This window comes from Chitinophaga filiformis (assembly GCF_900102545.1).
GTDB classification, from domain to species: domain Bacteria; phylum Bacteroidota; class Bacteroidia; order Chitinophagales; family Chitinophagaceae; genus Chitinophaga; species Chitinophaga filiformis.
Genome location: NZ_FNBN01000001.1, coordinates 296,869 through 410,757 on the forward strand (window position 1 = coordinate 296,869; position 113,889 = coordinate 410,757).

A 113,889-nucleotide genomic window follows, 5' to 3' on the forward strand; every position below is an offset into this window, starting at 1 on the left:
GCGCGACTGCTGCAAATACATATTCGACTCCGTGACTTTGCATCAAAGCAATCAGGACCACCACTGTAGCACCCGCTCCGCCCGATACCATGCCTGGCCGCCCACCCAAAACAGCTGTGATCAGTCCCATCAAAAAGGCAGCATAAAGACCGGTTAAAGGTGATAATCCCGCCAGAATGGCGAATGATAGAGATTCTGGAATCATGGTCATAGCCACGGTAAATCCCGCCAGTACTTCAGTCTTGTAATTAACTTTTTGTGAGAAGTCGAATAAATTAAGGTAAGCCTTCATGTAAAAGAAAGATTAAAAAAGGCAAAAATAAGCATTTGTGATTTGTAGCGTGGAATAGTGTGCTCAGTATACCGGCACCAGCCCAACGCGGCAGACTGATTATAAATGAATGTACCGTATATTCGTGGTCACTTTAAAATACTGAGAATACCTATGCCTGACTTTTCACTTTGGCTGGAATTTGAAGCTGTGGACTTCGGTGATTATGATATCGAGAATGAATTTTGCAATATTCATGTTGACACCCGGGAGGGAATACGTTATGGAATAAATGTCTGGACATTTAAATTCGTCGAAACAGCCAGACTGCTCGACCAGCAGAACGGAGAGAATTTGAATGGAACCTATCTTCGCCCTCCAGACTTGCTGGTCAAAGAGCTTACCCGCGAGTGTATTGAAAAGGTAATTGAAGACTTATTAAAGGCAGGGCCTCTGGATCAAATGTTGAATCCCAGTGTTTATGCCGGATCATTGAATAATATAGTGGATGATGACTGATATCTTCAGAAAACGATATCATTCCATCCTCAAGCTCTTCACTGGATTTGCAATCGCTGCTTTTACTGCCTGATAGCCAACAGTCACCCACGCGATAATCTCAGAAATAAGAATAGTCAACAAAAATATTTCAATGCCAATGTCTATTCTATATGCAAACCTCTGCAGCCAGTAATGCATTACATAATAAGCTAATGGTGTTGCGATTAAAAATGCAATGCCAATAAGCAGTGTAAATTCTTTAGAGATTAAATAAATGATGTTGGTTACGGATGCTCCTAATACTTTTCTGATGCCTACTTCTTTGGTACGCTGCACTGCCATGAATGAGACAAAACCATACAAGCCAAGACAGGAAATAAATATGGCAATGCCTGCAGCTATTTTAAATAACTGCGAGAGCTGGTGTTCCCGCTTGTAAAAGCTGGCGATCTTGTCATCGAGAAACTGGTATTCATATATAAAATCGGGATAAGCCTTGTTCCAAAGTCTTTCTATTGTGGCCAGGGTTTGTTTTACATTTTGCGGTTCTATTTTTATGTTGATCAACCGGTATACCATTTTGAAAGAACCGAGTACTACTGGCGTCATTTCTTTTTCCAGCGAGCTGCCGTTAAAATTTTTCACCACACCAACAACCGGCGCAACCATATTTCCATCGAAAAAGTTTATTCTTTTACCTATGATATCTTCAGGGTTTTGGAAGCCTAATTTTTTCACCATCATCTCATTGACTACAAATCCGTTTACGGAATCTGCCTGGCTATATGGCTTGCCTGCAATGAACTGAATGTTATACGTTTTAAAGTAATCGGCATCTGCCCATTTAAAATCGGCTTTAAAGTCTGATTTTTTTAAGGCGTTATCAAATTTAAAATCACTATCCCAACCTGCTTTATCCATCGCGCTAAAGGCGCTTAAACTTACATTCTTTATCCCGGCCTGTTGCAGCAATTCTGCTTTTATAGCGTCCATTTTAGACAGACGTTTACTGTCGTTGCCCAAGGGTACAGTAACGATTGCATCCTTATCAAAGCCCATAGCCGCATTTTGGAAGAGATTCATCTGGCCCACGACAATCAATGTTCCAATAATCAAAGTTTGCGCTACGGCAAACTGGAAAACAACCAGCACCCTTCTCATAGAAAGCCCACCCGTAGTTTTGCTGGTGAATTTATTTTTCAGCACGTTGATGGGATTAAATCCAGATAAGACAATTGCCGGGTAGAAGCCAGATAAAAAGGTAACACTAATAATAAGGATGAATAAAAATACAATCAAAGGGAAAGAGAACTGTATATTCACTGATATCTGTAAAAGATTGTTGAGCAAGGACAGTGCACTGAATGCAAAGCCAATGGCTATAATAACAGAAGCCAGCGTAATGAGCAGCGTTTCACTTAAAAACTGTATTACCAATTGTTTTTTACTGCTGCCTAACACCTTTCTGATACCGACTTCTTTCGAGCGGCTTACGGCCCGGGCAGTAGCAAGATTTATAAAGTTTATGCATGCAATAATTAAAAGGAATATGCCTACCAGGCCCAGGGCGGCAATCAATTCTTTACTGAAGGTTTTCCCGCTATAAGTTCCGAACTTGCTATTGTAGTGTATATCGCTTAACGGCTGCAACATATAACCATGGTTGGCATATTCGGCAGGGGCATGCTTTTTTACAAAAGCTTTGAGATCTTTATCAAACTGCTGTGCCGACATGTTTTCCGGAAGCACTAAGAAAGTATTTAAAGATCCGTCCTGGCTTGCCCAATCCATTGAGATTTCCTCGTGCATGGATTTAAAAGAGAGCACTATCTGTGGGGGAAAGTCGGTATTGGCAGGAACATTCTTCAGGACGCCCGTGACCTTGTAAACCTGGTCATTATTATACTTAATGAATTTATTGATAGCTGTCTGCCAATCTCCAAAATACTTCTCCGCTATTGCTTGTGAGATCACCGCCGTATTGGGTTCTGATAAAGCAGTTTCCGGATTGCCTGAAAGAAAGGGGAAATTGAATATGCTGAAAAATTCCGGCTCAACATAAAATACATTCTCTTTAAATTTCTTTTGTGATGTATTCGCTTTATCATCCAGCACGGTTATCTGCTGATCGCGCCGGTCATATATGCGCGCAACATGTTCCAGCTGCGGATAGTCTACTCGTAAGCCTTCTGCTACGGGAAGGGCACTGCCTTGCGAATAGTTTATACCATCCGGGGTTTGGGTTACTGCTACTACCCGGTAAATGCGCTCTTTGCTTTTGTGAAAATTATCAAAACTTGTTTCGTGTTGAATTAACAAAAAAACAAGCAGACAGGCAGCAATACCTACTGCCAACCCCATGGTATTGATTGCGGCATAGGCTTTATGGCTACGCAAATTCTGCCATGCTGTTTTCAGATAATTTTTTAACATAGGAAAGTAATATTAAAGGTCGAGCTATAGTAACCAGCAAAGCGACCAATAACAATGCCATCCGCTTATTAATAATGAAAACAAGCAATATATGAATTTAAAAAAATGGAAAGTGTACGATTTCGATACAGTAACTGTTCATTTATAAGGTAGTTCCAATGTCATTCCATAGGAAAGTAATTGCAATTGCTTATCGGACAACCATTCCGGTTATTTTCCCTATTATATCACCGAGACTTATGGGTTTTTCATTCTTCCAATATGTGGCTATGCCATCAAGATAGCCCGCCACATAAACATCATTTCCCGCCACAGTAATAGCATTTACCCCGGCACCTGCAGCCTCGTTTCCATTGGTCAACCGGAAGGCTGCGCCATTCTTCCAATAAACAACGATGTTCGCGCCTGCCTGATTTCTGTCGATCCCAGCCACATATATATCATTGCCGGATACAGCAATAGCATTTGCCTTACAACCACCAGAAAGGATGAAAGGCGCGCCGTTTTTCCAGTACATGGCAACTTCTCTCCCATCTGAATCGGTTTCAAATCCTGCCACATAAATGTCATTCCCGGATATTGCAATAGCATTGGCTTCTGCACTCTTTTTACCATCGGTGAGCGCTTCTGCTTTCCCGTTCTTCCAGCAGGTAGCCACGTATTCCCCCTGATCATTGACCTGGGAACCGGCTATATAAACATCGGCTCCACTGACGGCGATGGCATATAATTTAGCGTGTTCACCAAACGAGGTGGCCGTTCCATTTTTCCAATACATAGCCTGCCCTCCCTCGTTTCCAATCACATGTACATTAGCGCCGGATACGCAAATGCCCTCAGCTTTTGCATATGTTTTCCCATCAGTGAGTGTAACCGCTTTTTTATTTTTCCAATAGGTCGCCACAGTCTCTCCGGCTGTGTTATACTGATAACCGGCGATATATTCGTCATTATCTGATACAGCAATGGCTAACGCTCCTGCATCTGTTTTACCATCCGTCAACTGGATTATTTCCCCATTTTTCCAATAGTTGAGGCCAGTTCTTTTACCGGAAAAGTCATCAAATATGAATAATAGCGAAGGAGATGACTGCGCCTGAAGAATAGAGGTAGTAGCCAATAATAATAACAGTGAGCCTGCTAATCGTCTAAGTTTTCCGATCATTTTTTACTGCTTTTATGCCTTTAAAGATGATCCTCAAAAATATGTTGCTGCGAGGCTTTTGGGCACCTTCCTGTGACTACAGATTGACTACACGTTCCCTCAATGGCTGACTACAGAATGTCTACATGTTCGTCGGGCTGTTGTCGCTTACCGCTACGTTGATGTGTTGGCTGGCTATCATCAATATAGCATCATCCAGTTCTTTCTTCATATTGGCTATGTACTGGTTACTTTCTTTTTTGAAAAGAGATACTATATTTTTATAATAGTCTATCCCTTCCAACAGATTGCTTTTAAAGGTTTGAAAATATTTTGCCTGTTTGGCGCTCAGGTCGGCGGCCTTCTCCATCTGCTTTTTCCAGTACGTAATATATAAGTGTAATTCGTTAATAAAAATGTTCGGCCGGTATAATGTATTAAGCAGGTGTAATCTGCCATAAATATGACCTACCATTTCTGACAAGGTATACACCCCTGAAAAATAGGCAAGGTTAGGACCGGGACATATGGTTACGGCTGCGCCAGGGCGCCATGGCTTAATGTTGTCTTTTAGCAGGGCTGCTGTACCCAGACCTTCACAGAGGCAATCTTTTACAGTTATATCTTCTAAGGCCTTATTATGCTCTTCCGGTGGTAGCTGTTTTTCCTGCAGCTGTTTTATCTTCAAATGCTGGTATTGGCGTGATGCCGTGCAAATGGGCGTGTCAGTAAACTCGGTATTGGAAACAAGATATTTTTTAATACACGGACTACCAGGCCTTCCATTTTCGATCCTTTTCAGGCGCTGTGCTTCTCCACTGCTTTTCCTAAAGTTGTTAAAAGGTATGCCTAAAGGAGACGCATCACTCATATAGTAATCATCAGGTTGAGCGGTAGCCAATTGCTGCAGGGTATTTTCGTCTACGTTGGTAGCTTCGGGTACCAGTAAAAATGGACTCCCCCATCCGGTGCCGTCTATGGCATAGTGCTCCAGTAAAAACTCATTTTCATTGGCAGTACCTATACCGCCCTGTACGGTAATTTTCAACGGTGGCTGCGTAGAAAATGCTGTTTGCGCTTTTGCTGCCAGAGCGGCACAGCAAAGGGTAAAAAGCTCTGTGGCCAATGCCTCCTTCCTCTCCTTAAATTCTTCCAGTATAGGACCGAGTAATATACCTTCTGTAGCAAATGCATGTCCGCCGCAGTTAAGGCCTGATTCAATTCTAAACTCTGATACCCATATTCCTCTTTTAGCCAGTATCTTACCTTGTACCAGCGCAGAACGGTAGTCGCTTACCTTCAGAATCAGTTTTTTTTGTAACTGCCCGTTTTCATCGGGCAAAAAATCGGGAAACTGATCAATATAGTTATATAAGCGTGGATTGTAGCCGGCAGAAATAATAACGGATGATTGCAGGTTACTATTGGCAAAACCGCGCAAAGCTGCCAACGCATCTGAATATTCTGAAGGTAATGGATGACCATCAGCATCCGTATTTAGTTTATCTACCTTGGCCATAATATTTACATCTATCGCCCCGGCTACAATAGCCTGACGTAGTTGTTGCTGCAACTGCTGCTTTTCCGCGCCTGATGGTAAGCGTGTCATTTGCAGGTATTGCTGTTTTAACCGGCTATTGTCAGGTAACAGTTCAAAGTATTTTACCAGATCATTACCAGGTTCAAATGGTAATGAGCGCAACTGATTCAACTGCTTTTGCACTATTTCGTTCACCAGGTTGAGGTAATGGGTAATGCGGGCGGCTCTGAAGTCGGGATCCGTTTCTGTAATGGGCTGGTAGGTCAGGCCTTCCTGCCTGCAATAGTATTCCCGCATTTTTTCAATGAGCTGATCTTCTACAATAGATATTACCGATGCAATACCGAAACGGGCTACTTTTACCGGTGTATCGATACTGTAACCTAAACCTAATACCGGAATATGAAAACTATGAACTTCAGGAACGTGCATAAATATTTGTTTAGCAGACGGGCTGCAGGTTGTTGACTTAATTTACACGCGAAGGTCAAGTTGCAGTGTGATATTAACTATGACCACAATCATACCCTTAACTAATCTGGCACCGAGCTGCAGAATGAAGCAGGCTGCTCGGGGCAACTTATCAGAAAAAACGCCGGGCGATCTATCACCCGGCGTTTTTCCATTTTATTCAAATTCTGCTATCAATTCCTTCATTTCCTGAATGCCTTTCCCAAAGCGTTTCCTGACATACCATATATTGGCATAATGTATCGCCACACCTAACACCAACCATATAGTCAATGCCCAATACCATTTGAGCTGCGGAAAATGTTTAAGCTGTATTGCAATCAAAATGATACTGGCCCCCGTCGACGTCCACAGATATATACGTAGCACCCGTTGCGTTTCATCATAGATACTTTGATATAATTTCTGATATGCGTGTCTTTCAGGGATGTGGAATGATCAAAAGATGCAGCAACAATTAATCCCGACGCCTGTTTACTTCCCGAAGCAAACGTCTGCACCTTGCAAATGACGGCCCTGACATATACCCGATATTCACCTGTAATCTGAAACCGCTGTAACGCTCTAGTCCACCGATTGCCGGGCTGTATCCCGGACTCCATATGTATTTGGCGGACAGGTCATAGAGCAGGCGTTTACCTAAGCGTGTAGTGATCCCCATCCCTCCTTCCACAGCGAATTTTTGTTGCGAATAGTCGGTAGCACTGATACCGTTGGCCATACTTCCTTTGATTTTAATCAAGGTGGTATTGACAGCACCGATACCCAGCAGTAAGTATGGACGAGGTTCCATAGCAATAAGATCTTTAAGCAAGGTTCGTTGTGCACTCAGATTACCTGATTCAATTTCATCGGTCTCTTTGGCTATCCGCTCATCGAGCTCGCTGATATCTGCCCATTTACGCGCTTTGTACTGTCGGCTGTAAAGGCCACCCAAACCATATTTAAAGTAACTGAAGTTTGATAATATCATGCCGGAACTGGCACTAATACTTTGGCTACTGCTGCCGGTAACAGACATGAAACGTTCCGTCTTGTTCATCTGAATTTCAAGCCCCAGGCGATGTCTTTCTGAAATATAATTTTCAGAAGCAAAGCCGAAGTAGATTTTTCGCTCAGTAATACTTATTCTCGTTTTCACGTCGTCTCCGCTTTTGAATACATTGGGTATCAGGGTAACGCCCAGGGTAAAATTGAGTACTTTATTACCCAGATAAGTGTCTAAGATCTGATCAGACAATTCTTGTTTAACGTGTGCATACATTTTTTCATAGCGTTCTAATCGCTCAATTTCCCATTCATAATCATCTGGATTTGTCATTTTCCTTTTATGAATATAATAAAGTGTATCTGCAGGTATTTCTCCTACACGTAAGCTGAATCTGTTGATACTGTCTTTGTTCACTCTGCGATAAGGAAACATAACATCCCCGGCATACGTATTGATCAGATTCATAGATGGCATAATCAATAACATACCGGGGAAGGTGGTAAAATAGCTGGGCATTACCGACATTGCAGGCATCATAACTGCACCTTTCGCTGCACCATCCAGATTTCTGTTCACTACCCTGATGCTCCTGATTTCACTGAGTTTCACCGTATCAAAATCCCGGGCAGGGATTTTAATCGGCAGGGGTAATGGAATGAAGGGAGGTCGTTTCAGGAATACAAGTGTGGTATCCGTAATACCCATCAAATTGGATTCTATGTAATAAGTATGTCTCCTGAAATCTGATCTGTAGATGGGTTGTTCTATGTTCCGTTTTCTGGCTGACCAGAACCATAATTTGATGAATGCCCCTACTTTTACGGTATCGGCCATGCCTGTTTGTTCATTATAAATAATGAGTACGTTTTCCTTTCCGTTCTTTGAGACAGGGAGAGGGAAAGGAAATTGAGCATAGATACAGCATGTGGTAATACTTAGGAGAGACACTAGTAATGTAAACTTCATACAACGATATTTGTCGCATACCACAAAAGGCATGGATCCGGTTACATTACAAATGTATACTCAGCACTCGCCGGCGTGAAAAAATATGGGTAAACCGGCTTAAAATATTGGAGAATCGTCAGGAGGTTTTTCTCCAGAGATGAATATTATGACGGTAAGTATCGCCAATTGGCAGTTGTCTGTCTTCCAGCTTCAGATATCGGCTACCGATAGCAGTGACCCTTTTCCGGGATACGATGTAAGATCTGTGTATCCTGAAGAACTGTTGATCTGGCAGTTGCCTGGTGACCTCTTTCATAGAGATCATTGATAAGACCGGTTTATCTGATGATTGAGTATATATCTTTACGTAGTTGTTCAGTCCTTCGATAAAAAGAATATCAGTGAATGGGATCTTTTTAGTCTGATAGTCGGAACGTACATACAAACAGGAATCGGTGTTGCTTTCCGTCATCTTACAATGGAGAGCCGCTTTTGCAATAGCCTGTTCAAACCTCTCAGCGGAGAAAGGTTTCAGCAGATAATCCATTGCAGCCACATTAAAACCGTCTACAGCGTAGTTGGCATATGCAGTAGTGAAGATCACCATTGGCTTTATTGGTAAGGAACGATAAAATTCGAGACCATTTACTTCTGCCATTTCAATATCCAGCAGGATCAGATCAACGTTGTGACACATAAGGTACTGACGGGCCTGATCAGAGCTGGTGAATTGGCGACGAAGCACGATCTCTTTCAACTGACTGCTGTAGAATGAAAGCACGTCATGTGCGATGGGTTCATCGTCAATAGCGATTACATGTAAAGGTCTCATAAATGTATACGAAGATTGACTATAAATTCACGTTGATGTTGCGTTATTTCCAATTCGTGTTGATTGGGATAAATCAGTTCAAGCCGCCTTTTTACATTTCTGATGCCAACACCCTGCCGTGAGGATGATGTTATAATTGTATTTATGGATGTAAAATAAAGTGTGTTTTCAACATAGTTGATGGAGATCTTCATTGACGTGGCCTCATTAACAGAAATCCCATATTTAAAGTCATTCTCGATGAAGGGCATCAGAAGGAATGGTGCAATACTAAGACGGGCGTCACTATCATGGACATTAAACTCCACTTTATTGTTTGGACTAATCCGAAGCTGCTGCATTTGTATGTAGTTCGTGATATGGGTTATCTCCCTTGAGAGACAGACCTTTTCTGAATCACTTTCATACAACACGTAGCGCATCATATCCGACAATATTAGTATGGTTTCAGGTGTTTTGCCGGATTGTCTGATGGCCAATCCGTAGATGCCATTTAAAGTATTAAAGAAAAAGTGAGGTTGAATCTGGTGTTTAAGTGCTGTAAGTTCCATGGTCTTTTTCTGCAACTCGAGGTCTGCTTTTTCCTGGTGTAACAAACTCCATTCTTTGCGGCGGCGTAGTATGTAGGAGAGCATGTAAGCACCGGAAAGCAACATCAGATGGGGTATTGCGAATCCGATCCGGTCAATGAGCCTGAAGTCTATGTAATAGAAGGCAGTAATGAAATTGAATACTGATGGCAGATACAGTGATATAATTGCATATAGTATTAAAAACGTAAAGTATATGGATCTTTTTGAATTAAAAGCAGGAATCAGCAGGTAATAATTCAAATAATATCCACCTGCAGCAAGGAGATTATTAACAATAACAGAAATAGACAATTCCATGGAAGATAAGATAACAATTTTATGAGGTGCCGGCAACAGGAAAATGGGAAGGCCAATGGAGCCAGCCAGTACTATAAGGGGGATAAGGATAACGCGTTTTTCATTATTCATGTTAATAAAAATATAGAATGCTCACATTCTGACATAGCGGTTTACTGATGACGCTTTTCATATCACTACGTATCCGATAAATTGATAGATGAAAGGTGCTTTTTTGTAGATAAAAAAAATGTTAAAATTAATAGCTCATCCTTTTACCTTTAGATCAACCTGAAGCCTTCCGCGCAACTATGATTTGAAATTCTTAATGATTAATTTGATACGCTTAAGCAGTGATGATCATAATGAAAGTAACTTTGCAAAACTAAATCAATACAGTTGATAACAGGATCATGTTAGCGACGCGACAACTATTTCGTTGGGGAGGCATCATGTGTCTCCTTTTCAGGATCAATATTTGTTCAACATAATTAACTAAACAGATAATGGAAATAACAAGGATAGGTTCGAGAGCTTCTATTAACGGCCCCGAGGATTGGTTTACCGGCGCGGTAAGGATAGATCCGCTTTTTGATGCCAATGATGCAAGACGTGGTGCGGCTGCCAGCGTGACTTTTGAGCCGGGCGCAAGAACAGCCTGGCATACCCATCCACTGGGCCAGACCCTGATTGTTACAGCAGGCTGTGGCTGGGCACAACGTGAAGGTGGCCCTGTCGAAACCATACGCCCCGGAGACGTGGTCTGGTTTGAGCCGAATGAAAAACACTGGCACGGTGCTACTGCCACCACAGGTATGACGCATATTGCGATCCAGGAGAACCTGAATGGTAAAGTAGTGGAATGGATGGAGCAGGTTGCAGACGAGCAGTATAAAGGCTAATAACTTTTACCCTGATAACATGGCGAGAATATTTGTTACAGGCTCCGCAGATGGGCTGGGACTATTAACAGCAAAATCTTTGATCAGCGCTGGTCATGAGGTGGTGCTCCATGCACGCAATAAGGCAAGGGCAAAGCAGACATTGGAAAAGGTACCCGGCGCCGCCGGCATACTCATTGCTGATCTTTCCAGTATAGCTGAGACGAAAACACTGGCCTCGGAAGCGAATGCTACCGGGGCCTTTGATGTAGTGATACATAATGCCGGTGTCTACCAGATACCAAGGAACAGTGTGGGAGCTGAAGGACTACCAGTACTATTTGCGGTGAATACACTCGCGCCTTATATCCTGACCTGCCTGATGCATAAACCGAAACGCCTTATTTACCTGAGCTCCGGCATGCATCTGCAGGGCGATCCAAAGCTGGATAATCTTCCGGAGGATTTAGATTCAAAGCATGGTTACATCAGCTATTCCGATACAAAGCTGCATGATGTAATACTAGCTATGGCTGTAGCCCGTAAATGGACAGGTGTATATGCCAATTCAGTGGATCCTGGTTGGGTACCAACGAAGATGGGTGGCGCCGGTGCTCCTGATAGCCTTGACAAGGGGTTTGAAACCCAGTTATGGCTTGCGGTAAGCAATGATCCGGAAGCATGCGTAAGCGGTCAGTATTTCCATCATAAGCGAAAAGCTCATTTCCGGCCAGAGACGAGGGATATTACTGTGCAGGAGAAACTCCTGGCCCGCTGTGAGCAGATTACGGGCGTACGTTTTGTATAGGTAGCAAGCGGTAAAATCGTAGCGCCCTGGGGTCAATCCAGGGCGCTACGATTTTTTGTCCGACGGCAATATTATTCAGCGCCATCCGTCTTTGCCCGCTGTATGGCATAATCACCTACACTTCTTCCTACCACCAGTCCTACGCCACAATCACTTTTATTGTAGTGGATGCCAGCATAAAACCTGGATCTGGCTGCTTCATCAGCCATTGCCTCATAAGCAGCAGCCCTTTCAGGAATAAGATGCCCCAGTATCTTTGCAGCCGCACCACTAAACGTTGAATGTCCTGATATATAAGACGGGAAATTCGGAACGCCTGTAAGTGTCTTTATGTTTGGATTCATCTGGCATGGGCGGGGATTGAAATAGGTAAACTTGGCATCCCAGCAAACAATCGCAGCATCCATTTCAGTCATGGCAAGAAGCGCCATATTGCGTGCCCAGCGAACTTCACTAAAATTTTTCCTGATAAAGTCTTCGGCAGCAATAGACATCCAGTGGCCGGGCGGCGTATAGGTGCCGGCGCCATCAGACCAGAAGTCTATAATACGCATCTTCTCACGGGTGGGATGTGAGGTCTGGTAATATACCTCTTCCACCTCTGCTTTCATCTCTGCGCTGGAGGTTGACGGTGGTGGACCGGGACGTAATGCGATAACTGTCAGTGAATCGAAAAGGAAGGGCTTCACTTTTCCGAACAAAGGCAGCATAGGAGGACGTTTGGGCGTTTCGAGACTTATCCAGGGAGTCTCTCCCTTTTCGGTGCATTCATCTGCCATTTGCTTCCAGAGAGCAGCGTTGCCAACAGCTGCGCCAGCCCTGTCGCCTCTTGCTCTTGCCACAAATTTCTGGGCCACTGCTTTACCTAAAGCTTCACCAGCTTCTATATCACTACGAACGTTGGCGCCTGCAATAATGCGTGCCCGTTTATGCTCTTCAGCCTTTTGCTGAATGAAATCCTGATCACCGGGAAACAGTAGTTTCATCATTTCTGTGGCTACCCCTGCTAATACCGCATCTTCTGAAGGGTAAGAAGGGAGATCAGATTTTGGAATAAGCACTTTCAAAGTGCTATCCACTTTATAAGGTGCAGCACGATTGTATAAAGTTTTGTAGTACCATGCCGCAATAAGCGCATCGTATTGGGCGGCTGCTACATAAGCGTAAGCTCTTGCAGCATAAGGAGGATTGGCAAATGGGAATTGAGGGTATGCCAAAGGATTGCTGGCGCTTGGTATTGGATAAGTGCCATCCTCATTCTGATAGGGCGGCAAATTATGTTTGGCTACCAGTTCGCGCAAGATCTCATTCCAACGTAGTACAGCCCCGGCACTCCAGTACTGTACTATCTTTTTCTCGTCACTGGTCAGATTTGCCTGCCAGGATTTTATTTCATTGATCTGTGCGACGTAGTCAGGCGTATTCGTTGCTCCTGGGGCAGCCACTGCAAATTCTGATGGTGATGTAAGCAGCACCGGCTTCCATGTTCCGGCATTCAGATCGATGTTGGAAGGAGTAAGCGCCGGAATATTATCTGTTCTTCCTTCGATATCCTTGTTGCAGGCAGTAATGGCCATTGTTGCCGTTGCAAGAACGATAACAAAGTAAAAATTTATCTTCTTCATATCAGTTAGCTTTTAAGGTTGGAGCAGTAGATGTTGATTTCCGTGAAAAGTCCAGAATATAAAAAACGGAACCATAGACAGTTGTGGCCTGTCCTACATTTCTACCGGCAACCGTAGTATTGCCACCTGCTACAATTGATAACTGTGGTAAGGGAGGGAGGACATATTTAAAATTTGCTCCAATAGTCGTTGCATTCATTTTGTTGCTTGGGAAAGGCATATTATTACGGGTAATATCAAATCCGCCCAGCGTGGTCCAGATATTTACTACTGCTTCGGCTATCCACCGCTGGTTTCTAAATCCTGCCCGAAAATTATAATTGGAGGCATCCGGCATTTCTACCTCATGCGTGTTGTGCATTTCGGTAGTGTAATAGGATTCCCTGTCAATTTTAATATTATCGCGAAGCAGGTATGTGGCAGACGCTGTGGCAAAAAAGTCCTTCCATTTATAATCGACCATTAATCTTCCTAAAGCTGTTTTGCTATGCAGGCCGATCGAGAGCGGCAGGTAGTCGGGAGTATAATTGGTTAAAGGAACAGATACGCCGGCAATACCGAGGAGAGATAATTTTCCGTTGCCCAGTTTTGTTTGAAAGGGCCGCCATTTCAGAAAAAGACTAAGATCCTGTATGCCGTCCAGTCCTTGTAATGTTCCTGCAGAAGCTTTTGTTTTGACATAGGACGTACTAAAAAGTACACTTAACGTCTTTGAAATGCCATAGTTGCCCATTACGCTAAGCATCTTTGTAGATACAGTGCCCAGATTCTGGTTATCTCTTTTCCGTGTTCCTTCCCAATAATTTTTCCAGCTGCTGTAGCTATACATTGGTCCGATACAAAATTCATTTTTCGACATCATGAGCGCATCAATATCTGTTTGTGCAGACAAGGTATGAGGTAATAGCATGGTAAATAATAGCATCGCTACCACTGCCGTTTGGGTAGTTAATTTTTTCATTGTTCAAGATTTTGGTCATAAAACCTCATAGGTAAGTCATTTCATAACTACACTATTGTTCTACGTAAATACTAACTAAGAAATAAACTGCTCCGGTATAGAACAGTGTGCTGATTCATTGTAAACTGTTTATTAATAAAAGTATAAGGGAATATCACTATTTAATACTTATAATCATATGTTCACTGAAACGAAATATGCCTCGAACTTCGTACCACATAAAAATAAACTTATTTTGGAATAGTAGTACCCCACGCTATGAAATTTTCAGTGCTTCAGATTGAGCGCCCGGTACGTTTCTCACGGGTCAATATGTCCACTTCAGCCAAAGTAGCTTCTGTTTCAGTCTTGCCAGTAGTAATTTGCAGCTATGAGAAATATTAAACAATACGGCATAAGAGCCATCGCGGCTTTATTACTGCTTGCGCTCCTCACAGCAGTTTTACTTGAATTTTCTTCCGCAGGTCAGAAAGCGGCTCCCACTTGCATTGTAGGGGCGCCGTAACAAGTACAGCGCCGGCTGTGCATCATATTGTCCTATTCCGTTTATTAATAAGCAATAGTTCATCATCCGTTAAACCTAACTGTTGCAGGATGGTATTACATTCGGTAGCGCCTTTCTCATCATTCATCGCGGCTGCGAGCTCTATGCGCATTAGCAATACTTCGGCTACTTCAAGCGGAGATTCACCATCCCTATGTTTCAATGCCACATCCAAGGTCTGTGCAGCCATAGTATCATCGTTTTTGTAGTCGCGAAAACGCTTTGCAATCGCCAATGCCTTCATCATCCTGCTCTGGTCTGTCTTGTTGGCCTCCTCCCATTCTTCCTGATCCCGTTCCCCATGGCTCACAAAAATCACTGCATTACCTGAGACATCTGTTAGCGTAAAACGTGTAGCACCAGGTTTCATCCTTGAGATCCTTGGAATACCTGTATTGGGTACCTTACCATTATATTCTTTAAACCGACTGGCAAATTCTTTATATACTGCAGCTGCATCCTGCACTATCACCAGACACCCTGTATAGGAATTGCTATGCTTATCCAATCCTTTCATATAACCAAAATGCAAGGCAGATCCGCCGCGTTCCACTACGCCATACTGATAAGGCCGGGTTTGTTTATAAGTAATTGTATATCCTAGCATCGTCCAAAAATCAAGTGCCTCTACAACAGACGCACAAGGTAAAATAGGGATCGTAAGCCATTCCTTAGTAGTACTGCTTTCTGACATATTCAAAACATTTGGCGCAAGTTAGATCTTCGGCCGATAAGCCAGCCTTTACATACTTATTTGTATGTAAAGGAAGATAGCACGGGCAAATTGTATTTTTGTGCTATGACGAACTTCACCTATCAGGGTAGGTTATACTACAACCCTATTGAACTCGCAATGGCATTCATCGGCGGCACCTGGAAAATGCCTATTTTACTGGCATTGCGTAAAGGCCCGGTAAGGTATGGCGACTTGAGAAAGACAATCCCACATATCAATGATAAGATGTTATACAGCCAGCTACGTGATCTGGAGGAGAAGGGTATGATCCAAAGAAAGGTTTATCAAACAAAGCCTCCACGGGTAGATTATATGCTGACTGATCTGGGTAAGAAGTCTATTAAGCTGATTGATAAAATAAACGATTTTGGAGAGTATCTGATGGAAGTGGAGGGTATTTCCCACTGATAACCCAGGAGGGTAAGGAGTTGATATCTGGTTTCCGATATTGGATATGATTCTCTAACTTGAGCTTATGAAAATGCGATCAATTGTTCCTGGCATTGCTGTTTCCAGTTATGTTCATGACATCATTGTCCTGGAAGATGATTGTCTATTGCAGGATATGGCTATCCCCCTTGTAGCCAAAGGCTATCCCAGCATCGTTTTTCAGAGCACCCGAAACAAAAACCGGGATGCCGTTGAACAGTTGGTATTGTATGGTCAGAATGTGCAGCCTTTTCAATTGCAGGCATCCGGTAACCTACTGGTGATCGCTTATTTCTTACACCCCTATCTGTTAAAATACTTTTTTGGTTTTAATGCCAGGGAAATAAAAGATCTATGCATAGATATAGGTGTTATGCGCCCCGCCAAAAGCATGAATCTGGTGGAACAACTGGTAAATGCCCCTTCCCTACCCGCCCGTTTACAACTCATAGATGATTATGTGCGGAAGTTAGCAGCGGCCAGCCATGGACAGGATGATAAAGCTATTATATGGTCTACCCGGGTGATCCTCAAAAGCCAAGGGCTGGTTTCGCTCAAAACATTACAAAGCGAGCTTTGTGTAACGGAACGTACTTTTCAACGCCTGTTCGAATCTCATATAGGTCTTCCACCCAAATTATACAGGAAGATATGTCAGTTCAATGCCGCCTTCGATCAATTCAGCAAGGGGCAATACAAGAAGCTTACCGATATAGCTTATAACTATGGCTATGCAGATCAAAGTCATTTTATCCGTGTTTTTAAAGAGTTCACCCTGCTTACCCCAAGCGACTATTTGAAGAACCTGCCCGACAAACAGGATTGATTATCAACACTTCATTTTGTCGGCTTCGTTCAATTTCCCGCGCTTCGACTGTCGTTACTTTGTTCCATCAATCACAAACAAAAAACTACAAGTCATGAAGAAACTGATCGTAAAAGAATGGATCACCCTGGATGGTGTTTTTGACGCAAACTCAATGGGTGTATGGAATGCTCCTTATCACAGCGACAGCCGGGCAAGATGTATCATCGAAGATATTCTTGGCGCTGATGCTTTTTTATATGGCAGGACGACGTATGAAATGCTGGCGCCTTATTGGTCTGCATTGAAAAACAACGAAATGGGTGTGGCTGATAAACTGAACAGTGCGCCTAAGTATGTAGTGTCGACTACACTGGAAAAAGCTGACTGGAATAATTCAACTGTTATCAGCAGTAATGTAATAGAGGAGGTTAAAAAGCTGAAGGAACAGCAGGGTAGTTATATACTGTTAGATGGAAGTGCCACGCTGGCACATAGCCTGATAGAAGCAGGTCTCGTTGATGAATATCGTTTCCTGGTTCATCCGGTGATCATGGGTAGTGGGAAAAAATTCTTTAGAGCCGATTTTCCCGTTAGTAAGCTGAAACTGGTGCATTCGGAACAATTGGATTTGGGTGTGGTGCAGTTGATTTATGAAAAGGCGTCAAGCTGATGTCTTTAACGCTATCGTGCTAAAGATTTAAAGCTGAGAGTTATGGCTCGTGCCATTACCTGCCTGCCTTAATAGAGGTGGTATCGCCTATCAAACAATGCCAATGAAAAAGCTGCGTGATGCAGCTTTTCTTTATATTTACACCGGGTGTTAAATATCTAACCTATGGGACAAACTGAGACCCTATACTCAATTCTCAAGTAGACTAATATCTATACTATGGCAGAGAATATAGAAAGGATAGTATTGGACATTGATTCCATTATCAGACAGCATTTATGGTTCGATTTTCATGTGTTGAGTTATGACGGACGTAAGTTGGTTATTGCTGGTAGTGAAGATTTAGATTACTATCATACATTGGAAGTTATATTTGAAAATGTCTTCTTTTTCAAAGGATACTTTGATGGATGGATGTCAGACACCAGTGCTCCGGTATTTATTCTTGAAGTCCTTGACACTGAATTGAATGGCAAATATGAGATAACTCAGGGCAACCGTGTGTTTATTTTTAGAACAGAAGATTATAGGAATGATGTTATAATTGCAGCAGGAAGCGTTTCATATAATACGGACACTGTCTTTTATTACCAAAGAGAAGACTTGAAGGAAAATGAGAGGATTGCGGATTTTGTAAAGAGAGACGAGGCTTAAGTAGAGCTATTACGATAACATCAAGAACACCTATGAAAAGTGAGATCACCTTTCCTGAAGATCTAACCGATTTTCTTTATTGGGTAAAAGAAACGACAGAAGAATATTGGAGCAAAGTACCTCATGACAAGTCAATTCATGGCGCAAAATGGCTACCACTTACTGATCAGCAGATCGATGAACTGGAACTAAGATATTCCATAAAATTTGGGATTGAACACAGGGCGTTCCTCAGAATATTGCACACGATAGATAAACATTACTATGACGAGGAGCCAGTATCTGAAGAGGAGCCTCCGGTTGAAGACGAGGAGAAATACGAGGAGTCCGAAGAAGAAAGAAAGGAAAGAGAGTTTTGGATTCCGCCGTATCGACCTTCCTTCTTTTATAACTGGATAACCGAAAAAGAATGGATTGAAAGCAGGCTTGCCTGGATTGATGACTTCTATACCAGTTCAATATTAGGCATCAATAGGTCCTGGCTTCATTCATGGGGCCCTCGTCCGGAATCCGATGAAGAGAAAGTCCGGATATTCAGAGAGTGGTATCACAAAGCACCTCGTTTGTTACCTATTACTGCACATACATTTCTGATGGATGATGCTGGACATGGCCTTCGGCCTGTAATGTCCGTTCACGGTTTTGATACTATTATCATGGCATGGAGTCTTCGTCATTTTTTGATAAGGGAATTTGCTACAGAGCTAGGCCTTACAGACATATATTATGACGAAGACGATCCTGAGGGATATTTAGATCTGGTAAAAGGTATCCCTGAGCTGGATGCGTTGCAGACAATCAGGCTGGATGATGCAGATATTCCTTACTGGAAGGAAGTACTTACTTACTATAATCATCCGGATCAGAATTGCTGGCAAGGATTCTGGGTACCCGCGAGCAAGCCAAAATTATAAGTTTATCTCACGGCAAATCACTTAATACCATCTCGAGAATGCCTCGATCAGGTTAGGCTTACTACATATAATTATCAAATGCTGCTTATCTTTAGGACGGTTGGTTCAAAACAATTTATATGCTGCATAATTCCAATGATCCGCTTCTCCAGGCTTTTATAGCCGGAAAATCCGAACATACTTTGATGTTGCTTCAACATTTCATAGAACAATATCAACGACTGGGTGATATATACCTCTACCCTACCAAGTCAATGATCGGTATTGGCAGTGGAGATATGCGGGTGGCATGGATCACTCAACTGGGAAAGAACTTTGTGCATATTGTATTTCCTTTTGAACGGCCTCATTCTGATAATCTATGCTTTCAGAAAATAGTGCAGGTGCCCGGCGATGCCCATCAGTTTAACCATCATTTTCGTATGCTTCTTCCGGAAGATATTAATGAAGAGGTATTGCGGTTTATGCGATTGTCACTGCAGGTCGGGAAATTATAACCAGGCCTGTAGATGATGTAATCCCTTACAAATCTATGAATCTTCTCCCATCCCGCGCAATGAAAATCCTGGTCCCATGATTATTTACAGAAGATTCTGGGTAATTTGCGGATATGCTTTAACACTATTTATTTCTTATACAGTATCTCATACCGGCCAAACAATTATTTATGTTCTTAATTTACGGAAGAAGGACCGCCAACATCAGAAATTATACTAACCATAATTACCTTTGTCAAAATTGCAAGGATTTTGATCTTGAGATCAAAGTATACAGAGAATACTTCCATGTCTTTTTTATTCCGATTTTCCCCACGAGCTTTAAGGATGTAAAAATCCGCTGCAACAACTGCGGCCAACTTAAATGGATTGATTCCTTGCAAAAGCAATATGAAGAATCAATTAAGACACCGTTTTACTTATATGCCGGATTGATTATAATCGCCGGGCTTATTCTATGGATATCTGTTGCTAATCGCAATACGCAGAAAGAGAAAGCCGCGTTTGTTGCCGGTCCGAGGACAGGGGATGTTTATACTATTAGGAATAAAGAAAGTGATACAATGACCTATTACTTCCTAAAAGTATCCCGGATTAATGGTGATACTATCTACACTTATCACAATACACTGGAGTACTCCAAATTCGTAAGCAAATTTAACGATGGTGACTTTTTCACCACAGAAGAAGAAGTTATTTATACAAAAAAGGAATTACAAGAAATGCTGGATAAAGGAGAGATTAACTCCGTAGATCGCAATTACGGAACGGATAAAGGCTTTGATCGCATACGGTGATACAGCTGAAGCCTAATGCTCGCTTTTTGTAATTCCAGCGAAAATAATATTCAGGAGAATTAACAAATAATTCGTCTTATGGAAAATCATCGGGTTTTTATCTATAGATAAAGACCTGGTACATGATGAAAAAAGGGAATAAATATTACCTATGGCCTGTTTACATTTGGACAATATCGTTACTGCTATTGGGGTTTTGCATTTTGCAGGTCTTATATACAAAACCACTCCGCTACAGAACGATCGATGTCATATTGTTTACAGAAAGAATGGAAAAGCTCTACAAAAAAATATATACCAAACCCTACACAAGGTTACGAAACTATCAGGAAATCCATTTTACCGGCGAGAAAAAAACAGATGATATAAAATTAGCATTCGCACGTATTCGTATTAACGAAATCATTAAACAGCGAGATACATTACAGGGAATACACTTTAGTTTTGGAGATAGTTCCAAATTTACTAATCTTATTCAGACGCTAGACATTCTATATCAGGAAAGAGCTGAACGCTATATTATTGATAACGGCGAAATCTGGTTCTTTGAAGATATCAGATAATTCAATAGGACCGGTTAAGCAAGTATAGGCCTTACCTTATGCTGTTGTCTCTAAAATATTAATTAATATTATCATAAATACATACCTTGTAAAAAATAAAGAAGTAATGAGCTGGGATAGAAAATATCATTTCTTTCTTCTGTTTGGAGATACAACCAACGAACAAGCGCCATGGAACAATAAAGTATGGAAAGAAAATATTCAACCCCAACTCGATTTTCTATTAAAGCACTCCTCTTTCTATAAAAAAACCGGACTAGGAACAATTCAATATATCCCCAAGCCTAATTCTCAATACTTTGAAACGCTTAAGTTAGGCAAGTTAACATGGAATGAAAGTTCCCATGATAAATGGACTATTACTACAATAGATCCTCATCGCCGGTTTCATAGCATAGACATATGGACCCCCTCCCGGGGTACGTGTGCGAAATTAGGCTCTGCTCCCGATATCTATTTCAGCATCAGCAATGAAAGGTTAGCATATAATCTGGAACATGTCGAATTTGAATGGTTTGCAGTATTAGCTGTAGCAGTAGATGTTCAATGTGATATCAAGAACATTGTCTTTGACTTATCAAAGACAATGCTTGCAAAGAAGACTGTATCTATTGAAAGAGGTTGGTTACAACAAATTCAACATACTCAGTGGCGGTTTATCAATGGCATTCAAGATACTGTCTCACACGGCATTTATATGGAAGGCCCACGCAATCTGCACAAGATACCCTTTCAAAACCTACAGTTTGCTCCATTTTGGGAAGCCAACTAGAGGCATAAAACGCCAAAAGTTAATCTTGCAGATACAGCGAAGATGAAGATTTATTTATACACCCTAGATCTGGTAGGAAAGCGACTGGTAATAGCACCGTAAACTCAAACTGCATTCAACTACGCAACAAAACCTTGCAGAAACAACTCCTGCAAGGTTTTATAATTTCTTTGAATACAGGTTATTGTTTCACCAGTGTATATGTCATCCTATCCCCCTGCGTAATCCCATTCTCTACATAACAGATCAAAGTCTTACAATCATAACTGGTAATAATGCCATGCTGCAGTACACCATTTATGTTAATGGTATGCCCCTCCACATCCCAGGTACCCTTTTCTACTTCATGTGACGAACAAACAGTACCGGCGTCTCTGTTTTCATAATTACCATCGTTTCCCAGCACCAGGATATTGTCCTTTTCGCAATCTTCCATATACTGCAGGTAGTTCACAGGCTGCGCTGATGCGCTCTGCTTATATTCTAAAGCGGTAAGCTTATAAGATCCGGTAAGGTTAGCCTTACTGATTTCGCAACCGGACGGTTTATCCTCATCTTTTTTACAGGAGAAAAACATGCTGGCAGATACCATTACCATTAAAGTCCATTTCATAGATGTTGTTTTCATACATTTTCGCTTAAGTGAATATTATTGGTTTTAACAGTAGTACCCCCTGCTGAGGACAAAGGGTTGGGGAAATAGTAAAAAATATTTTTTTGGGGGATACCCAACCCTTCTAAAAAAAATGGGGTATTGCTATTAGTACCGGTTTATACCGAAGTGCAGAGATTTCAAAAATTAGTAGTTATTTTAATGAATAAAGAGAACGGTATCAAGATGAAGTATGCAGCGTTAATGCTCGGTCTAGTTTGTGTGACAGCCTGCGGTACGGCCATGAAGCTGGCGGTACCTGAAAAATTCAAGGAACAGGCTACCATGCAACATGTACATGGCTCCAGGGGGAATAAAATGTCATTTGCCAATATCACCACCTCGAAAATAAAAAGGGGGATACATATTAAGTATCCGGGTTGGGGTCGCAGCTTTTTCCTGGAAAACCTGTTATGGAACCGGGCAGGGATCTCAAAATCTGAGGTAGTTGAAAAGGAAAAAGCGGGATTCCGGTATGCGCTGACAGATGGAAAGACAACAGTACAGGTGTATGCTGCTGAAAAGCAGATCATCAAAACACATGATTTTGAAATGCCGAACTCTCCCGCTATCTTTAAAAGTTTCGAGATTTTACAGCATTATGAATATATATTCTCAGCCCTCATCAGTGCAGATACAACGCAGAGCGTTAGCTGGGAACTGATGATGACCAATCTGTATGACCGGGCGTCTGAAGGCGACAACAATCCTTTCACTTTTATCAAACAGGCAGATAACGGACTGGCAACCAATGGCACAGACACGATCATTATAAAGCCCTTAAGCATCAAGAAAACAGAACTGGCTAATGGTAAAACAGGTCAATTGCCGTTTAAACTGCTATCAGGGTATGAGCTGAGCATCGATGGTGGTGTGATCGCGATCATTGACCTGATTGACCAGAACGTATGGTTTTACAATGAACTGACTGCTGAGGAAAAATTAAATGTTAGCGCCATTACAACAGCGCTCTTAGCCAGGAAAGTGCATGATACGAAATGGTGATCGGCAGATTGGAAAAGAGATGAACGGGAGTATTATAATGTGAGAAATTGAAGTAAACGGAGTAATTAACAACTGGAGCAGGATCTAAGTAATATTATCATTGATTGTCGCAATGGCAATAGGAAAGCGCAGGAGCAACTATACCGGCAGCTTTATGGCTTTGCAATGGCTATTGCGATGCGTTATGCTGTTGATGAACATGAGGCTGCGGATATCCTGACCCATGCCTTCGTGAAAATGTTTCGGAGTATCCAGTCGTTCGATGTAACCAAAGGGAACTTCCACGGCTGGCTGAAAAAGATCATCATCAATGAGTCATTGGATCTTATCAAACAACGCAGTCGCTTCAGTAGCGTGGAACTGGAAACAATGGAGGAACCATCTGTCAATAACAGTGTCATCGAAAAAACAGATGCTGCCGCAATACTGGCACTGGTGAGACGGCTGCCACCTGCTACGCATGCCGTCTTTGTCTTGTATGCCATTGACGGCTACACCCACAGAGAAATTGCGGAACAATTGAACATCAGTGAGGGTACCAGCAAATGGCATTTAAGTGAGGCAAGAAAAATTCTCCAACAAAAATTAACAGCAATAAAAACTTAGTGAATACTCCCACACCATACGAAAAATTAATAGCAGAAAAGCTGGACCAGGTGCCTGTTCCCGATATGGCGGACAGTATCTGGGCTAGTATTGAAATGCAGTTGGATGTGGATGCAAACACCCCAGATAATACTTCTACGCCTAAAAAAGCTACAAAATTCAAGGGTAAGGGCTGGTATGGTGCAGCTGGTGCGGCAACTATTGCCGTTGCACTGTGGTGGTTTACCAACCATAAAGATCCGATACCTGAAAAAGGAACACCGGCACCACCTCCGCCGACAATTGAAGTACCGATAACAATTCCTGACAGCACATCAGAGAAGCCTGTTGAAAGGAAACCAATTGTTCCTGTCCCCCGGGAAAAGAACACGGCGCCCGTTATTGATATACCCCCTGTTGTTCCGGAATTTGATTCCACTACCTGGCAAGTCCTGCCACCGGCTAAACCGGATTCACAGGTTGAGAGATACCGTCGCGCGTTTCCCCCTGCCGTTGATTCCGTCAATACCCGCCCGATTAAAAAAAGCAGGGGTGTAAAAGGTATTACAGAAGACGATTACCGGCTATCTGTCGACTCGACCCATAAACCGAAATAATATTGATCACTGCCACTTGAAAAATGGAAACCCGCTCTCAGATGGAGCGGGTTTCCTGTTTTTATGCTGCTTTTCCGTTGACTAAAGGCTCATGAAAAGACCTTACTCCCTGATAATTTTCACACTGCTTACTTTACCATTATGCACCAGTTTTACCAGGTACATACCTGCCGGCAATGCACCCGCAGATACTGTTCTCGTATATGTTCCCGCTGTAAGCTGTCCGTTTACAGGTACCAGCAATTGTTTGCCACTCATATCATATATGGCCAGCGTAGTGCGTCCATTTGATGGCAGGTTGAATTTCACCGTAAAGGTGGCGCCGGCAGGATTAGGATATACAGTCAATGCCGACAGGCTAGTTGTCTTGCTGGCAGCAAAGCTTGCAGTTGTTTTAATTTTCACCTCCGCATAGCTGTTCCACGCATTTACGTTGTTACCATGTCCGAGGATCCGTATATACTTCGCAGCTTTTGCAGCGAAGCTGAAGCTCTCAAAGCTGAGTGAAGTACCACTACTTTGCAGGCCGGTAGCTGCATTACTCCAACCGGTACCATCCTGACTTACCAGCACATCAAATAGCGCACGGCGGGTATCGCCTTTATAAAATGCGATATCCACACCTGTGACAGTAGCAGTGCTACCCAGGCAGAACTGTATCCACTGCCCGTCTCCACTTGCTGACCAACGGGTATTGAGATCGTTGTCAATTGCATTGGCTGCCACATTTCCGTCGTCGCTGCTCGCAGCAACGGGAACACAGTTTGGATCGCCTATAGAATCAGCAATGATAGTAAGCTGCGGCGTATTGGCGCCCGCCTCTTTTGCATTCAGCAATATACGCGGATCGTGTGCCTGCTGGCTTTTCAGTGCCAGTGTTATTTTCTTCCTGCCAGCGGCCAATTCACGCTGTACGTAACTGGTTACATCCCATGTGTAATATTTTGCCGTTCCATTTGTAAGTACGGCAGACGATAAAAGCGTGGTATCTGCAGCTGGTTTATTATTCCAGGTAATCGTCTTTTCAGACCAGGTAGTGTTGCTTACCGCGTAGACGCCCACCGGTACACTAATGGCCGTAGTACCATCCACATTACCATATACTTTCAGTACCACAGATGATACGGCGCTTGCTCTGTTGGTCAGATCAAAGGTAAGATAGGACTCGCGGGCATTATTCGACTGTCCGGCAGGAGCTACTTTCGTAATAAGCAGTGTGGAATCGGTAACACCGAACGTAGTTGCTGCATTAGATCCATCTCTTACATATGCATCCTGTACGGGCGACAGGTTGATTGTAGCGGGCGCTATTTTAAATATTGCCACGAAGGTAGTATCATTATCAGTGATCCTAATATTCTGCACTCTTGCGCCTCCATGTGCCCAATGATCGAAAACATAGGTTACGCCGTTAAGCGTTTGCGGCGAAGGAGCATCCATTGCCCTGACCATACCGGATAAAGTCGGTGAGGAGTACGGTGTGGTAAAAGGAATATCATTGAGACGGAGCTGCAAACCTGCAGGTTCTGTTTTCAGCGTTATATTGGATGTAACAGGGAACAGTTCCACATAAGTGGTATCCGCCTCTCCCCTGCTATCTTTTACGGAAAGGTAGATACGATACCAGATGTCTGTTTCCGTATGCCCTTCATCTGAAATAATAAAAGTGCCTGCTTTGATACTGTCGCGCAATTCCGGCCCCGGGTGAATATGATTCGCATGATGGAAATCTACCCACCAGTTAAACACATTGGCCGGAAGATTGCCATCTTCTGCATCAGTACCAGTGCCTGCAAATGAAACGGTATCGCCGGCACGGAACTTGGCATTGTTGGCAGGTGCCGTAATCGTAGCTACAGGTAAAACATTAGGTTTGGCCACAGTCAGTTTTGCACTACTGCTGGTGGCACTGCCGGCACTGTTGGTCACTACTACACTGTAAAGACCTGAATCTGCCGGTTGTACATTCGTAATCGAATAACTGGCTGCTGTTGCATTAGTGATATTGGTTCCATTCTTTCGCCACTGGTAGGTAGGTGCAGGATTGCCGGTAGCTATTACGCTAAAGGTAGCAGTTTGCCCCTGAGGTACGGTAATGGATTGTGGTTGTGTAGTAATCGCAGCCGCCTGTGTACCTGTGTAAATAAGTTTGTAGAGCGCACCATTATCCCTGCTAAGGAAATAAAGGTTTCCGTCAATACCCTGTTTAATGTAAACAAGTCCGCCGCCCAGGCCAGTAGCAAAAGCCGTTCTTGCAGGAGACGCAGGATTCAGGTAGTTGATCCATCCGCCGCAATAGTCCAGGAAGAAATATTTACCATTGTAGGTAGCAGGATAATTGCTGATTGCCCCATTGAAGAATGTGCCACCATTGATAGCACAACCTTGTCCGTCGGGAGGAGTGCCGTCCCTGTTGGTGCTATACCTGTAAACCGGATTCGTTAGGCCGGTACAGTTAGATGAGCAGTTACCTTCCTGATCGGGCCATCCAAAGTTGCGGCCACTGGTAGTAGCATCGTTGATCTCTTCCCAGGTGGACTCACCCACGTCATTGATAAAGATCTTGCCGCTTACGGGATCAATAGCATTCGTAAACGGGTTTCGCAGGCCATATGCCCAGACACGGCTACGGGCGGCGCCGCCGCTAAAGGGATTTCCCGAAGGTACCGTACCATCAGTATTGATACGTAATAGCTTTCCCATATAGCTATCGAGGTTCTTAGCATTATCGCCGACTTTATTATCGCCTACTGATACATATAACTTACCATCGTTGCCGAAAGATAAGCCGCCTCCATTGTGATAGATAGCACTCAATGTAGGCAGGTCCAGTAATGCTGTTTCAGCGCCAGCAACATCGCCTGTCATGGTAAAACGACTCACCCGGTTATGTGGGCCGGACGTGTTGGTATAATACAGGTAGATGTAATGATTGGTGTTGAAGTTGGGATCTACAGCAATCCCTATCAGACCTCGTTCGCCACTGGCATTGACAGAAAGTGTGATAGCTGGTGTGGATAATAAACTACCGTTCTTAATAACACGCAACTGGCCTGTTTCCTGGCATACAAGAATACGGCCATCAGGAAGAAATGCCAGGGCAGCAGGACTGCTAAGACCACTGACCACCTGTACCCGCTGAAAATTGGCCGGTAGTGATTGTCCTCGGGACAAAGGCGATAAAAATAATAAGCATAACAATAATAGTAAGCTTGCAACAGTGTACATTTTTTCCATAATAGTTTTTTGAGGGGAGGTTCTCATAACGAAATTTTAAGGATAAAGACTAGGGTTATATATACAGAATATAGGGAACAAAGCATGTCACAACACGTTGCTACATGTGTTTTCCTAATAATATAGGTTACAATTATCTCTACCGGGATTTATGGGTTATCTGCTACTTTACTGAAGTTATGCAAACGTTTGCTACAAAAGGCATACTATTTTCACATTTCTCAATACTATATTTTATGCGCTTAATTTATGTAAGGTAGGAAGGCTCCATTGTCACTGATACATGGTATTACGACAACGGCCTTCAGGTCCTGCGATCTGAAGGCCGTTGTCCCGGATAAGGCTACACCGGATATATGTTCTTTACGCCATCCTCTCCTGATACTACCGCCTGATGTGCCATTCCGCGGAACAAGGAATGCTCTACCACTCCCGGGATCATTTTCACCTGGATATCCAGTTCTGTTGGATCAGGGAATACGTCGAAATACAGGTCAGCCAGCATATTGCCATTATCAGATATCGCTGCACCGATCTTTTCAGTGCTCATACGCTGGATAAATCTTGTTCCAGGGAACAACTCTCCCAACCTCCTGCTTACTATGCTCAATGCCTGTGGCAGGAATTCTATTGCTACAGGAAATTTCGGATTTAGTGTTGCCTGATATTTACCGGCATCTCCCAACAGTATAAACCTGTCTGCCGCCGATGCCAGCAGCTTTTCCATGGTATGAATGCCACCACCGCTTTTCAATGCATTCAGCTGCCTGTCGAATACATCACAACCATCAAAATAGACATCAATCCTGCTGATAAACGAAGGAGCCACCAGTCTGAATCCTTTGGCGTGTAATAGCACGCTGGTCTCAAATGAGGAGCTGGTAAGCGTCAATGACTGCATCAACTTCGGATCTTCAGCAAGCAGTTCCGCCAGATAAGCGATCGTTTTGCCGCCACCTAATCCAATTGTTTGTCCGGCGCTGATTATCGACATAGCAGCTTTTGCCGCTTCCTGTTTGTGGTCTGTCATCCGTGGTAATATTTCAATAATATTACTCATTTTTTCTCAGCAGACCAATGTGGTTCAGCTCATCTGAACTGCTTAGGCTTCAACTGTTGCCCGGCAAGTTCCACTATTTCGGCAATTCTCTTTTGCCTGGTTTCTGGTCGCTTTGCCAGCACAAGCCATTGTAAAATGCTTTTCTTAACAGACTTGCTTAAACCCACAAAATAAGCCTTTGCACCGGCATGAGACCTGAATGCTTTTTCAAGGTCTTTAGGTATTTTCAATTCTTCCACATCATCTAAAATAGACCAGGAACCATTTCGCTTTGCCACTTCGATGCTTTCGTAGCCCGCTTGTGTCATAAGTCCTTCTTCTATTAAGCGCTGCACCTTTCCCTTGTTGATCTTCGACCAGACGCTATTGGCTTTTCGCCGGGTGAAGAACTGCATAAATTTCTCATCGTCAAGCGGCCTTGCCGTACTGTCTATCCATCCGAAGCAAAGTGCTTCATCTACTGCATCGCTCCAGGTGATAGTAGCAGTATTTGCTTTCTTTTTGTAATAGACTAACCAGATGGATTGCTGTGTACTGTGATGCTTCTGCAACCACTGCCGCCATTGCTGCCGGTTTGCCGGGCAAAAAGTTGTGATAGCCTTATCCTGCATAATGCTTATTTCATAATAACCAGTATAATACTCACGAAGCAGATGCCTACCAAATGATAGGTGCCACTGATAACTCCATAAAGGATAGGACGGGGAATATTCGGGTTGATCGCAATGTTCACTGTATTGGCAAACAGATATCCGATACCTACCAGTAATGAAAATTTCAAAGCACTGCCAAAAGACTGAACATCCAGCGCATAGATCAGCACCGCGCTCGCCACTGTAATGACAAGAGAGCACAAGGCGGGTCCCACGATGAAAATTGGTTTGTTGGGCAACGTTTCATTTTCACGGCCCAAAGAGCGCCTGTAAGGCTTGTTAAAGAATAAAGTGAACCATAAGGCGCCGAGTATAAAATACCCTGCAAATGCTACTAAAACACTGATCCAGTTCAGATTGGCTAATTGACTAATCATACGAAAATTACTTTTTTTGTTGATGTCGCAAAGCTATAACCGGTGGTATGACAGCCTTATGTCAGGGGTCAAAAAAGAATTTAATAATAACGGTCAAAATATTCCTGTAAGGTCATATTATGGGGAGTAAACTTCTCGCTCAGGATATGCAGTTTATTAATCCTGTCGAGCCGGAAGTACCGGAACTCATTACGGGTGCGGCACCAGGCTACCAGCAACCAGTTCCCCTGTGTACTTAACAATGCAAAAGGCTCAATCAGCCTGGTGGATGTTTGCCCGGCTTCATTGGTATACTCAATTTGGGTCAGGTTAAAATTGGTAAGTGCAAACTGTAATTCTGATAGATTATTACTATTTCTTTCGCTGTTAATGTTTTGATCGAAACGGGTCCTTTCGGCAAGCAGGTTGGCTTTGTCTCTTACATGATACCCTAATACCGCTTTGATCTTATCGATCGCTTCCATATAATCTTTGACGAATGAAGCGTCTTTATTCTTCAGGACCAGTTGCTCTGCCAGGATCAGGGCGTTTGCCTGGCTTTCAGTAAACATTACCGGAGGAATTCTGTACCCCTGCATTAAGGTATACCCTTTTCCTTCTTCTGTCAGCACCGGTACACCCGCCTGTTCCAGTGCCTTTATATCCCTGTAAATAGTCCGGATACTAACCGAAAATTTATCTGCCAGCTCTGTTGCTGTCAACAGGCGCTTTGTCTGCAATTGGATCAGAATAGCGGTCAGCCTGGAAAGTCGTTTAGTGTCGGTATCACTCATGTTGATCTCAGCAATATTTTATTTTCCTAACCCATTAAGTTCCCGCTTTAGCGTAGAGAGAGGTTACTGTTCTTCTGGGTAGTGCCCGTAAAAGTACAGAAATAACTTTGCTAAGGGTTCCTGGTACAATTATCAACCGCCCTTTTAATGTCTTCTTTACTGCTATTTCGCCTACTCTTTTGGGGCTCACCGCCATTTTCTTACCAAACCAGCCAAATCTCTTTTCCGTTTCCCGCCTCACTTCCGGTTTAGTAAAAACAGGCCCGGGACAAAGACAACTGACACTGATATGCTTCTTCTTTAACTGATAACGTAATGAATAGCTGAAAAAGATAACGGCAGACTTTGTAGCGGAGTATAGGTTTTTTATTGGAATAGGCGCAAAGCCCGCCATACTGGCAACATTCAAAATATAGGAAGGGGCATTTTTCTCCAGTAAAGGAAGCAATGTAAGGCTCAGCGCCATCATGGATTCAACATTCAGTCTCACCATATAACGTAGCGTATCTAACGAGGTTAATAAATAATCTCTGGGGCCGCCATGCCCCGCTACATTGGCAAGTACCTTCAGATGAATATTCCGGTCAATGCACCATTTTGCAATTTCAGTGGCCGATTCTTCCCGGCTCAGATCATGTACTAATATTTCGACATGAATTGAATACGCTGATTCAAGCTTATTCTTTGCTGCCTGTAAACTATCAAGATGCCTCGCAATCAGGATCAGGTTATACTTCCGTTTGGCTAAAGCTTCTGCAAGCGCGTAGCCAATGCCCTTGCTACCACCGGCAATTAAAGCATATGGGCGGGAGCTGTCGGGGCTAGCTACTGAAGTATCTATATCATCCGGCAAAAGGGAAGTTTCCGCGAAATCACATGACTGGGCATATCCATCCAATACACTAAAAAGAATAAAAATCAGCATGACTACTTTTTTCATAACGGAATATTTTCCTGATAATGTTTAATAAATGGTAAATGAACAAAAGCGACGTGTGAGAGAAGGGCCCATTCAAAAACGGGAGGAATGCTACTAATAAATTAAGAACTGGAAACAGTGTACCTTTGAGTTTCAATGTAAGTTAAGTCAAACCAAAGAAACTTACTCCAATGTGAGACTTCACTGTTAAACGCGAAAAGACTCACTATATACCGCGGAAATATCCGCCCATTCACGATATACAGTGAACCGCGCACTATCCAACCCTACACAAAAACATAATAATCAACCAGTTAACCACATGGCACATCGATTGTAAATCTTTACCAATCACCTAAACTACAAGTTATGATAGCACTTACCCAAATCTTCCAAAAGCTTTTTCCTCAAAAAGAACACCCGGTAATACTGGTACAAACGGCGCTGGAGACAGTACATGAAGAGAATTCCGCAGAGGGATCCGAATTTCTGGATGACCTTATCAGGGAGGAAGAGATGCCTGACGGTGAAACAGCATAACCGGATGCCCGGGCTTCATTAAAGAGTTACTGGTATTCCTCAAAGACAGCAGGAAAAAGAATTACAACTGACAACAGAACACATCAGGCTTTATGCACGTTGGCAAATCCTATAAATTATCCGACTTTCTCATCTGGACAAGGCGAAAGTTATATATACTGATCCTCCTGGGTACCCTGCCGGTAGTACTTTACCATGTATTGGGGATAAAATGGCTGGTAGTTCCCTGGACGGTTGTATCACTACTGGGGACCGCCACTGCCTTCATCGTGGGCTTTAAGAATACCCAGACATACAACCGTACCTGGCATGGGCATGAGATCTGGGGTAATATTGACAGCAGCAGCAGAGCATGGGGCATTATGTGCCGGGATTATCTGCAGGATGCAACGAAAATCCAGCTACTTCTCCAACGTCATTTTGCGTGGCTGGCGGTCCTGCGTTATCATTTACGGGAGGAACGTGTATGGGAAGTGGCAGACAACCGTCCTAACGCAGAATACCAAAAATATTACACTATTCCCGAGCGGCAAACAACCCTTGAAGAAGAGCTGTCGAAATATTTATCTGCTGAGGAACAGGTCTATATTTCTGGTGTGCGAAATAAGGCATCACAGCTACTGGCATTACAAAACAAGACCGTAAAAGATATTTATGACGAGCAAACACTCATCCCCCTCCAGTTCCAGGAAATGCAACGAAGCCTGAATACGCTTTACAGTCTGCAGGGCCAATGCGAGGCCATCAAGGAAACGCCCTATCCCAGGCAGTACTCAATCATCCATACCCTCTTTGTCCGGATATTCTGTGTGCTGCTTCCCTTCGGCATGCTGCAGGAGTTCGACAAACTGGATAACCTTGTGACAGGCATGATGAAAGGACATATGATCTGGCTGGTAATTCCTTTCAGTGTCCTTATTTCCTGGATGTACACCTCACTGGAGCAGGTAGGGGAAAGCACCGAGAATCCCTTCGAAGGCAGCCCTAATGACGTTCCGATCTCACAGATCTGCCGGAATATTGAGATAGATCTCCGGGAGATGATGGGTGAAAAGGAACTACCTCCTCCAATAAAAGCGCAGAACGACATTCTTGTATAAAAAGTAAAAAAAATCAACCGGGATTTGTCCAATAAGCCAAAACCGATTGTCATTAGTACATAACAAAAACCTAGTAAAATGAAACAGAGGATTAATTTTTATGAAAAAGGGCAGGGCGCTTTAAAGACGCTCTTTAACATTGGGGCGTATATCAAGAAGTCCTCCCTGGAAGAAGGATTAATAGCACTGGTTGACTTCCGCGTATCCCAGATCAATAGCTGCGCTTATTGCCTGGATATGCATTCAAAAGATGCCCGCGCTCACGGCGAAACTGAGCAACGCTTATATAGTGTAAGCGCATGGCGCGAAACACCGTATTTTACCCCAAGAGAAAGGGCGGCGCTGGCATGGGCTGAAGCCGTTACTGCCTGCGTGGTACCTGACGAGGTGTATGCACAGGTGAAGGATCACTTCACTGAAGAAGAGCTTGTTGACCTGACACTGGCTATTTCCTCCATTAATACATGGAATCGCTTTAATATTGCATTTCCAATGCCTGATGCTGTAGGTACATACAGAGTAGGTCAATTTGGTTGATGTAATATTACTGACATACTAAACCCACATTTATATGAATGAATTCTTATTAGTGTTTCGACGGGATTTCAAAACGAAAGAAATTCAACCTTCACCAGAGGAATTCCAGACACATCTGCGCCGCTGGCGGGACTGGTTACGCAGTCTGGAGTCGGAAGAAAAGCTGGCCAGGGCACCGCAACCCTGGGAAGCCAAAGGGGTGGTACTGAAACACGATAAGAGTGTAACGGATGGACCCTATGCCGAGATTAAAGAATCCCTCGGTGGTTTTATTATCATAAAGGCCGCCAACTATGAGGAAGCAGTGGAAATAGCAAAAGGGGCGCCCATCCTCGACCTGGGAGGTACTGTGGAGATACGTATGGCAGTGATTTAATACTGTTCAGCACAACAAATAAAAATGCCTTCTTATTTTTGCAGGAAGGCATTTTTATTTGTTTGTATGGAAGAGAGAGAGCTGTTACCTCATTTATTCAGGACTGAGTACCAGAAAATAGTTTCGGTACTATGTTACCTGTTTGGCATCGAACACATAGGTGTGGCAGAAGATATTGTAAGTGATACTTTTCTTGCTGCTACCGAATCGTGGAGTGCAAAAGGAGTACCTGATAACCCGACGGCATGGTTATATACGGTCGCTAAAAACAAAACAAAGAACTGGCTGAAGAGAAACTCCTTCTTTCAGCAGAAGCTCATGGTCGATCTGCAGCACAGTATCCCCCAGGGAGAAGAGATCGAAATAGATCTTTCCGAACAGAATATTACAGACAGCCAGCTGGCCATGATCTTCACCGTATGCCATCCTTCTATCCCCACTGAATCGCAGATAGCACTTGCACTCAATCTGCTCTGCGGTTTTGGCGCACAGGAAATTGCAGATGCTTATCTGACCAATAAGGAAGTGATCTACAAAAGGATCAGTAGAGCGAAAGAAAAATTAAAGGAGGCAGATATAAAAATACAGCAGCCCACACTTGCCGAAATAAACGAGCGGCTGGATACTGTACTCAAAACATTATACCTGCTTTTTTCCGAAGGCTACTATTCCACTTCCACTAATACAGTGCTACGAAAAGACCTTTGTGTAGAAGCCATGCGGTTGAATTACCTGCTGGTAGAATATCCACATACCAATAAACCGGCAGTCAATGCACTCCTGGCATTAATGTGTTTTCACGCCTCACGTTTTGATGCAAGGCTAAATGATACAGGAGGAGTGATCCTGTACGAGGACCAGGATGAAACCCTCTGGAACCGCGAGTTGATTGAGCGGGGGGAATACTATCTGAACGAAGCTGCCGCCACTCCTACTGTCACCAAGTATCACCTGGAAGCTGCCATTGCTTACTGGCATACCCATAAGGCTGACTCCGGAGAAAAATGGGAGAACATCCTGGACCTGTATAATCACCTGTTAATACTGGAGTACTCCCCTATTGCTGCATTAAACCGCACCTTCGCGCTCGCCAAGGTCAAAGGCAAACAACAGGCGATCAATGAAGCAGAAAAGCTACAGTTAGCTGATAATTATTTTTACCACTCACTATTAGGCAATCTGTATACTGACATCGACGACTATAAAGCACTGCAACATTATAAAACAGCGTTGCAACTGGCGCATTCGGCAGTCGACAGGGACCTGATGGCAAAAAACATTGATCAGTTAAACCAGCGGCGGAGTAATTAATACTCTCCGCTGCATTACAGCAGGCTCTTTATATAGAATACAATCGGCATCGATGCGAAGGCCAATGGGATGATGACCGCAAAGAGCCATATACCTGTAGATTGTATGATAGTTGTGTATCGTTTGTGTACCATCCCCACTGTCCGGAAAGCGCTCTGAAAACCATGGTACAGGTGATAGGACACGGCTACCATAGCGACGAGGTACAACAATGAATACCACCACAGTCCGAAGCTATGCGCCACTATCGCATAGAGGTCTTTTACACGCACGATCTCCACATTATTCTCCGTAGTTACTGCGTATTCAAAGTCCGCGGAAACCGGCTCGTAAACAGTAGAGGTCAGTCTTCCTGTGAGCAGTTCTTTCCGGTATTCCCGGTACGTGCCTTCCATGAATTTATACCTGGCCCAGAAGTTACTCATATGTATGATGAGGAATAGGAAAATAATACTGCCCAAAAGTCCCATATTCAGGGAAGCCCACTTAACGGGTGTTTTGGGCGCAACGGCATATTTCACGGGACGCGCCTGACTGTTTTTCACCGTCAGTATAAGTGCATAAAAGGCATGTATCAGGATAGAGATATACAGCAGATAACTGATAATTTCCACAGGCAGGAAATGGGTCATGAAGTGGGCATAGATATTAAAGAAATAGCCTCCGTCGCCGGCAAATAATGTAAGATTGCCACCCAGGTGTACAATGAGGAAAAGGCAGAGGAATAATCCTGTCATAGACATGATCAGTTTCTTACCTATGGAGGAATTGAAGAGTTGTGAAAACTTTATCATAGCAGATGTTTTAATAAAGCCTTTACGGCGTTACAACGCTGTAAAGGCTTTATTTTGTTTTTGTTCAGTAATGCTTTCAGGCAGCGGTAATAGCCATACGTACTTCAACGATAGCGCCGTATTTAATGATAGGACAGCCTTTTGCTATTTCTACTGCTTCGTCATAATCTTTGGCTTTTATCAGGAACAGGCCTCCGATGGATGCCTTGTCCTCGGCATAGGGTCCGTTGTACACATGATCTTTCTTTTTCTCATGCTTAATGACACGACCATCAACATCCCAACGCTTTGGAGGCGCTACCAGTTTGTCCTGGGCTGCTATGCTGGCCACCCATTCCTGGTAGGGTTTGAGGGCTTCTTTCATTTGTTCCGGAGAGGGCGCCGGGTTGTTGCTGGTCAGATCCCTGTGGATCACTAAGAGGAACTCTTGCATTTTTGTGCTGTTTTAATGTTAATAATGGAGACGATATATTTATTCAATACTGATCATGAGACTTCAAGTCCTAGAGTAATGTTGTTTGCTGCAGGTATGCCAGTTGCATACTCCTGATGATGCGGGCAACATCTTCTTCGGTCTTGCCGGTTTTACGCTCAAGTCTGGTATACAGCTCTCTTTCTTTCCCCACCTCAAAGACTAAATCTTCTTCTGTAAGTTCGCTGAAACGTTGTTTGAGCAGTTTCTTCAGTACCGACCACTGGTATCCCCGGATGTTCATTGTAGTATAGTTATGGGTTATAGATTGATTCAGACCTGCCAGGCGCTGATGTGTCGTTGCGTTGTTGACCGGATGTCGCGTGAGAAGACCGCGCCGGCGTTAGGTAGAGCTTATGCGCGAACGGGTGGAAAGCGCATACCTGTTACAACAGCCTCAACGAACTGACACCCGTCATCTTCGTTACAGACAGCACATGGCAAGTCGTGAAAAGCAGATGTGAGATTTCCGGTTTAGACTTTCACCGGCTGGTTGGCAAACCATGTTTCGAAATCGATCTTGCCAATACGTGGATTAGCGCCGGGAACCAGCGACTGGTCATTCAGTTCAGCGCCAAAATACAAGGCATGCGGATCGGCAATTATAGGGCGTGCATCTCCCATTTTGTCCAGATAGCGGCCAACAAGTATGTCCATGCCCACTCTTTCCGGACCGGCGATCTCAATGGTGCCATTGAGTGGCGCACCCACAGCAACATCCGTTACTGCAGCAGCTACATCATCTGATGCGATAGGCTGGATAGCGGCTGGTGGTAAATGGATTGCTTCTCCTTTTGCGCCTGAAGCTGCAATACTGCCCAGGAACTCAAAAAACTGGGTAGAGTGTACGATGGAGAAAGGAATACCTGATTGCCGGATAAGATTTTCCTGCACCAGTTTTGCACGCATATAACCACTATCCTGCAGTCTTTCAGTACCCACCACAGACAATGCGATGTGATGTTTGACACCTGCTTTTTTTTCTGCCGCCAGCAGGTTATGTCCTGCTGTCTGGAAGAACTCCATTACAGCCTTGTCTTCAAAGGAAGGAGAGTTCGCCAGATCTATTACCACAGCCGTTCCCTCCATTACTTCCGCAAGCCCTTCGCCTGTAATAGTGTTTACGCCTGATGCAGGAGATGCTGCAATTACTTCGTGGCCAAGTGCGCGAAGTCTGTTTACTGTTTTGGAACCAATAAGCCCGGTGCCACCGATTACTACTATTTTCATGATCTGAACTTTTAATGCCTGTATCCAGGCAGGAGTTAATAAATTGGTTTAATCTTTTCCGTTATCCCCGTTGTGCTGATTTGTAGGGGAAGACATTGTAACCGTTCAACGATTTCGCTTATTGTTTTACAAGCCGGATGCCAGTCGCATAAACAACTAACAACCAATACACTATATCAAAAACAGGGGTTTTTATTTCACTTTATTAAGAGAATTGGCAGTGGGTTTCACTAAATATAGTGAGCGTATTACCCGCATAAATAAAAAAGGCCGGAACCGTATATGTTCCAGCCTTTGTATGAACTGCATCGTCGTTATCTTATGAAATAATCTGCTTTAGAGATACCCAGCTTTTTCATCTTGGAATGAAGCGTGGTACCAGGTACTTCCAGCACTTCTGCTGCGCCACCAACGCCAGATATTTTACCGCTACATCTCTTCAGTACATCAATGATGTGAGCGCGTTCAATCTGTTCCAGTGTTACATTATAGGATCCGGATCCCAGCACTGGTTTATTTATCGTCTCATGCCGGGGCAGATGAATCTCTGTTAAGGTATGGCCTTCGCACAGGAGGATACTTCTTTCTATCAGGTGCTCAAGCTCCCTGACATTACCTGGCCATGGATAGCTTTTTAGCTCCTGCAGTACCTGGGGCGAGATACTATTTACCCTTTTACCGGCATTCTTACTGAATTTGGCAAGAAAGAAATTAGCCAGCGACTCAACATCTTCCAGCCGATCCCTTAACGGAGGCAGCTCGATAGGAAATACATTCAGCCGGTAATAGAGATCAGACCTGAAGCGGCCTGCCTGCACCTCTGCTTCCAGGTCGCGGTTTGTAGCCGCAACGATGCGTACATCCACCTTAATGGTAGCCTTACCTCCGATCCTCTCCAGTTCCCTTTCCTGTAGTACGCGTAAAAGTTTCACCTGTAGCTCCAGCGGCATCTCTCCTATTTCATCCAGGAACAGCGTACTGTTGTTCGCCAGCTCAAACTTGCCGATCCTTCTGTCTATCGCGCCGGTAAAGGCGCCTTTCTCATGACCGAAAAGCTCACTTTCTATCAGATGGGCAGGCAAAGCGGCGCAGTTCACTTTTACCATCAATTTGCTCTTACGGGAGGATGCATTATGAATGGCCCGTGCTATCAATTCCTTGCCGGTACCCGTTTCGCCCAGTAAAAGCACCGTTGAACTGGTTTCCGCCACCTGCGATATCAGGCGGTAAACTTTCTGCATCTGGGCGCCATTGCCGACGATCTCTGAAAAGTTGTAGATCGTTTTGATCTGCTCTTTCAGGTAGTCATTTTCCATCTCGAGCTTCTGCTTATACTCAAGCACTTTTTCATTGGCCCGGATATTAGCAATAGCGATAGCCACCTGTGCACAGATCCCTTTAAGAATAGTGAGATTGACCTCATCTATCAGCAACCAGAATGTTCCCACGTTTACATTCCCCACGCGTAGCAGCGCCCCAAAAGCATGTTTTACCCCTACCTCTTTCCAAAGACGGATATAGTTACCCGGATTGCCCAGTCGTAACTCTTCCTCAACATCAAAGAGCACCGTTCCGCATTCCAGCACTCTTGCCGTGAGGGGTTCATTTATATCAATCTTCTGGGATGCCATCATTCTGAAAGTCTCCACCACTTTTTCAAACAAACTTTCATCATACAGATAAGGGCTGAGTGTAACCCCATCATCCTCCATGACACGGATCATGGCCAGTTTTACTTTCAGCACGTTCCGCAGTACTTCGCAGATCGTGTCTTTCAACTCATCTTTTGTACGCACAGCAGCAATGTTGTGACTGAATTGCACCAGGAAGGACTGTTCCCGTTCCCTACGTAATAACTCCTCATTAGCCATAATATTCGACATGGCCACCGAGGTCTGTGCGCATATACCCTGCAGCAGGGGAATATTTATTTCTTCAATACCCAACCATAAAATACCCAGTTTTGTATCACCTGTACGCAGGGGTGCGCCCACCATTGTGCGGAGGCCCATCCTTTTCCAGAATTGCAGGTATGGGGTAGTATTCCCCCGGTTGATCTCCATATTTATACTAAAGAGAAGGGGGATTTCACTATTGAGCACCCTGTTTTGCAGCCCATCTTCAATAGGAAACTTCATGGCCTTTATTTCCTGCAGTTCATCATCATCATCTGCAATGTTAAGAGCATCGAAAATATAGGCGGTCGTCGTAGTCTTATCGTCATTGATCTTCCGGACTACAAAACCCAGTTGTGGTTTTAATTTCCGGAGACAGGTACGCAACACATCTGCGAGGTCTTCCTTACTTCTTACACCGGCAATATCGCTACTGAACTCGAGCAGGAATGATTTTTCATTCTCTCTTTTTATGATCTCTTCGTTGGCCGATATATTACTGATGGCAGTAAACACCTGGCCGGATATGCGCTGAATAATATTTATTGCCTCCTTCCCAAAGGTGCCCACTTTATCAGCGAATAACATGAGGCTATACTTGGATGAACCGTTGTCGCCCAATATCTTCACAATCATTTCCCGGGCGTCCATTTCATAATGCATCTTAAACCACAGCGGCGCCTTCTCCATATCGAAGGACTCCATGTTAAAGACCAGCGGCTTGTAATAAAGGGAGGCAATATCGTAGATACCGTCTTCCACAGGGGTAGGCATGTCAAGCGTATCGCCAAAATCTGTCAGCTCTCTGACAGTGGCCTCTGCATCGGCCAGGTAAGCCTTATAATACTCCTCTGCGTCATCCATCACCGTCATCATGCTGTGGGAAAAGCCAATGACTTCCCGCAGGCCTGAATTGAGCACATTCAACATGTCCTGCCGGGTCCGGACCTTCACCATATCATTGCTTAAAGTCAGCAACACTTCATTAAGCCTTTCCTCCCGGCTTATTTCCTCGTTCCTGATGATATTGATCACCGCACCTGAGATCTGCGGAGCAATGCCCTTTATAATGCTTTTAATTTCGTCGGTAAAGCCATTGACATTCACAACATACATATGCAGAAACCCAATCACCTGCTCCTTGCTTTTAAGGGGCGTCATCAGGATCTCTCTCACGCCGCCTTCGTAATTCACCCTTAAGAAAGGGGGACTCCCCGGAGCATCCATGATATCTTCCAGTATGAAGGAACTAGGCGCATCGTTTTCCAGTACCTGCTGGATGAACGGTTCATCCAGTGGAAAGTGCCCGGCCACAAGAGAGGGGTAAACCGGGTGGTCTTTAATGGGAGAAGATTTGGGATCGAGTAGAAAAGGGCAATAGACCCGCGCTTCATGGTCTATCAGGCTAACAATAGCATGGGAAAAAGGGAATATCTCCTTGAGCCTTGATGAAAACAGGACGATCAGGTCATTTTTCTCTCTCACCTTTGTGATATCATCCCCTAACTCCAGGAGTATTCTGCGCTCATTTTCCAATAGCTTTATCCGCTGGTCTAACTCAGCACTCACCGTTTCCGGTTTTCCGTTTGCCATTATACTGTTCATTTTTTTCATGCTATAAATTGACAGATTGATATTCTTGTTCCACTGCTTTTATATACATGACAATTGAAAACATGATATCTGGACAAATTTTGCCTGATATTTTCCTGCACTTAAAATTTACTCATTTTAAACTGGAAATCAAAATATTATAACTAAAGATCCGGGCAATCGACCCCGGATCTTCAGCATTGATATTTATAAGCTATATGGATGAAAATCAGGCCTATAATTGTGCAGCGGCACGGATAATGAATGATGCCACCTTGTCTGGCTGTGATAACATCGGCACATGACTGGCTTTCAGCTCCAGCGTAGTTGCCTTTATCATTTTTGCTTCTGTCCGCGCCAGGTCGGGAGTCACCATATGGTCATCCAGTCCGATGATACACCATGAGGGTTTAGTCTTCCAGGCAGCAGTAGAGATCCTGTCTGTTGTAGCTTTGGCGGCCCATGGGCCCTGTGTGGCGTAAACGAGCCTTCTCTCCTCCGCTGGCAAGTCCTGAGCAAAGTGTTCATTGATCCCCCTGGCAGACATTGTCAGGTATCCTGAAGCCAGTTGGAATTCCGCGCTACCCGGAGCCGGAGGATAAGGTTTTGTTACTTCAGTTACACCCTGGTTGTCGTCCGGGATCAGCGCACAGACATACACGAGTCCTTTTACTTTTGGGTCATTCCCTGCTTCAGTGACCACAACACCGCCATATGAATGCCCTACCAGCAGCACTGCGCCATCCATCTGAGCGATGGCTCTTTTGGTGGCGGCAACATCATCTTCCACAGCGCTGAGCGGATTTTGTACGGCTATTACGTTAAATCCTTTGGCATGGAGTATAGTGATCACCTTTGACCAACTGGAGCCATCTGCAAAGGCGCCATGAACCAATACTATGTTTTTAATCCCCTTAAGAACTGATTGTGATTGTGCGGGCTGTAACAATGAAAAGAATGCCATCACACCAATCAATACTGCCGACATAAATTGTTTAATAACTGACATAAAATTTATTATTATTTAATTAGAGACGTTGAATAACTATCAGGAGATGTTTCTTCCATCCAGTCTTTTATATAAGCAAGGAGCACTTCTGAGCAGGGCCAGGATTCATGCCTGCTGAATGCCCCGGATACTGCCTGTCCTAAAGCGATACAATGAGACGTGTTCAGCTGGAGTAATAAACCCATGCGATAACCGGCATCGAAACAGTCTCTGCCATGTCCGGGCATATAGAGATTCTCGAATGCTCTTCCACCGAACTGGGATTGCTGTTCCCATGAAAATAGTACAGTACGGTTGGCATAGAGAACGATGAGGGAATCTATGTTCATTGTATTAAAAATGTACAACTGCCTTTCTCTTGCTTCCTGCAACCTGGAACCGGCAACCGCTATATCATATGCAATACCATTCAGCTTACTCCATAGTACATCGGCTTCATTATGATCAAGCACCAATGTAACGCGTCCCAGAGAGGAATACCCTCCTATTATATCGAGGATCTCATCTACTTCAAATACTGATCTCTTACTGATATCCCCAAGGCGGAACACAAATTGAAAATCCCGCCTTTCAAGTGGTTTCAGCACGTCATAAAATATCCCTTCCCAGTAATCGGATGCGCCATCTACGCCAGCCCAGTCAGCAAACTGAACGATCGAGCTACAGCTGAAAAGTGTTTTGAGCTCTTCGACAACTGTGTCATTTTTTATACTGCTCCAGCTGTCACTTTTATCTTGTTCTGCCTGCCAGTCATCCGGTGCTACCAGTCTGCTGAAGAATGTATCCAATATTAAATGGCGTATTCCGAGTCTTTCCCAGAACCGGGAAGGGATTGGTTTATTAATTCCCGCAACATCTGTCTGAAAGTCGCTCTGAAAAGGATTAAAGAGCTCATATTCCCCGATATAATTTATATATACATCCACTGACTGATTGAAATTCTGAATACTACCGGCCACCGTTGCCAGCAGAGAGCCGGCATTGAGTTCATCTTTTAGATACATATCCCTTATTTTAAGTTAATACCTCTGGTCTGTTGATTCCATTTCCCTCCTTATCTTCTGTTCCATGATTCCTTCTCGCATTCCGTCAAAACACTGCCGCGTGCTGCTGATTATTACAAGCGGCGGGCCACTATACAACCTCACTAAATATCAATCACTTACAGAAATAACTATCGTTTTTCTGCGCTTTATTTCGTGAATTGACGAATCAGGGCGATATATTTTCCGATATTTCGGGTGTGTCAAAAGGACACTAAATTTTCTTTTAAGGCGGCAATCCCGTATCTTTCTGTTATGTAACTATAACCACAGGTTTATCTTCCAATATTAACCCGCATGATTTCACTTACTTTTAAACTTCACTTTATGAAAACTCTAATTGCGTTTGTATTTGCAATAACGGCCCCGACATTGTTTTCCTGCCAGAAACAAACAGCTGCTGAACAATCACCCCGTCTTTCATTGGCAGAAAAACAACAGGCTGCAGTGGCTGCAGCCACCTGGGAAACAGTGATCGACAATTCCACTTTTGCCAGTTACTCCGCATTTGAAGCGGCGTGGAACTACCTGTATCCATGGGGATCAGATCATAACGGTTCGGCCCGCATGTATGGAAGTCCTACAGATCATAACCACATCTATTTAAACAACGGTGTACTCACCATAAAAGCGTCCTATATCACCTGGAATGAAGGCAACAGCAGTAGCGATCCGCACCTGCCTATCAGGTATCATTCAGGTGCTGTCAATACGAAACTACATGTATTAGTCAATGACCAGTTCCCGAACTGGGAAGTAAAATGCGATTTCCAGGTGCCAACTGTCAAAGGGTCCTGGCCGGCTTTCTGGTTGACAGGCGTTAATAGCTGGCCGCCGGAAAGTGATATTATGGAATTTAAAGGCAATGCTACTAACTGGCAGAATACCTTCAGAACATCTTCTGATGTATCCAGCACGCTTACCACAGTGTCTTCTCCCGGCAGCTGGCATACGTATCGTGCCTGGATTACGAAAGTAAGCGCCACTAATGTTGATATTCATTATTACATTGACGGAGTATGGAAGGCGGTGCATAATGCGAACTTCGTAGGAAAGCCGCTATATGTGATCATTAATATGCAGATGGAAGGATCCAGTGGAAGTCCTGGTCCTACGGCGGATACTTATCTGAATGCAAGAAATATTTATATAGGAAGGACGAGAGAGTATTAGGAGGAGGATAAACCTGTGGTGTTCATTAATTATCTAATCTTCCCGCTGTGGATATTAAAATATTAAAGGCTGTTCTTTCCCCCACTACCTGAACTCAAAAACTGTATGCCGATCCGGTGAACTATTTTCAGTGCTTCTGAATGCCAAAGTATCCTTCTTCAGGATCAATATATCCGCATACTCAAACACAGTATCTAAAGATATTAAGTGTAAAGTTGATAACTGTAATCTGCCATCACTACCAACCTTCCAGGCACGCAGAAAATTTAAACAGTCTCTCTGGTCGTCTGCCGATTTTGCATCGGCAAATGCTCCATCTGAGATAGGATAAGGGTGATTTCTGAATCTTATAAAGTAGCACCGGGCGCCATTGATATGTGTGACCACAGGAGGTTTACCGGTTTCCTCAACCGTTACTGTCATTACAACCCAGGTACCCATTAGTTTACTTTCTGTTTCATTAAGTGGTAAGGTTGGTCTTCCTTTGCTACAGTTGATATACATCCCCATTACCAGCAAAGCACTGGTAAAAAAAGATCTGATTTTCATAAAAACAACGTTTAATGAAAAACAACTTTTTTAGCATCCGTACGTATGTTTGAGGTGGTGGTTATTAGGAGAAGTTAGTAATGTAAGTTAATGAAAATATCTGGCACGTGATAACAGCTATCTCAGCATAGATCCGGATATTCTATAAGTGCCTTTCTTTAGTCCGGTGGCGGACAAAAAATGTCCATTTGCGGACAGTTTATAAACTTGTCATTGTGCATAAACAGGCTGTTTCCAATAGATACAGCCTGTTTAGTTGGTTGGCACCAGATTTGAACGTGTCCTTGCCGCCCTCGTTTGTGCGCAGAAGAAAAACGAATAAACAATATTACCGGCAACCGGAGTCCGGACCACTCCCAGCTTAACATCTATTATGATTCGGAATTATCTGAAAATCGCATATCGAAATCTGAAACGACAAAAAGTTTCAACCAGCATCAATATAGTTGGTTTAGCTATTGGATTGGCTACCTGCATACTGATCATGCTTTATGTGCAGGATGAATTATCCTACGATCGTTATAATGAGAAAGCGGATCAGATTTTCCGGATTGGACTCAAGCTGCGGCTCAACGGAGAGGATGTTAGCGGGCCTGTATTCGGTCCGAATGTTGCCAGGGACATACAACAGGAGTTTCCGGAAGTATTAAAAACAACGCGTATTCTAAGGGGAGGTGATTTTGTTAGCTACGGAACAACTTCATTTAAAGAAGATAATCTGCTGTTTGCCGACTCAACTTTTTTTGACGTGTTTACCATGCCGCTCCTGAAAGGGGATCCGAAGCGGGCACTGACTGAGCCAAACACCATAGTACTGACTGAGGAAACTGCCCGGAAATACTTCGGTGATCAGGACCCGATCGGGAAAGTCTTATCATTTGGCAGCGAAAAAACGCCCTATCGGATTACCGGCGTAGCTGAAAATGTACCTGCGAACTCTCATTTCCGGTTTAATATGTTGGCGTCGTTACCTGGTTACGATGGACAGCATATCGGATGGGCATATAACATGAACTTTTACACCTATGTAGTTCTACCCGAGAAATACGACTATAAACAGCTGGAGGCTAAAATCTCGCGGCTCGCTGAAAAAGAGATTGGTGACGAATTGCAGCAATTTCTAAACCTCAGCCCGAAACAGTTTCGCGAGAAGGGTGATGATTTCGGGATCTTTCTCCAGCCACTCACTGATATTCATTTGCGCTCCCCGTTCGGCGGGACTGAGTTAAGCCAGGGGGGAAATATTCTATACGTATACGGGCTTACAGCCATTGCTGCCTTTATGCTGCTGATAGCCTGTGTGAACTTTGTGAATCTGTCTACCGCTACGGCAGTCCGGCGTTCGCGTGAGGTCGGGGTACGTAAAGTGCTGGGTTCTGTAAAAGGCCAATTGCAGCAACAGTTTCTGATTGAATCGGTTCTGCTGGCGCTTATTGCACTGATAATCGGATTGCTGGTTGCCGGCTTCGCTTTGCCATTCTTCAATCAACTAACAGGCAAGACCCTTACATTGAGTTTTTTGACTAACGGATATGTAGCTGCTGGTTTAGTGACGTGTACTGTACTAGTGGGGCTGCTGGCAGGTGCTTATCCGGCATTTTACCTTTCTTCGTTTAAGCCTGTGCTAGTATTAAAAGGGCGGGGTACAGCCGGGCGGGGAAGTTTCAACCTGCGAAGTGGCTTGGTGGTGTTTCAATTTTTTATCACCATTTCCATGATTATTGCCACTGTTACTGCAGACCGGCAACTACGTTACATGCAAAGTCAAAAACTCGGTTTTAATCGTGAACAAGTATTAGTTATTCATGATACGCACATGCTTCGCAATAACGAAGCCGCATTTCGCGACAAGATCATCCAATCTCCGCAAGTCATCATGGGAAGTATTTCAGGGCAAATACCCGTTGGGAATTCACTCCTTGATAACACCACCGTAATGTCCAGAGAAAACCCTGATAAAGGCGTAATGAGCCGATTCTACAAAGTCGATTGTGAGTATATTCCTACATTGGGGATGCGTATGGTTCAGGGGCGTAATTTCTCAAAAAGTTTCGCTACCGATTCCTTCGCTGTTATTCTGAACGAAACGGCCGTGCGGGCCTTAGGCTGGCAGCAGAACCCGATCGGAAGAGAGTTGATCGGCCACATTGACGATAATGGTGTAAAAACATACTACCGGGTCATTGGTGTTGTAAGCGATTTTCATTTTGAATCCCTGCGGCAGAAAATTGGGCCTTTAGTCATGTTTTTGGGTGGAAATTCAGGTAACATCCTGGTCAAAACCCATACTGATAAACTTTCGCAGTTCCTCGCTTCACTAAAGCAGCAGTGGGAGTCATTTTCGCCCGCAGCCCCTTTTTCCTATTCATTTTTAGATGACCGGTTTAAGCTGGTTTATCTCGGCGAGCTAAAAACAGAACAAGTATTAACCCTCTTCTCAAGCCTGACTATCTTCATTGCCTGTTTGGGCCTATTCGGATTGGCGACCTACACCGCCGAACAGCGTACAAAAGAGATTGGCATTCGTAAAGTGCTGGGCGCATCCGTTGGTAGTGTCGTAGCTCTGCTCTCCAAAGACTTTATCAAACTCATTCTGATAGCACTGGTGCTGGCGTCTCCTATTGCCGGGTGGGGTATGAATCAATGGCTGAAAGAATTTGCCTACAAGGTTACTATTGACTGGTGGATTTTTGCGCTGGCAGGATTGCTGGCGGTCGGGATTGCCTTGCTGACGGTAAGCTTTCAGAGTATCAAAGCAGCGCTGACAAATCCCGTAACAAGCTTACGCAGCGAATAGCACAAAACACCAGGCATGGTGTTCTCCATGTTGAAAGACAAGTCTTCAAAAAAATGAAAAGGGCACAGCCTCAATTCAGGTGCTGAGCCCTCATTACCTCCATCTATTTTAATTTACTTAAACTGTACAGAAGCCAGCATCATATCACCTTCATGCAGTTCCTGCGCTACGTAATGCAAACTCAGCTCCCTGTCTGCGTTTTTCTTTTCTACCTGTAACAGTTCCTTCACAGGTATTTCCATTCCCTTATCATCATCCTTAAACGTCCATTTCTTCAGCACATTTCCTTTTTCATCTTCGATAGCTATGCTGCGGCCGGTGCCTACACCCTTATTTGTACAATGGGTATAGAAGATACGGAGACGGTCATCACTCTGGCTATTACTCAGTTGTAACTTCCTTAGATTAAGCGGCGAATTCACTGCCTGTTTCAGGATCAGTTTATTGTTGAGATAGATCTCATATCTATCCAATCCGCGTTCTGCAGTAAAGCTAAACATGGATAGGCAAAGAACAACAAGCGCTAATAGCTTGTATAATGGTTGTTTGCATGTTGTCTGCTTCATGGTAAAATATTTTTAGTTAACAATGAATAGTACCTGAAGACAATACTAGATGAAATATTAAAGGAGGGAAAAATTAGTCTACCAACAACTGGAATAATCTACCAACGTCCTAGTGGCCTGTGATCAGCCTGTCCATTGCTGCCTTGTAGTTTCTGCCGATGGGTATCTGATGGTCAGCAATGATGATCCGGTTCCTTTCCATCCGCCTGATCTTATCTTTTGCTACAATAAAGGACTTGTGTACTCTAATAAAGCGTGTTTCCGGAAAAAGTTCCTGCATGGATTTAATAGAACCCTTTATAACGATCTTTCCGCTTGATGCATGGATAATAGCATAGTCCTTCAACCCTTGTATATGCGTAACATCAGTAAAGAATAGCTTTATCTTCTGAACGCCGCTTTTCACGAAAATAAAAGTCGGGACATCTTCACTGGTTTCCAGATCAGCTTCCTCTTTCTTTAGCGACAAAAAGTCCCTGACTTTATCCACAGCTTTACAGAAACGGTCGTAGGAGATCGGTTTCAACAGGAAATCTATCACCCCTAATTCATATCCTTCAAAGGCATAATCTCTGAAAGCAGTTGTAAACACAGTAACCGGTGGTTGTGTTAACGCTTTGAGAAAATCAATGCCGCTTATTTCCGGCATTTCAATATCGAGGAATAGTACATCTACCGGATGATGTTTTAAAAACTCATGTCCTTCCAGTGCATTACTGAAACTACCAGCCAGCTCGATAGTCTTGTGCCGTTCGATATAGCCTGCAAGGATTTCCCTGGCTAAAGGTTCATCATCTATCAGTACACATTTCAGTATCATAGTGACTAATTTTTAGATCTACCTGGTATCGATCTGCCCCGTCATTAATCGTCAGGCTATGCTTGTCGGGGAATAACAGCTCCAGCCGTTTCTTTAGATTCAAAAGACCTATACCACCACTTTGCTCAAGTTGCTGCGTATTACCCTTGTTGTTTTCTATGCGTATTTCAAGCGTATCGGTAACATTGACAGAGATGTACAGGTAAGCATTATGCACCGCCCTGCTTACACCATGTTTGAAAGCGTTCTCGACTAAGGGCAATATCAGGAATGGCGGTATCCAGCAACGCTCAATATCTCCTTTCACCGTTAAGTGTATATCTGCATTATTCCCCTGCCTGATCTTTTCCAGTTCCAGGTAATTATTCAGATAGTTGATTTCTTTTTCCAGCGGCACACTTGTCTGGTCACTTTCATACAACATGTACTCCATCAATCCTGCTAACTTCAATACCACCTCCGGTGCTTCGTCCGACTTCTTCAAAGTCAGCGCGTACAAGTTATTTAACGCATTAAACAGGAAATGCGGATTCACCTGTGAGCGGAGATAATTCACTTCAGCCTGTAGTTTTTCTACCCGTATTTCCTGCAATAGTTTCTTCTGCTCATACCAATCCATACTGAATTTCAAGGCGACCGTCAACAACAGGTAAAGAGAAGTATGTGTAAAATTGTAGATCAGTGAAGTGGAAAGCTTAGCGTATCTGCTCGGCCCCAATACATATCCGAAGAGATAGTAGTCGTAAAAACTTTGCACCAACAAATAGCCTATCAATAACATGAATACCAACAAAAAATATCCGCCATACTTGCCCCGTAAAAGATAACGTGGAATAAGCCAGTGGATATTCGCCCAGGCTAGTGCAATGAGCAATGAAACCCTCACCACCACGCAGACAAAAAAATTAGGTAGACCGGCTTTCTGGATCAGGTAGGTGCGGTCATACAGAAAAATAAGCGTAACCATCACCCAGTAGGCGACATAGAAATATCGCCGTCGTGCCATCAGGCCTTTATTGATCGTGGAACTCATCATATCGGACTTTTTACTATTTACGGTATTGATGAGGAAAATGAAAAATCTGGTAGAGCAACTACACAAAAAATAGACGAACGGGGCTACCTCTTTACTAAGGTAGCAACAATAGCCATAAACGACAAGGAACGGTTTATACAAGGACAAGACACTTTGATCCTGGACATATACCGGAAATATGAAATCCCGAAGAGCCAATGTGGATCAAAAACGGCCCGCGATACCATGCTCTATCCATGCCTTTACTATGGCTTTACCCTGCCTTTGACATGCCTTTGGGGTGGACCTGTAACCAGGCACTTCAACGATAACATCCTTTCAAGCGAAAGACTGCCTGAATTCCACAGGCGTCATATTCGTCTTCTGCCTGAACAATTTGTTGAACGATTGCGGATGCTCAAAGCCCAGTTCATACGCAATCTCAGCAATGCTCAGGCTTGTATGACTCAAAATATGTTTCGCTTTTTCAATGAGGTGGTGATGAATCTGCTGTTGAGCACTCAGGCCGGTGAGAGACTTCAGCATATCGGTCAGATATCTCGGAGACACGTTCAGGTGATCTGCCAGTTCCTGGACTGATGGAATGCCGGTTAAGGGAGATTTACGGGTATCGAGACGATCAGACAGATATGCGTCCATTTTGCCGATCAGATCGTTGTAAACAGTTTTGCGGGTGATGAATTGCCGGTTGTAATAACGGTTGCTATAATTCAACAGCAGTTCTATCTGGGATACCAGTACATCCTGACTGAAATGATCGATGTTGTTATCAAGTTCTTTTGCGATAGCGTCAAAAAGGGAAGCAATGATCTTCTTTTCCTTGTCAGACAGGAACAGGGCCTCTGATACGGCATAGGAAAAGAATCCGTATTTATGGATGGCATTGCCCAGGGTATAATTCCTGATCAGGTCCGGATGAAAGAATAAGGCATAACCTTCATATGTCTGCTCTTCACCAGATACAGTGACGATCTGGTTCGGGGCGAGGAAAGCAAGACCGCCTTCTTCGAAATCATAGTAGCCCTGGCCATATTTCACCTGCCCCCTAAAGCTGGTCTTAAATGAGATTTTGTAAAAGTTGAGGGAGTACTTTTCACCTACATCTGCAAACGGCACTTTTGTATTATCGTAGTTGATCAATGCGACAAGCGGATGTAAGGGTGCGGTATGACCCAGCTGCCGCATTAACTCAGATACACTGTTGAAGACGTGTATTTCAGACGAGGCTTTTTTCATGTGCAATCCGTTTTTGGGAAGGAGCTTTACACAGGCACTATAGCAGCGCCTGCGTAAAGGTAGGTAATTAATCCTGTGCTGCAGGGCGGATGATAATATCTCCGATATCTACATTAGCAGGTTGCCCGATGGCAAATGCAACTGCGCTGGCAATGTCGTCTGGAGAGATACCCTGAGTTTCCATCTTTTCCAGAATAACGGCTTTCATCTGCTCATTCTTCAGGTTGTTCACAAATTCTGTCTGTACAAATCCTGGTGAGATGCCTGTTACGCGCAGCCAGCCGTTAGATTCCTGTCGCAATGCCTCGCTGATGGTACGCACTGCGTTCTTTGTACCTGCATATACTCCCTGTAGGGGAACGATTTTGATACCTGAAGTGGAAATAATGTTGATGATATGGCCTGATCCCTGCTCGCGGAAAACCGGTATCGCAGCGGCAATGCCATACAATACCCCTTTCAGATTTATATCGATCATTTCCTCCCAACCTTCAATATCCAGTTCGTCTATGCGGGACAACTGGCTTACACCCGCATTGTTGATCATCACATCCAGCCGGCCATAATTGTCAAGGGCCAGTTTCACAAGATGCAGCAGGTCATCTCTGCGCCTTACATCAGTGACGGTATAAACTACCTCGCCACCGTCCTCTCTTATAGCTGTAGCGAGTTCTTCTAAACGGTCATTCCGGCGGGCACCCAGAACTATCTTAGCTCCTTCTTTGGCCAGCATCAGGGCAATAGATCTGCCGATACCGCTGCTTGCTCCGGTAATAGCTACCACTTTTCCTTTGATTTCGTATTTCATGATGCGTGTTATTTATGCATCAAAGTTCCGGGGAAGGTGGGAGGATGTTGTAGCCAAAAGTGTAAATGTTGTAGCCGGAATGTTTTTTAAAAACAACTAATTTATTATTTCAACATAAATTAATTCCTTTTTTTAGTAACTTTATGATTACTAAAAATTTAAAAATGGCAAGACAGATTAAAGAAACTCCTGTTTTGAAAGGTAAGGATGCTGCGAAATTTTTAGCCGACGTTAATAAGTCAAAAGATCAAAAAGCAAGTAAAGAAGCGCTTGAAAAAATTAAAAAAAATTACGAAAAACTTAAAGCTATTTCTACTTTCTAATGGACTTGTCTGATTTTAGGTTAATTCGTCTGGCTCCTGAAACTCAAATAAAACCTTTCAATTGTGGCGATCAAGACCTCAATGAATTTTTACTCCAGGATGCTCGAAACTATTTAAACGAATTATTAGCGGTAACTTATATAATTGAAAGCGATACTGAAACTATCGCTTTTTTTAGTTTATTGAATGACAAAATTTCACTTCAGGAAATTTGTAGTAACAATCAATGGAAAAAAATTCAAGGTAGACTTCATAGAAGAAAAGGCAAACCGTCTAAAAGCTATCCCGCAATGAAAATTGGCCGTTTAGGTGTTTCTGATTCAGTACAAAATCAAGGGCTTGGCGGTATGATTTTAGACTTCATAAAGAATCTATTTATAAGTAATAATAGAACAGGTTGTAAATTTATAACTGTTGATGCTTACAATCGCTCAACTAAATTCTACGAGAAAAATGGTTTTAATTTCTTTCCAGCCAAAGAATCAGATAACCATACTAAAATGATGTACTTTGATTTAGTGACATTGTTCTAGTGCTTTTATAAATATCAACAAACAACGTCTTTTGAACCCAAAATCCCCAAGTGACTACCACTAACTTAAATTGGTAAGAGATCGCCTTATTTTTTAAATGTGCGACTAATCCTTTTTAGCCATTCTTCCTGCTCGTCGGTATCGGGTACTTTCAATCCCCGTACCTTACTGATATGACTAAACACCTCTTCTGGCTTATATCCATCCTGTACCATCAGGCATCCAGTTATGATAGATGAACGGCCAATGCCCATACGGCAATGTACTACAGTACAGTCGCCTTGGTCTAGTCTTTTTTTTACCTGAGCGAGGAAATTATGTAAGTTTTTATCCTCATCGGGGATAGACCTGTCTGGTATGGGGAAGTGCAAATATGCCATCTCATGTTTGGTGCATATGGCAGGTTGTCGTTCCAGCCCAAGCTCCCGGATCTCATCTTTTTCTAACAGGGATATGATTACCTTCGCTCCTTGTTTTTTAACACTTAGAATTTCTTCCTCCAGCCACTCATTTCCTCTTGGTCTTGACATGATCCCCAACTGGGCCGAGTTTTCAAATTTGTATACCCAATATATTCTTGTAGCCATTGACTGTAGATATTCTGGTAAAAATAAAACCGAAAGAATTTTATTTCCTCATTAACCTGATCACCCATATCCACATCAGGACAGCCAGGACGGTAACTATAAGCGTCAGGGCAAGCTCCAGTTGATAAAAACCACTGGCCTCCATTCCCATGTTAGTGCCTGAATAATCCGCCACTGTCGAAATACAGGCATAAATTCCGCCGAGAGATAAAATTGATAGTAGAAGTGTTACGAGCAATAAAAATCCAAGCATAGGGTAATGAATATCCATTAAAAATAACATAAATATGGTGTTATGGGGCAATAAAAATAAATGCTGCTATATCTTAGCGCTCCAATCGAGCAAAAATGATTATTGCACCCAATACCATGAAAAAAGCAGCAAAGGTCTGCCTGGCTTTAACTCTCTTATCCATCATCTTCAATTTACTTACTGTTTTACAGACAGAGAGCCAGTTGGTTAGTCCGCTTATACCTCAAGGTGTAATATGGCTGGTAATAAAACCATTTATTTTCAGGTCTATCGAAATATCAGTCCTTAGTTTAGCCGGGCTGATATGCTTCTTTTATAACAAATACCTGATCACTATAATTATATGCGTAGCCGCTATAATAGTGCCCATCTTATTATTTTATTGTATACCACAATAATCTTCCTCAAGACTTATCTTTACGGTTCTCAAATAAACACCTATGCACACAGAAATCCCCGCTGTATACGCTGATAAACATGGCACCATCCAGACAACTATTATCAATGATTCCAAAACGCTAACCATTGACCTGAACGGAACTATCTTCTCCGGAAATACCTTTGTCTTTTTTCAACCCGAAGCCTCACTCCCACTCCCCGACCGCTTTACGCTGGGCGAAATTGGACAGTTGACTGATTATACATTATCCTGCCGTATTCCTATATCCACCTGGAAAGAAGAAACACAAATACCAGGCTTCCTGTTGACTGAGGTAGAATATAAAGAAGATGAGACCCGACTCGACCACAATGCACCCTATTTTGATTTCAGCTTCGAGCTTGAAGGTAAAATTATCCCTATCGGGAAGTTATCGCAATTTGAAGGCGTGTTCGAAATACTTAGCGAAAAGTTACCGGAGAATATTATCATAAAAACCTGTTACACCTGCCTGTATTCCGATTACAGTGTATACGGTTCCGATGTTTTTGGCTCCATGTTATGTTTCAGGAATGTGAAAGATGTATATGTGAAGGTAAGAAGTAAAGGTGAGTTCATGGATATGATGGATAATTTCGACAGGATAGTACAGGAAACGTATTTGTGCGAAGATTTTTCTCCTCGTATGAAAGGTGTGGGATATAGAGGGTAATAAAAATAAATCCTCACCGGTCGACCGGCGAGGATTCAGATGAAGATATATATTGATTGTTGAACCTTATTAACCTACCAGCTCTGCCTGCAGGGAAATCTCCAGGTTTAAGGCCCTGCTTACAGGACAACCGGCTTTCGCACCTGCTGCTACTTCCTGGAACTTCTCATTGGTGATACCCGGTACTTTTGCTTTCAGCACCAGATCAGAGCGGGTGATTGTACCATTGTCCAGCGTAACAGTTGATGTTGTTTCCAATGTATCTGCTTTAAATCCTGCTGCCTCCAGATCGAGGGTAAGTTTCATGTTGAAACAACCCGCGTGTGCTGCTGCTATCAATTCCTCCGGATTGGTACCTACGCCTTCAGCAAAACGGCTGTTAAAGGAATACTGTGTTTTGTTCAGCACAGTGCTCTGAGTAGAGATGTTACCATTCCCTTCTTTGATAGTGCCATTCCAGATGGCAGATGCTGTACGTTTCATACTATTGAATGTTTTAAGTGATTTGGCTTGTTTGTTAATCATTAACTGATGACACAAAATTAAGCCGGCGGTGAAGGGTAAGCAATGTACATTTTGCCATTATTATTGTACATTTTTCCCCTCTTTAACCCTTTCACCTTACAATCTCCTCTCCGATTCCTGTATTGGCAGGTCATTAATGCTGGCAAACCTGCGCTGCATCAGGCCGTTTTCATCAAACTCCCAGTTCTCGTTACCATAAGCCCTGAACCACTGGCCGTCTTTGTCATGGTATTCATATTCAAACCTTACAGCAATTCTATTGTCGGTAAAAGCCCAGAGCTCTTTCTTTAATTTATACTCCAGCTCTTTCTTCCATTTCTCTTCCAGGAATTTCTTTGCCTCAGCCCTGCCATTCAGGAATGTGGAACGGTTCCTCCATTCAGTATCAACTGTATAAGCCAGTGATACCCTTTCAGGGTCCTGTGAATTCCATGCATCTTCTGCTAATTGTACTTTCTCTTTCGCTGTTTCCTGTGTAAATGGCGGTAACGGATATCTCTTTTCCATATGCTATTATTTATTAATTGATTAATGAATTGACTATTTTCCTGGCCTTCATCACCGGCCACTGGTCGCGGTATAACTGGCTTTCCACAAAGGCGCCTTCATACAACAGGTAAATATGATCGGCCAGTTCCGCGTGCTGCAACAGCTCTTTAAAAGACTGCCTGATATTACTTTTATGAGAATGAATGACATTCCTCACTTTTGTATTATCCACAGGGATCTCTGAAAGAATATTCAAAAAAGCACAGCCCCGGAAATCCTCTTTCTCATTTAAAAGCGAGATCAGGTCAAAGGAGGCAAGCACCTTTGTTTTAGCGCTCTTTTTCTGTGCCGTCAATGCCTTCATCTGTTCCTCTATATAGTTATGACGCTTTTCCAGTACCCCAACACACAAGTCTTCCTTCGACTTAAAATGCTGGTAAAAACTGGCCTTGGCCACATCTGCCTCTTCTATGATCTGGTTAATACCAGTAGAGTTATAACCCTGTTTCAGAAAAAGCTCATAAGCGGTGGCTAATATTCGCTCACGTGGTTGTAATGATTCTTTACTCATGACACAAAGGTAGGGGATTTTTGAATAAACAGACAGACTTGTCTGTTTATTTTTTTTACTACTTCAAGTGGAGCGCCTTACTCATCTCGGCCCTCATTTTGCCACGTTCAGCTATTTATTCCACCCGTACAACAATTTCTTCTTGCCATTCGTATTTTCTACAGGCAATTTTGCCGGTAAGCACAACAAATCGGCCCAATAATGTCTATATCCAACTTCCTCAGAAAACGACTTGTAAACATCGCCCTGGTTATTGCCGGAGTATTGATCCTGATACAATTTATCAGGCCTGGTATCTCTCATCCTCCTGTTACAGGAGATATCCAGGCGCCTCCTGATGTAGCGCGCATCCTGCATGCTTCCTGTTATGATTGTCATTCGAATGAGACCAAACTGAAATGGTTTGATAAGATAGCTCCCGCTTCCTGGCTGGTAGCCGGTCATATCAGGGATGGCAGGGAAGCGCTGAACTTCTCCAACTGGGACAGCCTCTCTGCCGGCGACCGGAAAGCCAATCTCTTCCTGTCTGTCAACCAGGTGATGTTCGGTACGATGCCACTCCCCTCTTATACGGCTTTCCATGGAGATGCCAGACTAACGGAAAAGGATATTAATATCCTTAAGACATATGTCGGCGGACTGGCACCTGTTAAGATATCTGACACCTCCCGTATTGCCGTGGCACAACAACAATTCAGCAAGTGGGCTGCCGGAGCGCTTCCTTCTGTGGAGGAAGTACAACCTGCTCCCAATGGCATCCCATATATACATGATTACAGAGACTGGCAGATCGTGAACATCTCAGACAGGTTCGATAACGGTACGATGAGGGTGATCCTGGGCAACGATGTTGCAATAGAGGCGATTAATAAACACCAGACCAATCCATGGCCCAATGGCGCCATATTCGCCAAAGTAGCCTGGGAACAATTGACTGATAGCAGCCTTGTTGCCAATACCGGCGAACTGAAACAGGTGGAGTTCATGATAAAAGATGATAAAAAATATGCCAGCACCGCAGGCTGGGGTTGGGCCAGATGGAAAGGGAATGACCTGAAACCATATGGTAAAACACTAACATTTACACAGGAATGTGTGAACTGTCACCAGCCGATGAAAGACAATGACTTCGTCTTTACGCCTACCATGGCAGATGCCGACAGACCTGATAAAGTAGTGAGTGGGGTACAACAACAGCTGATTACCTCCGTGATCGATAATAAAAAACAGACACACACCGTACTACTGGGGAACGGCATTGCCGTACAACATGCCAGAAGCGGCGCTGCAGGTGCTTATCCGGCAGGATCAGTACTTACGCTGGCTACCTGGTCACAGCAGGAAGATGCGCACTGGTTTGGTGCGAAGATCCCGGCACATCTGCAGACGGTAGAAACAGTGAAAGTAGGTGCAGCAACAACTTACGAAAGCTATCAGGCGCCATCCTGGAAGCAGTTACCAGCGGCAGACCATTCAGACAGGATCAATTATATTACTCATCTGAAAGCATCGGTTATCTTTAACTAAGGTATACCCTCGGGCTAATATAAAAACCGGGGAGAAGCCTTGTTCATCAACTACAGTTTTGACGATACAGGTAGTATACTTTTAAAAACATGCGCGCAAATGGCGCTCCTTTACCATGTTTTTCCTAGATTTATATACACCACCAAAAAGCTGCTTATGAATCATCTGAAAATAGGATGGGCCGGTCTGGGCAATATGGGAACACCAATGGTAACAAACCTTGTAAAAGCCGGTTTTAAGGTAAAAGTATATAACCGTTCTACTGAGAAGGCTGTTGCATTGCAGGAAAAGCTGGGCGTAGAGGTAGCCAGGTGCCCTAAACACCTGGTGGAAGATGTGGATGTGATAATCACCATGCTTACCGACGATGCTGCGCTCAAAGAAGTATACGAGGGACCGGAAGGTATTCTTTCCATTACCCTGCCTACAGATATGCTGGCTATTGATATGAGCACGGTTTCTCCTGATACTACCCGTCAGCTGGCAGCCTTATGTGAGGCGGAAGGCATCTGGTACATGGATGCACCGGTATCCGGTAGTGTAAAACCTGCTGAGGAAGGACAACTGGTTATTATGGCCGGGGGCCGTCCGGAGGATTTTGAACGGGCTAAACCTATCTTTAATGCACTAGGTAAGGCCTCATACCTGCTGGGTGAGAATGGGGCCGGCAACTATGCAAAACTGGCTATTAATACCTTCCTGGGGATTACACTGCAGGGACTGTCGGAAGCCGTTATATTCGCTAAAAATAACGGTGTCTCTCCTGAACAACTCCTTCCACTGATCAACGACGGACCGCTGGCCAGTGTGGTATCCAGGAGCAAATCACAGAGTATCATCAATCATGATTTTACACCCTCATTCCCTTTAAGTCTGCTGGCAAAAGATATCAGGCTGGCAAAGGCACAGGGCATGGATACGCCCGCAGGCAATGCGCTTTCTGATACCTTACAGGAGGCCCTGGCGAAAGGACTGGGAGCGTCAGATATGATTGCCATCTACCAATATCTTGAACAACAATATGTCGTATAAAGTATAGGCCGGTCTCCCGACCGGCCTACTCACAACAAGTGTGTCTTCTAAGGATAATCAGGATAATAACACTTCATCACTCTTAAAGTATACCTTCAGGTTTTTCAATAATTGTATATAGCAGGCTGTCTCATTTTTCGGACATAAAATATTTTCGGAGAAGATGACTGATGTACCAAACCAACAGCGCCGGCCTTTATTTTTCCCAATAAAAGCATTCCCGCAGTTGAAATGGAATCCTGTTGCAGCGGAAACTCATTCCTTTCGAGGTTCTTCAATACTGCAGGCATCTCGCTGGCAGCAGTATCAGCAGCGGCAATTGGTTTGAGGTAGATATAAGCCCCTACTATGATCAGCAGTAGCGCACGCAGGAGCATATCTGTTATACGTACGATCATTCTCTTTCTCATATAAAGCTATGGTTGTTGTTCACTGACCGGACCTTTGTTTCTTTTAATCCGGTTCGCAAAGTTATGCTGGTCTCTTTATTGTTGATGCCCCCAAAAACGGTTGAAATGCATCCCCAGATAAGGGGATGACATAATATCAATAATGATAGTAGCATTTCGCCTTAACACTGTTGGCTATTGATTTTCAGACAATAACTATTATACTACGGTAACGCCTATTGATGCTACTTTGAATAATAACATCAAATAATATTAAAAAGCAATATCATTGCACTCTATAAATCCAAGTACAACCATATTCTGAAGCCAACAAAATATCCTGGAATGACCAAATTGAAACTCGCGCTCTTAATGAGCTTGTCCCTGTTCGTCGCCTGCAGTAAAGACAAAGACACGCCTACTACTACACCCGGCGGCGGTGGTGGAAAAGAAGATGACAGCAGCTATGTAGCGCCTAAAACCGGTAAAAAAGGCGCAGACTTCAGCACCAATACCACCAACGGCACATGGTATACCAACGTGGTAAATCTGAAAAGTCATTGGTATTATACATGGGGCACTACCATGCCTGCTAAGACAGTACCGCAGAATTGTGAATTCGTAGCGATGTTTTGGGGAAAAGGTAATGTGACTGATGCACTGATCGACTCTGTTAAAAGAATGAAAGCTTCCGGTACTGTGAAATATGTACTGGGCTTTAATGAACCTGACGCCGGCGATCAGTCCAATATGACAGTACAGCAGGCGCTGGACCTCTGGCCTAAACTGGAAAGCATTGGCTTACCGCTGGGTAGTCCTGCTGCTGTATGGCCAACACAAACCTGGATCTATGAATTCCTTGATAAGGCCATCCAGCAGAAACGCCGTGTAGACTTCATCTGCGTACACATGTATGTAGGTCTGGATGATGTACACTTCGTAAAAACCCTGCAGGATCTTTATGATAAATACCACCTGCCTATCTGGATCACCGAATTTGGTACCGTAGATAATACAGCTACAACTATTGATGGGAATATGTACAGACCAGATCAGGTACTGGCATTTATGCAACGCCTGCTGCCGAAACTGGAGGCATTACCATTTGTACACCGTTATTCCTGGTTCTCAGGCGCTCCTACCAGCACCAGGTTATGGCCTTCTGCACTCGTAGGTGCTGATGGTAAACTGACTCCACTGGGTCAATGGTATGCAGATTACAAACCTAATACAGCCGTAAAATAATCGCATCGCTTATAAAGCAAGACCCGCGTCAGTACCATGTACAACGCGGGTCTCTTCTTTTATAAACAATAAAGCTTCTCTACTTAATAAAACTTCGGTAAAGGATTCAAAGTAAGATTCTGCCGCTGATGCCAATATGGATAAATGGTCGGTGTCTCACTTGCAGCATCCAGTTTTTTTACTTGTTCTACAGTCAGGTTCCATCCTACTGCTGCCAGGTTCTGCTTCAATTGTTCTTCATTCCTTGCGCCGATAATGATGCTGGCTACTGTTGGTCTTTGCAATAACCAGTTAATGGCTACCTGTGCTACTGTTTTACCTGTTTCTGCGGCCACTTCATCTAATGCGTCAACTACCTTATACAACAACTCATCAGGCACTGCAAATGAAGGTACGGGACTACCACCCTGCACTACACGACTGTCTGCCGGGAATGGCTGATTGCGGCGGTATTTACCTCCGAGCATCCCTGCTGCCAGCGGGCTCCATATCAATGCACCTACTTTCTGATCAATGCCCAGCGGCATTAGTTCCCACTCATATTCCCTGTTTACGAGAGAATAATATACCTGGTGGGCCACATACTTATTCCATCCGTATCTGTCAGCTACCGCCTGGGATTTCATGAGATGCCATCCTGAGAAATTGGAGGCTGCAATGTAACGTACCTTACCACTCTGTATCAGATCATCCAGGCTGCGCATTACTTCTTCCACAGGTGTATTGCCGTCAAATCCGTGCATGTGATAGATGTCGATATAGTCAGTATTCAAGCGTTTCAGACTGGCTTCCACGTTTTTGATCAGCTGAAAACGGGATGATCCCTGGTAGTTAGCTTCCCTGGGACCACTACTCATCGGAAAAGTGGATTTAGTGGATATCAGCACCTTATCGCGCTTCCCACTAATAGCTTTTCCCAATATCTCTTCAGAAAGTCCGTCAGAATAAATATCTGCGGTATCAAATAAATTAACGCCGGCGTCGAGGCAGATGTCTACCAACCGCGTTGCCTCTTCTACCTGTGTACTTCCCCATGCCTTAAAAAACTCATTACTTCCACCGAAAGTGGCGGTGCCAAATGTCAATACCGGCACCTGCAATCCTGATCCTCCTAAAAATCTGTATTCCATCTTGTTTACGTTAACTATTAAAGAATTAGATAGCCGTACAAAGATCACATTTTCCGGATTTTTACGACTTGTACAAATCATATATATATCTGTAAATATAGGAGATGATAGGGAGCGGGTTGATCCCTATCTTCTAAAATAGCAGGGACTGCCACAAGTACAGGCAGCAGTACTTTTGCATATTTTTTGTGTTACCTCGTACGTATTAACAGCATAAAATATGGCAACGTTTTCAGAGATTATAAATAGTGATAAACCGGTATTGGTGGATTTCTTTGCTACCTGGTGCGGCCCTTGTAAGATGCAGGCGCCTATTCTGGATCAGCTGAAGCAACGGGTAGGTGATGCAGCCACCATTATCAAAGTGGATGTAGATAAAAATCCTGCTGCGGCCAATGCGTATCAGGTGCAGGGTGTGCCTACACTGATCCTGTTTAAACAGGGAAAGATAGTATGGCGCCAATCTGGCGTAGTTCCGGTAGCTAACCTGGAACAAATTGTCAGGCAGAATGCGTGATAACGCACTTATTTGTTCACCTTCCAATAGGCAGTACTACCGGGTTTCCGTTCATCGGTAGCCTTCATTAACAAGGTGTCTCCCGGTTGTATGCCTGCAAATATCTCAGTTCCCTTATCAGTAGTGATCCCTTGCCTGATGTCTACCCATTCGGCTTTCCCTTCTTTCACTCTGATCACAAACTTTCTTTCCTGTGTAGTGGCTATTGCAGTGGCAGGTACTATCAGGGAGGGCATATCCCGCTGTAAGGCTATTTTCACATAGGCAAAGGCGCCGGCCTTGAGCTTTCCTTCACTATTAGGCACTTCAAACTCCCATAATTCCGTACGGGTAGCAGGATCGATCGTTCCTGACTTACGGGTCAGCTTTGCTGCAAAGCGTTCCAGCGGATAAGCATCTACCCTGAAATCTATACCGCCTGCAGCCCGGGCTGCTCCTGTATACATCTCTGGCACTGCAGCCCGTAAACGCAAGAGGTGGAGATCCTGTATAGTCAGCAAAGGCGTACTCGTTCCGGTAAAAGCACCAGCATTTACTTTCCTGGCGGTGATAATGCCATTGAAAGGCGCCGTTATATACAGGTAACCTGATACGTCGCGGTATGCCTGCGACTGCTTTTCAGCGGCCACATAAGCGCTGCTGTCGGCCATCATCTGGTTCCTGCTGCGTTCAAGATCAACAGGCGCTACTATACCCGGTGTTTTAGCCTGAGAAGCACGATACAGGCGCTCGTAATGGTCTTTGCTGGAGGTCCATTTAGATTTTGCAGATAATACGATGGCTTCCGATTCTGCAAAACGGCTATTCACTTCCGGCGCTTTGATAACCGCCAGTACCTGTCCCTTCCTGACTTTATCACCAAGATCTACTTTCATCTCCTGAACAAATCCTTCCACTTTCGCATAGAGATCTGCATATTCATAAGGCAATAATTCAGCCGGCAACTCTACTGTTTTATGCAGGGTATCCTGCTGCACAATGAATGCCGCTACGGTATCTTTCGCAGTACCGATTTCAGTGGTGTCTGTATGCTCCGGACCGCCACAGGCAGTCAGCAGGTAAACTGTACAGATAGCAAGGGCTGATGGCAGCCCGGCGGCTTTATTTATCTTTGTCATAATAAATACTGTCTTTATCGTCCGGGTCGAGAGATACAAATCTGTAAGGCCTTTTTCCTGTATATGACCGGTAAATATGAGGCAGGAAAAACAATACACCTACTGCGGAAAATAACAAACCTCCTATCACTGCAATACCTAAAGGCGCCGTCTGATCACCACCTTCAGATAATCCCAGTGCCATGGGTATCATACCTGCTATCATAGCGGCGCTGGTCATCAGGATAGGACGCAACCTGTTCTCTGCTGCCAGCATGTAGGCATGGTTATCGCCGGTACGCCGGTAATACTCTGCATTTGTGATGAACAATACACTGTTGGCAATGGCTACTCCCGCGGCCATAATGATGCCCATGTAGGATTGTATATTCAGCGTATTGCCTGTTATATAGAGGAAGAGCAGTGCGCCTGCAATCACCGCGGGAATAATTGACAAGGCAGCTAAGGCTACACGGAAGGATTGAAAGTAAACCGCCATCAACATAAAAATAACAACCAACGCTACCAGTAAACCGAACTGCAGGCTTGTTAACGTCTGTTGCAATAATTCCGGCTGACCGCGTAACAGGATACGTGCACCGTTCTGCAATTTCCCCATCTCTGTTATAGCCTTATTCACACGTTTGAATATAGCTCCCTGGTCCTGCGATTGAATATTGGCAGTGATAGTGATGTAACGCTGCTGATTCAACCTGTCATATTCCCCGGCTATACTGGTGTATTTCCAGGAGGCTACTTCATTGAGATAATGGGTTTTACCATCACTTCCTGCCACAGGAATTGCTTCCAGCTGTGCGGTGCTGTTCATCCGGAATTCCGGGTACTGCACCTGTACCTGGTAAGCTGTTCCCGTTGTTTTATCCAGCCAGTAACTGGGACTGGTAAACCGGCTGGAAGAAGTAGCTGTTACCAGCGATCTTGAGATCTGTTCTGTACTGAGTCCTAACTGGCCTGCTTTTACCCTGTCTATATCCAGTCTGATGGCAGGATATTCAAGCGGAGTGGTGATCTGGAGGTCGCGGAGTTCTGGTATCACTGATAACTTCTTCATGAGTTGTACCGCGGTTGCCTTTCCTTCCGCCAGGTTTCTGTTTGCAACGGCTATTTCCACAGGATTGGTATTGCCCAGGTTTAACACTTGCTCTACTATGTCGCCCGGTTCAAAGGAGATAGTAGCAGCAGGCATTTCTTTCTTCACGGCAGCGCGTAATGATTCCATGAAAACAGGCATTTCGATAGCACCTTTTCTGAGCTTTATACGCACCACCGATTCTTGTGGTCCGCCTGTCCAGAGGTGGATATAGTTCACCGGGTAACTGGATGGCTGTGTCCCTACAAAAGCAGAGGTGAGCTCTACATTGCCTTTACCTGCGATGCTGTCTGTTAGTGCCAGCAACTTCCGGGTGGCATCTTCCGTACGTTCAAAACGGGTACCCACCGGCAGGCGCATACGGATCTGTGCCTGTCCGCTGTCTGTACGGGGAAAAAGCGCTGTACCTGCTCCTCTGAACAACAATATAACCAGCAGTAAAGACACGCATATAAACAGCACAGTTACCCAGCTTTTATCAAATACCGGCTTGCTACCATTAGTAACATACCAGCTCTTAAATCGCTCGAAGCGACCGGGAGGCTGGGCAGTTCTTATATTTAAATGCGGTTTCAGGAACCAGTTGGAGGCCACCGGCACGAAGGTCTGCGACAAAAAGAAGGAGGCGATCATAGCAAAAGCCACGGCCAGCGATAAAGGCAGGAACATGGCGCCCGGCACACCGTTCATAAATACAGCGGGTACAAACACCGCCAGTATGCTGAGCAGGATGAGTACTTTCGGACCAGCAATTTCTTTCGCCCCATCAGCAATAGCCCTGGCCTTACTTTTACCGGCTTCCAGGTGACGGTGTATATTCTCTACCGTTACGGTGGCTTCATCGACCAGTATTCCCACTGACAATGCCAATCCTCCCAGGGTCATGATATTGATGGTTTGCCCTGTCAGGTAAAGCAATGTGGCAGAGCAAAGCAATGCCAGCGGGATGGTCATCACTACGATCAGTGCACTGCGCCTGTCGCCCAGGAACAATAGTACCATCAAACCAGTAAGCAGTGCTCCTATCCCACCTTCAAACAAGAGGCTTTTCAGTGAGTTGATCACATACCCGGACTGGTCAAATGCATAGGTTACTTTGATATCTGAAGGGATGGCTGCCTGCATATCGGGCAATGCGGCTTTTACCCGCTGTACCACATCCCAGGTGGAAGCATCTGCCCGTTTGGTAACAGGAATATATACCGCACGCTTGCCGTTCACCAGTGCATAACTGGTAGTTACGTCAGCGCCCATACTTACCGTTGCAATGTCTCTTACATATACTGCCGGGCCGGCGCCCATTTGCAAAGGTGTATTCTGCAGGTCCTGCAAGGTTTCAATGACACTGTTCTGCGGTGTGATATAAGTTGTATCTCCGATGCGGATATTTCCTGCCGGAGAGATGGTATTGGATTTAGCCAGCGCCTGTACGATCTGATCGGGCGCGAGGCCATAACCTCTCACCTTTTCAGGATCTACGGTGATCAATACTGTCTTTTGATTTCCACCGAAAGGAGGTGGTGCAGATACACCCGGTAAAGTAGAGAACATAGGGCGCACCTTGAACAATGCCAGGTCGGCTATTTCACCCAGTGAGCGGTTTTCAGAACTGAATACCAGCTGTCCTACCGGTACGCTTCCCGCATCAAAGCGGGTCACGAATGGAGGCACTGTGCCAGGCGGCATGAATGCCCGGGACCTGTTCACATAGCCTACCACTTCTGCCATTGCCTGACTCATATCTGTGCCTTCGTTGAACTCCAGCTTGATAATGGCAGCACCCTGAATGCTTTTTGAAGTGACATATTTTACACCGGTGATGTACAGGAAATGGTATTCGTAGTAAGAGGTGATGAACCCTTCCATCTGTTCAGGAGAAAGACCACCATAGGGCTGCGCGACATATACTACCGGCAATCCCAGGCGGGGGAAGATGTCTATTTTAGTATTCCTGACAGACAGCACAGAAAAGAAAACAATGCCGATCACCGCCACGAGGATAGTAACAGGATGCCGTAATGCCGAAATAATAAGCTTCATAATATCTTTATTTTATGCTGCCGGTAAATTCCTCCAGGTTGCCATTGGCGATGGATATTTCCAGCAATGCCCGCCATGCCTGCAATAGTGCTCCTGCCTCATTGGTTTCCGCTTTTAAGAGGTCATATTGCCCCTGTATCAATCTTGTAAAATCTATCAGTCCACTCTGATAACTCAGTGTAAGACCATCATAGGCATACCTGGCTGCCTGCGATTGCACGGTACTCTGATGGGCTATCAAAAGACTCTGACGATAGTTGAACTGTGCAATTTCCTGTTGCTTCTGCAGGTTCACTGATATCTGCCCCATCTCTGCTGTTGCCGCTTTTACCGTGGCCTGATATTGTTTCTTTTGCAGGTTTATCTGTGTAAACTGCAGTATAGGAAAGCTGACCTGTATACCGGCGCCATAATTCTTCCGGGTGAGGCTCCAGCCATTTGCTTTATCAATCGTTCCATCTGCGCCAACACCGGAACCTCTGGCATACGCATTCGCCCATATATCGAGCCGTGGGCGCCATAAGCGCTGCACTTCTTTTAATGCAGCCTCACTCACTTCCTTCTTTGCTTCATAATACTGGAAGAGCGGATGATCCGTCATTTTCAGGGTATCGGTTTTTGCGACCGGCAGCTGTGTGGCCAGCAGTGTATCTGATAAGCTGATATTGTCGGGAGAAGCGGGGATGGCAGCAATACGCGACAACTCCGTCAGTTCCATATAATACTGGCCTTGTGTGCGCAGCAGTTCTGTTTCTGCCTGTGCCAGCGCTGCCTGAAACTGGGTGGTATCAATACCGGGACGCAATCCTTCTGCAGCATATACCAATGATTGTTCCAGTCCTGCACGGGTACGGGCAATATTGGCCTTATAACTTTCCACCAACCGTTGCAGATACACCGCATTCAGATAAGTTGCAATAGCCATGTACTGCTGACGGAACAGAGCGTCATTGTAAAAGCTATTCGCCAGCTTATATTCCGCAGCCGCCTTTTCTACTGCAGCCTGTCGCTGGCCGAATGTCAGGGGATTCCATTTTACCATGGCACCTAACGCAGTTCCCGGAACGGGGTCATAGACATTACCGGAAGAAGGAGGACCACTGATTGGCAATATCAATCCGGGATAACTCATGCCGGTAATATTGTTGTACGTGGCATAGCCTGCCTGATAGCCAGCAGTTACTTCAGGCATCATCGTATTCTTAGCGATCTTCACATTAAAGCCGGCTGCGTTGGCCTGTTCCTTATAGCCCGCCAGTTGTAGTTGCTGCGACTGTATAAGGGATAAAACATCCTTTACTGAAATAACCTGCTGTTGTGCCCTGGCATGCTGGAACACACTGACCGCCCACAGGCTGACGGTTAACACCATGAACCGGTAATAAGAACAAAGGAAACTTTTCATCATGAACCGTGATACGATTTATGCCGGTGGTGGGCAATCGTTAACATCGCATAAAATTAGAGAACGGCCATGCTGATGTATGGTATATTTTGACGATAGTTTGGTATCCTACTTCGTAGAACGGAAGCTCTGTGGAGTAGATCCTGATAATCGTTTGAAATACTTTACGAAATGAGAGGGATCGTTGAAATTTAAGAGGAACGAGATTTCAGATACCGTTTTATCTGTGTATAACAGCAAACGCCTGGCCTCCTTTATGATAAACCCGGCCAGTACCTCTGCAGCGCCGGTACCGGTAGCATTACGACAGGCAATGTTCAGATGCTGTGGCGTGGTATTCAGCAGTTCTGCATAATAATTGACTGTATTCCTGGCTGGAATGCCTGTACTCAGCAGTTCCAGGAATGACTGGTAAAGGTCTCCCCTCCTGGAGGGTCTGAGCAGTTCCAGTCCTGCGACCTCCTGTATTTTGATCAGCAAGATCTTCAGCAATCCTTCCATGATCCGGAAGGTATGCTCCGTCTCAGATTGTCCTTCCTGTACCAGCAGTTCAAACAGCTGGTTGAGGGTATTTGTATCTTCTATCCTTAAACAAGGGATATCCCCTACTTTCGTCAGTAACATTTCCAGTTGCGGATCAAGGCTTTTCTCCACAAACTCCTTCTTCAGAATGACCACGTATCCGCCGGGGACGTCCTGCAGGTCCCAGTTATGTACCTGGTCTTCTTTAATAAAGAACAGGATGGGAGGTTTCACTTCATAACACACATCGTCAATCCAGTGAGCGCCGCTACCCTGGGCGAGGTAAATGATCTCAAAATATTGCTTGTGCTTATGCGGTTCTGTTTTCCGGATGTCCTTCCTGAAAACAGCTGCTTTTATGTGTTTTTCCTGACTGATCTTATTTTTTACCGGAATATCCTGTTTCACTCGGCGGGCTTTTAATAGAGAATAGCATTCGAGATCATAGTTACAGAACAAATCTAAAGTAATTCTGCCAACCGGGGGATGCTTCTATTCCCCATCGAAGACATCGTTATTTACTTACATTGCTACCTGATCGGATTTTAATTGATTGTCCATATATGGCCATTCCCTTTTTTGTTGTTAAATATTTTGACAATAATCGGATTTTTTCCGATTATTATACAAAAATTAGACAAAATGAGCTTTAGAGACGATATTCAGAAATATGCGGAGGAGCCACTCACAAGGCAGCTCATAATGAATTTGTTAAAGGAATACAAACGACCCAATGATAAAATAAATGAGCTGGTCAAAAAAGGAGAGCTTACTACGATAAAAAAAGGCCTTTATGTTCCCGGGCCGAAGATGGATATACGCAGGCCTGAACCTTTTCTTATTGCTAATCACCTTTGGGGCCCGAGCTATATTTCTCTTGAAACTGCACTTTCTTATTGGGGTTTGATTCCAGAAAGAGTGTATGAGATTAGTTCGGTAACTATCAAAACAACTAAAACCTATAAGACTGCAATAGGCAGGTTTAGCTATTTTCATATATCCTTGCCTTATTATTCTTTTGGGATTCAAAGCGTGTCTCTTACTCCAAAACAAGTAGTGCTGATAGCATCCCCGGAAAAGGCGCTTTGTGATAAAATTGTAATGACTTCCGGCATTTCTCTCAGGAGTTCCAAACAGGTGCAGGAATTTTTAATTGATGACTTGCGAATAGACGAAGAAACGTTAGGTAAATTTGATTTGAATGAGATCAGTTCCTGGATCGGGGAAGCTCCCAAGAAAAGCAGTTTGGAGATGCTCATAAAAACACTTAAGGTATTATGATCAAAGAATGGATAAAAAAATATAAGCCACAAAACAAGAATGAGGCAGAGGCGGCATTACGCGAGATTATGCAGGAAGTTGCCCTTGCAGGCTTGCAAAGAACCGGCTTTTTTGAAAAAGCAGCTTTCTATGGAGGTACTGCCTTAAGGATATTTTATGGCTTGGACCGTTTTTCAGAGGATCTTGATTTTTCTCTGTTGGAAGTTGATCCTAACTTTTCCCTGGAGCCATATTTCGAAGGTATTATTACCGAATTCAAGGCAATAGGGATGACTGTCAGTATTAAGGAAAAAAAGAAAACACCTCCATCAAACATAGACTCCGCCTTTCTCAAATCTGAGACTGTATGGAAAGAACTGGTATTGGATGATATCATCCCCCAGGCTGGCATACAGGCCTCTCCTGGAATTAAGATTAAGCTTGAAGTTGATAGAGAGCCTCCTCTTGGATTTGAAACAGAAGAAAAACTGTTATTACAACCCTTTTCCTTTTATGTTAAATGCTTTACGTTACCTAATCTTTTTGCGGGTAAAATGCATGCTTTGCTTTTCCGCAACTGGAAACAAAGGGTAAAGGGGAGAGATTGGTATGACCTGGAATGGTATATTAAAAAAGGAGTGCCACTGGACTTACATCATTTTTTACTTCGCGCACAGGATACAGGCAACTGGAAAGAAGAAACCGCCACTCAAGACCAGGTGATTCATCTGTTAAAGGATAAAATTGAGACCGTTTCCTTCGATGGGATCCGCGAAGACATTGTAAGGTTTATTCCTGATGAATCCATCCTTGATATCTGGAGCCCGGCATATTTCAGAGATCTGGTAAACAAGCTGAAGTTCAAATGATTTCTCAGGAAGCGATCGGCTGAGTTTTATTCCCCCCATCCTACCACTTATACCCCCAAAACCTCATTTCATGCCATTTCCTCCCCCTGAGGAACCGCCAGCGGCTACCTTTACTGCATAATCACTGTTTAAAAAGAGAGGCTATGGTAAAGGAGATACAGACGGTTGCATTGAAATACGCACATTTCATTCATGCCGCTTACCAGGTCAGTGAGCAGAGTCCATTACAGGAACAGTATCCGGTTTTTCCCCCAGGTTATACACTTGTGTATAATATTCATATGAAAGATCCCGGTAAAGGGAAAGGAGGATTGAGGTATTGCGGATTTCTTGCAAAAAGCAATTTCTCTCCGGAGACGCCGACCACTTATGTATTGGCACTGAAAGGCACGGACAATTATCTGGATTGGGCAGAGAAGCTGGATATCCTGCCTTCGCCCGGACCGTTTGGTAATAACAGTGGGAATGTAGTATCGGGGTTCCTGGATATATACAATCATATGACTTTTTCCGATCCGGGGCAGTTGAAACCCAAGGGATTGCTGAAATACATCAGGTACAGCATACGCTATACCGATATGCAGTCGGACGATGACGTACAGCCGATGGTCTGTACCGGTCATAGTCTTGGGGGAGCGATGGCAACATTATTTGCGGCGGGGGATGCTTATTCTCTGCACCCCTGCCGCTCCTATACCTTTGGTTCTCCTTGTGTAGGTGATCCGGCCTTCGTTTCTTTTTATAACGCATTGATCACCACCAGTGAGCGTTATTACAATCTGCCGGATCTCGTACCCACCATCCTGGATGCCTTTGGATACGACCATGTGCACAGCGGTATTCCGCTCGATTCACTGGGAGATCCTGCGCTCAGCTGGTTACCAGATTGCACACATTCACTCAACACATATATGTACCTCTTAGGCGCCGGCAAGTCGGTGATGGAGAGTACTTGTCTTATCTCTGATATAGACGATGATGTGATGATAAAAAAGTTGAGTTTTCGTAGAAGATATTAGTACACTATGGTTATGTTAATCAGGAAGGAAAGCCGCTTCGTTTATACGAGGGGGCCTATCTTTTTTAATAGGGTTCTATAAAAACAAACCCGTGTATTATCTATTCCGTCTCCGGGGTTGTCACCCGCGCTACAAACACAAAGCCCCCTACGAGGGGGTAATGCAGCGAATTGAAATCCACATAGAACAGTAACTGACCGCATCTCCTTTGCAGAAGATGCGGTCAGTTACTGTTCTATGTGAGCTATATATTGAACGAAAAATAAGGAGCAGGTTAATAACCTGAGGAAAAGCTGCTGTATGTAGCCCCGCTTAGAGGTCGCCGTGCTGGTAGCCCGGGGGCAACCTTGGGGACAAGAATATCAGATAGCCGGAGCAGCCGGAAAATCAACCGGTACATGGGTAATACCGTGCAGATAGTTAGTGATCATTTTGTCACCGATCAGTACCACAGTATCCACCAGGTTTTCGTTAGTATAACCGACAGCGAAGAACTGGTCAACTGCTGCAGCATCAGGTTTGCTTCTGTTTTCAACAGCACTTTTCACAAGACGGGCCAGTGCATCCAGTTTAGGATCGAAAGAGGCGCCACCTTTGCGGATCTCTATGATCTGCTCGTCTGTAAAACCATTCAGCTTAGCGATATATGTATGCGCAGCCAGACAGTAGTCACACGCATTCACCTGACTTACCACCAGATTCACCACTTCTTTTTCTTTTGCTTTCAGAGAAGTTTTACTGCTCTGTAATGCCAGGTAAGCACCCAGTGCGTGCTCAGAGTGTGCCATTGTAGCATAGAGATTTGGAACTTTACCGATTCCTTTTTTCAGATTGTCGAACAACACCTGGTTAGCGGGACTTACTTCTTCTCTTGTTGGTACATTAAAAGTTTTCATTTTTTATAAGGTTTGATCTGTTTTATTCGTCGTTATTGACAATGTAAAATTGCATCAAATCAATGCCTTAGAAAATGTATATAATTCCCAAAGAATTGTATTTTTTTCCCTGAATGCTCAGATTTTATCCTGATAGGTGATGGAACCGTATTTCCCCTCAAAAAAGTCCCTGTACGCATTGGCAATCTCTTCCCTGTTGCTCATCACAAAAGGGCCTTCTGTGACGAAAGGCTCGTGCTGGGAGGCACCACCAAACAGCAAAATATCCACCATGCAGGCATTTTCATTGCGGAAAACAATCTCATCTCCCCCGAAATCAAATACGGAAAGGCAGGAAGAACCTTGCTTATGTCCATTTACTATGGCTTCGCCGGCAGGCACAAATACGGCATATTCAAAGCGTTTTTCCACAGGCATGGTGTATTCTGCTCCGGGGTTCAGGCGCAAGTGACAGATAAAGTGGTTATTATATACTGGAACGGGTGAGGTATCATTCCCGATATGTCCGATGAGGACTTTGGCTGTTCCCGCATCATCCGGCAGTGTAAGGTCGGGAAAATCGGATTGATCCAGGAACATATATACCGGCGTTTGTCCTTTGATAGCGGCAGGCAGGTTGATCCACCACTGAATGGCATGTAAGGAGTGCCCCGGGGTTGTGTGGCGGGGTATTTCTTCATGGAGGATGCCTTTACCCGACATCAGCCAGTGGGCGTCGCCTGTTTTGGCGGTGGCGCGGTTGCCATGGCTATCTGCATACTCCATTTCCCCATCCAGGATGTAACTGAAGGTTGCCACTCCTCTGTGGGGATGAGCATGTTTTCCGGCTTCTGAGGGCATTTCACCTGGCATGCTACCAGCGGGGCAAATCTGGTCTATTAATACAAAAGGGCCTATTGCGTGAACATACCGGTTAGGGACCAGGTGATTGATCAACAGCGCGCCCACTTTTGCATTTCTACCTTCCAGGGTAGCCAACAATGCTTTTTCCATTTACGTTACTTTTTAGCTTCACTCAGGACTCAATATACCCGACAAAAGGGCTGGCTACCAAGGGCTGCCAACGGATAGTTTTCACAATTCGATTCTGTGGGTCTGGGCTGTTTAAACAAAGATAACCATATACTTATCCATCCTGAATGACATTTGCCGAAAAATAGACTTGACATTTATCAACCACTTTTTGAAGAGATTTTAAAGATTTCTAAAAGAAATTTTATCCTGCGCAAAAAGAGTGCGCATGAGCGTTTCAACTTTGTATCATCAAACAAACAAAAACGGTCATGAGATTCAATTTTATCAAAACTAAGACACCGGTTACCAACCACGAAGGAGCAAAGGCCTACACGCTGACGCCTGAGATGGAACTGTATAGTGCCGTAGTTACCGCTTCTCTGCAGGACCAGTTTTATGAGAAAACCACAGACAAGCTGGAACGCCTCCGTTCCCTGATCGCTAAGAACGATCCGGCGTTTGTAGCCAGACTGGCTGTGTATACCCGTGAAAAGATGTACCTGCGTTCTGTACCATTAGTACTGACGGTAGAACTGGCGCGGACACATAAAGGCGACAACCTGGTAAGCCGGATGGCAGGCCGTGTTGTACAGCGTGCGGATGAAATCACGGAATTGCTGGCATATTACGCACTGGCCAACGACAGAAAGGAAATAAAACAACTGAATAACCTGAGCAAGCAGTTACAGAAAGGACTGGGTATTGCCTTCAATAAATTTGATGAATACCAGTTTGCAAAATATAACCGTAAAGCAGCGGTGACATTGAAAGATGCACTGTTTGTCGTACACCCGAAAGCAAAAGATGAATCGCAGCAAATGCTATTCAATAAAATAGTCAACGACGAGCTGCAAACACCTTATACCTGGGAGACACAACTGTCTGCCGCAGGACAGGTGGCATACAGTTCAGCAGAAAAGAAAGCAAATGCTTTCAGAACAGTATGGGAGGGGCTGATCGACAGTGGTCAGCTGGGTTATATGGCTATGTTACGTAACCTGCGTAATATGCTGGATTATGGTGTGAGCACAGCGCACCTGCAAAAAGTGTGTGCTACATTGTCTGACAGGGAAGCGGTACTGAAATCAAAACAATTGCCTTTCCGTTTCCTGTCTGCCTATCGTGAGCTGAAGAATATCGATCATGGTATGATTGTCAGCATTAAGCGTGCACTGGAAAAGGCGCTGCAGATATCTGTACAGCACCTGAAAGGATTCGATGCGAAGACCCGTATGGTAATAGCATGCGACGTATCAGGTTCTATGCAGCAGTCAATCTCTCCAAAGAGTAAGGTCATGCTGTATGATATCGGCTTGCTGTTAGGAATGCTGTTACAGCATAAATGTGAGTATGTTACTGCTGGTATGTTCGGTGATACATGGAAAAGAGTGAGCATGTCGCCAGACAACATCCTTGCTAATGTAGACGAGTTCTATCGCCGGGAAGGAGAAGTGGGATACGCAACAAATGGTTACCTGGTGCTGGACAATCTTATCAAAAGGAAAGATGTAGTGGATAAGATCATGCTCTTCACAGACGGACAGTTGTGGGATAGCAACACCAACAATACAGCCGCGGCCAACACAATGGCAGCAAAGTGGGCGGAGTATAAAAAGATAGCTCCAAATGCGAAGCTGTATCTCTTTGACCTGGCAGGATATAAATCTGTACCGCTGGATGTACGTCAGAATGATGTATTCCTGATAGCGGGATGGAGTGAAAAAGTATTCGAGATAATGGATGCCATTGAAAAGGGTAGCGATGCTATCACGGAGATTGCCGGCCTTGCTTTATAGCAGTTCATTTTTTGTTACCTCATAAAAACATCCCTCTGAAAGGGAGGGACGTTTGACAAAAAAGCAGGTGTCGTTGGTAAGCATTACTTCGTAAGGGTTCCGGGGGGCGGGGGTTCGAATCCCTCTCTGTCGCAAGACGGATAGCGCAGTTGGTTAGCGCACCGGGTTAGAATCATATGTTTACCGTTTATTACCCTGCTTTATTTTACATTCTTCAGAATGGGTGTCGTCAGGAAAGTGTTACTTCGTCACTCCAAATGCCGCTGATAAGTTCCGTGCTACGGAACTATCACTCACTTCCATCCATTACCCCATTCTGTTTTTTGTTTTAAACTTCTTGTAGGACAGGTGTCGTCAGGAAAGCGTTACTTCGTTTAAGGAAAAGAAAACGCTTCCGGTTTGTTACCCTGTTTTTCTTTAACACCTTCATGAACAGGTGTCGTAGGAAAGCGTTACTTCGTGTTACTATGTGTCGGGGGTTCGAGGCCCTCTCTGTCGCAAGACAGGTAGCTCAGTCGGTAGAGCAATAGTGTAGTCGCTTCCGGTTTGTTACCCTGTTTATTTTTGCACCTTCTTTAACAGGTGTCGTAGGAAAGCGTTACTTCGATTAAAAAATACAAACGAGGGTTCGATTCCCTCTCCGCTGCAAGGCGGATGGCTGAGATGGTTAAGTACAGATATAAGTCGCTTCCGGTTTATTACCCTGCTATTACAATGCTAAAGCCTGTTGAGCATCAATTCAACAGGCTTTTTTCTTTGCTATTTATCCACATTTTTCACTACGCACGACCACTGCGTAACGCATCACTATCTTTGTTTTATCAAACGATGATACAGAAAACCCTGCCATTGTTTGTTAAACAAAACCCCAAAAACTCATGATTATACCCCAGACCATTTAACCATTAGTTTGAACCCCAATCCTGCACTACTGCAATTCAGTCATCTAAGTTTCAAGATGGTGGTCAATGCGGCCGGGAGCCCCTTCCTGTCCTCATTGGCCACGGTGTAGGTTGCCTACCGGAATCATTATTAAATCAACTTTCATATACTATGTTAAAATCGAAGATCGATCAGCCGTTCAGCACTATTCTTAATCTTGGCACCCCAGGGTATTTGTCAAGAAGCGGACAGGTGTCGTCCGGAGGATTTATCACCACTGTTGCTACACTTGATAACAGAGAATTAAAAAAAGCAGATGGCATCATTCAACTGTCATTATTTGGACAGATCTATGGCGTCGATCCGCAGTCATCACTTCCCAACGACCTGGTGATTGTATTTGGGGACGAAAGAGATCTGCATGAGGAATTCGTTTTATTCAATCAGCCGCTTCCTCCACGGGATCTTACATATAAGGTCGATATCCAATTCACCCTCTGGGGAGATGCTTATTATGGCACCAGTACTGTCAACTTTGACACGGGTGATTCCTTCATGAAACCCTTTTCCATCCCTAACTGCGGTGGAAACAACTTTACAGCGATCCGGTTGAAAACCACAAAGCTGTCTAACAGCGATGTTCAGACCACCCTGGACGGGTTCAATTACCTACTCCTCAATTAGAACTCCCGCCTCGGGACCCGGATCCGAAACGGCCTCACTTCTATCAATGCAAGCGACAGGAAATCTGCTGCGATGCACTGGTAGAGGTGAGGCCGTATGTATGTAGCTTTGTCAGTATTCGCGTTTATCAGCGCAAATGTCTTATACGCATCACATGGAGCCATCTTAACCAATGGGTGATGCCTCTCTGATGCAACATGAATATCAGCACAATTACTATCCCCAGCATTCCTTCTACGAATACTACGACACCCACACCAAAGAAGTGCGCCAGGTATCCTATCAGCAAACTACCGATTGGCAGCATTCCCTGGTAAGACATGATATAGTAACTCAGTGTTCTCGCCCTCATTTCCGAAGAAGCATGTGTTTGCAGGTAAGTATTGATGGCAGAGTTCTGGATCATCAGTCCCGCACCTGTAGCAGCTGTAGCTACCAGCGCCAGGAACATGGAGGAAGAAACTGCCAGTCCGAGCAAGGCCACGGCAAATATGGTACTGGACAGAATAGTCAGGCGTATCAGGTCATGAGCAGGCTTTAAGGTAGCCATAAATACCGCTCCGAATAATGCACCCAATCCGGCTGCACTCTCAAACCAACTGAAAGTGGTGGCGTCGCCATGGAATACATCCTTCGCAAAAACAGGTAATAAGGTAGTATAAGGGATCACCAGCAGGCTGGACGCCGCCAGCAATAAGATAAGGGAAGACAGGTCAGGAGATTCCCTCAGATATTCATAGCCTTTGCGCAGGTCGCCCCAGATATTCACTTCTGAGCGGGATGCGGGGATCAGCTTCAGCTTCATCATCAGCAAACAGCAGATCACTGCTATAAAGCTCAGGAAGTTGATCAGGAAACAGACATCTTCCCCTAAAGAGCTAAGTATAATACCCGCCAGGGCAGGTCCTACCAGCCTGGCCGCATTAAAGGCAGAAGAGTTCAGGGCAATGGCGTTGGGCAGGTCTTCCTTATTATCTACCAGGTCAACCATCAGCGCCTGACGGGCCGTGGTATCGAAGGAGTTGATCAGTCCCTGCATGAGGCTTAATGCGGAGATCCAGGCTATACTGTAATAGTTCAGCCAGACCATGGCTGCCAGGGCGCCCGCCTGCAGCATCAGGGCAATCTGGGTAACCATGACCACCTTGAATTTATTATGCCTATCTATAAAACTGCCGGCAAAAGGCGCCAGCACAAGTGAGGGTATCAGACTAAGGAAAGTGACCAGTCCCAGTAAAAAAGCGGAACCGGTAAGGCGGTATACCAGCCAACTGATGGCGACCCGTTGCATCCAGGTGCCTACCAGTGATATGGCTTGTCCTGTAAAGTGTAGTCTGAAATTGTGGTGTTTAAGTGAACGAAATACTGACATCTTAATAAAGTAAATTAATAAAGCTACTTTACAAAAGTACTACTTTTTAGGCAAAAGAAGAGAGGGAAAGTAGGTATTCGTTATTAAGAAAATGTAAAGTAACTTTGTAAATTGATTTTATTATATGCCTACTAAAACTTATGAAGTAGCAGCGTCCTTACGTAGTACGGTCACCCGCCTGGTAAGGCAGCTGCGCAAACAAAATATCTCGTCCGATTTCTCGAATGCAGAGCTGTTAACGATGGGATTGCTTGACCAGCACGGTAAGCTGCTCCCTTCTGCACTGGCAGAAATGGAACGGATCTCTGCACAGGCCATTTCCCAGATCCTTAACCGGCTGGAGGAAGTAGGCTGTGTGAACCGGGTCATGGACGAAACCGATAAAAGGAAGTCTGTCGTATCCCTGACGGAAAAAGGCATTCAGCACCTGTATGAAAACAGGCGTATCAAAGAAGAATGGCTGGTAAAGGCAATGGAAAAGTTGTTTTCGGCGGAAGAACTGTCGCTGATAGAAGCCTTCCTCCCGCTCCTCCAAAGACTGGCAGAATACAACGGATAAACTTTTATATATGAAAGGTACCCATCACTACGCAATGACCACCCGCTGGACGGGCAATACCGGCAATGGCACGGCCAGTTATCAGGGCTATGAGCGCAGCCACGTGCTACAGGTAGCTGGTAAACCCGAAATTCCCGGATCTTCCGACCCTTCCTTCAGCGGCGACAAAAGCCGGTACAATCCGGAGGAAATGCTGGTAGCATCCCTTTCCTCCTGCCATATGCTCTGGTACCTGCATCTTTGCGCTGCTGCCGGCATCGTGGTAGTAGACTATGTAGACCATGCCACCGGTACTATGACGGAAACCGACGACGGAGGTGGCTATTTCTCAGAAGTTACCCTGCACCCCGAAGTAACTATTACCGATGCCGCCCATACCGATAAAGCCAATGCGCTGCATCATAAGGCCAATGAGCTATGCTTTATTGCCAATTCTGTAAAATTTCCTGTGCATCATCAGCCTATTTGTAAGGTACAGGCATAACCCAGGAGGAATTTGACCTGAAAGGCAGGAGTACTAAGTATTGGAACTCATTCTGCGCTTTCACCTATTAGGTGGAAAAAGCCAATATTTGCGTAAAAAGAGAGAAAAAAGCATAAAAACAGGAGGGAAAAGGCCAAATGAGGCCTTTTCCTCCTACCGCACACGTATTTTAACATTGGCTTAGTAATAAATTTATCTAATTTTATATATGTTATAACGCAGAGCGTGTATACTAAACAGACCATTGTATGAAACGGACGCTTACAGCTTTACTGGTAATTTTCGTTGTTGGATTGGCGATTGTCCTATATGCTTTCAAAGAGGATACCCCCCGGCTACGCTCCGGTGATGTTATTTTCCAGACGTCTATGTCCCGGCAGTGCCAGGCGGTAAGGTTGGCTACTCATTCCATATTCAGCCATTGCGGTATGATCTGGATAAAGGACGATAAACCCTATGTGCTGGAAGCCGTACAACCGGTGAAAATAACGCTGCTGGACGAGTGGATCCGTCATGGAGAGGGAAAGAAATATGTGGTAAGGCGCCTTAAAAATGCGGATAGCATCCTGACACCTGCTGTATTGCAGAAGATGCAGGCGGAAGGAAAGAAAATGCTGGGGAAATCATATGATGGCTACTTCGAATGGTCGGATGACCAGATATACTGTTCTGAGCTGGTATGGAAGATCTATAAAAGGGCGGCAGGCATAGAAGTGGGAAAATTGCAGAGGATTAAGGACTTTGACCTGAGCAGCGAGCCGGTAAAACAGATTATCCGGGAACGTTATGGCGATAAGCTCCCTGAAAATGAAATTGTTATCTCGCCGCAAAGCATTTACGAGAGCAGTTTATTTGTAACCGTTAGGTCAAAATATGACTAAAAATAGTATTATCTTCAGTAACTTTGCAGTACAGGTCTGGTTTAACCAGTGAGAACAAAGTTCGATTTTTTATATCCGCGGCGTAGTTCCGTTTATTCCAATCCTATGAATATGAAAAGAATTTCTACATCCCTATTGCTATCCGCAGCTCTCTCCCTCTCGGCTGCCGGACAAAACTACAAACAGGATTTTGAGAAATTGTGCGTGAGTGGCGATACTGCCAAACAGCGTACCCTTTTAGTGAAATGGGAGAAAGCCAAGCCCAATGATGCTGAGCTGTACATCGCTTACTTTAATTACTATGTAACAAAAAGTAAAACAGAGGTGGTGACAGTCAATCATACGGCCAATGGTTCCAATGCGTTAAAAGCTGGCAAGAACGGTGACCCTGCCGGTTATACCAGCGAAATAGGTTATAAAAAGGAACCACTGAACAAAGGTTTCAAATATATCAACACCGGTATCTCCAAGTTTCCCAACAGGCTGGATATGCGTTTTGGCAAGATCTATATGCTGGGTGAGAACTACAATTATACTTACCTGACAAAAGAATTGGTAAGCGCTATTAACTATGGTCATACCATTGATAATAAGTGGAAATGGAGTGACAACAAACCGCTGGACAAGCCAGAGCAGTTCATGCTGAATGCAGTACAGGAATACGTGGCGCAAATCTATAATGTGGGTAAGAGCCAGGCAGACAACATGAAACTGATCTCCGAAACAGTATTAAAATATTATCCCAAACATGTGGAAAGCCTCTCCGACCTTGGTCTGGCTTATACGCTGAAGGAAGACCTTGACAATGCCCTGAAGACCTTACTGAAGGCGAATGCGATCGCTCCTAAAGATTTCATCGTATTGAACAACATCGCGAATATCTATGCAAAGAAAGGAGATGATGCAAACGCGATCAAGTACTATGAGCAGGCGCAGAAATATGGCGATCAGGAAGCGAAAGACCTGGCCACCAATGAGATCAAGCGGATAAACGCCAAGAAGCCGGTGCCAAAAGCGACTATGCCGAAACCTGCTACCGCGAAGGCATCTACAGAAAAAGCAAGTACTGCCAAACCGTCTGCTGCGAAAACAACCGCAAAGGCGAAAACAACAGCTGATAAATCGACAACATCGAAATCAACAACGTCCAAGGCAACTGCTGCTAAAAGCACTGGTAAGACAACAAGTAAAAAGCCTTCCAAGAACTAGGCTCAGAAGGCTTTTACCGGCAAAAAGAAGATTGCATTTATTTAATAGACTGCAGCAAACTACAGAACTCCAGTTTCTCGTCTGAAGTCAAAAATGAATTGGCAATCGTTTCATTAATTAAGTCGCTGGTCAGGGAAAACTCATCGTAAAGGTCATTCTGTTCTACTCCGTACTTTTTGGCCGTTGAGAAGCGTACTGCTACCAGGATTTCTTTTGAAGGAACTTTCTTTTCCACCAGTAAAGGTCTGATAGAATACAGCATTTCATTGTTCGCAATCTCTATCTTTTTCTGATAATCAGATTTACCATGCCTCGCGAAGTATTGCCTGGTAATCAGGTAAACGATCAGAGAAAGTAGTACACCGAAGATTGCGGTAAAAACAGTGTTTTCAGGTAAGTGCATCATAAATGGTTATGAGAGCTTAAAATGTGTATAATACATTATCAACATACACAATATATGTGATGCCCATTTTAGTAAGGCACTGATTTATTGTGCGTTCCAACAAGGTTCTATTCCCCTATCAGGCCAACTAGCTGCTAATCAGTATACATTATAAAATATACTCACAGAAACAAAACTGAGTAATACCACTCCATCCTGACAGAAAAGTCATGGGTATTTAAAACAAATGCTCCTGACGAAAACCCATCAGGAGCATTTGACTTTATTAAACTGCCAGCCCTATTTCAGGGAAACGACGATCATCACCGGGAAGTGGTCAGAAGGCACGCGTGCCACATATTTATTGAGAGACACTTCTTTCGGAAAATCAGCAGCATTCACCTTTTCTGCATCTTTGCCTGTTACTACAGGACCACGGTAAGTGTCCGTCAGAATACCATACTTCTCCACATTGAACTGTTTGGTCAGGAAGATATGATCAATCCTGCTATCGGTCTTTGAATTAGGATTAAATGCATTGAAAGTGCCATTCTCCGCATAACGGATATCGGTAGTCTCATAGGCGTCTTTCAGCAGTCCGGAGGTATTGATGAGTGTATACGATTCACTACGCTGATCTACGTTGAAGTCGCCTGTCAGGATAGCAGGAATATCACCTGCCATCTTTCTCACTTTATCCATTACCAGTTTGGCGCTTTCCGCACGGGCTTTTACGCCTACATGGTCCATGTGCAGGTTGAAGAGGTAAAAGGTAAAGCCGCTCTTTATGTCCTTGAATTTACCCCAGGTACAGATCCTTGGCAATACAGCATCCCAACCTTTATTAGGCCTGTCAGTCACTTCCGACATCCAGAAATCACCATTTTCCAGCAGTTGAAATTTCTTTGTATTATAAAAGATCGCGGAATACTCTCCTGCCTGTTTACCATCATCACGACCTATTCCTACATAAGCGAATCCCGGAAGACTGTCTTTCAGGTTTTCCAGCTGGTGATGCATGCATTCCTGGGTACCGAAAATGTCAAAGCCATGAAAACGTATCATGGAAGCAATCACCGGCAAGCGTTGCTTCCAGCCATTACCATTAGCGGCATCTTCCTTGTTGTTGTCATTACGCATGTTGTAGGTAGCCACCGTGAACGTCTGTGCCATCGCAGCATAGGAAAACACGGTAAAAACGATTAAAAGGAGCATTCTTCTTTTCATCTGCAATCTTGATTTTTTACAATAATAGCGCTGAACCTCGTCAGCATATACCCGGTGTAAGTATAAGAAAATACAATCTCAGCCGCAATGATTTTTCCATTACCGGTTTGTTATATATCGTTTCTAAGCGGATACAAAGACATTTACGGGGGAGATCTCAGAGGAAGAATACGAGTGAATTAAATATTTCAGGTTCCTGACATTCCTACTGACATAGGGTTGTCACAAGGCGGTGGTTACTTTGTTTCAGAAACAAAAAAACAAGCAATTATGGAACTCATTCAATCTCTCCTTAAAGAAATGGAACAGGAAGCAAACACAACCCGTAAAATGCTTTCTATCATTCCTGAAGATAAGTTCAACTGGCAGCCACATCCCAAAAGCATGTCCATTATCAGGCTGGCCACCCATATTGCAGAGCTGCCTACCTGGGTGAGCATGGTACTGACCACAGAAGAGCTGGACTTTGCCACTGCCCCATACACTCCGAAGGTGATCAACAATGTAAAGGAACTGCTGGCCTATTTCGAAGAATCACTGGCTGATGGCAAAGCTCATCTTGAGAAAGCCAAACTCTCTCAGTTCGACGAAAAATGGACATTAAGGAATGGTAGTGATATTTATGACGTATCACCCAAAGGAGAAGTGATCCGTATGGCATACTGCCAGATCGTACACCACAGAGCGCAATTAGGTGTATTCCTGCGCCTGCTGGATGTCGCAATCCCGGGTAGTTATGGCCCAAGTGCAGATGAAGAGTTTAAAGTAGCGGTGGTGGATACCCCGGCAGCGGTATAACGGAAATCAACAACTATAGGTCAGGAATTGAGAGCAACCGCCATTTGCCTCAATTCCTGATGCACATAGCTCCCTGGTGGAGCTATGTGCTTGTTATTCCTGCCTGTTTTACTTTAATATTTCTTTGGCGATCTTTGTAGCGCTGCGGCCATCATGGAAGGGGAAACACATAGAAAACAACGAAAGATCATCCATATAGATATGGATGCATTTTATGCATCTGTAGAGCAGCGTGACCATCCTGAATACCGGGGCAAGGCAATCGCTGTAGGAGGCTCCCCCGAAGGTCGTGGCGGTGTAGTAGCCACTGCCAGTTATGAAGCCCGGAAGTTTGGTGTTCGTTCCGCTATGCCCTCCAAAAGAGCACTGCAGTTATGCCCGGACATTATTTTTGTACGCCCCCGCTTTGATGTATACAAGGAAGTGTCACGAAGGATACGTGAGATCTTTAGTCGCCATACCGACATTATAGAACCCCTATCTCTTGATGAAGCCTATCTCGATGTAACGGAGGACAAGCAACAGATCGGCTCTGCCATAGAAATAGCAAAACTGATTAAACAAGCCATCAAGGAAGAACTACAGCTCACTGCCTCCGCTGGCGTATCGGTGAATAAATTCGTTGCCAAGATAGCGTCTGACCTCAATAAACCGGACGGCCTTACATTTATCGGCCCTTCTTCCATTGAATCATTCATGGAGAAACTGCCCGTAGAAAAGTTTCATGGCGTTGGCAAGGTTACTGCCGACAAAATGAAAAGAATGGGACTACATACAGGAGCGGATCTGAAGCGGCTGACGGAAAATGACCTCAAACAACATTTTGGCAAGGTAGGCGCCTTTTACTACAGGATAGTAAGGGGAATAGATGAACGGGAAGTACAACCTCACCGGGAAACCAAATCTCTGGGCGCAGAAGACACATTTCCCTTCGATCTTACCAAAACGGAGGAAATGTATGCAGAACTGGAAAAGATCGCTGTAACGGTCTATGAACGGCTAAAACGCTATGGTCTGAAAGGCCGCACCATTACTCTGAAAATAAAATACAGTGATTTCCGTCAGATCACCCGTAACCAGTCGTTCCCTTTCCCCATAGGAGATTTTGATAAAATACTTGAAACAGCGAAACAGCTGTTGTTAGCCACAGAGCCGGAAGATAAGCCGGTAAGGTTGCTGGGTATCTCTCTGTCTAATTTTGGAGAAGTGATCCCGGTGGCGGGGCGTTCGGGAAATACGGCGCAGCTGTCATTGTTTGATGAGGAAGACCTGGCGTAAATCACGAATGCCGCCTCACCCCTAAGAGCAAGACGGCATTCGCTATCGTTTATGGAACCGCATTGAGATCAATGCGTGAGCTTAAGTACTATTAATTTGGATAACCAGGGTTCTGCGCCAGGTTAGTATTGTTGGCACGCTGATTCTGAGGTATCGCGAACAGCGTTCTGAAGCCTTCGGACGCTTTGTGATCCCACCAGGTACCAGTAGTGAATTTATCCCAACGGATTAACTCCTGACGGCGATAACCTTCAAATATGAATTCCCGGCCTAATTCTGCCAGCAATTCATCCATGGTCAGTGTAGTAGTAGTGTATTTATTTGCATCCCATACTTCAGCAGAGAACGCACGCTGACGAACGGTATTCACCAGGTCTACAGCTTCCTGTGTAGCGACGCCATTATTCTTACGCATCAGCGCTTCTGCTTTCGCAAAGTATATCCATGACAAACGGTATACCGCCCAATCAGTACTTCTGTAATGAGGATCTTTGCTTGAGCCTAGTTTGTATTTGTCAAAACGTACACCACTGTTCTCTTCACCCTCAGTCATATTAGAAACTGTGCTACCTACTTTATTTCTACGGATATTATCTACAAATACCAACTGTTGACCATCATACTCGTTACCGGTAGTGATAACAGGTATGGTATCCGCACTGTCATACTCCCATTGCGGGCCTTCCAGGATCCATTCCTTCTTTCGTTTGTCTGCATCATTAAATGTAGTATACACACCAGGAATAACAACAACGCCATCATTTCCATTACGGTCATTCCCATTGATTTTACCCTGCACGAAATGATAGAAATCGCCGGTCCAGGACGGGGTAAAGTCAGAGATCTGGAAATCGTACGCAATAGAGAAAATGTTCTCTTTAGCAATATTGCTGTTATCTGGAGCATAGGTATCAATCAGGTTGGTATCAAGTGCCAGTCCACCATTTACCCCACCGGCTCCACCATTAATCAGATTATCGGCCGCAGCAATACAGTCGTCCCAACGCGCGGTACCTGACCATTTTTCTGCATTCAGGTACAGTTCCACCAGCATTGCATAAGCACCCTCTTTAGATATACGGCCCAATAATGCTTTAGACAAATGAGGCGCTTTATCTATCTGATCCTTAATCTCTTTTTCAACAAATTCAAATACTTCTTTACGTGTAGCACTAGCAGGACTGGTTGGCTCACCTACTTTAGTGATAATAGGAACATTACCCCAAAGGTCCATAATACGGAGATAGTGGAAAGCACGCAATAATCTCAGCTCAGACACGTAACCGTCTTTCTCCGTCTGTGTCAGTCCCATAGCGATTGCATCACGCTTCTCTATATTTTCAATTGCGGTGGTACAAAAGCCAGTTCCCATCCACATTAACCTCCAGCAATCTCTTATTGGACTATCATCAACAGTCCAGGTATGATAGTGTAAGCGGATCCAGTTACCACCATCATAACCATGGCGTCCTTTCTGAGGCCAGGCCAGCTGGTCGGCCGACAGTTCACTCAATCTCCACCATCCATTCTGCCCTGATGGTGTAATCCACGCGTTGGCATGCGTGTATGGTCTCAATACTGCAGATATTACTTCATTCTTATTGTTATAGAATTCATCTGTCGCGATCTGATCATATAAATTTTCCGACAAATCTGTACAGCTGTTTGCTAAAACAGGCAGTAAGGCCAGTGCTGTATATGTAGCTATTTTCCTAAACTGTTTCATTCCTAATCTTTTAATTTTTTAGAAGCCTACATTAAGACCAAACATGAAAGATCTTGTGCTCATGTAAGGAGTACGGTTATCAGTGGTGTTCAAAGCATCAATACCCGGGTTCAGACCTGTGTCTTTGATGAAGTCAGGATCATTACCAGAATATCCCGTGATAGTGGCCAGGTTACCGCCTGTGAAGTAGATTCTCATGTTGCGGATGTACTTATTGCCTTTGAAAGGAACATTGTAGCCTAGTGTTACTTCATCCAGTTTCATATAACCGCCATTCTCAATGTAGTAGCTGGAATACTGATAACCATCTTTCAGTGCAGCATTTTTGGTAAATGCAGAGTGCAATACGTTATTTGGTAGCTGTTTCTTAGTACCATAGAACATCTCCATAGTATTCAGTACCTGATATCCCATGCGGCCACGCATGAACACACGGAGATCCCAGTTTTTATACTTAAAGCTATTGGTCACTGACAGGTAATACTTAGGAATAGCGTTTCCAATCACAGCGAAATCTGTTTCACTGTTCAGCTGGTCAGCAGATGCTTTCGTCCCATCTTTTTTGTAGAACTGCCACAAGCCATCTTGTGTTAAACCAGCGAAACGTTTACCATAAAAGTTACCTAGCTTGCCCCCTTCATAGGTACGAATAGCTTTACCTAATGCACCAAATCCGCCGATCTCAGCATATTCTTTGAAAGTTGCCTTGTACAGGCTGTTGGAAAATTTCTCCAGTTTCGTTGTAGCAGTACTGAAAGCCACATCAGTAGTCCAGCGGAAATCCTTCATATCCACGTTTGTAGAATTGATGGTGATCTCGAAACCATTCGATTTCAGTGTACCCACGTTTGCATAAACGTTATCTGTTACAAAGGGAGGCAACTGAGCTGTAAATGACTCAAGCACGTCTGAAGTCTTACGGGTAAATACATCAACGGAACCTGTTAAACGACCTCTGAAGAAACCATAATCCACACCCACGTTTAACTCAGCTTTCTTTTCCCATTTCAGATCAGGGTTAGGGTTCTTGTTAGGACCATATGTCTGACGCCATACACCATCCGGATTGATATAGTTACCGCCAGTACCCATTGTTACCAGGGAGCTATAGTTATTAATACCAGAGTTACCTGTTACACCATAACCCGCTCTTAATTTCAATTGATCAATGAAGGAGGCTGCGCTCAGGAAAGATTCTTCTTTCAGGTTCCAACCAGCAGAGATAGCCGGGAAGTTACCCCACTTGTTATTGGCTCCAAAACGGGAAGAACCTTCACGACGCAGAATGGCAGACACCATGTATTTTGTACCGAATGCATAGTTCACTCTTCCAAAAAATGCGACAAGCGTATTATCATTCTTATAGCTACCCATACCCGCTTTACCAAGTTTTAACTGGTTGCCGGCATTCAGGTTGTTCTCCTCAAACCTATCATTCACAAAACCGTAGTTATTAGCGTTGAAGCCCTGATACACTTCATAACGGTAGCTATAACCACCAATAGCAGTGATGTTATGTTTGTTGTTAATGCTAATGTTGTATTCAACAGTTGGTTCTAATGCATACTTGTTAGACATCTCATTGTTCTGGGAAGCATAACCTGTCCCCTGATAGCTTTCTTTGGACAACTCTGATGCGAGATCAGCATAAGCGCCGTCCGTCCAGCTATCGCGTTGCAATGAACCAAACAGCGATGCTTTCAGACCTTTGATAAGATCAAGTGTTACCTTTGCATCGCCGGAGGTAGTCTGTTGCTGACGCATGTTGGTTTGTTGATACAAACGAGCCAGTTCATTGGTGCTGGTCGTTTCGAAATACCAGGATCCATCTGCATTATATGGAGAATAGGTAGGCTGGAATGCATAATATCCTGCCAGGTTACCACCATCTGTCAAACGGTTCGCCTTATTAAAGTTTGTAGCTAAGTTGATCTGAGTAGTCAAACGATCATTCAGCCCTTTTGAGTTAATGCTGATACGACCACCATACTGACGGCGCGCATTCTCTTTCAGTATGCCTTCCAGGTTCTGGTAATACATACTCGCACGATAGCTGGAGTTTTCATTACCACCAGACACCGCCAGGTTGTGATACTGGGAAAGATTCGCATGGTTTACCAGCAGATCTACGAAATCAGTTCTGTGTCCTTTATCTTCTGCAATGATTTCACCGCTTGCAATCTTAGCTGCAAATTCGTCTGCGCTTAAGAAATCAGGCCTGCGTTGTACATATTCTTTACGGAAGTAAGTATTATAATCTACACGGGCAGGACCTTTTTTACCACGTTTAGTGGTTACCAGGATTACGCCACCGTTCGCCTGTGTACCATATATAGCAGCAGCGGAACCATCTTTCAGTACGGAGATAGACTCGATATCATCCTGTTGCAACAGATCAAGGTTACCATTTGGAATACCATCGATAACTACTAATGGAGACAGAGATCCTGTTAAGGATGTAACGCCACGTAACTGAATAGCCACACCAGTGTTAGGGTTTGTACCACCCAGACGGGAGATCTGCAGACCAGCTACTTTACCCTGTACCAGGTCGAGTGCATTACGTGCACCACTCTGTCTGAAATCTTCTGAAGTGATGGAAGTAACAGCAGAAGTTACTTCTGATTTTTTCTGTGTACCATAACCCACTACTACGACATCTTTTAATGCGGTAACATCAGCACTTAAACTAACATTTGCTGTTCCGGAAGCCGTGATAGGCAGTTCCTCTTTTTTGTAACCAACAAACGTGAAAACTAACGTGGTAGCACCTTGTGGCACTTCCAGTTTATACGTTCCGTCGGGACCTGTTTGTGTTCCTTTAGTGGAACCTTTGACCTGTACTGTCACACCAGGTAAGGGAGTATTGCCCGGCGTCTCTGTGACTTTACCGGTAATAGTTCGGGATTGGGAAACTGCTACCAGCGACAGCAGTAGCATCCATAGGCTGTGAAGGCATACCCGAGAAAGAAATGAGAATCCTCTCTTCATATATTTAATTTTGGTATTAAGGCAACTGTTATGACAATAAAATCCCATTACACTCCATGCACCTGCAATGGAGGTTTAAATGTTACAGCAATAGAATCCCATTACGCTCCCTGCACCTGCAGCGAGGTTTAAATGTTACGGCAATAAAATTCCATTACGCTCGCTGCGCCTGCAGCGACGTTCAAATGTTACGACAATAGAGTCCCATTACACTCCCTGCGCTTGCATCGGAGGTTCAAATGTTACGACAATAAAGTCTCGTTACACTCCCTGCGGTTCGCAGTGGAGGTTTAAATAATGATCATTAGACAAAAAGCAGGAGGTTGAGCCTGTTTTAGTTCGCGTTGATGATCCTGGTTTTAATAAGCAAAAAGGCTTTTAGAAAAATGATTTAATAAGTTCAATAGTTCAATAACGTCAGCACCGAACAAATGACGCCCGCATCAGCGCATCTGTCCCTTTTTCATTACGTTTATAGTTTCCTGGTTACGTCAGTATTAATTTTTGGATAGCTTCCTCTACATACAGAAAAGTAAAATTGATTTAGCAATCTGAAGTAAAAATAGAGAACTTTTTAACAAAGTAAAATGGAAACAGGGAGTTTTGATTTGCATTAACAATGTTTAATGTTCATTAACAATTAACGCGTTAGAAATATTACAACAGTGAGAAAACGCAGATCTGTCAACAATTTTATCATGTGACAGTACACTATACTTTTTTAGTAAATCTGTTAAATAATTATTTGCTGACAGATATGATCTTCTATCAGTACAGGGCGTACGTTATTGGGCTAACACGCGATAAAAACCAGTTTACATATTATTACACTTTGTCTCTTTTTTAGAACACATAGCAGACAAAACAACAACAAAAATAATTACGGATTAACAAGTGTCTTTACAGTTACCAGCAGCTGACCTGTATGTCTCATGGTATGTTCTGCTGCATGAAATAGTAAACCCATCACCGTAGAAGGCAATTGCTTTCTGCCTACTCCGCGGAAATCAGTCAGACTGCTTTCTTCAGTCACTTTTAATGTAGCGATAGCAGAAGCTACCTGTGCATCCAATGCTGTCAACAGGCTACTCACTGTTATACCAGTAGCCTGCTTTCCCTCTTCGGCCAGATAGCTTAGCTGCGCAGCCGATAATGATTGTCCTGCGGCATACGTGAACAACCTGTCCAGCACACCGGAGATATGTTGCAGGTGAAATCCCACAGACGCCACTCCTGCCGGTTGCTGCCATAACAATGCTTCCGGAAAACTTTCCATCAGGGCATGTATCTCTTCCTGCGCCTGTAACAACGTGTGTGCTACAGGTTGCAGCAAGGCAGGCACCCCTTCTACCGGGCCCCGCATCCATACTTCAGGTTGCTTCATAATAATATCAGGTTTAAAATCAGGAACAATGTTTAATGTTATTTCAGCTTCAGCACAACATGTTTAATATTCTCACGATTGTACGTATACGTAATATGTAACAATCCGTCTTTGGTCTGGATAACAGCCGGATAACTAAATTCTCCTTTAGGTTGTTTCACCAGTTCATATACATCCTCCCAGTGCTCGCCGTCTTTCGACACCGCTACCCGCAGCTCATTCCTTCCCAGCCACCAGTCCTTACCGGCTATCGCAGGATTGTATACCAGCACCTGCAGCCCTTTCCGGGTGGTAACAGCATCAATACCGGAATTAGGGTTCATCATCGGTTGCCTGCTGAGGGGTGACCAGGTCTGTCCCTTATCGTCCGACCAGGTCTGGACGATCACATTCTGACGACTCCTGGATACCATTTGCAGGCGATTCCCGGCATGAAACAGTATCGAAGGCTGTATCACCCCAAATGTATCACAATCTATCGCTATACGCTTCCAATTGTGCCCGGTGCTGTCTGAGATCTCCAGATGTATATGCCATTGCTTCTCGTCCCGGCTTTCTGTACTGGAAGGATGAAGAATGCTGCCATCGGCCAGTTGTACGGGTTTATTTTTAATCGGCCCCAGGATGCTGTCGGGCAGCCGTTCAGCGGGCGACCAGGTATGCCCGTGGTCAGTGCTGGACTGCATCATTCCCCACCATTCACGGGGATTGGGTCCTACTTTATAGAATAAGAGTACTCTGCCGCTATGGGTAGTAAGCAGTACAGGGTTCCAGGCGGCATACCGGGTAGTGTCATTCACAATGCCGGTGGCAGCGATAATTGGTGCAGACCACTTCCCTTTCTGAAAACGGGAAGTATAGATGCAGACATCGGGTGCACTTTCCCTGCTGCCGCCAAACCAGGCTGCCAAAAGCTCCCCTCCCGGTAATTCGGTAATGGTAGATGCATGGGCTGCAGGTACAGGCGGATGCTGCATGATAAATTCGTCTTTTACCAGTACCGCCTTCTGCTGTGCAGATGCCTGTAGTAAAGAGGCTATCACTAGCCCGGCTGTGAGAAGGTATCTTTTCATTGTACTCCGTTATAAAATTGACAAGGCCACAAAGATAACAATGTCTGCCATTGTTAGCTTTGTGGCCTTGCCCCCATCTAAATTATAATTCTTAAATCCTGTCTATTATTCTTTCATCCAGAAGATTTTTGCGTCACGTTTATCTTTTGCTCTTACTACATCATCGTAGCTGCTGTTATAAGCCACCTCACTTGCAGGATAAAGGAACCTGGTAGGAGCTAATTCATAACCCGCCTTTGGCGCCGGGTTATTGTACACCTGCGGATAACCGGTGCGGCGCCATTCAGCCCATGCCTGTCTTGCCTGCAGCACATTGAAATGCAGCCATTTCTGTGTCCATATTTTCGCAAGCTTCGTATTGGAATCACCCGAATAAGCAATAGAAGGCTGCGTCAGGAACTGGCTGATCGTATTAGTGGATGGCATGGTTAAGCCTTCACGGTTGTTAGGGTTCTGGCTGTACAGGAAATACATGAATGCGATTGCCTGACGAACACCCAGCTCATAACTCATCTGCGCGGTACCACCTGTAAGGCCCCAGCGTTCGAACGCTTCAGCTTTCAGGAAGTTCACTTCAGAAGCAGACATATAGATACCTGGCAGCTTGCCATTGGTCAGGTAAGTTGTGGAGTCGTATGATGCAAAGTAAGTGGCACTATCACCCTGGAGGATCGCATTGTAAGGCATCGCAACGTAATCTGCGTTAGGCTTACCTTCCTTGGTGGTATTCTTGTCAAACATAAGCGGGATACGTGGATCATTCGCTGGTTTCATCACAGTATTCAGCATATAGTCTGGCGCAATCTGTGCCCTGATCTCCGTGAATGAAGCCATTGGCGTATTGCTGTAGTTTGTGAGCTGATACAATAATATATCAGTGCTTGCCGGGCTATAGTTATCACCCACTCCATCTCCATCTACCAGCGGATACAGGATCGGATTTGCGAGGATCTCCTGTACTTCTGTTCTCGCTCTTGCCTCATCTACATTGGAAATGCGCATCAGGTAGCGCAGACGGATTGAATTCACATAACGACGCCATTTGTCGATACTTCCTTTCATCAGGTAATCCTGTGCACTGAAAGATGCAGTTGCAATGGCGTTCGGTGTTGTACCGGTAAACCAGTCAGCAATATCCTTCAGACCGATCAGTACTGTATCATACAGCTCTTTCTGATTCTGGAATTTTGCGTTTGAAATAGTGTTATCCATATCCAGTGATCCAGCTTCAGTGAAAGGGATATCACCAAACATATCGATCATCTGTGCAGTCTGGTCGAGCAGCAGTGCCTTTCCAGCCATCATAAAGATCTGGATGTTAGGACGCTCATCAAGCGGCAGGTTCATGTACAAACGCTGCATAGTACGATACTGCGCTACTACACCGTTACCGGTATTATAGTTCAGGTCAGTACCCTGGTTGCTTGGTGTGTAAAAGTCATTCCACAGATCCTGTACAGGACCGGCAGGCTGCAGATATCTTTCTTCCTTGTTATCTATAGTAGCAGTCTGACAAAATGCAGCAAGCATCGGCAATGCAATCGTACGCATTTCCGTATAGTTAGGTCTTGCGCGGTTGTTATCCTCTATGGATGAGAACAGTTTCTCAATAGTAGGATTAGTTGTTTTGTCAGGATCAACGTAGTAATCTTCAAGCTGGCTTTTGCAACCCGCCATACTAATAGCAAGAGCTGCGAAACAACCTATCTTTATCAATGTTTTTTTCATAATCATAACTGTTTGTAGCAAGTCACAATAAATTAATTAGAAGCTGGCGTTTAAGCTGAAACCATAGCTACGGGTAGCACCGGAAGAACCTTCATCGATACCCTGTTTTAACCAGCTACCACCCATTGGCGCTTCAGGATCAAGATTCTTCATCGTTCTGTAAACGTACAGGAGGTTTCTTCCTATCAGTGACAGACGCAGGCTCTGTAAGTGAAGCTTAGCTGCTGTTCCTTTTGGAACGGTGTAACCCAGTACCAGCTCGCGCAGTTTTGCGTAGTCGTTCTTTTGTACAGCCGGTTCGTTCCAGGATTGAGAATCATCATCAAACATATTCACGTAGTAATATCCTGCCTGAATGAGTTTGGTGTTTGGCTGACCATCTTCAGTTACACCTTTCAGGATCATACCATCATGATACAGCGGTCCATTTGGAGGAACAGAGGTGTGACTTGGAAGCTGCACCATCTGACCAGCAGTATTAATATAATAAGGGATACCACCGTGTTCTTCATCACGTCCTTCCAGTGTGCTCTTGAACATACCTCCACCGGTCTGATATTTCAGCGGTGTAGATACGATCTTTCCACCGAAACGGTAGTCGATCATGAAGTCCAGTGTCAGGTTATGATAGCTGATAGTGTTCGCGAAACCACCTACGATGCTTGGCAGCAGGTTACCTACTTTCTGATATTTCGTCTCGTCAATAGCATAAACCCCATCAGAGTTGATCACGAAGTTACCCTTGCCATCTGTTTTGCGAGGATACATATAGATGTTACCGATCGGCTGACCCTTTTCAGCTACCACTTTGAGGGCGTTCCTTGCTGCGTACAGCATAACGATCTGGTTTACACCTGGTGTCAGTGCTTCAACACTGGATGTATTTGTAGCGAAGTTCAGACGGGTGTTCCATTTGATGATCCTTGACACAGGTGTAGCGCTCAATGCAACCTCCAGACCTTTACTGTGCAATTCACCTACGTTGGTGATCCTTGTGTTCGCACCATTACTTACTGCAACGTTCAAACGCATCAAGAGGTCAGTTACACGGCTGTCATAGTAAGAGATGTCTACACCCAGACGGTTATTGAGCATTTTCACTTCCGTACCGAGTTCCAGTTCTTTCTTCTTCTCTGACTTCAGGGCTTCGTTACCATAGTTGTTCTGAGCGATCAGCAGTGGTACGGAACCTTTCACAGAAGAAACCGGTTTCTGCGTATAAGTTACGTTCGACTCAAACGGAGGAGGAGCGTTACCTACGAGACCGTAAGAAGCACGTACCTTACCATAAGAGAAGATAGTTGGCAGATGGAAAGCTTCAGTGAAGATGAAGCTCGTGTTCACTGATGGATAGAAGTAACTGTTGTTACCGGAAGGGAGCGTTGATGAATACTCCTGACGGGCAGTACCTTCCAGGAATAAGTAGTTCATATAGCTCAGGTTCATGATACCCAGGTAAGCGTATTTAAACGCTCCGCTACGTTGTTCTGAAGTATTCTGAACATTGTAGGAGTTGTTGATACTGAACCAGTTTGCAGTAACCAGACCACCGTTGGTAGATGAGTTCTGATCGCTGTAAGTTTCTTTACGTGTTTGCAGACCAGCACTGAAAGAGTAACCAAATTTCCTTGTTTCCTCATCTCTTGCGAAGGTCAGCAACTGGTCGCTATAGAAGATAGAATAACGTCCTTTTGCTACTGCATACTGACCGGTGCTGGTTCCTTCATTGAACGCGATAGGATACTCATTGAATTTCTTGGTTTCAATGTTGATGCTTGTGAAGTCATTACCTACCCTGGTACGGAATTTCAGTCCTTTTGCCAGGTCAACGTTCAATGTTACGCTGGATAATAAACGGTCCTGCTTTTCAATCTCCTGGTTACGCAGCTGATACCACAGGAAGTTCAGTACTTCTGACGGACGGATGTTGTATTTCAATGCCTCATCAGGATTCCACTGTGGTTTATCATATGGTACCCATTTGTATCCTTTGGAAGTTTTGAACTTGTCAAAGATGATACCCATATCTTCCGCACGGGAGAAGAACCCGTTATAATCGTTGAAGATACGCGCCATCTGCATCGGACGGTTGGTGATCTTTGTATTTACATAACCACCTACAACATCCAGGCTGATCTTGTTATGCAGCTTGATGGTACTGTTCAGGTTGAAGGTGTTACGCTGCTGATTACCGCCTATCTGAATACCTTTGTAGTCGTTACGGGTATAAGAGAAACGATAATTCGCTTTTTCTGTCATGTTCGAAAGGGATACATTCAAATTTGAATTGTATCCCTTCTGAAAGAGTTGTTTATAGTTGTCGGGTTGGGGTGAATAAGGATGCATACTACCATCCCACCAGGGAACCATGCGTCCGTCCATCTTTGGACCAAACTGGCCCCAGGCTCTGAAGTAAGGTCTTACTGTTCCATCAGTTCCGATGGGAACCCAACCGGCAGCGTTCGTATTTGAACCGGCAGAAGTTCTGTCATAGCCCGGACCATACACGTTCTGATATTCAGGAGCGAAAGCGATTCTTTCTGCGGTATGTGAATAGTTCAGATCAACACCTAAACCTCTTCCTTTCATACCTTTCTTGGTAGTGATTACCACAACACCGCTCGCCGCATCAGAACCATACAGGGCGGTAGCACTTGCACCTTTCAATACGGTCAGGCTTTCAATGTCTGCAGGGTTGATATCCAGGATACCGTTACCACGGATACGTGGATCAGACCAGTAGTCAGCATTGTTTGTACCGGCAGCACCTTTTTCGTTGTTGTTCCTGATCTGCACACCATCTACTACATACAGCGGTTGCGTGTTGTAGTTGAGGGAGTTCACACCACGGATCTGTATATTCACCGCACTGGTAGCACCACCGGGAGCAGTAGTGATCTTCACACCAGCTGCCTTACCATATAAGGCAGAGGCGAAGTTGGTGGCGCCAGCGGCAGTGATCTGTTCAGAAGTGATAGTACTTACTGCGTATCCGAGAGCCTTTTGCTCTCTCTTGATACCCAGTGCAGTTACTACCACTTCATTCATCATTTTTTCATTAGGCTGCAGTGTAATAGTGATAGCGGTTTTACCATTTACAGGAATTTCCTGTGTTTTAAAACCTACATAAGACACTAACAATACTGCGTCATCCGGAACGCTAATGGTAAATGCACCATTTTCATCCGTTGCTCCCCCATCAGAAGTCCCTTTGATCTTTACAGAAGCTCCGATCAAAGCCTCACCAGTCTGGTCTAATACCTTACCGGTAACTTTTATCGCTTTCAGCTGAGCACCTTTCGGCATGATAACGATCAGATTGTTGGACAGTTCCTGGTAAGTAAAACCGGAATTGTTCAATATCAGATCCATTACTGTAGTGATCTGTGCGTCTTTTACGTTAATATCTACTTTATTGTCACTCGGAATGTTCCTGTTGCTGAACATGAAACGGTAGTCACTCTGACTTTCAATAACAGTCAGCACCTTCTTGAATTCAACGTCACGGAGGTTAAGAGTGAGTTTGGTTGAAGCGCGGGAACCCGCCAGTACATTCAGACTCATGGTAAGCATTAGTCCTAGTACTAAATTCATAAGTAGCATTGGCTTTAAAAGCCCGTAAGGGATCTTTACGCCCCTGGGGCGTAGGATAAACGTCATAACTTAGATGTTAAGGGTGATTAAAGTCTTTCAAAATGTCAGGATTCTTTCAAAAAACCATTCATTCAAGGATATAAGTTTCTTGCCGGCAGGTACCATTTAAGAACGGTCCCTGCTTTATCTAGTAGTAGTCGATCTCTTTTCCCATAGACAAAATTTTAGGCGTTAATACTTTGTTTCTGGTGAAATGAACGAGCGAATACATACGGTGTAATCATAGACATAGGTATCGGCTGCATAGGGTTCTCATCTCACCTTTCAATGTTTGAAAGGATAATTTTTATCGTTTTTTTCTTCTTCCGTACTTTCCTGATTAATATATCACAATCGTCGAATCTTCTATTCTGTAACTGAAGTTTTCCGTGAGGTGCAGTGCGTTGAATGCTTCCGCCACTGTTTCTCCCTCGAGGATACCGGTAAACCTCAGCTGCTTCATGCCATTCCGGTTAAAACGGATACTGACATTATACCAGCGTTCCATTCTCCTGGCAAGTGTTTCAAAATCTTCATCCTGGAAAACCAGCTTATTCTGTAACCAGGATGTTTCCATGATCACTGTGTCCTTTTGCTGGAAGTAAGTCAGCGTAGTTAATGCAGGCGCATCTTTCAGACTTACTGACTTCTTTTTCTTAGGATCGTCATTGTTTACGACCAGTTTCTGAGATGGTTTCAATACAATCTTTTCAGAAGGATTGTCTGTTACCGTTACTTCTATTGCCCCTTTCAACAGTGTTGCTTCTGCTGATGTTTCGTTAGGATAGGATTTTACGTTGAAAGCTGTACCCAACACTTTGATATCCATGTTATTGGCATGAATGATGAATGGCTTCTGTGCATCGCTGTGCACATCAAAGAAAGCCTCACCTGTCAGATATACTTCACGGCTTTCCTGCGGGAAATTAGCAGCATATTCCAGCTTACTATCCGCATTCAGCGTAACCCGCGTGCCGTCCTCCATCATAAAGGTGGATTTCTCCCCTTTGGAGGTGTACTTAGCTACAAGCGGTTCATGCAGTGAGTTGTAAAAGTACACGCCGGCGGTGATCAGGAGCGCTACCGCAGCAGCAGCACCAGATATCCATACCAGGCGGCCTTTCCCGCGTACTGGCGTCATCAGCGGCTCTATTACCGGCGTACCGGCTTCTTTCTCCAATTCACCGATACGCATTTGCACATTAGAAAAAAGTCTTCTGCTGTCAATATGATCATGATGATTCTGGGCCCAGTACATGCGGAACAGTTCATACTGTCTTGCTAAGGCAGTATCCTCACTCATGATATGTTTCAGTTCCCGGCCTTCTTCAGGTGTTGAATCACCAGCCAGGTCCTTTATAACAATTTCAAAAAAACGTTCACTCATTGTCCGATGGAATAACCCTTTGTATATAAGACAACATTTAGTACCTAATATGCTTACAAGGTTTAAAATTTTTTTTAACATATATATTAAAGGGCATTACCCATAAATATTGATATTATCAGCAAGGTCGTTATAATACTATCGGTAATATTATCCGAGGCCTGCCTGCCCGCCTTTTTCAGATAAGGCTCCATGGCAACTGTCATCTTTTTCATAGCACGCAGCATCTGCGTATGTACGGTACGAGGGGATATATTCAGGATCTCAGCTACCTCCTTATATTTCATCCCATTTTCCTTTACCAGCCGGAATATAATGCTACACTGGCGGGGCAGAGAAGATATGGCCTGATCCATTCTGAAAAACAACTCTTTCTTTTCTAGTTCCATCTCCGGAGAGGCTGTATTGACCAGCTGAGTGCCTCCCTCATGATCGTCTATATTCACCAGTTGAGTACTGGAAAAACGCTTATTATAATTCAATGCATGGTTCTTAACGGCAATAAAAAGGTACGTCTCAGGCTTGAGAACGTCCTTCATTTTCGCCCTGTCCATCCAGCATTTAACAAATACATCGGAAACTATCTCTTCCGCAACTTGTTGATAATGAACGTACATTGTGCAAAATTTAACGAGCCTTGGGTTTAATTCATGGAAAAAAACCTCAAATGATTTAGGATCGCTATCAACCGTGATGCGCTCCCATAGATCATTTATATTAACCTCCTTTTGCATTCTAACTTTTCATTATATTTCAGACAGCAATGTAGTAAAAGTATATGGCAAATAAAAATAATAAAACTTTCTGAATTAATTATTTATAATATATATTATCTGCCATACATTAGAAAAACAGGGGGTATTGCACGGCAATAAAAAACCCGTCCTGCTTACGCAGAACGGGCACATAAATATCTGTAAATCAATTTATTGCTGTTCCATTGTCATGATATCACGGTCAAACAGGTATAAACCGCTCTTATCATCCCCGATCAGCTCGAGCTTGTCATTACATTCCCTGGCCAGCCGTTCTTCCTCAATCTGCTCATTTACATACCATTGCAGAAAATTGTGGGTAGCGTAGTCCTTTTCCTGTAATGCAATATCCACCAGCTCGTTAATACCCTCACTCACTTTTACCTCATGGGCAAACAACTCCTCAAACGCCTTTTTCAGAGATACAAAGGTCAGGATAGGTTGGTCCAATGCCGGTATCACCGCAAAACCACCCCTCTCGTTAATATAATGGATCAGCTTCAGCATATGGAAACGCTCCTCATCGCTGTGCTTGAAGAAAAACTTTGTTACGCCTTTCAGACCAGGCTGTATATCCGCCCAGCTGCCCATTGCCAGATAAGCCTGGGAAGACTGCGCTTCCATTACTACCTGACGGTTCAGGGCTTCCTGCATTCTTTGTGACAACATGTTATTTGCTTTTAGGGTGAAGAATTGAACAGAATAAATGTACTGATTTTCCAGAGCCCGCTGAAATATAAACAGCTCCTCATCATTGGAAATCACCGCATTACTTAATAAAATCCTCTCTGTGCGGACTAAACACATCTATCAGCACACCCGGCTCCAGGCACAGGGCGCCATGCACTACATGCGGCGGAATGTAATAGGCATCTCCCGCCTTCAGAACCCTTTTCTCCCCATCAATCGTGATCTCAAACACCCCGCTTTCCACATGGGAGATCTGTGAGTGGTAGTGCTCATGTAAGGCGCCTACCGCCCCTTTCTGAAATTCCACTTTTACCAGCATCAGCTGCTCATTATAGGCCATTACCTTCCTGCGGATGCCCGGGTCAGGCGTTTCCCATTGAATATCTTTGTCTTCTATAAAAGGGTTCATATCGGGTTTATTTTTCCGTATTAAAAGCCTCCAGGACCATCGGCTGTAAACTATCTGAAAATAAATAGCCCATAGCTTACCGGCCCTGTCGCGGGTTATTTAGCTTACCAATTTAATCATTGATCTGCTAATAACGGCACAACAATTTCGATCTGCTATGGGCTATTTTATACTATTCAGAGAATTATTTCAGTATTTCACTCAGGCGTTTATCCAGCTCCTCCCCTCTCAGGTTCTTAGCCACGATCTTCCCCTGAGGATCCAACAGGAAATTCTGTGGTACTGATCTTACACCGTACATTTTTGCAACGGCATTATCCCAGTACTTCAGGTCAGATACATGCGTCCAGGTCAGGTTATCTTTATGGATGGCTTTCAGCCAGGCATCATGACCATTGGGCTGATCCAGTGATACGCTCAGGATAGTGAACTGCTTGTCTTTGTGGTTGTTGTACGCTGCCACTACATTCGGATTTTCTGCACGGCAGGGGCCACACCAGGAAGCCCAGAAATCCACCAGTACATATTTACCACGGAAGTCCTTCAGGTTCACCGGTTTACCCAGTGTATCGTTCTGTGTGAACAGGGGCGCTTCTGCACCAATAGCGGTCGACTTCCAGCTATTCAGCAGTTTTGCATATTCCTGTCCGTTCTTGCTACTTTTCACTTTAGGATCCAGGCTGTTATACATAGACTCTATCTGTCCCACATCGTCCGGCATCCCGCCAGAATATTGCTGTAAAGCATCCAGGCTGATAATGGATTTAGGATTGTTTTTCACGAAATCCACATAAATGGCCTTTTCCTGTTTGCGGATATCCTCAACTTTCTGGTCGAGGTACTGACGGAATTCCAGGGAGCCCCGTTTTTCTTCATCGGCTGCCATATATTCAGCATTCAGTTGACCGAAAAGCGCTCCTACCGGTTTCAACGCTTCCTGTAAGCGCTGATTATCAGTATTCACCTGAGAGCCTGCGAAAGTGGCCTTCTGAACAGAGTCAGGGCTGGTCATGGTAATAGTCCCTTTTTCCACATAAAAGACGATCATGTCACGGGCTCTTGGGTCAGCCGGCGGATTGATGTGCTTCAGTACCATCATGGCCTGGGAAGGACCATCCACTGTTCCCTTAAATTGAAATGTGCCGTCTTTTAACTCCGCAGAGTCTCTTACGTCAACTCCTCCGTTGCGGTAAACAAATTGGACTTTGGCAGGCGCGTTCCAGCTACCGATCTTGCCTTTCAGTACAAAATCCCCTTTCTGGGCTAACAAAATGCCTGGGGACAGCAGTAATGTGAAGGCTGCTAATAATTGCTTCATGCTTGGTTTGGTTTGATTTTTTACGAGTATCACTAAAAATAGTAAATAAAAGTGAACCCCGACCGCGCTGCGGGATGACCGGCAAAAAGACTGTATGAGCTCCCGGTATGAAAAGCATACGATAGGCATACGACAAGTATACCATCTCCTACCTATAGGCTCATTACTATAGCATTACAGGCACTGTTCTATAGCGATCGCTATAGAGCAGTGCCTGTAATGCTATAGTAATGAGCCTATAGGTTAAGGACCGTATGCCTGTCGTGTACTTATTATAAGCTTATTCTATGCCTAGTTCTTTCTGGATTTCTTCCAGGGATCGACCCTTGGTTTCCGGCATCACTTTCCAGATAAACAGCAACTGTAACAGCATCATACCGCTGTAAAACACAAAAGAGTAGAATCCGCCCATTTCACTGCCGGCCACAATAATGGGGAAAGTCCAGGAAATAATAGCCGCCATGATCCAGTGGGTAAAACTGCCCAGTGCCCCACCCTGTGATCTCACCGAATTAGGGAAGATCTCCGAGATGAACACCCAGATCACCGCTCCCTGGGAGAAGGCAAAAAAGGCAATATAACCGATCAGGTAGATCAGCACATTCCCACCCAGGTGAGCAGGGTCCCTGAAAGCATAGGCAGTCAGCCCGAGGAACAGGATCATCCCCAGGGAACCGATCAGCAGCAGAGTCTTACGACCGAATTTATCAATAACGGTCATGGCCAGTAGAGTAAACAACAGGTTGGCGGCACCGATATATACCGGTTGCAGATAAGCCTCCGCTTTACTGAAACCTGCCAGTTCGAATATACGGGGAGCATAGTACAGGATGGCGTTGATACCCGACAACTGGTTAAACATAGCCAGTAAAACAGCATACAGGATCGGTTTCGCATACCTTACCTGGAACAGGTTTTCCTGATGCGTTTTAACAGATTCCCTGATAGCCCTGATGGCGCCGGGAACATCCGGCTCCTGCAACTTTTGCATTACCGGCACAGCTTCTTCTTCCCGGTTGTTCAATATCAGCCAGCGGGGACTTTCCGGGATAGTCCTCAACAATATCGCAAACAGGGCTGCAGGAACTACCATGATCCCCAGCATCCAGCGCCAGGAATCATCTCCCATTCCGACAAACAGGAAATTGGTCAGATAGGCGATGAAGATCCCGCCCACTATATTCAGCTGGAAAGAGCCCGCCAATCTACCCCGCAGCTGAGCGGGAGAGATCTCTGAAATATACATGGGTCCTACCACTGAGGAAGCACCAACGGCAACACCAGCCATAAAGCGGAACAATACGAATAACAGCCAGGCTGAAATAGAGGCACAGCCAATGGCCGAAACGACATACAATAAGGCGATAGCGATCAATACCTTCTTGCGGCCATAAATACGGGCAGGTACGCCTACTACCAGCGATCCCAGTACAGTGCCGATCAGACTGGAAGCAACCGTAAATCCCAGCCAGAAAGGACTGAGTTTCCATAAATCCATAATCGTCTTTTCCGCACCGGATATAACCGCGGTTTCAAAGCCAAACAGGAAACCGCCTAATGCAGCGATTAAAGCAATTCTAACAGGATAAGAAAACATGCGTGTAGTTTATTGTGATTATTGTGGAGCCTCGGGTGATCATAACGTTTTACAATAAGGGAAAAAAGTAAACATAAAAATCGGTAAAAGCAACTCTCCATGTTTGAAATTCATATGTCGCTTATTTGATATTGCTACAGCCCGCACAAAACGCTTCCGGCATCTTTGCATCATAAATACAATTGAAATGAAAATGCTTAAGAATTCAATCAGACCCGTAAAATGGCTCAGCGCCACATTGTTTGCTGCACTCATCATTGCATTTCCCCTTGTAATGCAGGCACAGGAATCGGCTAAAGTAAAGAATATCATCCTGGTACATGGCGCTTTCGCCGACGGTTCAGGATGGGAAAGTGTATACAGGATACTGGCAGCCAAAGGATATCATGTAACAGCATTACAGTACCCTATGACCTCACTGGAAGACGACGTGGCGGCACTTAACAGAGCGATCGACAAGCAGGATGGTCCAACTATCCTGGTAGGTCACTCCTATGGAGGCATGATCATCACCGAGGCAGGTGTTTCTCCAAAAGTAACGGCACTGGTGTATGTTGCGGCATTCGAACCTGATGCAGGCGAATCGCTGGTAACGCTGGTACAGACGGCTCCTGCAGCACCTGAGAATGGCATTCTGGCACCAGACGATAAAGGTTTTGTATACTACGACGAAGCTAAGTTCCATGATGGATTTGCAGGTGATCTGCCTAAAGATAAAACAGCATTCATGTACGCATCTCAGGGTGCAATCTCCGTAAAGTGTTTTACTACTCCGGCCACACATATCGCATGGAAAGAGAAACCCAGCTACGCTATTCTGACCACTGATGATAAGAGTATCAATCCTGTTATACAGGAGAATATGGTGAAACGTTCAGGTGCAAAAGTGACCAGGATAAAAGCCAGCCACGTTGTATTCATTTCTCATCCGAAAGAAGTAGCTGCTGTTATTGAAACTGCAGCTAAGCACTAAATACATCACTATGAAAAAGGGGGCCTCAAAAAATGAAGTCCCCTTTTTGTTTATGCAGCGGTCCCATTTACAGCAACGCTGCCGCTGCCTTTCTTCTGAATGCAGCAGGAGTAATGCCCATATTTTTCTTAAAGAACAAACTGAAATTCGGTTGCTCCGCAAACCCTATACTATAACCAATTTCCTGCAATGTCCAATCGGTCTGTAACAACAGCATCTTAGCCTCTTTCAGCAAACGCTTACGGATATGTGTACTGACGTTCTGCCCTGTATGTTTCTTTAACAAAGTGTTCAGATAATTGGGATGTACATCCAGGCTGGCGGCAAATTCCTTTGCTGTTTTTATAGCAATTGGATTGTTGTAATTGACATTTGCAGTTTCCCGTTCCAACAGGTTGAAGAATGCGCGCACATGCCTGTACTCATCAGAAACACAATCCGGTTTTTTAATATCGGAGATGGGAGTGCTCTGTATTATGAGCAACTGCAGATAGGTTCTGATGGCATCTTCATCCAAACGGCGTCCCAATCTTTCCTCCCGTTCCATATTGGCGAAAATACCGTGCAGCACTTTAATATCAGCGGGCGGCAACCGGCGCAACAGACCGATTGTTTTGGCTTCCAGTATTGTCATCATATCTGTCTGAGATTTACCCCACAAATATGTCTATCCTCCCGAAATTTTCAGTTGTACCAATGCTCGCATTTGAGGTATTTTTCCCACTTTTTGGTGAAAACACAAAAAGCCGCCCACTCCGTGAACAGAGCGAAGCGGCTTATTACACAATCAAGTAATCTTATTTTGATAATTCGTCGAACTCTTCGTCGGACAGCTCTATATCAGCAGCGGCCAGGTTTTCTTCCAGATGCTTTACAGAACTGGTGCCGGGTATCAGCAGGATATTATCTGCACGTTTCAGCAACCAGGCCAGCGCGATCTGTGCAGTTGTGGCATTGTACTTAGCAGCAATCCTGCTGATCTTATCTGCCAGTGTTTCCGGACCTGAAGCCAACGGGAACCATGGAATAAATGCCATTCCACGTTTAGCTGTATAATCCACAATTTCTTCCCACTGCCGGTTACCCAGGTTGTAGAGATTTTGCACAGATACAATAGGCAATACTTTTTCCGCCCTTTCAATCTGCTCAATATCTACTTCAGACAAACCCACGTACCTGATCTTGCCTGCATTTACAGCGTCTACCACAGGCGCCAGTGTTTCTTCTACCGGCACATTAGGATCGAAACGGTGTAGCTGCCAGAGATCAATGGTGTCTACCTTTAAGCGTTTGAGACTCCCTTCAATATTCTCACGGATAAAAGCTGGATCACCATTAGGTACCCACTGATTGGGACCAGGGCGATTAAAGCCCCCTTTAGTAGCGATCACCAGGTCATCTTTATAAGGGTACAATGCGTCAGCGATCAATGATTCATTAAACTTTGGCCCATATGCTTCTGCAGTATCGATGAAATTCACACCGCCGGCTACAGCAGCCTGCAGTACTTTCTTCGCATTCTCGCGATCAGCTACCTCTCCAAATACGCCTGTTCCTGTCAGTTGCATTGCCCCGTACCCAAGACGGTTGATCTCTAACTGGCCTCCCAAGCTGAAGGTCAGACTCTTTGTGCTTGTTGCCATTTTCTTATGTTTTAATAATCAATCCTGAAATATGTGATAATGCTGTGGCGTTGTGCTTTCAGCATTCTGTCCGCGATAAGCATCAATAAACGTACCTGCTTAGGTTACCGGTCGCAGCCAGGATGGGTCTATCCAAATAAATAGCTGACTATGGTTGAACATTTAGTACAGTGACGTTCTGTCTGTTCATTTCGTCCAGTTTTCTGACACAAAGATGGATTGTTTGTTAAAAGCAGCTATTATCAAAAGCAAATGTTTTATTATGAATATCAAAGATGGAGATGAAACTACCTCACCCCGCCGTAAACACATACACTTTTCCTTTCTCCGTCGGCACATCATACAAATTCGTCGCCTCAAATTCCAACGGTTTCACATCCTTACTATGTATCAGGGGCGCTGCTACCGGCGTTACCTGGTAAAAAGGATTACTATTCTCTCCGCTTGCCTTCACCAATGCCTGCGCACCTTTCAACGCCTGAGTACTTCTGATACGACAGTTACCGCCCAATGTAGACCTGATCACCAACTTAGTGATCTTTCCATTCTCCCATACCAGGTCTTCCACTACAAATCCACCTCTTGCACGCAAGCCTTTTATACTACCCGTTTTCCATTGCTGCGGAAGCGCCGGCAATACATGAATAGCTCCATCATGACTTTGCATCAGCATTTCCGTAATACCAGATGTACAACCAAAATTCCCGTCTATCTGAAAAGGCGCATGTGCGTCAAAGAGATTGGTATACGTACCACCACCTTTTTTACCAACAGGACTTAACTGGTTAGTGATAAGTTTCAACGCATGATCGCCGTTACGTAACCTGGCCCACCAGTTCACTTTCCATCCCATACTCCATCCTGTAGAGATGTCACCACGTTGTATCAGCGTAGTATTAGCAGCACTGGCCAGTAATGGCGTACGGTCAGGCGAGATCTGCGCAGAAGGATACAGGCCGTATAAATGTGATATATGGCGGTGTTCATCTTTAGGATTATCCAGGTCATCAATCCATTCCTGCAATTGTCCGTACTGACCGACCTGCATTGGCGGCAGCCGCTTACGCACCATCCTGAAAGTATCTACCAGCGCTTTATCCTTTCCCAGGATATCGGCAGCATTAATAGCAGCGCTCAATGCATCAAAAACGATCTGATTATCCATAGTAGCACCTGCATCCATATGAACACCCGGCCTGGAAGCCGGTGCATTTTCAGGCGAGTGACCAGGATTCACCACCAGGTAGCCGCGCTTTGGATCTTCTACAAGATCATCCACAAAGAACAGCGCAGCGCCTTTAATAGCAGGATATACATCCGCGAGATAGCTTTTATCCCCGTTATAGAGATAGCGTTCCCAGAGGTGCTGCGCCAGCCAGGCGCCACCCATACTCCAGATACCCCAGTTGATCTTATCCACAGGGCCTGTAATACGCCAAAGATCTGTATTGTGATGCGCTACCCATCCCCGGGCGCCATACAGGATCTGTGCCGTGCCCTGTCCTGTAACAGAAAGCTCTTTCACCATCTGTATCAGCGGTTCATGCATTTCCGGCAGGTTATCTTTTTCTGCCGGCCAGTAGTTCATTTCTGTATTGATATTGATCGTGTATTTGCTATCCCATGGCGGCGTCATTTCTGCATTCCAGATACCCTGCAGCGTAGCTGGCTGTCCGCCGGGCTGAGAACAGGATATCAGCAGATAACGGCCAAACTGAAAATAAAGCGACACAAACTGAGGATCATATGTTTTGGCGAAATTGGCCAGCCGTACATCAGTAGGTTCTCTTGCGGCATCGGAAGTGCCCAGGTCGATCTTCACGCGATTGAAATAACGTTGATATGCAGCAATGTGCTCCTTCAGCAAAGTTGTGTAAGGCTTTTTCACAGCCGTATTCAGATAGGCAGTGGCACGCTTTACCTCATCAGCAGTAAGGTCATGATAGTTCACATAATTGGTGGCCATGGAAATAAAGATCAATGCACTGCTGGCATTCTTCACGGTAATGGCAGTATCTCCGGTGCTTACACTGCCGCCTGTTGCAATCACTCTTGCTATACCGTTAAACTTCACTTTTCCTTCTACCGTTTCATGGCTTCCTGTCATACCCTTCACCGTAAGATCCTTCCCGCTTGCTTTTACCACTGCGTTCTTCTGAGGGGTGGTCAGATAAGCGGAGAAACCCAGTGTACCCGGTTTGCTGCTGCTCAGTCGTACGATGATGGTCTGTGCAGGCACAGAAGCAAATACCTCCCGGGTATATTGCACGCCATTCACCATATAAGTGGTTTTTGTGATCGCTCTTTCAATATCCAGTTCCCTGTAATAATCCTGGTATTGCTCATGACCGGGAAACGCCAGATGCAAGCTGCCTACAGGCTGGAACATTTGTCCGTTGGATGTTTTGGTCTGGACCTTCGCTGCTGCCAGATCCTGGGCCTCCTTCTGTTTACCTTCAAAAATCAGCTGTCTGATCATAGGCATTGCAGCCCGGGCCTCCGGATTGTCATTACGATTAGGACTACCAGTCCAGACGGTACCTTCATTCAGCTGAATGATTTCTTCAGCGGGATTCCCGAATACCATTCCTCCCAGACGACCGTTCCCTACGGGAAGCGCAGCCGTCCATATATCGCCGGCGGGTTGCCGGTACCATAATTTCAATGATTGTTGCGCAAAGGATAATAGTGGTAAGATGCCTCCTAGTACAAGCAGGGTTATTTTTTTCATAACTGGATAATGTGTTAGACCTATAAAAAATCAGCCACGCCTGTGGGCAGTTCATGACTGGGGTATATGATACAGGAAAGCAAAATACAAATGATGATCTATGAATGCAAACCGTCTGTAAATAATAACTGTATTATTAACACATAAATATCTTGTCGCGGCACATCCGCCAGTGGGGTAAACACTTTTATCTTATCCCGTATAACTCTTCAATTTTCTGTCATCCGGATAAACATCAGTTTTATCTTATCCCGGATAACTCTTCAGTTTTATCTCCATCCGGATAACTCGTCAGGAAATTAACTAAGCCGTTTCATCTATCAGCATTACATCCCATGGCTGCAATATTTTGCTGATCAGCAGTACGCCTGCATTGCTTGATAGTACCTGTTCTTCCTTCACCGCCATCGCCATCAGCTGCATTGTTTTCAACTGATCGCCAGCCAGCTGGTCAGGATTGCCTGCCTGCTTCCAGGCATACAGCGCATTACCATTCTCTCTGTCGAGTATTTCCACATTAAAGCGGGCGTCTTTATTAGCATTCATGAGCTTAAACGTAAAGTTACGCGGCTCTCCCAGTTTGAGGGTACTGTCTACCACATCAGCTGCACCGAAAGGCGGCGCTGTTTTCAATGCTGTGGGATAGTTATATACTAATGTAGTCAGCTTCTGTGTGCTCTTATGGCGTGTTACAACAATGCCGTCCTTATTGTACAGCAGTTCATCTCCCAGCGCATGCAACATCCTGTAGGCATGGAAAGATGGTTTTGCAATGCCCTGGTAGTTCAGCAATCCAAAGCCGCCGGAGAATGCCTGTCCGCCCATACCTTCCTCACCGCAGTCCGTAAACGACCAGTAGGAAAGCGAGTCCGCCAGGCCAATACTATCAACATTAGCCTTTATGATGTAAGCAGCAGGCGGCAATGCATCGTGCATTGCATCCCTGCCGGAAGAGCTGGTACCCCATTCTGTGAGATGGATTTCCGCCTTCGGATAACCGCTTTTATCTACCGCAGCTCTCAGCCATTGCAGATCTTTCAATGTGGCATCTGCACTGCGGGTACGGCCTTTGCTGTTATTGTAAGGAAAATCGGTAGGATAAGGATGTGTGGAAATGAAGTCGACAGGTGCCTGTTCACGTTTGCAGTAGTCCAGGAAATCCTGTATCCATACGCCTTTCCACGGCAGACTGTCCAGGTCTTCTGTGCTACCGCTCAGTATTTTTGACTTATCTTCTGCTTCACCATCGAAGCGACCATCGCCTACAAAATTGCTGGTAGCAGGCCCACCTACTTTCAGTGCCGGCGATACTGCCTTGATAGCCTGTGCAGTGGCTTTGTACATCGCGAAGTACTGACTTTTGCTGCCATCCCACATGCTTTTCTGGTTAGGCTCATTCCACACTTCGAAATACCAGGTGCTGACTTCACTCTGGCCAAATTTTTCTACACAGTGTTTTGTGAAATTAGTGACCAGTTGTGCCCATTTCGAAAAATCAGCCGGTGGCGATACATTGGCTTTCCACCAGAAGGCAGTACTTGTTCCACCAGCCATTTCTTTGGGAAAGAAACTCAGTTCTACGAAAGGTTTCATACCCGATTTCAGGATGCGGCTGATCAGATCATCCACTCTTAACCAGTTGTACACACCACCCTGGTATACAGACATATCATCATGAAAGATCCCATGAAAGCGACAATATTCAAAGCCACAATGTTTCTTTGTGAACTGCAGTTGTTCCAGCCAGGGGGAACCAGGACGGAATACTTCACCAGCCCGGCCTGCACCTACACATTTGCTCCAGAAATGAGAAAAAGTACGTCCCGGAATTTTGGTGTCAATTAACAACGGTTGTTGCTCTTCCCAGAATGAACGGCCCGAAACTACACCTGGTATCAATGCACTACCAGCAGCTGTAATAATTGCCTGCTTCAAAAAATTACGTCTTTCCATGAGGTAAGGGTTAGTTAAAATTATGTAGCCGCCCCCTGAACCGGCAGTCTGTTTTTCATATCGCGACACTGCTCACTTTAATACAAATTCCGGGGATACAAGCTATTTTGATTGATAAAATTCTGCTCTGCTGTCAGACAAGTATTGATTTACAATGTACGGTATTTTATGAAATACGCAAACGTTTGCGCAATTCATTGACTACAACACACATATGTACAAATTACTCTATGTTTACGATAAATGCAAATAAAGGGGCGAGGATATTTTTAAAACGTAACTGGTACAGCATGAATAACTTGGCTTACTTCTGCCTGGATCGCAGGATCATTGGCCAGTATAGTACACAATTCTGTATCTGATGATATTGATAATGAGACGAATAGCCCTTCTTCATGTACCAGCCGACTGGTTTGCAGTACTTTTCCCTGCTGCTGCAACTGACCATAGAATGCCGTTTGTGCCGCCAGGTATGCCATTCTATCCTCCCGCGACCAGTTTTTTCCCCTGTTAAAGAATAGCAATACGCCATGTGGCTGTCCGTAGTTCATAAATAACTTTATTTTTGTGCAAAGTTCCGCATCACGGCATTCATCCTGTTAACGCAAACGGTACTTTTATAGCCGCAAACAGTGCCAAACCTGCTTTTCTTATGAACATTATACAACCACTATATCCTACCCAACAGATAGAAGAGATCAAACGTTTCTATAGCAGGGAACAAACAACCGGTCCCGAGATCTGGTCCAGGGAAATCCGTCTGGAAAATGCCCGGATGTTCTGGTACACATACATTGCCGACAAAGAATATCATATGCCAATGCGGCAGATGGGAGAGCGGGTGGAAATGCATTTCAAGCTGCATGGTAAATCAGGCGTTTCTTACGAAGGACAACACTTCGTAATGAAGACCAATGAACAGAGTCTTTTTTACCAGCATGACCTGGAAGGAGAATTTATCCTGTTTCCCGGTGAAGAAAGTTCCTTCTTTGAAGTAGAACTCTCCCGTTCTGCATTTGAGTCACTGGTAACGGAGGAATGCCCTTTTCTGCAACAGTTCTCCGAACAATTGCAAACACCCCGCCATCACCTGTGGCCGGGTCATACGATGGCCATCACGCCCCAGATGCATATGATCATCACTGAAATGGCCACTACCGCTTACACCGGACAAATGAAACGCCTGTTCCTGGAAGCGAAACTCATAGAATTGTTCCTGCTCCAGGCGAGCGGGTTTGACCAGTATACGCCTCATTCCGCCGACCTCCGGCCCGCAGACGTCGAGCGACTGCATGCCGCCAGGCAATACCTGGAACAACACTTTACAGACGACTGTTCCATCATTTCACTGGCCAGCCAGGTGGGCATCAATCAGAAGAAACTGAAACAGGGATTTAAAGCATTATTTGGGCATACCGTATTCGGCTACCTCAGCCATATACGGATGGAAAAAGCCAAACAATTGCTGCTCGATGAGAAGAAAACTGTGGGAGAGGTGTCAGAATTGGTTGGGTATCAACATCAGCAACATTTTGCGGCGGCATTTAAGAGAAAGTACAATATTCTACCAGGAAGTCTTAAAAATTAAGGAGCCTGTGACCCGATGTAAAAACAAACGTGATTAACAAAACATAATAGGACTCCGGCAGGAGTCCCATTGTTTGTAGCCCGGGGTGATTAACCCCGGGGACCAATGATCCATCCACCCGGATGATATCCCGGAATGATCCACGCCATAATTCCCCCGATAATAACCACGGGACAATGATTCACGCGGTATGCCAATAACGCCCCAATGATTTCCCAGCACCCGGGACCCGCTCAACCATGATTTCACGCAGTGTGTCCAATGATATCCGCGGGACCAAATAATATTTTTCATTTCTCATTGGGGTAAAGACCCTCCTGATGATTTCTATACAAAACTGACATCATTGCTTGTTCTCTGCTAGTTCTCTGCTAGTTCTCTGCTTCTTCTCTGCCTGTCCTCTCCCTGCTTTTTGGTTAAAATAATATCAGCAAGTTGTTGCTTAGGTGCTTTTTTATGCTGAATTGACCATAATGCTAGTTCGACGCTTATTCGACGCTAGTTCGATGCTAGTTCGAATACTGTTCGAGCGGGGTGTTTGCGTTAAAATAATATCAGGTTTATTTCCGGGGGGACATGGGGGATTATCGGATCGATCATTCCCGGGGGTATCATCGTGGGATATAACGATGTGGATCGTTCCCCGGTGGCGTCCGGGGCGGATCGCGGGGCACGGGGGGCCATCCCGCGCGGATCGCGGTCCCCGGGGTTACACCCCGCGTGGATCGCGGCCCGGGGTTATCACCCCCACGCGGATCATCGGTCCCCGGGGTTACACCCCGCGCTACAAACAATGGGACTCCTAACGGAGTCCTATTATGGTTTGTTAATGGCGTTTGTTGGGCCGGGGACCATCGTGGGCGGCATGGCGTGGGATTATTCCCCCGG

105 protein-coding genes (1 of these 105 only partly in view) are annotated in these 113,889 nt (G+C 44.5%); 42 read left to right on the forward strand and 63 right to left on the reverse strand.

What is annotated here, in order from left to right:
• A protein-coding gene (locus BLR32_RS01230) for a SulP family inorganic anion transporter (RefSeq protein WP_089828420.1) crosses the window boundary here: on the reverse strand, nucleotides 1-292 show its beginning. It extends 1,247 nt beyond the left edge of the window; only the first 292 of its 1,539 coding nucleotides appear in the window; it begins with the start codon at nucleotides 290-292; its stop codon lies beyond the left edge, outside the window.
• A gap of 153 nt (nucleotides 293-445) precedes the next feature.
• Between BLR32_RS01230 and BLR32_RS01235 the strand changes: the two genes are divergently transcribed.
• Nucleotides 446-790 (forward strand): hypothetical protein, encoded by a 345-nt coding sequence (locus BLR32_RS01235; RefSeq protein WP_089828421.1) that lies wholly within the window; start codon nucleotides 446-448, stop codon nucleotides 788-790.
• An 18-nt stretch (nucleotides 791-808) separates the two neighbouring features.
• Here the strand turns inward: BLR32_RS01235 and BLR32_RS01240 are convergent, their stop codons facing one another.
• The 6 genes from BLR32_RS01240 to BLR32_RS01270 form a co-directional block, all read right to left on the reverse strand.
• A complete protein-coding gene (locus BLR32_RS01240) occupies nucleotides 809-3,205 on the reverse strand; it encodes an ABC transporter permease (protein WP_089828422.1) in 2,397 nt (798 codons plus the stop codon).
• A gap of 190 nt (nucleotides 3,206-3,395) precedes the next feature.
• Entirely contained in the window at nucleotides 3,396-4,370 is a 975-nt protein-coding gene (locus tag BLR32_RS01245) for a hypothetical protein (RefSeq protein ID WP_089828423.1), read from the reverse strand.
• Between the two features lie 121 nt (nucleotides 4,371-4,491).
• Nucleotides 4,492-6,321: a hypothetical protein gene (locus tag BLR32_RS01250; RefSeq protein ID WP_089828424.1), complete on the reverse strand. Its 1,830-nt coding sequence runs from the start codon at nucleotides 6,319-6,321 to the stop codon at nucleotides 4,492-4,494.
• Nucleotides 6,322-6,817: 496 nt separating this feature from the next.
• Nucleotides 6,818-8,317, reverse strand: coding sequence for a hypothetical protein (locus tag BLR32_RS01260; protein WP_143011321.1), 1,500 nt, complete (start codon nucleotides 8,315-8,317; stop codon nucleotides 6,818-6,820).
• Between the two features lie 118 nt (nucleotides 8,318-8,435).
• The gene (locus BLR32_RS01265; protein ID WP_089828427.1) at nucleotides 8,436-9,131 is read right to left on the reverse strand and encodes a LytR/AlgR family response regulator transcription factor; all 696 of its coding nucleotides are present in this window, start codon (nucleotides 9,129-9,131) and stop codon (nucleotides 8,436-8,438) included.
• Nucleotides 9,128-10,132, reverse strand: a complete 1,005-nt coding sequence (locus BLR32_RS01270; RefSeq protein ID WP_089828428.1) for a sensor histidine kinase — start codon at nucleotides 10,130-10,132, stop codon at nucleotides 9,128-9,130. Before BLR32_RS01270 ends, BLR32_RS01265 begins: the two co-directional genes overlap by 4 nt.
• Before the next feature lie 374 nt (nucleotides 10,133-10,506).
• On the opposite strand from BLR32_RS01270, the gene BLR32_RS01275 reads away from it, so the two are divergent.
• Both BLR32_RS01275 and BLR32_RS01280 read left to right on the forward strand, forming a co-directional pair.
• Nucleotides 10,507-10,902 (forward strand): (R)-mandelonitrile lyase, encoded by a 396-nt coding sequence (locus BLR32_RS01275; RefSeq protein ID WP_089828429.1) that lies wholly within the window; start codon nucleotides 10,507-10,509, stop codon nucleotides 10,900-10,902.
• A 19-nt stretch (nucleotides 10,903-10,921) separates the two neighbouring features.
• The gene (locus tag BLR32_RS01280) at nucleotides 10,922-11,689 is read left to right on the forward strand and encodes an SDR family NAD(P)-dependent oxidoreductase (RefSeq protein WP_089828430.1); all 768 of its coding nucleotides are present in this window, start codon (nucleotides 10,922-10,924) and stop codon (nucleotides 11,687-11,689) included.
• Between the two features lie 71 nt (nucleotides 11,690-11,760).
• Here the strand turns inward: BLR32_RS01280 and BLR32_RS01285 are convergent, their stop codons facing one another.
• The 3 genes from BLR32_RS01285 to BLR32_RS01295 all read right to left on the reverse strand — a co-directional run bounded on the left by BLR32_RS01285 (nucleotide 11,761) and on the right by BLR32_RS01295 (nucleotide 15,513).
• Nucleotides 11,761-13,314 (reverse strand): vanadium-dependent haloperoxidase, encoded by a 1,554-nt coding sequence (locus BLR32_RS01285; RefSeq protein ID WP_089828431.1) that lies wholly within the window; start codon nucleotides 13,312-13,314, stop codon nucleotides 11,761-11,763.
• A gap of 1 nt (nucleotide 13,315) precedes the next feature.
• Nucleotides 13,316-14,275 carry a transporter gene (locus BLR32_RS01290; RefSeq protein ID WP_218124133.1) on the reverse strand — a complete coding sequence of 320 codons (960 nt, stop codon included), beginning with the start codon at nucleotides 14,273-14,275 and terminating at the stop codon, nucleotides 13,316-13,318.
• 527 nt (nucleotides 14,276-14,802) lie between these two features.
• Nucleotides 14,803-15,513, reverse strand: a complete 711-nt coding sequence (locus BLR32_RS01295; RefSeq protein WP_143011322.1) for a VOC family protein — start codon at nucleotides 15,511-15,513, stop codon at nucleotides 14,803-14,805.
• Between the two features lie 105 nt (nucleotides 15,514-15,618).
• On the opposite strand from BLR32_RS01295, the gene BLR32_RS01300 reads away from it, so the two are divergent.
• The 9 genes from BLR32_RS01300 (at nucleotide 15,619) to BLR32_RS01340 (ending at nucleotide 21,659) form a co-directional block, all read left to right on the forward strand.
• Nucleotides 15,619-15,963: a winged helix-turn-helix transcriptional regulator gene (locus tag BLR32_RS01300; protein WP_089828433.1), complete on the forward strand. Its 345-nt coding sequence runs from the start codon at nucleotides 15,619-15,621 to the stop codon at nucleotides 15,961-15,963.
• Nucleotides 15,964-16,030: 67 nt separating this feature from the next.
• Nucleotides 16,031-16,810, forward strand: coding sequence for a helix-turn-helix domain-containing protein (locus BLR32_RS01305; RefSeq protein ID WP_089828434.1), 780 nt, complete (start codon nucleotides 16,031-16,033; stop codon nucleotides 16,808-16,810).
• Nucleotides 16,811-16,904: 94 nt separating this feature from the next.
• Nucleotides 16,905-17,462 (forward strand): dihydrofolate reductase family protein, encoded by a 558-nt coding sequence (locus BLR32_RS01310; protein ID WP_089828435.1) that lies wholly within the window; start codon nucleotides 16,905-16,907, stop codon nucleotides 17,460-17,462.
• 219 nt (nucleotides 17,463-17,681) lie between these two features.
• A complete protein-coding gene (locus BLR32_RS01315; RefSeq protein WP_089828436.1) occupies nucleotides 17,682-18,116 on the forward strand; it encodes a hypothetical protein in 435 nt (144 codons plus the stop codon).
• Between the two features lie 32 nt (nucleotides 18,117-18,148).
• A complete protein-coding gene (locus BLR32_RS01320) occupies nucleotides 18,149-19,030 on the forward strand; it encodes a hypothetical protein (RefSeq protein WP_089828437.1) in 882 nt (293 codons plus the stop codon).
• Between the two features lie 119 nt (nucleotides 19,031-19,149).
• Complete coding sequence (locus BLR32_RS01325) at nucleotides 19,150-19,527, forward strand: hypothetical protein (protein ID WP_089828438.1); 378 nt, start codon at nucleotides 19,150-19,152, stop codon at nucleotides 19,525-19,527.
• Nucleotides 19,528-19,697: 170 nt separating this feature from the next.
• The gene (locus BLR32_RS01330) at nucleotides 19,698-20,324 is read left to right on the forward strand and encodes a zinc-ribbon domain-containing protein (protein WP_089828439.1); all 627 of its coding nucleotides are present in this window, start codon (nucleotides 19,698-19,700) and stop codon (nucleotides 20,322-20,324) included.
• 269 nt (nucleotides 20,325-20,593) lie between these two features.
• On the forward strand, nucleotides 20,594-20,887 hold the full coding sequence (locus BLR32_RS01335) for a hypothetical protein (RefSeq protein WP_143011323.1): 294 nt from the start codon (nucleotides 20,594-20,596) through the stop codon (nucleotides 20,885-20,887).
• Nucleotides 20,888-20,993: 106 nt separating this feature from the next.
• Nucleotides 20,994-21,659 carry a hypothetical protein gene (locus tag BLR32_RS01340; RefSeq protein ID WP_089828441.1) on the forward strand — a complete coding sequence of 222 codons (666 nt, stop codon included), beginning with the start codon at nucleotides 20,994-20,996 and terminating at the stop codon, nucleotides 21,657-21,659.
• A 181-nt stretch (nucleotides 21,660-21,840) separates the two neighbouring features.
• On the opposite strand, the gene BLR32_RS01345 is transcribed toward BLR32_RS01340, so the two are convergent.
• Entirely contained in the window at nucleotides 21,841-22,287 is a 447-nt protein-coding gene (locus tag BLR32_RS01345; protein ID WP_089828442.1) for a lipocalin-like domain-containing protein, read from the reverse strand.
• A 186-nt stretch (nucleotides 22,288-22,473) separates the two neighbouring features.
• Here BLR32_RS01345 and BLR32_RS01350 point away from each other — a divergent pair, with 186 nt between their 5' ends.
• From BLR32_RS01350 to BLR32_RS01360, 3 genes are all read left to right on the forward strand, one after another.
• Entirely contained in the window at nucleotides 22,474-23,316 is an 843-nt protein-coding gene (locus BLR32_RS01350) for a hypothetical protein (RefSeq protein WP_089828443.1), read from the forward strand.
• A gap of 72 nt (nucleotides 23,317-23,388) precedes the next feature.
• Nucleotides 23,389-23,922, forward strand: a complete 534-nt coding sequence (locus tag BLR32_RS01355) for an RNA polymerase sigma factor (protein WP_089828444.1) — start codon at nucleotides 23,389-23,391, stop codon at nucleotides 23,920-23,922.
• Complete coding sequence (locus tag BLR32_RS01360; protein WP_089828445.1) at nucleotides 23,922-24,518, forward strand: hypothetical protein; 597 nt, start codon at nucleotides 23,922-23,924, stop codon at nucleotides 24,516-24,518. The genes BLR32_RS01355 and BLR32_RS01360 overlap by 1 nt, the downstream gene beginning before the upstream one ends.
• A 102-nt stretch (nucleotides 24,519-24,620) precedes the next feature.
• On the opposite strand, the gene BLR32_RS01365 is transcribed toward BLR32_RS01360, so the two are convergent.
• The 6 genes from BLR32_RS01365 to BLR32_RS01390 form a co-directional block, all read right to left on the reverse strand.
• Nucleotides 24,621-27,692, reverse strand: a complete 3,072-nt coding sequence (locus tag BLR32_RS01365) for a PQQ-dependent sugar dehydrogenase (protein WP_176842122.1) — start codon at nucleotides 27,690-27,692, stop codon at nucleotides 24,621-24,623.
• A 406-nt stretch (nucleotides 27,693-28,098) separates the two neighbouring features.
• Nucleotides 28,099-28,815, reverse strand: a complete 717-nt coding sequence (gene rpiA / locus BLR32_RS01370) for a ribose 5-phosphate isomerase A (protein ID WP_089828447.1) — start codon at nucleotides 28,813-28,815, stop codon at nucleotides 28,099-28,101.
• A gap of 29 nt (nucleotides 28,816-28,844) precedes the next feature.
• A complete protein-coding gene (locus tag BLR32_RS01375; protein ID WP_089828448.1) occupies nucleotides 28,845-29,426 on the reverse strand; it encodes a YdeI/OmpD-associated family protein in 582 nt (193 codons plus the stop codon).
• Between the two features lie 5 nt (nucleotides 29,427-29,431).
• Nucleotides 29,432-29,845 carry a DUF1761 domain-containing protein gene (locus BLR32_RS01380; protein WP_089828449.1) on the reverse strand — a complete coding sequence of 138 codons (414 nt, stop codon included), beginning with the start codon at nucleotides 29,843-29,845 and terminating at the stop codon, nucleotides 29,432-29,434.
• Between the two features lie 80 nt (nucleotides 29,846-29,925).
• Nucleotides 29,926-30,618 carry a helix-turn-helix transcriptional regulator gene (locus BLR32_RS01385; protein ID WP_089828450.1) on the reverse strand — a complete coding sequence of 231 codons (693 nt, stop codon included), beginning with the start codon at nucleotides 30,616-30,618 and terminating at the stop codon, nucleotides 29,926-29,928.
• A 34-nt stretch (nucleotides 30,619-30,652) separates the two neighbouring features.
• A complete protein-coding gene (locus tag BLR32_RS01390; RefSeq protein ID WP_089828451.1) occupies nucleotides 30,653-31,558 on the reverse strand; it encodes an SDR family NAD(P)-dependent oxidoreductase in 906 nt (301 codons plus the stop codon).
• Between the two features lie 348 nt (nucleotides 31,559-31,906).
• On the opposite strand from BLR32_RS01390, the gene BLR32_RS33910 reads away from it, so the two are divergent.
• The 5 genes from BLR32_RS33910 to BLR32_RS01410 all read left to right on the forward strand — a co-directional run bounded on the left by BLR32_RS33910 (nucleotide 31,907) and on the right by BLR32_RS01410 (nucleotide 35,401).
• Nucleotides 31,907-32,077: a hypothetical protein gene (locus tag BLR32_RS33910; protein WP_176842123.1), complete on the forward strand. Its 171-nt coding sequence runs from the start codon at nucleotides 31,907-31,909 to the stop codon at nucleotides 32,075-32,077.
• 92 nt (nucleotides 32,078-32,169) lie between these two features.
• Nucleotides 32,170-33,177 carry a bestrophin family protein gene (locus BLR32_RS01395; RefSeq protein ID WP_089828452.1) on the forward strand — a complete coding sequence of 336 codons (1,008 nt, stop codon included), beginning with the start codon at nucleotides 32,170-32,172 and terminating at the stop codon, nucleotides 33,175-33,177.
• Nucleotides 33,178-33,255: 78 nt separating this feature from the next.
• Complete coding sequence (locus BLR32_RS01400) at nucleotides 33,256-33,714, forward strand: carboxymuconolactone decarboxylase family protein (protein ID WP_089828453.1); 459 nt, start codon at nucleotides 33,256-33,258, stop codon at nucleotides 33,712-33,714.
• Between the two features lie 34 nt (nucleotides 33,715-33,748).
• Nucleotides 33,749-34,090 (forward strand): YciI family protein, encoded by a 342-nt coding sequence (locus BLR32_RS01405; RefSeq protein ID WP_089828454.1) that lies wholly within the window; start codon nucleotides 33,749-33,751, stop codon nucleotides 34,088-34,090.
• A 66-nt stretch (nucleotides 34,091-34,156) separates the two neighbouring features.
• The gene (locus BLR32_RS01410; protein ID WP_089828455.1) at nucleotides 34,157-35,401 is read left to right on the forward strand and encodes an RNA polymerase sigma factor; all 1,245 of its coding nucleotides are present in this window, start codon (nucleotides 34,157-34,159) and stop codon (nucleotides 35,399-35,401) included.
• Nucleotides 35,402-35,415: 14 nt separating this feature from the next.
• Here BLR32_RS01410 and BLR32_RS01415 read toward each other — a convergent pair whose 3' ends face one another.
• From BLR32_RS01415 to BLR32_RS01445, 7 genes are all read right to left on the reverse strand, one after another.
• Nucleotides 35,416-36,195 carry a succinate dehydrogenase cytochrome b subunit gene (locus BLR32_RS01415; protein WP_089828456.1) on the reverse strand — a complete coding sequence of 260 codons (780 nt, stop codon included), beginning with the start codon at nucleotides 36,193-36,195 and terminating at the stop codon, nucleotides 35,416-35,418.
• Between the two features lie 76 nt (nucleotides 36,196-36,271).
• The gene (locus BLR32_RS01420; RefSeq protein ID WP_089828457.1) at nucleotides 36,272-36,628 is read right to left on the reverse strand and encodes a YciI family protein; all 357 of its coding nucleotides are present in this window, start codon (nucleotides 36,626-36,628) and stop codon (nucleotides 36,272-36,274) included.
• A gap of 70 nt (nucleotides 36,629-36,698) precedes the next feature.
• Complete coding sequence (locus BLR32_RS01425) at nucleotides 36,699-36,911, reverse strand: hypothetical protein (RefSeq protein ID WP_089828458.1); 213 nt, start codon at nucleotides 36,909-36,911, stop codon at nucleotides 36,699-36,701.
• A gap of 230 nt (nucleotides 36,912-37,141) precedes the next feature.
• Nucleotides 37,142-37,897, reverse strand: a complete 756-nt coding sequence (locus tag BLR32_RS01430; RefSeq protein ID WP_089828459.1) for an SDR family oxidoreductase — start codon at nucleotides 37,895-37,897, stop codon at nucleotides 37,142-37,144.
• 314 nt (nucleotides 37,898-38,211) lie between these two features.
• A complete protein-coding gene (locus BLR32_RS33915; protein WP_245705328.1) occupies nucleotides 38,212-41,385 on the reverse strand; it encodes a sigma-54-dependent Fis family transcriptional regulator in 3,174 nt (1,057 codons plus the stop codon).
• A gap of 235 nt (nucleotides 41,386-41,620) precedes the next feature.
• Nucleotides 41,621-42,394, reverse strand: coding sequence for an alpha/beta fold hydrolase (locus BLR32_RS01440; RefSeq protein ID WP_089828460.1), 774 nt, complete (start codon nucleotides 42,392-42,394; stop codon nucleotides 41,621-41,623).
• A gap of 11 nt (nucleotides 42,395-42,405) precedes the next feature.
• Nucleotides 42,406-43,398, reverse strand: a complete 993-nt coding sequence (locus BLR32_RS01445) for a hypothetical protein (RefSeq protein WP_089828461.1) — start codon at nucleotides 43,396-43,398, stop codon at nucleotides 42,406-42,408.
• A gap of 366 nt (nucleotides 43,399-43,764) precedes the next feature.
• Here BLR32_RS01445 and BLR32_RS01450 point away from each other — a divergent pair, with 366 nt between their 5' ends.
• Nucleotides 43,765-44,610, forward strand: coding sequence for a LamG domain-containing protein (locus tag BLR32_RS01450; RefSeq protein ID WP_089828462.1), 846 nt, complete (start codon nucleotides 43,765-43,767; stop codon nucleotides 44,608-44,610).
• An 84-nt stretch (nucleotides 44,611-44,694) separates the two neighbouring features.
• Here the strand turns inward: BLR32_RS01450 and BLR32_RS01455 are convergent, their stop codons facing one another.
• Nucleotides 44,695-45,159, reverse strand: a complete 465-nt coding sequence (locus BLR32_RS01455) for a hypothetical protein (RefSeq protein WP_089828463.1) — start codon at nucleotides 45,157-45,159, stop codon at nucleotides 44,695-44,697.
• Nucleotides 45,160-45,532: 373 nt separating this feature from the next.
• On the opposite strand from BLR32_RS01455, the gene BLR32_RS01460 reads away from it, so the two are divergent.
• Nucleotides 45,533-47,956 carry an ABC transporter permease gene (locus tag BLR32_RS01460; RefSeq protein ID WP_089828464.1) on the forward strand — a complete coding sequence of 808 codons (2,424 nt, stop codon included), beginning with the start codon at nucleotides 45,533-45,535 and terminating at the stop codon, nucleotides 47,954-47,956.
• A gap of 113 nt (nucleotides 47,957-48,069) precedes the next feature.
• Here the strand turns inward: BLR32_RS01460 and BLR32_RS01465 are convergent, their stop codons facing one another.
• From BLR32_RS01465 to BLR32_RS01485, 5 genes are all read right to left on the reverse strand, one after another.
• Nucleotides 48,070-48,522, reverse strand: a complete 453-nt coding sequence (locus BLR32_RS01465; protein ID WP_143011324.1) for a hypothetical protein — start codon at nucleotides 48,520-48,522, stop codon at nucleotides 48,070-48,072.
• 109 nt (nucleotides 48,523-48,631) lie between these two features.
• A complete protein-coding gene (locus BLR32_RS01470; protein WP_218124134.1) occupies nucleotides 48,632-49,342 on the reverse strand; it encodes a LytR/AlgR family response regulator transcription factor in 711 nt (236 codons plus the stop codon).
• Nucleotides 49,314-50,378: a sensor histidine kinase gene (locus BLR32_RS01475; protein WP_245705329.1), complete on the reverse strand. Its 1,065-nt coding sequence runs from the start codon at nucleotides 50,376-50,378 to the stop codon at nucleotides 49,314-49,316. The genes BLR32_RS01470 and BLR32_RS01475 overlap by 29 nt, the downstream gene beginning before the upstream one ends.
• Nucleotides 50,379-50,696: 318 nt before the next feature.
• A complete protein-coding gene (locus tag BLR32_RS01480) occupies nucleotides 50,697-51,614 on the reverse strand; it encodes a helix-turn-helix domain-containing protein (protein ID WP_089828466.1) in 918 nt (305 codons plus the stop codon).
• Between the two features lie 67 nt (nucleotides 51,615-51,681).
• A complete protein-coding gene (locus tag BLR32_RS01485; RefSeq protein WP_089828467.1) occupies nucleotides 51,682-52,422 on the reverse strand; it encodes an SDR family oxidoreductase in 741 nt (246 codons plus the stop codon).
• 164 nt (nucleotides 52,423-52,586) lie between these two features.
• Between BLR32_RS01485 and BLR32_RS01490 the strand changes: the two genes are divergently transcribed.
• Both BLR32_RS01490 and BLR32_RS01495 read left to right on the forward strand, forming a co-directional pair.
• On the forward strand, nucleotides 52,587-52,745 hold the full coding sequence (locus tag BLR32_RS01490) for a hypothetical protein (protein WP_176842124.1): 159 nt from the start codon (nucleotides 52,587-52,589) through the stop codon (nucleotides 52,743-52,745).
• Entirely contained in the window at nucleotides 52,745-53,278 is a 534-nt protein-coding gene (locus tag BLR32_RS01495; RefSeq protein ID WP_089828469.1) for a GNAT family N-acetyltransferase, read from the forward strand. The genes BLR32_RS01490 and BLR32_RS01495 overlap by 1 nt, the downstream gene beginning before the upstream one ends.
• An 86-nt stretch (nucleotides 53,279-53,364) precedes the next feature.
• Here the strand turns inward: BLR32_RS01495 and BLR32_RS01500 are convergent, their stop codons facing one another.
• Complete coding sequence (locus tag BLR32_RS01500; RefSeq protein ID WP_089828470.1) at nucleotides 53,365-53,865, reverse strand: protein-tyrosine phosphatase family protein; 501 nt, start codon at nucleotides 53,863-53,865, stop codon at nucleotides 53,365-53,367.
• A gap of 40 nt (nucleotides 53,866-53,905) precedes the next feature.
• Complete coding sequence (locus BLR32_RS01505; protein ID WP_089828471.1) at nucleotides 53,906-54,148, reverse strand: hypothetical protein; 243 nt, start codon at nucleotides 54,146-54,148, stop codon at nucleotides 53,906-53,908.
• Nucleotides 54,149-54,558: 410 nt separating this feature from the next.
• Here BLR32_RS01505 and BLR32_RS01515 point away from each other — a divergent pair, with 410 nt between their 5' ends.
• On the forward strand, nucleotides 54,559-55,209 hold the full coding sequence (locus BLR32_RS01515; RefSeq protein ID WP_089828473.1) for a DUF6304 family protein: 651 nt from the start codon (nucleotides 54,559-54,561) through the stop codon (nucleotides 55,207-55,209).
• 69 nt (nucleotides 55,210-55,278) lie between these two features.
• Here BLR32_RS01515 and BLR32_RS01520 read toward each other — a convergent pair whose 3' ends face one another.
• The 3 genes from BLR32_RS01520 to BLR32_RS01530 form a co-directional block, all read right to left on the reverse strand.
• Nucleotides 55,279-55,692, reverse strand: coding sequence for an OsmC family protein (locus BLR32_RS01520; protein WP_089829868.1), 414 nt, complete (start codon nucleotides 55,690-55,692; stop codon nucleotides 55,279-55,281).
• 138 nt (nucleotides 55,693-55,830) lie between these two features.
• Nucleotides 55,831-56,241, reverse strand: coding sequence for a nuclear transport factor 2 family protein (locus tag BLR32_RS01525; protein WP_089828474.1), 411 nt, complete (start codon nucleotides 56,239-56,241; stop codon nucleotides 55,831-55,833).
• A 13-nt stretch (nucleotides 56,242-56,254) separates the two neighbouring features.
• Nucleotides 56,255-56,794, reverse strand: a complete 540-nt coding sequence (locus tag BLR32_RS01530; RefSeq protein ID WP_089828475.1) for a TetR/AcrR family transcriptional regulator — start codon at nucleotides 56,792-56,794, stop codon at nucleotides 56,255-56,257.
• A 201-nt stretch (nucleotides 56,795-56,995) separates the two neighbouring features.
• Between BLR32_RS01530 and BLR32_RS01535 the strand changes: the two genes are divergently transcribed.
• Together BLR32_RS01535 and BLR32_RS01540 are read left to right on the forward strand one after the other, a co-directional pair.
• Nucleotides 56,996-58,321 carry a cytochrome P460 family protein gene (locus BLR32_RS01535; RefSeq protein WP_218124135.1) on the forward strand — a complete coding sequence of 442 codons (1,326 nt, stop codon included), beginning with the start codon at nucleotides 56,996-56,998 and terminating at the stop codon, nucleotides 58,319-58,321.
• Between the two features lie 156 nt (nucleotides 58,322-58,477).
• Nucleotides 58,478-59,353, forward strand: a complete 876-nt coding sequence (locus BLR32_RS01540) for an NAD(P)-dependent oxidoreductase (protein WP_176842125.1) — start codon at nucleotides 58,478-58,480, stop codon at nucleotides 59,351-59,353.
• A 104-nt stretch (nucleotides 59,354-59,457) separates the two neighbouring features.
• On the opposite strand, the gene BLR32_RS01545 is transcribed toward BLR32_RS01540, so the two are convergent.
• A complete protein-coding gene (locus BLR32_RS01545) occupies nucleotides 59,458-59,763 on the reverse strand; it encodes a hypothetical protein (RefSeq protein WP_143011325.1) in 306 nt (101 codons plus the stop codon).
• Nucleotides 59,764-60,087: 324 nt separating this feature from the next.
• Here BLR32_RS01545 and BLR32_RS01550 point away from each other — a divergent pair, with 324 nt between their 5' ends.
• Entirely contained in the window at nucleotides 60,088-60,987 is a 900-nt protein-coding gene (locus BLR32_RS01550) for a glycosyl hydrolase (RefSeq protein ID WP_089828478.1), read from the forward strand.
• A gap of 83 nt (nucleotides 60,988-61,070) precedes the next feature.
• On the opposite strand, the gene BLR32_RS01555 is transcribed toward BLR32_RS01550, so the two are convergent.
• Nucleotides 61,071-62,117, reverse strand: a complete 1,047-nt coding sequence (locus tag BLR32_RS01555) for an aldo/keto reductase (RefSeq protein WP_089828479.1) — start codon at nucleotides 62,115-62,117, stop codon at nucleotides 61,071-61,073.
• Between the two features lie 220 nt (nucleotides 62,118-62,337).
• Between BLR32_RS01555 and trxA the strand changes: the two genes are divergently transcribed.
• On the forward strand, nucleotides 62,338-62,634 hold the full coding sequence (gene trxA, locus BLR32_RS01560) for a thioredoxin (protein WP_089828480.1): 297 nt from the start codon (nucleotides 62,338-62,340) through the stop codon (nucleotides 62,632-62,634).
• An 8-nt stretch (nucleotides 62,635-62,642) separates the two neighbouring features.
• Here the strand turns inward: trxA and BLR32_RS01565 are convergent, their stop codons facing one another.
• From BLR32_RS01565 to BLR32_RS01580, 4 genes are all read right to left on the reverse strand, one after another.
• A complete protein-coding gene (locus BLR32_RS01565) occupies nucleotides 62,643-63,752 on the reverse strand; it encodes an efflux RND transporter periplasmic adaptor subunit (protein WP_089828481.1) in 1,110 nt (369 codons plus the stop codon).
• A complete protein-coding gene (locus tag BLR32_RS01570; RefSeq protein ID WP_089828482.1) occupies nucleotides 63,736-66,882 on the reverse strand; it encodes an efflux RND transporter permease subunit in 3,147 nt (1,048 codons plus the stop codon). Before BLR32_RS01570 ends, BLR32_RS01565 begins: the two co-directional genes overlap by 17 nt.
• Nucleotides 66,883-66,889: 7 nt before the next feature.
• Nucleotides 66,890-68,290 (reverse strand): TolC family protein, encoded by a 1,401-nt coding sequence (locus BLR32_RS01575; protein ID WP_089828483.1) that lies wholly within the window; start codon nucleotides 68,288-68,290, stop codon nucleotides 66,890-66,892.
• 105 nt (nucleotides 68,291-68,395) lie between these two features.
• Nucleotides 68,396-69,217, reverse strand: coding sequence for a helix-turn-helix domain-containing protein (locus tag BLR32_RS01580; RefSeq protein WP_089828484.1), 822 nt, complete (start codon nucleotides 69,215-69,217; stop codon nucleotides 68,396-68,398).
• A 234-nt stretch (nucleotides 69,218-69,451) separates the two neighbouring features.
• On the opposite strand from BLR32_RS01580, the gene BLR32_RS01585 reads away from it, so the two are divergent.
• From BLR32_RS01585 to BLR32_RS01595, 3 genes are all read left to right on the forward strand, one after another.
• Complete coding sequence (locus tag BLR32_RS01585) at nucleotides 69,452-70,090, forward strand: type IV toxin-antitoxin system AbiEi family antitoxin domain-containing protein (protein ID WP_089829872.1); 639 nt, start codon at nucleotides 69,452-69,454, stop codon at nucleotides 70,088-70,090.
• On the forward strand, nucleotides 70,087-70,938 hold the full coding sequence (locus tag BLR32_RS01590; RefSeq protein WP_089828485.1) for a nucleotidyl transferase AbiEii/AbiGii toxin family protein: 852 nt from the start codon (nucleotides 70,087-70,089) through the stop codon (nucleotides 70,936-70,938). The genes BLR32_RS01585 and BLR32_RS01590 overlap by 4 nt, the downstream gene beginning before the upstream one ends.
• A gap of 143 nt (nucleotides 70,939-71,081) precedes the next feature.
• Entirely contained in the window at nucleotides 71,082-71,957 is an 876-nt protein-coding gene (locus BLR32_RS01595) for a lipase family protein (RefSeq protein WP_089828486.1), read from the forward strand.
• Nucleotides 71,958-72,319: 362 nt separating this feature from the next.
• On the opposite strand, the gene BLR32_RS01600 is transcribed toward BLR32_RS01595, so the two are convergent.
• The gene (locus tag BLR32_RS01600; RefSeq protein WP_089828487.1) at nucleotides 72,320-72,853 is read right to left on the reverse strand and encodes a carboxymuconolactone decarboxylase family protein; all 534 of its coding nucleotides are present in this window, start codon (nucleotides 72,851-72,853) and stop codon (nucleotides 72,320-72,322) included.
• A gap of 117 nt (nucleotides 72,854-72,970) precedes the next feature.
• The gene (locus BLR32_RS01605; protein WP_089828488.1) at nucleotides 72,971-73,846 is read right to left on the reverse strand and encodes a pirin family protein; all 876 of its coding nucleotides are present in this window, start codon (nucleotides 73,844-73,846) and stop codon (nucleotides 72,971-72,973) included.
• 290 nt (nucleotides 73,847-74,136) lie between these two features.
• Between BLR32_RS01605 and BLR32_RS01610 the strand changes: the two genes are divergently transcribed.
• Both BLR32_RS01610 and BLR32_RS01615 read left to right on the forward strand, forming a co-directional pair.
• On the forward strand, nucleotides 74,137-75,663 hold the full coding sequence (locus BLR32_RS01610; protein WP_089828489.1) for a TROVE domain-containing protein: 1,527 nt from the start codon (nucleotides 74,137-74,139) through the stop codon (nucleotides 75,661-75,663).
• 1,053 nt (nucleotides 75,664-76,716) lie between these two features.
• Nucleotides 76,717-77,229 carry a hypothetical protein gene (locus tag BLR32_RS01615; RefSeq protein ID WP_089828490.1) on the forward strand — a complete coding sequence of 171 codons (513 nt, stop codon included), beginning with the start codon at nucleotides 76,717-76,719 and terminating at the stop codon, nucleotides 77,227-77,229.
• 127 nt (nucleotides 77,230-77,356) lie between these two features.
• Here BLR32_RS01615 and BLR32_RS01620 read toward each other — a convergent pair whose 3' ends face one another.
• Complete coding sequence (locus BLR32_RS01620) at nucleotides 77,357-78,601, reverse strand: MFS transporter (protein ID WP_089828491.1); 1,245 nt, start codon at nucleotides 78,599-78,601, stop codon at nucleotides 77,357-77,359.
• Nucleotides 78,602-78,725: 124 nt separating this feature from the next.
• On the opposite strand from BLR32_RS01620, the gene BLR32_RS01625 reads away from it, so the two are divergent.
• The 4 genes from BLR32_RS01625 to BLR32_RS01640 all read left to right on the forward strand — a co-directional run bounded on the left by BLR32_RS01625 (nucleotide 78,726) and on the right by BLR32_RS01640 (nucleotide 81,734).
• Nucleotides 78,726-79,160 carry a MarR family winged helix-turn-helix transcriptional regulator gene (locus BLR32_RS01625; protein WP_089828492.1) on the forward strand — a complete coding sequence of 145 codons (435 nt, stop codon included), beginning with the start codon at nucleotides 78,726-78,728 and terminating at the stop codon, nucleotides 79,158-79,160.
• 10 nt (nucleotides 79,161-79,170) lie between these two features.
• On the forward strand, nucleotides 79,171-79,644 hold the full coding sequence (locus BLR32_RS01630) for an OsmC family protein (protein ID WP_089828493.1): 474 nt from the start codon (nucleotides 79,171-79,173) through the stop codon (nucleotides 79,642-79,644).
• A 248-nt stretch (nucleotides 79,645-79,892) separates the two neighbouring features.
• A complete protein-coding gene (locus BLR32_RS01635) occupies nucleotides 79,893-80,525 on the forward strand; it encodes a YiiX family permuted papain-like enzyme (protein WP_089828494.1) in 633 nt (210 codons plus the stop codon).
• 111 nt (nucleotides 80,526-80,636) lie between these two features.
• Nucleotides 80,637-81,734 carry a tetratricopeptide repeat protein gene (locus BLR32_RS01640; protein WP_176842126.1) on the forward strand — a complete coding sequence of 366 codons (1,098 nt, stop codon included), beginning with the start codon at nucleotides 80,637-80,639 and terminating at the stop codon, nucleotides 81,732-81,734.
• Between the two features lie 37 nt (nucleotides 81,735-81,771).
• On the opposite strand, the gene BLR32_RS01645 is transcribed toward BLR32_RS01640, so the two are convergent.
• Both BLR32_RS01645 and BLR32_RS01650 read right to left on the reverse strand, forming a co-directional pair.
• Nucleotides 81,772-82,140, reverse strand: coding sequence for a hypothetical protein (locus BLR32_RS01645; protein ID WP_089828496.1), 369 nt, complete (start codon nucleotides 82,138-82,140; stop codon nucleotides 81,772-81,774).
• Between the two features lie 279 nt (nucleotides 82,141-82,419).
• Nucleotides 82,420-83,346: an endonuclease/exonuclease/phosphatase family protein gene (locus BLR32_RS01650; RefSeq protein WP_218124136.1), complete on the reverse strand. Its 927-nt coding sequence runs from the start codon at nucleotides 83,344-83,346 to the stop codon at nucleotides 82,420-82,422.
• A gap of 270 nt (nucleotides 83,347-83,616) precedes the next feature.
• On the opposite strand from BLR32_RS01650, the gene BLR32_RS01655 reads away from it, so the two are divergent.
• Together BLR32_RS01655 and dinB are read left to right on the forward strand one after the other, a co-directional pair.
• Complete coding sequence (locus BLR32_RS01655; protein ID WP_089828498.1) at nucleotides 83,617-84,144, forward strand: DinB family protein; 528 nt, start codon at nucleotides 83,617-83,619, stop codon at nucleotides 84,142-84,144.
• 153 nt (nucleotides 84,145-84,297) lie between these two features.
• Nucleotides 84,298-85,422, forward strand: coding sequence for a DNA polymerase IV (dinB, locus tag BLR32_RS01660; RefSeq protein WP_089828499.1), 1,125 nt, complete (start codon nucleotides 84,298-84,300; stop codon nucleotides 85,420-85,422).
• A 91-nt stretch (nucleotides 85,423-85,513) separates the two neighbouring features.
• Here dinB and BLR32_RS01665 read toward each other — a convergent pair whose 3' ends face one another.
• The 12 genes from BLR32_RS01665 to BLR32_RS01720 all read right to left on the reverse strand — a co-directional run bounded on the left by BLR32_RS01665 (nucleotide 85,514) and on the right by BLR32_RS01720 (nucleotide 104,113).
• On the reverse strand, nucleotides 85,514-87,148 hold the full coding sequence (locus BLR32_RS01665) for a RagB/SusD family nutrient uptake outer membrane protein (protein WP_089828500.1): 1,635 nt from the start codon (nucleotides 87,146-87,148) through the stop codon (nucleotides 85,514-85,516).
• A gap of 18 nt (nucleotides 87,149-87,166) precedes the next feature.
• Nucleotides 87,167-90,139 (reverse strand): SusC/RagA family TonB-linked outer membrane protein, encoded by a 2,973-nt coding sequence (locus tag BLR32_RS01670; protein ID WP_245705331.1) that lies wholly within the window; start codon nucleotides 90,137-90,139, stop codon nucleotides 87,167-87,169.
• A gap of 880 nt (nucleotides 90,140-91,019) precedes the next feature.
• On the reverse strand, nucleotides 91,020-91,523 hold the full coding sequence (locus BLR32_RS01675) for a DinB family protein (RefSeq protein ID WP_089828502.1): 504 nt from the start codon (nucleotides 91,521-91,523) through the stop codon (nucleotides 91,020-91,022).
• A gap of 38 nt (nucleotides 91,524-91,561) precedes the next feature.
• Nucleotides 91,562-92,596, reverse strand: coding sequence for a sialidase family protein (locus BLR32_RS01680; protein ID WP_089828503.1), 1,035 nt, complete (start codon nucleotides 92,594-92,596; stop codon nucleotides 91,562-91,564).
• Between the two features lie 105 nt (nucleotides 92,597-92,701).
• The gene (locus BLR32_RS01685; RefSeq protein WP_176842127.1) at nucleotides 92,702-94,324 is read right to left on the reverse strand and encodes a SusD/RagB family nutrient-binding outer membrane lipoprotein; all 1,623 of its coding nucleotides are present in this window, start codon (nucleotides 94,322-94,324) and stop codon (nucleotides 92,702-92,704) included.
• A 36-nt stretch (nucleotides 94,325-94,360) separates the two neighbouring features.
• Nucleotides 94,361-97,918, reverse strand: a complete 3,558-nt coding sequence (locus BLR32_RS01690; protein ID WP_089828505.1) for a SusC/RagA family TonB-linked outer membrane protein — start codon at nucleotides 97,916-97,918, stop codon at nucleotides 94,361-94,363.
• 379 nt (nucleotides 97,919-98,297) lie between these two features.
• Nucleotides 98,298-99,344, reverse strand: coding sequence for a FecR family protein (locus BLR32_RS01695; protein ID WP_176842128.1), 1,047 nt, complete (start codon nucleotides 99,342-99,344; stop codon nucleotides 98,298-98,300).
• 86 nt (nucleotides 99,345-99,430) lie between these two features.
• On the reverse strand, nucleotides 99,431-100,078 hold the full coding sequence (locus BLR32_RS01700; protein WP_089828507.1) for an RNA polymerase sigma-70 factor: 648 nt from the start codon (nucleotides 100,076-100,078) through the stop codon (nucleotides 99,431-99,433).
• 192 nt (nucleotides 100,079-100,270) lie between these two features.
• Nucleotides 100,271-100,768: a ferritin gene (locus BLR32_RS01705; RefSeq protein ID WP_089829874.1), complete on the reverse strand. Its 498-nt coding sequence runs from the start codon at nucleotides 100,766-100,768 to the stop codon at nucleotides 100,271-100,273.
• A 100-nt stretch (nucleotides 100,769-100,868) separates the two neighbouring features.
• Complete coding sequence (locus BLR32_RS01710; RefSeq protein WP_089828508.1) at nucleotides 100,869-101,198, reverse strand: cupin domain-containing protein; 330 nt, start codon at nucleotides 101,196-101,198, stop codon at nucleotides 100,869-100,871.
• 184 nt (nucleotides 101,199-101,382) lie between these two features.
• Nucleotides 101,383-102,516: a TlpA disulfide reductase family protein gene (locus BLR32_RS01715; protein WP_089828509.1), complete on the reverse strand. Its 1,134-nt coding sequence runs from the start codon at nucleotides 102,514-102,516 to the stop codon at nucleotides 101,383-101,385.
• Between the two features lie 280 nt (nucleotides 102,517-102,796).
• Nucleotides 102,797-104,113 (reverse strand): sugar porter family MFS transporter, encoded by a 1,317-nt coding sequence (locus BLR32_RS01720; protein ID WP_089828510.1) that lies wholly within the window; start codon nucleotides 104,111-104,113, stop codon nucleotides 102,797-102,799.
• A gap of 193 nt (nucleotides 104,114-104,306) precedes the next feature.
• On the opposite strand from BLR32_RS01720, the gene BLR32_RS01725 reads away from it, so the two are divergent.
• On the forward strand, nucleotides 104,307-105,086 hold the full coding sequence (locus BLR32_RS01725) for an alpha/beta hydrolase (RefSeq protein ID WP_089829876.1): 780 nt from the start codon (nucleotides 104,307-104,309) through the stop codon (nucleotides 105,084-105,086).
• Between the two features lie 67 nt (nucleotides 105,087-105,153).
• Here BLR32_RS01725 and BLR32_RS01730 read toward each other — a convergent pair whose 3' ends face one another.
• The 5 genes from BLR32_RS01730 to BLR32_RS01750 form a co-directional block, all read right to left on the reverse strand.
• A complete protein-coding gene (locus BLR32_RS01730; protein WP_089828511.1) occupies nucleotides 105,154-105,723 on the reverse strand; it encodes an AraC family transcriptional regulator in 570 nt (189 codons plus the stop codon).
• A 160-nt stretch (nucleotides 105,724-105,883) separates the two neighbouring features.
• The gene (locus BLR32_RS01735; protein ID WP_089828512.1) at nucleotides 105,884-106,729 is read right to left on the reverse strand and encodes an aldo/keto reductase; all 846 of its coding nucleotides are present in this window, start codon (nucleotides 106,727-106,729) and stop codon (nucleotides 105,884-105,886) included.
• A gap of 292 nt (nucleotides 106,730-107,021) precedes the next feature.
• Nucleotides 107,022-109,460 carry a glycoside hydrolase family 95 protein gene (locus BLR32_RS01740; protein WP_089828513.1) on the reverse strand — a complete coding sequence of 813 codons (2,439 nt, stop codon included), beginning with the start codon at nucleotides 109,458-109,460 and terminating at the stop codon, nucleotides 107,022-107,024.
• Nucleotides 109,461-109,763: 303 nt separating this feature from the next.
• The gene (locus BLR32_RS01745) at nucleotides 109,764-111,413 is read right to left on the reverse strand and encodes a GH39 family glycosyl hydrolase (protein WP_089828514.1); all 1,650 of its coding nucleotides are present in this window, start codon (nucleotides 111,411-111,413) and stop codon (nucleotides 109,764-109,766) included.
• A gap of 269 nt (nucleotides 111,414-111,682) precedes the next feature.
• Nucleotides 111,683-111,964, reverse strand: coding sequence for a YciI family protein (locus BLR32_RS01750; protein WP_089828515.1), 282 nt, complete (start codon nucleotides 111,962-111,964; stop codon nucleotides 111,683-111,685).
• Nucleotides 111,965-112,065: 101 nt separating this feature from the next.
• On the opposite strand from BLR32_RS01750, the gene BLR32_RS01755 reads away from it, so the two are divergent.
• Nucleotides 112,066-113,001 (forward strand): helix-turn-helix transcriptional regulator, encoded by a 936-nt coding sequence (locus BLR32_RS01755; protein WP_143011326.1) that lies wholly within the window; start codon nucleotides 112,066-112,068, stop codon nucleotides 112,999-113,001.
• Nucleotides 113,002-113,889 lie beyond the last annotated feature (888 nt).

Excerpts from the sequence above, each read along its gene's own strand:
- BLR32_RS01640 (WP_176842126.1), top strand. The coding sequence starts at position 80,637 with ATGAAAAGAATTTCTACATCCCTATTGCTATCCGCAGCTCTCTCCCTC.
- BLR32_RS01720 (WP_089828510.1), bottom strand. The coding sequence starts at position 104,113 with ATGTTTTCTTATCCTGTTAGAATTGCTTTAATCGCTGCATTAGGCGGT.
- BLR32_RS01335 (WP_143011323.1), top strand. The coding sequence starts at position 20,594 with ATGGAAAAGCTCTACAAAAAAATATATACCAAACCCTACACAAGGTTA.
- BLR32_RS01450 (WP_089828462.1), top strand. The coding sequence starts at position 43,765 with ATGAAAACTCTAATTGCGTTTGTATTTGCAATAACGGCCCCGACATTG.
- dinB (WP_089828499.1), top strand. The coding sequence starts at position 84,298 with ATGGAAGGGGAAACACATAGAAAACAACGAAAGATCATCCATATAGAT.
- BLR32_RS01445 (WP_089828461.1), bottom strand. The coding sequence starts at position 43,398 with ATGTATCTAAAAGATGAACTCAATGCCGGCTCTCTGCTGGCAACGGTG.
- BLR32_RS01480 (WP_089828466.1), bottom strand. The coding sequence starts at position 51,614 with ATGAAAAAAGCCTCGTCTGAAATACACGTCTTCAACAGTGTATCTGAG.
- BLR32_RS01275 (WP_089828429.1), top strand. The coding sequence starts at position 10,507 with ATGGAAATAACAAGGATAGGTTCGAGAGCTTCTATTAACGGCCCCGAG.
- BLR32_RS01490 (WP_176842124.1), top strand. The coding sequence starts at position 52,587 with ATGGCAAGACAGATTAAAGAAACTCCTGTTTTGAAAGGTAAGGATGCT.
- BLR32_RS01520 (WP_089829868.1), bottom strand. The coding sequence starts at position 55,692 with ATGAAACGTACAGCATCTGCCATCTGGAATGGCACTATCAAAGAAGGG.
- BLR32_RS01700 (WP_089828507.1), bottom strand. The coding sequence starts at position 100,078 with ATGCAAAAGGAGGTTAATATAAATGATCTATGGGAGCGCATCACGGTT.
- BLR32_RS01475 (WP_245705329.1), bottom strand. The coding sequence starts at position 50,378 with ATGATGAGTTCCACGATCAATAAAGGCCTGATGGCACGACGGCGATAT.
- BLR32_RS01705 (WP_089829874.1), bottom strand. The coding sequence starts at position 100,768 with ATGTTGTCACAAAGAATGCAGGAAGCCCTGAACCGTCAGGTAGTAATG.
- BLR32_RS01420 (WP_089828457.1), bottom strand. The coding sequence starts at position 36,628 with ATGCAAGAGTTCCTCTTAGTGATCCACAGGGATCTGACCAGCAACAAC.
- BLR32_RS01410 (WP_089828455.1), top strand. The coding sequence starts at position 34,157 with ATGGAAGAGAGAGAGCTGTTACCTCATTTATTCAGGACTGAGTACCAG.
- BLR32_RS01375 (WP_089828448.1), bottom strand. The coding sequence starts at position 29,426 with ATGCAGGATAAGGCTATCACAACTTTTTGCCCGGCAAACCGGCAGCAA.
- BLR32_RS01715 (WP_089828509.1), bottom strand. The coding sequence starts at position 102,516 with ATGAAGCAATTATTAGCAGCCTTCACATTACTGCTGTCCCCAGGCATT.
- BLR32_RS01725 (WP_089829876.1), top strand. The coding sequence starts at position 104,307 with ATGCTTAAGAATTCAATCAGACCCGTAAAATGGCTCAGCGCCACATTG.
- BLR32_RS01615 (WP_089828490.1), top strand. The coding sequence starts at position 76,717 with ATGTTAAAATCGAAGATCGATCAGCCGTTCAGCACTATTCTTAATCTT.
- BLR32_RS01525 (WP_089828474.1), bottom strand. The coding sequence starts at position 56,241 with ATGGAAAAGAGATATCCGTTACCGCCATTTACACAGGAAACAGCGAAA.
- BLR32_RS01350 (WP_089828443.1), top strand. The coding sequence starts at position 22,474 with ATGAATAAAGAGAACGGTATCAAGATGAAGTATGCAGCGTTAATGCTC.
- BLR32_RS01455 (WP_089828463.1), bottom strand. The coding sequence starts at position 45,159 with ATGAAAATCAGATCTTTTTTTACCAGTGCTTTGCTGGTAATGGGGATG.
- BLR32_RS01540 (WP_176842125.1), top strand. The coding sequence starts at position 58,478 with ATGAATCATCTGAAAATAGGATGGGCCGGTCTGGGCAATATGGGAACA.
- BLR32_RS01655 (WP_089828498.1), top strand. The coding sequence starts at position 83,617 with ATGGAACTCATTCAATCTCTCCTTAAAGAAATGGAACAGGAAGCAAAC.
- BLR32_RS01440 (WP_089828460.1), bottom strand. The coding sequence starts at position 42,394 with ATGTCAGTTATTAAACAATTTATGTCGGCAGTATTGATTGGTGTGATG.
- BLR32_RS01380 (WP_089828449.1), bottom strand. The coding sequence starts at position 29,845 with ATGATTAGTCAATTAGCCAATCTGAACTGGATCAGTGTTTTAGTAGCA.
- BLR32_RS01515 (WP_089828473.1), top strand. The coding sequence starts at position 54,559 with ATGCACACAGAAATCCCCGCTGTATACGCTGATAAACATGGCACCATC.
- BLR32_RS01530 (WP_089828475.1), bottom strand. The coding sequence starts at position 56,794 with ATGAGTAAAGAATCATTACAACCACGTGAGCGAATATTAGCCACCGCT.
- BLR32_RS01505 (WP_089828471.1), bottom strand. The coding sequence starts at position 54,148 with ATGTTATTTTTAATGGATATTCATTACCCTATGCTTGGATTTTTATTG.
- BLR32_RS01330 (WP_089828439.1), top strand. The coding sequence starts at position 19,698 with ATGTTCTTAATTTACGGAAGAAGGACCGCCAACATCAGAAATTATACT.
- BLR32_RS33915 (WP_245705328.1), bottom strand. The coding sequence starts at position 41,385 with ATGGCAAACGGAAAACCGGAAACGGTGAGTGCTGAGTTAGACCAGCGG.
- BLR32_RS01240 (WP_089828422.1), bottom strand. The coding sequence starts at position 3,205 with ATGTTAAAAAATTATCTGAAAACAGCATGGCAGAATTTGCGTAGCCAT.
- BLR32_RS01280 (WP_089828430.1), top strand. The coding sequence starts at position 10,922 with ATGGCGAGAATATTTGTTACAGGCTCCGCAGATGGGCTGGGACTATTA.
- BLR32_RS01545 (WP_143011325.1), bottom strand. The coding sequence starts at position 59,763 with ATGAGAAAGAGAATGATCGTACGTATAACAGATATGCTCCTGCGTGCG.
- rpiA (WP_089828447.1), bottom strand. The coding sequence starts at position 28,815 with ATGAGTAATATTATTGAAATATTACCACGGATGACAGACCACAAACAG.
- BLR32_RS01600 (WP_089828487.1), bottom strand. The coding sequence starts at position 72,853 with ATGAAAACTTTTAATGTACCAACAAGAGAAGAAGTAAGTCCCGCTAAC.
- BLR32_RS01500 (WP_089828470.1), bottom strand. The coding sequence starts at position 53,865 with ATGGCTACAAGAATATATTGGGTATACAAATTTGAAAACTCGGCCCAG.
- BLR32_RS01495 (WP_089828469.1), top strand. The coding sequence starts at position 52,745 with ATGGACTTGTCTGATTTTAGGTTAATTCGTCTGGCTCCTGAAACTCAA.
- BLR32_RS01265 (WP_089828427.1), bottom strand. The coding sequence starts at position 9,131 with ATGAGACCTTTACATGTAATCGCTATTGACGATGAACCCATCGCACAT.
- BLR32_RS01735 (WP_089828512.1), bottom strand. The coding sequence starts at position 106,729 with ATGGCAACAAGCACAAAGAGTCTGACCTTCAGCTTGGGAGGCCAGTTA.
- BLR32_RS01405 (WP_089828454.1), top strand. The coding sequence starts at position 33,749 with ATGAATGAATTCTTATTAGTGTTTCGACGGGATTTCAAAACGAAAGAA.
- BLR32_RS01430 (WP_089828459.1), bottom strand. The coding sequence starts at position 37,897 with ATGAAAATAGTAGTAATCGGTGGCACCGGGCTTATTGGTTCCAAAACA.
- BLR32_RS01630 (WP_089828493.1), top strand. The coding sequence starts at position 79,171 with ATGAAAGGTACCCATCACTACGCAATGACCACCCGCTGGACGGGCAAT.
- BLR32_RS01315 (WP_089828436.1), top strand. The coding sequence starts at position 17,682 with ATGGCAGAGAATATAGAAAGGATAGTATTGGACATTGATTCCATTATC.
- BLR32_RS01695 (WP_176842128.1), bottom strand. The coding sequence starts at position 99,344 with ATGAGTGAACGTTTTTTTGAAATTGTTATAAAGGACCTGGCTGGTGAT.
- BLR32_RS01585 (WP_089829872.1), top strand. The coding sequence starts at position 69,452 with ATGAGCTTTAGAGACGATATTCAGAAATATGCGGAGGAGCCACTCACA.
- BLR32_RS01565 (WP_089828481.1), bottom strand. The coding sequence starts at position 63,752 with ATGACAAAGATAAATAAAGCCGCCGGGCTGCCATCAGCCCTTGCTATC.
- BLR32_RS01575 (WP_089828483.1), bottom strand. The coding sequence starts at position 68,290 with ATGATGAAAAGTTTCCTTTGTTCTTATTACCGGTTCATGGTGTTAACC.
- BLR32_RS01325 (WP_089828438.1), top strand. The coding sequence starts at position 19,150 with ATGCTGCATAATTCCAATGATCCGCTTCTCCAGGCTTTTATAGCCGGA.
- BLR32_RS01555 (WP_089828479.1), bottom strand. The coding sequence starts at position 62,117 with ATGGAATACAGATTTTTAGGAGGATCAGGATTGCAGGTGCCGGTATTG.
- BLR32_RS01690 (WP_089828505.1), bottom strand. The coding sequence starts at position 97,918 with ATGAATTTAGTACTAGGACTAATGCTTACCATGAGTCTGAATGTACTG.
- BLR32_RS01680 (WP_089828503.1), bottom strand. The coding sequence starts at position 92,596 with ATGAAAAGATACCTTCTCACAGCCGGGCTAGTGATAGCCTCTTTACTA.
- BLR32_RS01590 (WP_089828485.1), top strand. The coding sequence starts at position 70,087 with ATGATCAAAGAATGGATAAAAAAATATAAGCCACAAAACAAGAATGAG.
- BLR32_RS01470 (WP_218124134.1), bottom strand. The coding sequence starts at position 49,342 with ATGATACTGAAATGTGTACTGATAGATGATGAACCTTTAGCCAGGGAA.
- BLR32_RS01650 (WP_218124136.1), bottom strand. The coding sequence starts at position 83,346 with ATGAAAAGAAGAATGCTCCTTTTAATCGTTTTTACCGTGTTTTCCTAT.
- BLR32_RS01675 (WP_089828502.1), bottom strand. The coding sequence starts at position 91,523 with ATGAAGCAACCTGAAGTATGGATGCGGGGCCCGGTAGAAGGGGTGCCT.
- BLR32_RS01310 (WP_089828435.1), top strand. The coding sequence starts at position 16,905 with ATGAAGAAACTGATCGTAAAAGAATGGATCACCCTGGATGGTGTTTTT.
- BLR32_RS01235 (WP_089828421.1), top strand. The coding sequence starts at position 446 with ATGCCTGACTTTTCACTTTGGCTGGAATTTGAAGCTGTGGACTTCGGT.
- BLR32_RS01535 (WP_218124135.1), top strand. The coding sequence starts at position 56,996 with ATGTCTATATCCAACTTCCTCAGAAAACGACTTGTAAACATCGCCCTG.
- trxA (WP_089828480.1), top strand. The coding sequence starts at position 62,338 with ATGGCAACGTTTTCAGAGATTATAAATAGTGATAAACCGGTATTGGTG.
- BLR32_RS01460 (WP_089828464.1), top strand. The coding sequence starts at position 45,533 with ATGATTCGGAATTATCTGAAAATCGCATATCGAAATCTGAAACGACAA.
- BLR32_RS01345 (WP_089828442.1), bottom strand. The coding sequence starts at position 22,287 with ATGAAAACAACATCTATGAAATGGACTTTAATGGTAATGGTATCTGCC.
- BLR32_RS01610 (WP_089828489.1), top strand. The coding sequence starts at position 74,137 with ATGAGATTCAATTTTATCAAAACTAAGACACCGGTTACCAACCACGAA.
- BLR32_RS01485 (WP_089828467.1), bottom strand. The coding sequence starts at position 52,422 with ATGAAATACGAAATCAAAGGAAAAGTGGTAGCTATTACCGGAGCAAGC.
- BLR32_RS01425 (WP_089828458.1), bottom strand. The coding sequence starts at position 36,911 with ATGAACATCCGGGGATACCAGTGGTCGGTACTGAAGAAACTGCTCAAA.
- BLR32_RS01260 (WP_143011321.1), bottom strand. The coding sequence starts at position 8,317 with ATGAAGTTTACATTACTAGTGTCTCTCCTAAGTATTACCACATGCTGT.
- BLR32_RS01570 (WP_089828482.1), bottom strand. The coding sequence starts at position 66,882 with ATGAAGCTTATTATTTCGGCATTACGGCATCCTGTTACTATCCTCGTG.
- BLR32_RS01730 (WP_089828511.1), bottom strand. The coding sequence starts at position 105,723 with ATGATGACAATACTGGAAGCCAAAACAATCGGTCTGTTGCGCCGGTTG.
- BLR32_RS01295 (WP_143011322.1), bottom strand. The coding sequence starts at position 15,513 with ATGTCAGAAAGCAGTACTACTAAGGAATGGCTTACGATCCCTATTTTA.
- BLR32_RS01635 (WP_089828494.1), top strand. The coding sequence starts at position 79,893 with ATGAAACGGACGCTTACAGCTTTACTGGTAATTTTCGTTGTTGGATTG.
- BLR32_RS01755 (WP_143011326.1), top strand. The coding sequence starts at position 112,066 with ATGAACATTATACAACCACTATATCCTACCCAACAGATAGAAGAGATC.
- BLR32_RS01395 (WP_089828452.1), top strand. The coding sequence starts at position 32,170 with ATGCACGTTGGCAAATCCTATAAATTATCCGACTTTCTCATCTGGACA.
- BLR32_RS01250 (WP_089828424.1), bottom strand. The coding sequence starts at position 6,321 with ATGCACGTTCCTGAAGTTCATAGTTTTCATATTCCGGTATTAGGTTTA.
- BLR32_RS01245 (WP_089828423.1), bottom strand. The coding sequence starts at position 4,370 with ATGATCGGAAAACTTAGACGATTAGCAGGCTCACTGTTATTATTATTG.
- BLR32_RS01285 (WP_089828431.1), bottom strand. The coding sequence starts at position 13,314 with ATGAAGAAGATAAATTTTTACTTTGTTATCGTTCTTGCAACGGCAACA.
- BLR32_RS01595 (WP_089828486.1), top strand. The coding sequence starts at position 71,082 with ATGGTAAAGGAGATACAGACGGTTGCATTGAAATACGCACATTTCATT.
- BLR32_RS33910 (WP_176842123.1), top strand. The coding sequence starts at position 31,907 with ATGATAGCACTTACCCAAATCTTCCAAAAGCTTTTTCCTCAAAAAGAA.
- BLR32_RS01750 (WP_089828515.1), bottom strand. The coding sequence starts at position 111,964 with ATGAACTACGGACAGCCACATGGCGTATTGCTATTCTTTAACAGGGGA.
- BLR32_RS01270 (WP_089828428.1), bottom strand. The coding sequence starts at position 10,132 with ATGAATAATGAAAAACGCGTTATCCTTATCCCCCTTATAGTACTGGCT.
- BLR32_RS01550 (WP_089828478.1), top strand. The coding sequence starts at position 60,088 with ATGACCAAATTGAAACTCGCGCTCTTAATGAGCTTGTCCCTGTTCGTC.
- BLR32_RS01305 (WP_089828434.1), top strand. The coding sequence starts at position 16,031 with ATGAAAATGCGATCAATTGTTCCTGGCATTGCTGTTTCCAGTTATGTT.
- BLR32_RS01340 (WP_089828441.1), top strand. The coding sequence starts at position 20,994 with ATGAGCTGGGATAGAAAATATCATTTCTTTCTTCTGTTTGGAGATACA.
- BLR32_RS01740 (WP_089828513.1), bottom strand. The coding sequence starts at position 109,460 with ATGAAAAAAATAACCCTGCTTGTACTAGGAGGCATCTTACCACTATTA.
- BLR32_RS01685 (WP_176842127.1), bottom strand. The coding sequence starts at position 94,324 with ATGAAAAAAACATTGATAAAGATAGGTTGTTTCGCAGCTCTTGCTATT.
- BLR32_RS01400 (WP_089828453.1), top strand. The coding sequence starts at position 33,256 with ATGAAACAGAGGATTAATTTTTATGAAAAAGGGCAGGGCGCTTTAAAG.
- BLR32_RS01645 (WP_089828496.1), bottom strand. The coding sequence starts at position 82,140 with ATGATGCACTTACCTGAAAACACTGTTTTTACCGCAATCTTCGGTGTA.
- BLR32_RS01745 (WP_089828514.1), bottom strand. The coding sequence starts at position 111,413 with ATGGAAAGACGTAATTTTTTGAAGCAGGCAATTATTACAGCTGCTGGT.
- BLR32_RS01625 (WP_089828492.1), top strand. The coding sequence starts at position 78,726 with ATGCCTACTAAAACTTATGAAGTAGCAGCGTCCTTACGTAGTACGGTC.
- BLR32_RS01620 (WP_089828491.1), bottom strand. The coding sequence starts at position 78,601 with ATGTCAGTATTTCGTTCACTTAAACACCACAATTTCAGACTACACTTT.
- BLR32_RS01385 (WP_089828450.1), bottom strand. The coding sequence starts at position 30,618 with ATGAGTGATACCGACACTAAACGACTTTCCAGGCTGACCGCTATTCTG.
- BLR32_RS01320 (WP_089828437.1), top strand. The coding sequence starts at position 18,149 with ATGAAAAGTGAGATCACCTTTCCTGAAGATCTAACCGATTTTCTTTAT.
- BLR32_RS01415 (WP_089828456.1), bottom strand. The coding sequence starts at position 36,195 with ATGATAAAGTTTTCACAACTCTTCAATTCCTCCATAGGTAAGAAACTG.
- BLR32_RS01390 (WP_089828451.1), bottom strand. The coding sequence starts at position 31,558 with ATGAAAAAAGTAGTCATGCTGATTTTTATTCTTTTTAGTGTATTGGAT.
- BLR32_RS01665 (WP_089828500.1), bottom strand. The coding sequence starts at position 87,148 with ATGAAACAGTTTAGGAAAATAGCTACATATACAGCACTGGCCTTACTG.
- BLR32_RS01710 (WP_089828508.1), bottom strand. The coding sequence starts at position 101,198 with ATGAACCCTTTTATAGAAGACAAAGATATTCAATGGGAAACGCCTGAC.
- BLR32_RS01290 (WP_218124133.1), bottom strand. The coding sequence starts at position 14,275 with ATGAAAAAATTAACTACCCAAACGGCAGTGGTAGCGATGCTATTATTT.
- BLR32_RS01300 (WP_089828433.1), top strand. The coding sequence starts at position 15,619 with ATGACGAACTTCACCTATCAGGGTAGGTTATACTACAACCCTATTGAA.
- BLR32_RS01605 (WP_089828488.1), bottom strand. The coding sequence starts at position 73,846 with ATGGAAAAAGCATTGTTGGCTACCCTGGAAGGTAGAAATGCAAAAGTG.
- BLR32_RS01465 (WP_143011324.1), bottom strand. The coding sequence starts at position 48,522 with ATGAAGCAGACAACATGCAAACAACCATTATACAAGCTATTAGCGCTT.
- BLR32_RS01670 (WP_245705331.1), bottom strand. The coding sequence starts at position 90,139 with ATGAAGAGAGGATTCTCATTTCTTTCTCGGGTATGCCTTCACAGCCTA.